Origin of the sequence: Cupriavidus sp. DF5525 (assembly GCF_040149425.2) — a bacterium.
GTDB lineage: Bacteria > Pseudomonadota > Gammaproteobacteria > Burkholderiales > Burkholderiaceae > Cupriavidus > Cupriavidus pickettii_A.
In genome coordinates this window covers 57672-170650 of the sequence record NZ_CP168266.1, presented here as the reverse complement: position 1 = coordinate 170650, position 112979 = coordinate 57672, and the positions used below count along the sequence as shown (strand labels likewise).

The 112979-nt window shown below is 64.0% G+C and carries 105 protein-coding genes and 5 pseudogenes (1 of these 110 only partly in view); 43 read left to right on the top strand and 67 right to left on the bottom strand.

Annotated features, from left to right (window positions below):
* The 3 genes in view from ABNX08_RS22010 to ABNX08_RS22000 are tightly spaced (at most 19 nt apart) and all read right to left on the bottom strand, a layout consistent with a single transcriptional unit that may run on beyond the window.
* On the bottom strand, window positions 1-1189 hold the 5' portion of the coding sequence (locus ABNX08_RS22010) for a CaiB/BaiF CoA-transferase family protein (RefSeq protein WP_022537810.1). It extends 98 nt beyond the left edge of the window; only the first 1189 of its 1287 coding nucleotides appear in the window; it begins with the start codon at window positions 1187-1189; the stop codon falls past the left edge of the window.
* Window positions 1190-1208: 19 nt separating this feature from the next.
* Complete coding sequence (locus tag ABNX08_RS22005; RefSeq protein ID WP_022537809.1) at window positions 1209-1913, bottom strand: glutathione S-transferase N-terminal domain-containing protein; 705 nt, start codon at window positions 1911-1913, stop codon at window positions 1209-1211.
* 11 nt (window positions 1914-1924) lie between these two features.
* Window positions 1925-2551: a 2-hydroxychromene-2-carboxylate isomerase gene (locus ABNX08_RS22000; protein ID WP_022537808.1), complete on the bottom strand. Its 627-nt coding sequence runs from the start codon at window positions 2549-2551 to the stop codon at window positions 1925-1927.
* Window positions 2552-2716: 165 nt separating this feature from the next.
* On the opposite strand from ABNX08_RS22000, the gene ABNX08_RS21995 reads away from it, so the two are divergent.
* From ABNX08_RS21995 to ABNX08_RS21980, 4 genes are all read left to right on the top strand, one after another.
* A complete protein-coding gene (locus tag ABNX08_RS21995; RefSeq protein ID WP_022537807.1) occupies window positions 2717-3694 on the top strand; it encodes a LysR substrate-binding domain-containing protein in 978 nt (325 codons plus the stop codon).
* Between the two features lie 90 nt (window positions 3695-3784).
* Window positions 3785-5017, top strand: a complete 1233-nt coding sequence (locus tag ABNX08_RS21990) for a CaiB/BaiF CoA-transferase family protein (protein WP_022537806.1) — start codon at window positions 3785-3787, stop codon at window positions 5015-5017.
* A 610-nt stretch (window positions 5018-5627) separates the two neighbouring features.
* Window positions 5628-5951, top strand: coding sequence for a DUF3175 domain-containing protein (locus ABNX08_RS21985; RefSeq protein ID WP_022537804.1), 324 nt, complete (start codon window positions 5628-5630; stop codon window positions 5949-5951).
* Between the two features lie 85 nt (window positions 5952-6036).
* Window positions 6037-7059: a class I fructose-bisphosphate aldolase gene (locus ABNX08_RS21980; RefSeq protein WP_022537803.1), complete on the top strand. Its 1023-nt coding sequence runs from the start codon at window positions 6037-6039 to the stop codon at window positions 7057-7059.
* A 10-nt stretch (window positions 7060-7069) separates the two neighbouring features.
* Here the strand turns inward: ABNX08_RS21980 and ABNX08_RS21975 are convergent.
* Together ABNX08_RS21975 and ABNX08_RS21970 are read right to left on the bottom strand one after the other, a co-directional pair.
* A pseudogene (locus ABNX08_RS21975) lies at window positions 7070-7159 on the bottom strand (beta-ketoacyl-ACP reductase); the annotation flags it as partial.
* Window positions 7160-7178: 19 nt separating this feature from the next.
* The gene (locus tag ABNX08_RS21970; RefSeq protein ID WP_041681693.1) at window positions 7179-8066 is read right to left on the bottom strand and encodes a LysR substrate-binding domain-containing protein; all 888 of its coding nucleotides are present in this window, start codon (window positions 8064-8066) and stop codon (window positions 7179-7181) included.
* Window positions 8067-8225: 159 nt separating this feature from the next.
* Between ABNX08_RS21970 and ABNX08_RS21965 the strand changes: the two genes are divergently transcribed.
* Entirely contained in the window at window positions 8226-9215 is a 990-nt protein-coding gene (locus ABNX08_RS21965; RefSeq protein WP_022537801.1) for an SLAC1 anion channel family protein, read from the top strand.
* Between the two features lie 83 nt (window positions 9216-9298).
* Here the strand turns inward: ABNX08_RS21965 and ABNX08_RS21960 are convergent, their stop codons facing one another.
* From ABNX08_RS21960 to ABNX08_RS21945, 4 genes are all read right to left on the bottom strand, one after another.
* Window positions 9299-11428 carry a TonB-dependent siderophore receptor gene (locus ABNX08_RS21960; protein WP_022537800.1) on the bottom strand — a complete coding sequence of 710 codons (2130 nt, stop codon included), beginning with the start codon at window positions 11426-11428 and terminating at the stop codon, window positions 9299-9301.
* Between the two features lie 245 nt (window positions 11429-11673).
* Complete coding sequence (locus ABNX08_RS21955; RefSeq protein ID WP_022537799.1) at window positions 11674-12465, bottom strand: GntR family transcriptional regulator; 792 nt, start codon at window positions 12463-12465, stop codon at window positions 11674-11676.
* A gap of 86 nt (window positions 12466-12551) precedes the next feature.
* Window positions 12552-13544: a CoA ester lyase gene (locus ABNX08_RS21950; RefSeq protein ID WP_022537798.1), complete on the bottom strand. Its 993-nt coding sequence runs from the start codon at window positions 13542-13544 to the stop codon at window positions 12552-12554.
* Between the two features lie 45 nt (window positions 13545-13589).
* Window positions 13590-14651: a MaoC family dehydratase gene (locus tag ABNX08_RS21945; RefSeq protein WP_022537797.1), complete on the bottom strand. Its 1062-nt coding sequence runs from the start codon at window positions 14649-14651 to the stop codon at window positions 13590-13592.
* Window positions 14652-14904: 253 nt separating this feature from the next.
* Here ABNX08_RS21945 and ABNX08_RS21940 point away from each other — a divergent pair, with 253 nt between their 5' ends.
* From ABNX08_RS21940 to ABNX08_RS21920, 5 genes and pseudogenes are all read left to right on the top strand, one after another.
* On the top strand, window positions 14905-16071 hold the full coding sequence (locus tag ABNX08_RS21940) for an acyl-CoA dehydrogenase family protein (RefSeq protein WP_022537796.1): 1167 nt from the start codon (window positions 14905-14907) through the stop codon (window positions 16069-16071).
* A gap of 16 nt (window positions 16072-16087) precedes the next feature.
* Window positions 16088-17464, top strand: coding sequence for an MmgE/PrpD family protein (locus tag ABNX08_RS21935; RefSeq protein WP_022537795.1), 1377 nt, complete (start codon window positions 16088-16090; stop codon window positions 17462-17464).
* Between the two features lie 21 nt (window positions 17465-17485).
* Window positions 17486-18727 carry a CaiB/BaiF CoA-transferase family protein gene (locus ABNX08_RS21930; RefSeq protein WP_022537794.1) on the top strand — a complete coding sequence of 414 codons (1242 nt, stop codon included), beginning with the start codon at window positions 17486-17488 and terminating at the stop codon, window positions 18725-18727.
* A gap of 89 nt (window positions 18728-18816) precedes the next feature.
* Window positions 18817-19782 carry a tripartite tricarboxylate transporter substrate binding protein gene (locus ABNX08_RS21925; RefSeq protein WP_349608624.1) on the top strand — a complete coding sequence of 322 codons (966 nt, stop codon included), beginning with the start codon at window positions 18817-18819 and terminating at the stop codon, window positions 19780-19782.
* A 90-nt stretch (window positions 19783-19872) separates the two neighbouring features.
* A pseudogene (locus tag ABNX08_RS21920) lies at window positions 19873-20730 on the top strand (CaiB/BaiF CoA transferase family protein); the annotation flags it as partial.
* Window positions 20731-20852: 122 nt separating this feature from the next.
* Here ABNX08_RS21920 and ABNX08_RS21915 read toward each other — a convergent pair.
* The 5 genes from ABNX08_RS21915 to ABNX08_RS21895 are packed head-to-tail and all read right to left on the bottom strand — an operon-like array spanning window position 20853 to window position 25869.
* Window positions 20853-21818: a tripartite tricarboxylate transporter substrate binding protein gene (locus ABNX08_RS21915; RefSeq protein ID WP_022537791.1), complete on the bottom strand. Its 966-nt coding sequence runs from the start codon at window positions 21816-21818 to the stop codon at window positions 20853-20855.
* A 32-nt stretch (window positions 21819-21850) separates the two neighbouring features.
* A complete protein-coding gene (locus ABNX08_RS21910) occupies window positions 21851-22741 on the bottom strand; it encodes an amidohydrolase (RefSeq protein WP_022537790.1) in 891 nt (296 codons plus the stop codon).
* Window positions 22734-23930, bottom strand: coding sequence for a CaiB/BaiF CoA-transferase family protein (locus ABNX08_RS21905; protein ID WP_022537789.1), 1197 nt, complete (start codon window positions 23928-23930; stop codon window positions 22734-22736). Before ABNX08_RS21905 ends, ABNX08_RS21910 begins: the two co-directional genes overlap by 8 nt.
* 24 nt (window positions 23931-23954) lie before the next feature.
* The gene (locus ABNX08_RS21900) at window positions 23955-24947 is read right to left on the bottom strand and encodes a tripartite tricarboxylate transporter substrate binding protein (RefSeq protein WP_022537788.1); all 993 of its coding nucleotides are present in this window, start codon (window positions 24945-24947) and stop codon (window positions 23955-23957) included.
* A gap of 43 nt (window positions 24948-24990) precedes the next feature.
* Window positions 24991-25869: a CoA ester lyase gene (locus tag ABNX08_RS21895; RefSeq protein ID WP_041681692.1), complete on the bottom strand. Its 879-nt coding sequence runs from the start codon at window positions 25867-25869 to the stop codon at window positions 24991-24993.
* A 95-nt stretch (window positions 25870-25964) separates the two neighbouring features.
* Between ABNX08_RS21895 and ABNX08_RS21890 the strand changes: the two genes are divergently transcribed.
* Entirely contained in the window at window positions 25965-26840 is an 876-nt protein-coding gene (locus tag ABNX08_RS21890; RefSeq protein WP_022537786.1) for a LysR substrate-binding domain-containing protein, read from the top strand.
* A gap of 299 nt (window positions 26841-27139) precedes the next feature.
* On the opposite strand, the gene ABNX08_RS21885 is transcribed toward ABNX08_RS21890, so the two are convergent.
* The 4 genes from ABNX08_RS21885 to ABNX08_RS21870 all read right to left on the bottom strand — a co-directional run bounded on the left by ABNX08_RS21885 (window position 27140) and on the right by ABNX08_RS21870 (window position 33204).
* Window positions 27140-27568: a TOBE domain-containing protein gene (locus ABNX08_RS21885; protein ID WP_041681943.1), complete on the bottom strand. Its 429-nt coding sequence runs from the start codon at window positions 27566-27568 to the stop codon at window positions 27140-27142.
* A 46-nt stretch (window positions 27569-27614) separates the two neighbouring features.
* A complete protein-coding gene (locus tag ABNX08_RS21880; RefSeq protein ID WP_022537784.1) occupies window positions 27615-28784 on the bottom strand; it encodes a hypothetical protein in 1170 nt (389 codons plus the stop codon).
* A gap of 109 nt (window positions 28785-28893) precedes the next feature.
* The gene (locus tag ABNX08_RS21875; RefSeq protein WP_022537783.1) at window positions 28894-29409 is read right to left on the bottom strand and encodes a hypothetical protein; all 516 of its coding nucleotides are present in this window, start codon (window positions 29407-29409) and stop codon (window positions 28894-28896) included.
* A gap of 204 nt (window positions 29410-29613) precedes the next feature.
* The gene (locus tag ABNX08_RS21870; protein WP_022537782.1) at window positions 29614-33204 is read right to left on the bottom strand and encodes an indolepyruvate ferredoxin oxidoreductase family protein; all 3591 of its coding nucleotides are present in this window, start codon (window positions 33202-33204) and stop codon (window positions 29614-29616) included.
* Window positions 33205-33358: 154 nt separating this feature from the next.
* On the opposite strand from ABNX08_RS21870, the gene ABNX08_RS21865 reads away from it, so the two are divergent.
* On the top strand, window positions 33359-34291 hold the full coding sequence (locus ABNX08_RS21865) for a LysR substrate-binding domain-containing protein (protein ID WP_022537781.1): 933 nt from the start codon (window positions 33359-33361) through the stop codon (window positions 34289-34291).
* Window positions 34292-34304: 13 nt separating this feature from the next.
* Here the strand turns inward: ABNX08_RS21865 and rraA are convergent, their stop codons facing one another.
* The 3 genes from rraA to ABNX08_RS21850 all read right to left on the bottom strand — a co-directional run bounded on the left by rraA (window position 34305) and on the right by ABNX08_RS21850 (window position 36830).
* Window positions 34305-34805 carry a ribonuclease E activity regulator RraA gene (gene rraA / locus ABNX08_RS21860; protein WP_022537780.1) on the bottom strand — a complete coding sequence of 167 codons (501 nt, stop codon included), beginning with the start codon at window positions 34803-34805 and terminating at the stop codon, window positions 34305-34307.
* Between the two features lie 15 nt (window positions 34806-34820).
* Window positions 34821-35813: a tripartite tricarboxylate transporter substrate binding protein gene (locus ABNX08_RS21855; protein ID WP_022537779.1), complete on the bottom strand. Its 993-nt coding sequence runs from the start codon at window positions 35811-35813 to the stop codon at window positions 34821-34823.
* A 105-nt stretch (window positions 35814-35918) separates the two neighbouring features.
* Window positions 35919-36830 carry a LysR family transcriptional regulator gene (locus tag ABNX08_RS21850; RefSeq protein ID WP_022537778.1) on the bottom strand — a complete coding sequence of 304 codons (912 nt, stop codon included), beginning with the start codon at window positions 36828-36830 and terminating at the stop codon, window positions 35919-35921.
* A gap of 182 nt (window positions 36831-37012) precedes the next feature.
* Between ABNX08_RS21850 and ABNX08_RS21845 the strand changes: the two genes are divergently transcribed.
* Window positions 37013-38986 carry an aconitase family protein gene (locus tag ABNX08_RS21845; protein WP_349608614.1) on the top strand — a complete coding sequence of 658 codons (1974 nt, stop codon included), beginning with the start codon at window positions 37013-37015 and terminating at the stop codon, window positions 38984-38986.
* Window positions 38987-39054: 68 nt separating this feature from the next.
* On the opposite strand, the gene ABNX08_RS21840 is transcribed toward ABNX08_RS21845, so the two are convergent.
* The gene (locus tag ABNX08_RS21840; RefSeq protein WP_022537776.1) at window positions 39055-39519 is read right to left on the bottom strand and encodes a YqjD family protein; all 465 of its coding nucleotides are present in this window, start codon (window positions 39517-39519) and stop codon (window positions 39055-39057) included.
* 363 nt (window positions 39520-39882) lie between these two features.
* Here ABNX08_RS21840 and ABNX08_RS21835 point away from each other — a divergent pair, with 363 nt between their 5' ends.
* Window positions 39883-40062, top strand: a complete 180-nt coding sequence (locus ABNX08_RS21835) for a hypothetical protein (protein ID WP_022537775.1) — start codon at window positions 39883-39885, stop codon at window positions 40060-40062.
* Window positions 40063-40134: 72 nt separating this feature from the next.
* On the opposite strand, the gene ABNX08_RS21830 is transcribed toward ABNX08_RS21835, so the two are convergent.
* From ABNX08_RS21830 to ABNX08_RS21810, 5 genes are all read right to left on the bottom strand, one after another.
* The gene (locus tag ABNX08_RS21830) at window positions 40135-40596 is read right to left on the bottom strand and encodes a bacterioferritin (RefSeq protein WP_022537774.1); all 462 of its coding nucleotides are present in this window, start codon (window positions 40594-40596) and stop codon (window positions 40135-40137) included.
* A 178-nt stretch (window positions 40597-40774) separates the two neighbouring features.
* Window positions 40775-41206 (bottom strand): universal stress protein, encoded by a 432-nt coding sequence (locus ABNX08_RS21825; protein WP_022537773.1) that lies wholly within the window; start codon window positions 41204-41206, stop codon window positions 40775-40777.
* A gap of 170 nt (window positions 41207-41376) precedes the next feature.
* The gene (leuD, locus tag ABNX08_RS21820; protein WP_022537772.1) at window positions 41377-42021 is read right to left on the bottom strand and encodes a 3-isopropylmalate dehydratase small subunit; all 645 of its coding nucleotides are present in this window, start codon (window positions 42019-42021) and stop codon (window positions 41377-41379) included.
* Complete coding sequence (leuC, locus tag ABNX08_RS21815; protein WP_041681690.1) at window positions 42014-43432, bottom strand: 3-isopropylmalate dehydratase large subunit; 1419 nt, start codon at window positions 43430-43432, stop codon at window positions 42014-42016. The genes leuD and leuC overlap by 8 nt, the downstream gene beginning before the upstream one ends.
* 20 nt (window positions 43433-43452) lie before the next feature.
* Window positions 43453-44415, bottom strand: a complete 963-nt coding sequence (locus tag ABNX08_RS21810) for a tripartite tricarboxylate transporter substrate binding protein (protein ID WP_022537770.1) — start codon at window positions 44413-44415, stop codon at window positions 43453-43455.
* A gap of 103 nt (window positions 44416-44518) precedes the next feature.
* Here ABNX08_RS21810 and ABNX08_RS21805 point away from each other — a divergent pair, with 103 nt between their 5' ends.
* Complete coding sequence (locus ABNX08_RS21805) at window positions 44519-45439, top strand: LysR family transcriptional regulator (protein WP_022537769.1); 921 nt, start codon at window positions 44519-44521, stop codon at window positions 45437-45439.
* Between the two features lie 193 nt (window positions 45440-45632).
* A complete protein-coding gene (locus ABNX08_RS21800) occupies window positions 45633-46076 on the top strand; it encodes a GNAT family N-acetyltransferase (protein WP_022537768.1) in 444 nt (147 codons plus the stop codon).
* A gap of 27 nt (window positions 46077-46103) precedes the next feature.
* Here the strand turns inward: ABNX08_RS21800 and ABNX08_RS21795 are convergent, their stop codons facing one another.
* Both ABNX08_RS21795 and ABNX08_RS21790 read right to left on the bottom strand, forming a co-directional pair.
* Window positions 46104-46442 (bottom strand): hypothetical protein, encoded by a 339-nt coding sequence (locus ABNX08_RS21795; RefSeq protein ID WP_022537767.1) that lies wholly within the window; start codon window positions 46440-46442, stop codon window positions 46104-46106.
* Window positions 46443-46601: 159 nt separating this feature from the next.
* Entirely contained in the window at window positions 46602-47006 is a 405-nt protein-coding gene (locus ABNX08_RS21790; protein WP_022537766.1) for a VOC family protein, read from the bottom strand.
* Between the two features lie 731 nt (window positions 47007-47737).
* Between ABNX08_RS21790 and ABNX08_RS21785 the strand changes: the two genes are divergently transcribed.
* Complete coding sequence (locus tag ABNX08_RS21785; protein ID WP_022537765.1) at window positions 47738-48961, top strand: polyhydroxyalkanoate depolymerase; 1224 nt, start codon at window positions 47738-47740, stop codon at window positions 48959-48961.
* A gap of 39 nt (window positions 48962-49000) precedes the next feature.
* Here ABNX08_RS21785 and ABNX08_RS21780 read toward each other — a convergent pair whose 3' ends face one another.
* A complete protein-coding gene (locus ABNX08_RS21780) occupies window positions 49001-49591 on the bottom strand; it encodes a VOC family protein (protein WP_051369947.1) in 591 nt (196 codons plus the stop codon).
* A gap of 443 nt (window positions 49592-50034) precedes the next feature.
* Between ABNX08_RS21780 and ABNX08_RS21775 the strand changes: the two genes are divergently transcribed.
* Window positions 50035-50811, top strand: coding sequence for an enoyl-CoA hydratase (locus tag ABNX08_RS21775; protein WP_022537763.1), 777 nt, complete (start codon window positions 50035-50037; stop codon window positions 50809-50811).
* A gap of 47 nt (window positions 50812-50858) precedes the next feature.
* Here ABNX08_RS21775 and ABNX08_RS21770 read toward each other — a convergent pair whose 3' ends face one another.
* A complete protein-coding gene (locus tag ABNX08_RS21770) occupies window positions 50859-51305 on the bottom strand; it encodes a MarR family winged helix-turn-helix transcriptional regulator (RefSeq protein WP_041681689.1) in 447 nt (148 codons plus the stop codon).
* A 357-nt stretch (window positions 51306-51662) separates the two neighbouring features.
* Here ABNX08_RS21770 and ABNX08_RS21765 point away from each other — a divergent pair, with 357 nt between their 5' ends.
* From ABNX08_RS21765 to ABNX08_RS21755, 3 genes and pseudogenes are all read left to right on the top strand, one after another.
* On the top strand, window positions 51663-52574 hold the full coding sequence (locus ABNX08_RS21765) for an NAD(P)-dependent oxidoreductase (RefSeq protein ID WP_022537760.1): 912 nt from the start codon (window positions 51663-51665) through the stop codon (window positions 52572-52574).
* A 34-nt stretch (window positions 52575-52608) separates the two neighbouring features.
* Window positions 52609-52796: pseudogene (locus tag ABNX08_RS21760) on the top strand (carboxymuconolactone decarboxylase family protein); the annotation flags it as partial.
* A 104-nt stretch (window positions 52797-52900) separates the two neighbouring features.
* Window positions 52901-53752: a CPBP family intramembrane glutamic endopeptidase gene (locus ABNX08_RS21755; protein ID WP_022537759.1), complete on the top strand. Its 852-nt coding sequence runs from the start codon at window positions 52901-52903 to the stop codon at window positions 53750-53752.
* 49 nt (window positions 53753-53801) lie between these two features.
* On the opposite strand, the pseudogene ABNX08_RS21750 reads toward ABNX08_RS21755, so the two are convergent.
* The 7 genes and pseudogenes from ABNX08_RS21750 to ABNX08_RS21720 form a co-directional block, all read right to left on the bottom strand.
* A pseudogene (locus tag ABNX08_RS21750) lies at window positions 53802-53935 on the bottom strand (SDR family oxidoreductase); the annotation flags it as partial.
* A gap of 11 nt (window positions 53936-53946) precedes the next feature.
* A complete protein-coding gene (locus ABNX08_RS21745) occupies window positions 53947-54567 on the bottom strand; it encodes a 2-hydroxychromene-2-carboxylate isomerase (RefSeq protein WP_022537758.1) in 621 nt (206 codons plus the stop codon).
* Between the two features lie 50 nt (window positions 54568-54617).
* Complete coding sequence (locus ABNX08_RS21740) at window positions 54618-55352, bottom strand: SDR family oxidoreductase (RefSeq protein ID WP_022537757.1); 735 nt, start codon at window positions 55350-55352, stop codon at window positions 54618-54620.
* A gap of 364 nt (window positions 55353-55716) precedes the next feature.
* Window positions 55717-56292: a TetR/AcrR family transcriptional regulator gene (locus ABNX08_RS21735; RefSeq protein WP_022537756.1), complete on the bottom strand. Its 576-nt coding sequence runs from the start codon at window positions 56290-56292 to the stop codon at window positions 55717-55719.
* Between the two features lie 315 nt (window positions 56293-56607).
* Entirely contained in the window at window positions 56608-57120 is a 513-nt protein-coding gene (locus ABNX08_RS21730) for a DUF1097 domain-containing protein (protein ID WP_022537755.1), read from the bottom strand.
* Between the two features lie 92 nt (window positions 57121-57212).
* Entirely contained in the window at window positions 57213-57533 is a 321-nt protein-coding gene (locus ABNX08_RS21725) for a hypothetical protein (protein WP_022537754.1), read from the bottom strand.
* Between the two features lie 524 nt (window positions 57534-58057).
* Window positions 58058-58474: an organic hydroperoxide resistance protein gene (locus tag ABNX08_RS21720; protein WP_022537753.1), complete on the bottom strand. Its 417-nt coding sequence runs from the start codon at window positions 58472-58474 to the stop codon at window positions 58058-58060.
* A gap of 391 nt (window positions 58475-58865) precedes the next feature.
* Between ABNX08_RS21720 and hisN the strand changes: the two genes are divergently transcribed.
* The gene (gene hisN / locus ABNX08_RS21715; protein ID WP_349608601.1) at window positions 58866-59717 is read left to right on the top strand and encodes a histidinol-phosphatase; all 852 of its coding nucleotides are present in this window, start codon (window positions 58866-58868) and stop codon (window positions 59715-59717) included.
* A 66-nt stretch (window positions 59718-59783) separates the two neighbouring features.
* Here hisN and ABNX08_RS21710 read toward each other — a convergent pair whose 3' ends face one another.
* Window positions 59784-61229 (bottom strand): TolC family protein, encoded by a 1446-nt coding sequence (locus ABNX08_RS21710; RefSeq protein WP_349608599.1) that lies wholly within the window; start codon window positions 61227-61229, stop codon window positions 59784-59786.
* A gap of 93 nt (window positions 61230-61322) precedes the next feature.
* Between ABNX08_RS21710 and ABNX08_RS21705 the strand changes: the two genes are divergently transcribed.
* From ABNX08_RS21705 to ABNX08_RS21695, 3 genes are all read left to right on the top strand, one after another.
* Entirely contained in the window at window positions 61323-61940 is a 618-nt protein-coding gene (locus ABNX08_RS21705; protein ID WP_022537750.1) for a TetR/AcrR family transcriptional regulator, read from the top strand.
* Between the two features lie 92 nt (window positions 61941-62032).
* Window positions 62033-63157 carry an efflux RND transporter periplasmic adaptor subunit gene (locus tag ABNX08_RS21700; protein ID WP_022537749.1) on the top strand — a complete coding sequence of 375 codons (1125 nt, stop codon included), beginning with the start codon at window positions 62033-62035 and terminating at the stop codon, window positions 63155-63157.
* Window positions 63154-66261 (top strand): efflux RND transporter permease subunit, encoded by a 3108-nt coding sequence (locus tag ABNX08_RS21695; protein WP_022537748.1) that lies wholly within the window; start codon window positions 63154-63156, stop codon window positions 66259-66261. Before ABNX08_RS21700 ends, ABNX08_RS21695 begins: the two co-directional genes overlap by 4 nt.
* Before the next feature lie 91 nt (window positions 66262-66352).
* On the opposite strand, the gene ABNX08_RS21690 is transcribed toward ABNX08_RS21695, so the two are convergent.
* The 3 genes from ABNX08_RS21690 to ABNX08_RS21680 all read right to left on the bottom strand — a co-directional run bounded on the left by ABNX08_RS21690 (window position 66353) and on the right by ABNX08_RS21680 (window position 69658).
* Window positions 66353-67384, bottom strand: a complete 1032-nt coding sequence (locus ABNX08_RS21690) for an XdhC family protein (RefSeq protein ID WP_022537747.1) — start codon at window positions 67382-67384, stop codon at window positions 66353-66355.
* A 91-nt stretch (window positions 67385-67475) separates the two neighbouring features.
* Window positions 67476-68843 (bottom strand): MFS transporter, encoded by a 1368-nt coding sequence (locus ABNX08_RS21685; RefSeq protein WP_022537746.1) that lies wholly within the window; start codon window positions 68841-68843, stop codon window positions 67476-67478.
* Between the two features lie 77 nt (window positions 68844-68920).
* A complete protein-coding gene (locus tag ABNX08_RS21680) occupies window positions 68921-69658 on the bottom strand; it encodes a DUF302 domain-containing protein (RefSeq protein ID WP_349608595.1) in 738 nt (245 codons plus the stop codon).
* Window positions 69659-69973: 315 nt separating this feature from the next.
* Here ABNX08_RS21680 and ABNX08_RS21675 point away from each other — a divergent pair, with 315 nt between their 5' ends.
* The 3 genes from ABNX08_RS21675 to ABNX08_RS21665 all read left to right on the top strand — a co-directional run bounded on the left by ABNX08_RS21675 (window position 69974) and on the right by ABNX08_RS21665 (window position 71686).
* Entirely contained in the window at window positions 69974-70429 is a 456-nt protein-coding gene (locus tag ABNX08_RS21675; RefSeq protein WP_374063700.1) for a TetR/AcrR family transcriptional regulator, read from the top strand.
* Window positions 70430-70459: 30 nt separating this feature from the next.
* A complete protein-coding gene (locus tag ABNX08_RS21670; protein ID WP_022537743.1) occupies window positions 70460-70903 on the top strand; it encodes a helix-turn-helix domain-containing protein in 444 nt (147 codons plus the stop codon).
* Between the two features lie 63 nt (window positions 70904-70966).
* The gene (locus ABNX08_RS21665; RefSeq protein ID WP_022537742.1) at window positions 70967-71686 is read left to right on the top strand and encodes a TetR/AcrR family transcriptional regulator; all 720 of its coding nucleotides are present in this window, start codon (window positions 70967-70969) and stop codon (window positions 71684-71686) included.
* A 20-nt stretch (window positions 71687-71706) separates the two neighbouring features.
* Here ABNX08_RS21665 and ABNX08_RS21660 read toward each other — a convergent pair whose 3' ends face one another.
* From ABNX08_RS21660 to ABNX08_RS21645, 4 genes are all read right to left on the bottom strand, one after another.
* On the bottom strand, window positions 71707-72567 hold the full coding sequence (locus ABNX08_RS21660; RefSeq protein WP_022537741.1) for a xanthine dehydrogenase family protein subunit M: 861 nt from the start codon (window positions 72565-72567) through the stop codon (window positions 71707-71709).
* On the bottom strand, window positions 72564-74939 hold the full coding sequence (locus ABNX08_RS21655; protein WP_022537740.1) for a xanthine dehydrogenase family protein molybdopterin-binding subunit: 2376 nt from the start codon (window positions 74937-74939) through the stop codon (window positions 72564-72566). Before ABNX08_RS21655 ends, ABNX08_RS21660 begins: the two co-directional genes overlap by 4 nt.
* 1 nt (window position 74940) lies before the next feature.
* On the bottom strand, window positions 74941-75432 hold the full coding sequence (locus tag ABNX08_RS21650; RefSeq protein WP_041681686.1) for a (2Fe-2S)-binding protein: 492 nt from the start codon (window positions 75430-75432) through the stop codon (window positions 74941-74943).
* Window positions 75433-75553: 121 nt separating this feature from the next.
* The gene (locus tag ABNX08_RS21645) at window positions 75554-76033 is read right to left on the bottom strand and encodes a carbon monoxide dehydrogenase subunit G (protein WP_022537738.1); all 480 of its coding nucleotides are present in this window, start codon (window positions 76031-76033) and stop codon (window positions 75554-75556) included.
* 407 nt (window positions 76034-76440) lie between these two features.
* Between ABNX08_RS21645 and ABNX08_RS21640 the strand changes: the two genes are divergently transcribed.
* The 4 genes from ABNX08_RS21640 (at window position 76441) to ABNX08_RS21625 (ending at window position 81484) form a co-directional block, all read left to right on the top strand.
* Window positions 76441-77625 (top strand): acetyl-CoA C-acyltransferase, encoded by a 1185-nt coding sequence (locus ABNX08_RS21640; RefSeq protein ID WP_022537737.1) that lies wholly within the window; start codon window positions 76441-76443, stop codon window positions 77623-77625.
* A gap of 28 nt (window positions 77626-77653) precedes the next feature.
* Window positions 77654-78445 (top strand): enoyl-CoA hydratase/isomerase family protein, encoded by a 792-nt coding sequence (locus ABNX08_RS21635; RefSeq protein WP_022537736.1) that lies wholly within the window; start codon window positions 77654-77656, stop codon window positions 78443-78445.
* A gap of 2 nt (window positions 78446-78447) precedes the next feature.
* Complete coding sequence (locus ABNX08_RS21630; protein WP_022537735.1) at window positions 78448-80379, top strand: acyl-CoA synthetase; 1932 nt, start codon at window positions 78448-78450, stop codon at window positions 80377-80379.
* A 103-nt stretch (window positions 80380-80482) separates the two neighbouring features.
* Window positions 80483-81484: a tripartite tricarboxylate transporter substrate binding protein gene (locus tag ABNX08_RS21625; RefSeq protein WP_022537734.1), complete on the top strand. Its 1002-nt coding sequence runs from the start codon at window positions 80483-80485 to the stop codon at window positions 81482-81484.
* A 72-nt stretch (window positions 81485-81556) separates the two neighbouring features.
* Here ABNX08_RS21625 and ABNX08_RS21620 read toward each other — a convergent pair whose 3' ends face one another.
* The 7 genes and pseudogenes from ABNX08_RS21620 to ABNX08_RS21590 all read right to left on the bottom strand — a co-directional run bounded on the left by ABNX08_RS21620 (window position 81557) and on the right by ABNX08_RS21590 (window position 88448).
* Window positions 81557-82366 (bottom strand): oxepin-CoA hydrolase, alternative type, encoded by an 810-nt coding sequence (locus ABNX08_RS21620; protein WP_022537733.1) that lies wholly within the window; start codon window positions 82364-82366, stop codon window positions 81557-81559.
* A gap of 32 nt (window positions 82367-82398) precedes the next feature.
* Window positions 82399-83337, bottom strand: coding sequence for a ketopantoate reductase family protein (locus ABNX08_RS21615; RefSeq protein WP_041681685.1), 939 nt, complete (start codon window positions 83335-83337; stop codon window positions 82399-82401).
* A gap of 11 nt (window positions 83338-83348) precedes the next feature.
* Window positions 83349-83807 carry a MaoC family dehydratase gene (locus ABNX08_RS21610; protein WP_022537731.1) on the bottom strand — a complete coding sequence of 153 codons (459 nt, stop codon included), beginning with the start codon at window positions 83805-83807 and terminating at the stop codon, window positions 83349-83351.
* Window positions 83808-83882: 75 nt separating this feature from the next.
* On the bottom strand, window positions 83883-85070 hold the full coding sequence (locus ABNX08_RS21605; RefSeq protein WP_022537730.1) for a thiolase family protein: 1188 nt from the start codon (window positions 85068-85070) through the stop codon (window positions 83883-83885).
* Between the two features lie 123 nt (window positions 85071-85193).
* A pseudogene (locus ABNX08_RS21600) lies at window positions 85194-86794 on the bottom strand (DHA2 family efflux MFS transporter permease subunit).
* Window positions 86794-87900: an HlyD family secretion protein gene (locus ABNX08_RS21595; RefSeq protein ID WP_022537728.1), complete on the bottom strand. Its 1107-nt coding sequence runs from the start codon at window positions 87898-87900 to the stop codon at window positions 86794-86796. The pseudogene ABNX08_RS21600 and the gene ABNX08_RS21595 overlap by 1 nt, the downstream one beginning before the upstream one ends.
* Before the next feature lie 59 nt (window positions 87901-87959).
* Window positions 87960-88448 (bottom strand): helix-turn-helix domain-containing protein, encoded by a 489-nt coding sequence (locus tag ABNX08_RS21590; protein WP_022537727.1) that lies wholly within the window; start codon window positions 88446-88448, stop codon window positions 87960-87962.
* Window positions 88449-88569: 121 nt separating this feature from the next.
* On the opposite strand from ABNX08_RS21590, the gene ABNX08_RS21585 reads away from it, so the two are divergent.
* Window positions 88570-90048: an efflux transporter outer membrane subunit gene (locus ABNX08_RS21585; RefSeq protein ID WP_022537726.1), complete on the top strand. Its 1479-nt coding sequence runs from the start codon at window positions 88570-88572 to the stop codon at window positions 90046-90048.
* A gap of 70 nt (window positions 90049-90118) precedes the next feature.
* On the opposite strand, the gene ABNX08_RS21580 is transcribed toward ABNX08_RS21585, so the two are convergent.
* From ABNX08_RS21580 to ABNX08_RS21565, 4 genes are read right to left on the bottom strand one after another with little or no spacing between them, the layout of a single operon-like run.
* The gene (locus ABNX08_RS21580; protein ID WP_022537725.1) at window positions 90119-90301 is read right to left on the bottom strand and encodes a hypothetical protein; all 183 of its coding nucleotides are present in this window, start codon (window positions 90299-90301) and stop codon (window positions 90119-90121) included.
* Window positions 90302-90313: 12 nt separating this feature from the next.
* Window positions 90314-91315 carry a tripartite tricarboxylate transporter substrate binding protein gene (locus tag ABNX08_RS21575; protein ID WP_022537724.1) on the bottom strand — a complete coding sequence of 334 codons (1002 nt, stop codon included), beginning with the start codon at window positions 91313-91315 and terminating at the stop codon, window positions 90314-90316.
* A 44-nt stretch (window positions 91316-91359) separates the two neighbouring features.
* Window positions 91360-91761, bottom strand: coding sequence for a tautomerase family protein (locus ABNX08_RS21570; protein ID WP_022537723.1), 402 nt, complete (start codon window positions 91759-91761; stop codon window positions 91360-91362).
* A 28-nt stretch (window positions 91762-91789) separates the two neighbouring features.
* Window positions 91790-92704, bottom strand: a complete 915-nt coding sequence (locus tag ABNX08_RS21565; protein WP_022537722.1) for an alpha/beta hydrolase — start codon at window positions 92702-92704, stop codon at window positions 91790-91792.
* An 84-nt stretch (window positions 92705-92788) separates the two neighbouring features.
* On the opposite strand from ABNX08_RS21565, the gene ABNX08_RS21560 reads away from it, so the two are divergent.
* The 3 genes from ABNX08_RS21560 (at window position 92789) to ABNX08_RS21550 (ending at window position 94694) form a co-directional block, all read left to right on the top strand.
* The gene (locus tag ABNX08_RS21560; RefSeq protein ID WP_022537721.1) at window positions 92789-93559 is read left to right on the top strand and encodes an alpha/beta fold hydrolase; all 771 of its coding nucleotides are present in this window, start codon (window positions 92789-92791) and stop codon (window positions 93557-93559) included.
* 111 nt (window positions 93560-93670) lie between these two features.
* The gene (locus ABNX08_RS21555) at window positions 93671-94141 is read left to right on the top strand and encodes a MarR family transcriptional regulator (RefSeq protein WP_041681935.1); all 471 of its coding nucleotides are present in this window, start codon (window positions 93671-93673) and stop codon (window positions 94139-94141) included.
* A 124-nt stretch (window positions 94142-94265) separates the two neighbouring features.
* Entirely contained in the window at window positions 94266-94694 is a 429-nt protein-coding gene (locus tag ABNX08_RS21550; RefSeq protein WP_022537719.1) for a nuclear transport factor 2 family protein, read from the top strand.
* Window positions 94695-94837: 143 nt separating this feature from the next.
* Here ABNX08_RS21550 and ABNX08_RS21545 read toward each other — a convergent pair whose 3' ends face one another.
* Complete coding sequence (locus tag ABNX08_RS21545; RefSeq protein WP_022537718.1) at window positions 94838-95866, bottom strand: transporter; 1029 nt, start codon at window positions 95864-95866, stop codon at window positions 94838-94840.
* A gap of 205 nt (window positions 95867-96071) precedes the next feature.
* On the opposite strand from ABNX08_RS21545, the gene ABNX08_RS21540 reads away from it, so the two are divergent.
* Window positions 96072-96677 (top strand): J domain-containing protein, encoded by a 606-nt coding sequence (locus tag ABNX08_RS21540; RefSeq protein WP_041681684.1) that lies wholly within the window; start codon window positions 96072-96074, stop codon window positions 96675-96677.
* A 38-nt stretch (window positions 96678-96715) separates the two neighbouring features.
* Here ABNX08_RS21540 and ABNX08_RS21535 read toward each other — a convergent pair whose 3' ends face one another.
* The 3 genes from ABNX08_RS21535 to ABNX08_RS21525 form a co-directional block, all read right to left on the bottom strand.
* Complete coding sequence (locus ABNX08_RS21535) at window positions 96716-97795, bottom strand: mechanosensitive ion channel family protein (RefSeq protein ID WP_022537716.1); 1080 nt, start codon at window positions 97793-97795, stop codon at window positions 96716-96718.
* Window positions 97796-97874: 79 nt separating this feature from the next.
* The gene (locus tag ABNX08_RS21530) at window positions 97875-98345 is read right to left on the bottom strand and encodes a DUF1801 domain-containing protein (protein WP_022537715.1); all 471 of its coding nucleotides are present in this window, start codon (window positions 98343-98345) and stop codon (window positions 97875-97877) included.
* Between the two features lie 85 nt (window positions 98346-98430).
* Entirely contained in the window at window positions 98431-99327 is an 897-nt protein-coding gene (locus ABNX08_RS21525) for a LysR family transcriptional regulator (RefSeq protein ID WP_022537714.1), read from the bottom strand.
* Between the two features lie 113 nt (window positions 99328-99440).
* Between ABNX08_RS21525 and ABNX08_RS21520 the strand changes: the two genes are divergently transcribed.
* Complete coding sequence (locus ABNX08_RS21520; protein WP_022537713.1) at window positions 99441-100412, top strand: NAD-dependent epimerase/dehydratase family protein; 972 nt, start codon at window positions 99441-99443, stop codon at window positions 100410-100412.
* Window positions 100413-100429: 17 nt separating this feature from the next.
* On the opposite strand, the gene ABNX08_RS21515 is transcribed toward ABNX08_RS21520, so the two are convergent.
* Entirely contained in the window at window positions 100430-101377 is a 948-nt protein-coding gene (locus ABNX08_RS21515) for a pseudouridine-5'-phosphate glycosidase (protein WP_041681934.1), read from the bottom strand.
* A 696-nt stretch (window positions 101378-102073) separates the two neighbouring features.
* Between ABNX08_RS21515 and ABNX08_RS21510 the strand changes: the two genes are divergently transcribed.
* Window positions 102074-102919 (top strand): cytochrome c, encoded by an 846-nt coding sequence (locus tag ABNX08_RS21510; protein WP_022537711.1) that lies wholly within the window; start codon window positions 102074-102076, stop codon window positions 102917-102919.
* Window positions 102920-103020: 101 nt separating this feature from the next.
* On the opposite strand, the gene prpR is transcribed toward ABNX08_RS21510, so the two are convergent.
* On the bottom strand, window positions 103021-104958 hold the full coding sequence (gene prpR, locus ABNX08_RS21505) for a propionate catabolism operon regulatory protein PrpR (RefSeq protein WP_022537710.1): 1938 nt from the start codon (window positions 104956-104958) through the stop codon (window positions 103021-103023).
* A 177-nt stretch (window positions 104959-105135) separates the two neighbouring features.
* Between prpR and ABNX08_RS21500 the strand changes: the two genes are divergently transcribed.
* From ABNX08_RS21500 to ABNX08_RS21490, 3 genes are all read left to right on the top strand, one after another.
* Complete coding sequence (locus ABNX08_RS21500) at window positions 105136-106020, top strand: oxaloacetate decarboxylase (RefSeq protein WP_022537709.1); 885 nt, start codon at window positions 105136-105138, stop codon at window positions 106018-106020.
* A 53-nt stretch (window positions 106021-106073) separates the two neighbouring features.
* The gene (locus tag ABNX08_RS21495; protein ID WP_022537708.1) at window positions 106074-107042 is read left to right on the top strand and encodes a tripartite tricarboxylate transporter substrate binding protein; all 969 of its coding nucleotides are present in this window, start codon (window positions 106074-106076) and stop codon (window positions 107040-107042) included.
* A gap of 255 nt (window positions 107043-107297) precedes the next feature.
* Window positions 107298-108143 carry a DUF3667 domain-containing protein gene (locus ABNX08_RS21490; RefSeq protein WP_022537707.1) on the top strand — a complete coding sequence of 282 codons (846 nt, stop codon included), beginning with the start codon at window positions 107298-107300 and terminating at the stop codon, window positions 108141-108143.
* Window positions 108144-108297: 154 nt separating this feature from the next.
* Here the strand turns inward: ABNX08_RS21490 and ABNX08_RS21485 are convergent, their stop codons facing one another.
* From ABNX08_RS21485 to ABNX08_RS21475, 3 genes are all read right to left on the bottom strand, one after another.
* Window positions 108298-109050, bottom strand: coding sequence for an ABC transporter substrate-binding protein (locus tag ABNX08_RS21485; RefSeq protein WP_022537706.1), 753 nt, complete (start codon window positions 109048-109050; stop codon window positions 108298-108300).
* Between the two features lie 70 nt (window positions 109051-109120).
* Entirely contained in the window at window positions 109121-110173 is a 1053-nt protein-coding gene (locus ABNX08_RS21480) for an Ldh family oxidoreductase (protein ID WP_022537705.1), read from the bottom strand.
* A gap of 66 nt (window positions 110174-110239) precedes the next feature.
* A complete protein-coding gene (locus ABNX08_RS21475) occupies window positions 110240-111301 on the bottom strand; it encodes a tripartite tricarboxylate transporter substrate binding protein (protein ID WP_022537704.1) in 1062 nt (353 codons plus the stop codon).
* A gap of 175 nt (window positions 111302-111476) precedes the next feature.
* Here ABNX08_RS21475 and ABNX08_RS21470 point away from each other — a divergent pair, with 175 nt between their 5' ends.
* Window positions 111477-112400, top strand: coding sequence for a LysR family transcriptional regulator (locus ABNX08_RS21470; RefSeq protein ID WP_051369998.1), 924 nt, complete (start codon window positions 111477-111479; stop codon window positions 112398-112400).
* A gap of 161 nt (window positions 112401-112561) precedes the next feature.
* Here the strand turns inward: ABNX08_RS21470 and ABNX08_RS21465 are convergent, their stop codons facing one another.
* Window positions 112562-112894: a hypothetical protein gene (locus ABNX08_RS21465; RefSeq protein WP_022537702.1), complete on the bottom strand. Its 333-nt coding sequence runs from the start codon at window positions 112892-112894 to the stop codon at window positions 112562-112564.
* Between the last annotated feature and the right edge of the window lie 85 nt (window positions 112895-112979).

Below are 112979 nucleotides of genomic sequence, written 5' to 3'. Positions count from 1 at the left end.
TCTCGGCGTCGGTGAGCCCAAGAAGCTCCACCAGCGTGGACTCGTTGTTCTCCCCCATCAGATCCGCATGGAGATCGTTGGACGGCGTCCAACCGGAGAACCTGACAGGCATCCCGGGAATGTCAAACGCCCCGAGCGTCTGATCATGTACGCGTCGGACCGTGCCACGAGCGCGCATGTGCGGATGGGCCATCGCCTCGTTGAGCGTCAGGACCGGCGCTACCGGAATACGCTTTACCTCGAGCCGCTCGATCGCCGTTTCGCGCGTAGGGAATCGCGCCAGCCACGCCTCGAGGACCGATTTCAACGCTGTATTGTTGTCGCGTCGTAGCGCCGCTGTGGAGAAGCGCGGGTCATCGAGCAACCCGGGCTGCTCCAGCGCCTCGACGAACGCCTTCCACTGGTGCGGCAGCGTGGCCAGCGTTATGTAGCTGCCATCCGAACAGCGGAAGATGCCGGTCGGCCCACCGTCCGGATGCTGCGATCCGGTTCGCCTGGGTGTGTAGTTCTTTCGCAGAGAGACGCGAGGCATCGCCACCTCGTGCATATTCATGTAGCTGTCGAGCAACGAAGCTTCGACATGCTGCCCCTCCCCGGTGCGCTCACGGTGCAGCAGCGCGAAGCTGATGGCCATCGCGGCGGCCCAGCCGGTGGTCATGTCCCCGATTGCCATCGTGATGAGCGCCGGCTCGCCATTCGGGTCACCGATCAGGTCAGTGACGCCGGAATAGGCCTGGGCGATGTAGTCGTAGCCAGGCTTCTGGCTCAACGGCCCCGTCTGTCCCGCCAGCGAGATCGAGCACATGATCAGGCCGGGATGCAGCGCCTTGAGTTCGCCGTAGGACAAACCTGCGCGCGCCATCACGCCGGGTGAGAAGTTTTCGATCACGACGTCGAACTTGGGCACCAGCCGCCGGATCAGATCCCGGGCATGAGGATGCTTGAAATCCAGCGCCAAGCTTCTCTTGGAATGGTTGTGCTGAAAATAGTAAGTGCTGTGCGTGGTGCCCTTGTATTCGGGGGCCGTCGGCCGCAAGCCACCGATCCGCGTCCGGTCACCGTGCGGACCAAGTTCGAGCTTGACGACATCCGCGCCCATCTCGGCCAGGAGACGGCCACAGGTGGGACCAGCAACAATCTGCGTGATATCAAGGACACGGTATCCCTGAAGCATTGAAGGCGAAGACATGTGCGTTCCTTGCGAGAGCTCAGCGGGTGTCAAACTGCGAGGCGCCGAACAGGTTGTCCCAGCGTTCGCCGGCGGGCTTCGCGCCGGATTTGTCCACTTTGTCGGAGAGCACCGCAAGCCCCCTCTGGACTGCCGGACGTGCCCGGACGGTTCCGTACCAACGCCGCAGGTTCGGAAAATCCTCCAGTGCCTGCCCTTGCCATTTATGCGCGCGCAGCCACGGGTACGTGGCCATGTCAGCGATCGAGTACTCGTTGCCGCCCAGGTACGCCACGTCTCCCAGGCGCCGGTCGATCACGCGATACAGCCTGGCCGCCTCATTCGTGTAGCGATCGACCGCGTAAGGGATTGGCTCGGGCGCGTACTTGCGGAAATGATGGGCCTGGCCGAGCATCGGGCCGACTCCCCCCATCTGGAACATCAGCCACTGCACAACTTCCTGGCGCGGCTGCATGTCCTGGGGAAGGAACTTCCATCCGGCTTTCTCGGCGAGATACATCATGATGGCGCCGGACTCGAACATAGCGAACGGTTCGTCGCCCGGGCCGTCATGATCGACGATCGCGGGGATCTTGTTGTTCGGGCTGATCCTGAGGAAATCCGGCTTGAACTGATCCCCCTTCCCTATGTGCACGGGTATTACCCGGTACGGGAGGGCGAGCTCTTCCAAAAGGATCGAGACCTTATAGCCGTTGGGCGTGCTCCAGAAGTACAGGTCAATCATGATCGACCTCGTCAGGCAATTGCCAGGACTTGCGAATTCTCGAACTGCCGGCGAAGTTCATCTTCAACGAACTCCATGCGGTCCTTGCCCCAGAACATCTCATCGCCGACAAGGATCATCGGCACCCCGAAGACCCCGCGTTCGACTGCGCGGTCCGTGGCCTCCACCAGTTCCTTGCCGATCTCATCACTGGCGCTCATCGCCTCAAACCAGTCCGGGTCGACCCCCAATTCCGTGGCAATCGGCCGCAAGCCGGCGTACTCGACAATCGTCGCGTCGCCCCTCTCCCAGTAAGCACTGAAGACCTGCTCGACGAATTCGAGTTCGAGACCCTGGCGGCGCATTGCCAGAGAGCCGCGCAGCACCCGGCTCGACTTGATGGGAAACTGGCGCGGGATCTGAAACGGCAGATTGAACTTTTCCGCCCAACGCATCAGATCGCGCTTGCGGTACCGCAACTTGGACTTGGGCTCCTTCATCAGCTCATAGCCGTACTGCCGGAAGACATGGCCCAGGTTGTACGGATGCAGCACGAGTTCTGCGTCGTGGCGCTCCAGGATTGGCCTGATAAGTTTGAGGGCGAAGTAGGTATTGGTGCTTCCAATGTCCCAGTAGACGTCGACACGATTCTTGGTCACTGCATTGCTCCTGGCTGATAGGATCTGGTTGCTGGCGGGGTAGTGAGGCCAGTGTAAGATTCCATCGAAGCCCGGCCTAATAGCGAATTCAGATCTGGGTATAAGTCAAAGATATCGCCCGCACTGGGCAGCCCAGCGAGTGCCGGCAGGAGACGATCACACGCCATGGAACTGCGGCAACTCCGGTATTTCGTTCGCATCGTAGAGTTGGGTGGCCTGTCCCGCGCTGCCGCCGATCTCTACATCGCACAACCCGCGCTGAGTCAGCAGATTGCCAATCTGGAAGCCGAGTTTGGCGTGCAACTGCTGACGCGCACATCGCGCGGCGTCACGCCAACCGCCGCAGGTAAAGTGCTCTATCGCCATGCCCAGGCGGCGCTGCGGCTGGCGGAGCGGATCAAGGCCGACGTGCAGCACGCGGGAGGCGCGCCAGTCGGCGCGGTCTCCGTGGGTATGCCGACGAGTGTGGCGAACATTCTCGCCGCGCCTCTCGTCGCGGCTGTGCGCAGCCGCCTTCCGCAAGTCCGATTGCAGATCATGGAGAGCTTGAGCGGCCACCTGGCAGAGATGGTGGCCAACGGGCGTATCGAAATGGCGCTCTTGTTCGAACGGCACGAACCCGGCGATGCGGCGGCACCACACAGAAAGGCGTTGCCGCATCTGGACATCAAGCCTTTATTGGTCGAAGAGCTCTTCCTGTTGGCCGCTGGCAGCGGGCCATTCGGAGAGCCCGTGAGCCTGGCCGACGCCGCGTCGCGGCCTTTGATCTTGCCGGGGCGTGCGAATGCAACGCGACAGATCATTGACGACGCGCTGGCAAAGGCGGGCCTGACAGCAGAGATCGTCGCAGAGCTTGACTCGCTGGCCACCATCAAATCGGTGGTGGCGGATGGCTTGGGCGCCACCATTCTGTCTGCGTCGGCGTTGGCCGGCGCCTCCCCCGTGAAGGGTGTGGTCGCACACCGGATTTCCGACGCAACACTCAAGCGTCAGGTATCGCTGTGTACCTATGATGTGAAGACGTTGAGTGTGGCCGCTGAACACGTATCGGCACTGCTCCTTGAGGTGAGCATGGCGCTTGTACGCGACGGCACGTGGGAGGGCGCACACCTGCTTCTCGCAGGAGATGACCCGGCGCCATAAGTTTGAGCGATAGGGGCAGGCGTCGATCGTATTGGCGCGGTTCGTCTCCCCGTCCCTACACTTTGGCATCGCCTCGATTCGGGATTCTCCATGCCAAAGATCCTCGACGGTATTACCGTCCTAGACCTCACACGCTTCTTCTCCGGCCCTCAGGCAACACTGTTTCTGGCCGGCATGGGCGCTGAAGTCATCAAGATCGACGATCCCAAAGGCGGCGACCCCACCGCGTTTGCGCCCCCGTATGCCGGTCCGGAGGGGGTCTCGTTCGAGCGCCAGACCGAGCAAGACATGGGCATTGCCTATATGAAGCGCGCGCGGGGAAAGAAGTCGATCACATTGAATCTGAAGTCGCAGGAGGGTCGAGACATCTTCCTGCGCATGGTGGGGCAGGCGGACGTCGTCGTGGAGAACTTCAGCGCGGGCGTGGCGACGCGCCTGGGCATCGACTTCGAGACGCTGCGGGCCGTCAATCCCCGGCTCGTCTACTGCTCCATCACCGGGTATGGAGCCACCGGCCCCGACAGGGACCTGAAAGCGTACGACCTGATGGTCCAGGCAGCGGCTGGACTGATGAGCATCACGGGACATCCGGGTTCCGCGCCGGTAAAGGCTGGCTCCCCGCTATCCGATGCGATCGCCGGGGTCTTCGCCGCAAACGGCATTGTTGCCGCGTTGCTGCACCGCGAGCGTAGCGGTGAAGGACAGGCCGTAGACATCTCCATGGCGGACTGCCTCTTCTCCCTGATCTTCGACGAACCGCTCGATTGCTACGAACGGCTTGGCCTGAGCTTGCAGCAAGGCAGCCGGATCATGCGCTTCTCACCGTTCAACGTCTATCCGTGCAGCGATGGCTGGGTAACGATTGGCGCAGCGACAAACGATGATTGGAGCGCGTTGCTTGCGGCAATGGATCGGAACGACATAGCCGACGACGAGGAGATGATGCATCTGCCATGGCGTCTGAGCCACAACGAATTGGTCGATGAACTGGTGAGTAGCTGGACATGCAAGCGACAAGCACGCGAGATCATCGGCACGCTAACGACAGCTAAAGTCCCCTGCAGTCCTGTGCGAACCATCAACGACGTGATCACCTGGAACCAGCTGTTGGAGCGGGATATGGTCGAGCGCTTGTGGAATCCGCTGACGGCCGGGCACGTCAGTGCTTCCGCACCGGGATTTCCGCTGAAGTTCAGTGCCACGCCAGGTGGGTACGACCATCCGGCGCCGATCCCGGGCGCTCACACTGACGAGGTCCTGGGCCGCCTTGCCGGGCTGACGAGCATGGACATGCAGCAATTGCGGTCTGCCGGTGTAGTTTGAGTTGGGAAGGCCAGCTGCTTGGAGTGAGTTTGCACCTGGCATCACATGGAGAGTTCCCAAGCTCCGTACCCAAGTCCGGAGTAGAGGCCCCTGCTCGCGCGCCTCAGGCAACGCCAGCAGCGCCATCACGAACGCTATCGAATAGTCGCTACAAGGCAATTCGCAGAAGATCCGTTAATCGACTTCTTCGAACACCCCTGTGCGCACCTCGCCGTTGCGCATGTAGCGGGCAATCAGCACGCCGCCAGGCGTGCTGGTCGAGTGAATACTGTTCTCCAAGTCTACGGACCCGACCGGTCCGTAGATAATACGACGGACGATGTGTATGTGGATCGACAACCAGCCAACGGCCAACACGTGCTGGCCCCGCCAAGTCTGATGCCTGAGTTAAGCCATCCCGCGAAGCGGGGGGGGCTTGAATGTATTGTCAGGCCCCAACGCCAGTGTCTGACGCCAGGACCGCCGTACGACCAAACCATACGAAATAACCCTCTGCGCGCGATCGTGCATGCCGCTGGCGGTACCGCATCTTGCAGCCCCCGACCTGGCCAAGACGGCGAAAGGTTGCCTACGCTTGATGGATGCCGATGAAGCTGTAGGAGGACCGGCAATGGCCGCCACGAAATCCATTCGCCAGCCGGCAAAGGGTGGCGCCAGGAATGCGCAGCGCTGGTCACAGGACGTGACCGAGCACAGCAACGCGCTGGACCTCGAACCGCATCTCTTCGCTTCGGACAGCCCCGAGGAGATCGCCGCCTCGCTCAAGCGTTCCGCCCTGGGCAGCCGGCGCCGCAAGGGCACGGCTTTCCAGTCGGCGATGTCGATGCTCAACTTCTACATCAATCGCGCCGGCCGCAATCTGCCCAAGGAGCGTCGCGCCACGCTCGAGCAGGCCAAGGGCAAGCTGCGCGAAGCGTTCGGACGGCCACCATAAGCACGGGCAACGCGCCACGGCTCGCTTGCGCGATTGCATTTCCGAGCTAATGCTTGTTCCTATGTCACCTTCGCGGAGCAACATCATGGACACAGGAAGCGAACTGCAAGCCACCGTGGACGCCCTGGTGCAAGCGGGCAAGGGCCTGCTGGCCGCCGACGAGAGCGGGCCGACGATCGCCAAGCGGTTCGAGCGTATCGGTGTGGAATCGAGCGAGGAAAGCCGCCGGGCGTGGCGCAACCTGCTCCTGTCGACACCGGGCCTTGGTGAATTCATCAGCGGCGTGATCCTGTACGAGGAAACGCTGGGCCAGCGCGCCGACGATGGCACGCCGCTGCCAGAACTGGCTGCGCGCCAAGGCATCGTGCCCGGCATCAAGGTGGACAAGGGCAAGCTCGCGCTCGCCCATGCTCCCGGAGACGAGGTCACCGAGGGTCTCGACGGGCTGGCCAAGCGGCTTGCCGGCTATCACCAGCAGGGCGCGCGCTTTGCCAAGTGGCGCGCGGTGTACATCGTGTCGGACAACCTGCCTGGCTGGGCTGCCATCCAGGCCAATGCGGAGGCGCTGGCACGCTATGCAGCCATCTGCCAGGAGACGGGCGTGGTGCCCATCGTCGAGCCCGAGGTGCTGATGGATGGCGCGCATTCCATGGCGCGTTGCGCCGAGGTCACCGAGGCCGTTTTGCACGAAGTCTTTCACGCCTTGCACCGGCATGCGGTGGTGCTCGAACACATGCTGCTGAAACCCAGCATGGTGCTCCCCGGCAAGGAGGCCGGGCACGCGGCGCCGGCCGAGGTTGCCAGGGAGACTGTTCAGGTGCTCAAGCGCACGGTGCCGGCGGCGGTGCCGGGCATCTTCTTCCTGTCCGGCGGACAAACTCCCACTGAGGCCACCGCCAATCTCGATGCCATGAACCGGCTCGCCCCATTGCCCTGGCGGCTGAGCTTCTCCTACGGGCGCGCCTTGCAGGAGCCGCCCCTGTTCGCCTGGCGCGGCGAGGCCGCTAACGCGGCGCAAGCGCAACGGACGCTGCTGCAGCGCTCACGACTGAATGGCATGGCCTGCCTGGGGCAATACGAAGCAGCGCGGGAGGATGCTGCGGGCTGAGCTTTCGGCAGGTGCGGGCGAACGCACCCTTCGAACCACTGAGGGACAAGATATTGATGATGCGTCCCCAGCCCCGCTTCACCATGCCTTCGCACAGAGGCGGGCCGCCGGACCTGCCTTCAGATACCCAGCTCCAGCAGCCGGGCCTTCAACCGAGGCCCGGCGAAATCAAGAAATGCGCGCAGTTTCAGCGGCAGGATTCCCTGTCCGGTGTGAACAAGGCTGATGGGCCACGGTGCCGGCTCGAACGCTTCGAGCACGGTCTTGAGCGCACCGGCACGCATCGCATCCGCCATCTGGTAGGACAGCACGCGAGTGAGGCCGACCCCGGCCACCGCCGCATCGATTGCGGCTTCGGCAGTGCTTACGGCAAGCCGCGAGCGGACAGGCACCTCCATCTCCGCCTTGCCCGACATGAAGGTCCAGACTTGCCTGGATGCAATCTGTTCCATGGTGATGCATGCATGGGCGGTGATCTCAAGGGGGCTCGTCGGCGTGCCATGTTCAGCGAAGTAGGCTGGGCTCGCGCAAACCACCCGACGCGTTGTGCCAATCCGCGTCGCGATGTAACTGCTGTCGGGCAGTTCAGCGATCCGCACTGCGACATCGACCTGCTCTTCAAGCAGATGCATCACTCTGTCGGTCAGCACCATCCGCACATCGATGTCCGGGTAAGTCTTGAGGAATTCCGCGACCACCGGCAACAAATGTAAACGTCCGAAGACAAGGGGCGCAGTGATGGCAAGCTCACCTTTAGGCGCCGCGTATTCCCCCGACGCGGCACGCTCCGCCTCTCCCACTTCCTCGAGAATGCGCCGGCATGCGGCGACATAGGAATGTCCGGCTTCGGTAAGGGCAAGTTGTCGGGTGGAGCGATGCAGGAGTCGGGTTTTCAGGTGCGACTCCAGTTCTCCGACCTTGCGGCTGACCGTTGCAAGCGGAATCTCTAGCTGGCGCGCCGCGGCAGAAAAACTGCCTGCGTCGACCACGGCCACCAGGATCGACATCGATTCGAAACGATCGGCCACGTTCTCATTTTTTGGGAGGATGATTCCCAATAATGCCGGATTATCTTCCTGGGTGGAAGCTCCTACCATCTGGGCGTCCCCCGGCGAGCGCGTCGAGAACGCCGCGCCGTAGGTCACCCAAAATCTGGAGAATATGCTGTGTCAACGCTTTCGAGTACCCATCCGCAGGCTTTGCGACGAATCGCTTCCATCAGGAATTTGCCCGTCAACTTGTTTGCGTCGGTCATGGGCATTGCCGGACTCTCTATCGCGTGGCGCCAGGCCAGCCAGGAATTTGGGGTAAGTCCGCTGATATCCGAGGCCGCCGGAATCCTCGCCATCATCGTGTTCCTGGTGCTGAGCGCGGGATATCTCGTCAAGGCGATCAAGCATCCGGACGCGGTCGTCGGCGAGTTCCGGCATCCCGTCGCCGGCAATTTTTTCGGCACGATCACGATCGCCATCCTGCTGCTCTCCTCGGTCGTTGCTCAACTGAGCCAGCCGCTCGCCGAAGTCATTTGGATAGTGGGCACAATTTCGACGATCGCGCTCTGTTTCACCATTGCGAGCCGGCTGCTGCAGGGCAAGATTGACGCTGCGCACGCGGTTCCCGCCTGGTTCATCCCGGGAGTGGCGACGCTGGATATCGCGGTTGCAGGGGGCGCCATGCCAATGGCGTGGGCCCATGAAATCAACATGTTCGCGCTGGCCGTTGGAACGATGATCGCCCTGTTGTTCTTTACGATGATCATGTCGCGAATGATTCATCACGAGCCTCTGCCCGCCGGCATGGTCCCTTCGCTGTTGATCCTGATGGCACCTTTCGAAGTGGGCTTTCTCGCCTACACCAACTTTACGCAGCGCGTCGACACTTTCTCCGGCTTGCTGTTCTACTTCGGGCTCTTCATATTCCTTACGCTGGCGCCCAAGGTATTTCGCAGGGGAATTCCGTTTGCTTCCGGTTGGTGGGCGATCAGCTTTCCGATGGCGGCGCTCGCCAGCGCCTCGCTGAAATACTCGATGTTCGTCCAGGCCTGGCCCGTGACGGTGATCGCGATCATCCTCCTCGCCATGCTGAGCATCGCAATTGTGGTTCTCTTTGTCAGAACGCTGCACATTCTTCTTAACGGCAAGCTGCTCGCCGGCTGATGCAGAAGAGCCGTAGGTCGAGGTCTGATCGAGGCCGGCCGAATGCGGTGCACTGAAACCGCCTGGCCAGCCCCGCATCAGTCTCAGAAGCCGGTACGCGCCTGGATATAAACCATGCGCGGCGCGCCGACCAGACGACCGGCATTGCTGTCGGTGGTGCGTGTGTAGTAACGCTTGTCGAACACGTTATTCAAGCCGATCGTGATGTCGGTACGCTTCCACTGCGGGACCTTGAACATCGCCTGAAGATTCCAGGTGCGGAAGCCCGGTATGCGGCCCACGCTGCCATCCGGCGACTCGGCAACCGTATTGGCCAGGTCAGAGAATTGCGAGCTCTGGTGCGTGGTGGAGACATTGAACGTCCAGTTGCGCCAGTCGTAGCGTACACCGAGCGTATCGGTATTACGCGAGTAGAACGGTACGTCCAGGCCGGCCGTGGCGCCTGACTTCTGAATCGCGCGCGTGTACGTGTAGTTGGCGTAGACATTCAGCCCCGCGAACAGACCGGCGCGATCGAACGTGTAGTCGATCGCGGTTTCCACGCCGTCGTGGTCAGTAGCGCCGATATTCTGGAACGTGACGGGGAACAGCCCCGGCACCTGCAGGATCTGGTTGTCGAACTTGATCTTGAATGCAGTCAGTTCGGCCTTGATCCGGTTGTCGGTCCAACGCGTACCCACTTCGAACGTACGCGCCACTTCCGGCTGCAGCGGATTATTCGGCGTCTGCGAATTGAGCTGGGTGTTCTGCACCGGCCCGAACGACGTACTGTAGTCGGCGAACACGGTCCACGCATTGTTCACGAGGTACGAGACATTGACCGAGGGCAGTGCCTTGTTATTCATGCTTTCGAACTGCGTCGCGGTACCCCGCTGCTGGCGCGTGGTGTCGATATGTTCGAAGCGCACCCCCGGCACGATGCGCCAGTTGCCGATGGCGATGCGATCGTCGATATAGACGGCGTGCGCATCGGTGGCGTTGTCGAAGGTGGTGGTCGGGCCGGCCCTGCCGGTTACGAGGCTCTGGTTGTAGGTATTGTCGTCGCCACGCTCGCGGATATACCGATATCCGACGGTGATGTCGTGCAGCGTCGGTCCCAGTGCCACGCGCTGCGTATAGCGCGGCTCGATGCCGAACGTGGTGTAGTTGCGAGGCTGGTGCGCGATCTGGGTGGCGCTCTGCTGCAGCGTGCTCTGGCGATAGCTGTCGTTGAAGAACGTGCGAATTTCGAACTCCTGATTGGCGGAGATCGTGTTCACATAGCCCAGATCGAAGCCCGTGCGGTTGCCGCTCCAGTAGTCGTTCGGCCGCGTATTCTGGAACGGATCCGCATTGAATTGCGCCACCGTCAGGCCACCTGGCGTACGCGAGCGCACGTCGTAGTACGAAACCTTACCGTAGACCTGCGACGTGCTGGTGAGGTCGTAGGCAAATTTCACGGCCAGATCATTGACGTCATCATCGCTGCCCTTGCGCCATTCGCGGCCCGTCATGCCCGAGTACAGGAGAGCCAGTCCCAGCCCGTTCTCGAGCGTGGTCCCTACAAACGCGTTGTACTGGGTATTGCTGCCGCCACCCTCGGTGTAGATGTTTTCGCGGATCGACGCATCGCCGGTGATTCCCGGGCCGCCAGGAATCGGCTTGGTGTTGAAGTTGATGATGCCACCGACGTTCTGCGGGCCATACCGCACCGCGCCGCCGCTGCGCACCACGTCGATCGCTTCGATATTGCCCAGGCTGACCGGTGCGAAAGACAGTTGCGGTTGCCCATACGGCGCCACCGCCATCGGAATACCGTCTAGCAACACCGTAGAGCGAGGCGAGTATCGGCCCGTAAGGCCGCGCACGCCGATATTGAGCGAGATGGCGCTGCCGGCGGTGCCGGAGTTGTCGGTCGACTGCACCCCCGGAATCCGGCGCATGACGTCACTGATACTGCTCGCGCCACTCTGCTCGATTTGCTCCTCGCTAACCACGGTGCGTGCGCCGGCGAACGTCTTCACACTGTTCTGCAGCCCGGTACCCAGCCAATTGCCGGTGACCTGGACGGTATCGAGCACATGCTCCGCATTGCCGTTCTGCCCCGGCTGCGCATCGGTCTGCTGAGCGGATGCCCCTAGCGGCGCCAGGCATAGCATCGAGACGGCGAACGCCGTCGCGCGCAGCGCGACTTGGGGTGCGGCGGGGAGCTTGCCGCATCGGCTCGAACTCATGGCTTTTCTTCCTTATAACAAGCAAATTACGAAAAGCCATGAATGTAAATGATAACGGTTATCGCTTGTAACTAGTTAGATTAAAGTGCTGCTTGGTGCTCACGGCCTCAGGTCAACTGTTGCTGCGGCACGACGACCTCGCTGACGACGATCGTGTCGGGCGCGGTCCCGCCTGCGTCTGGTCATGCGCGAAATTGCTGCAGGCATTGGTCGCGCGCTTGTGGCGCGCACGGGGCCGCCGGCGCTTACAGATGCACCCGGCTGCGCTTAAGCTGGAACGCCACGGTCACACGATCGGCGGGGTAGATCGTATCGGTGATTTCAAGGATCCTGCCCATCGCGTCCTTGTAGTGGCGAATCAGCCTCAGGCCGGCGGATCCCGCTTCTGCGCCCAGCACTTGTGCCAGGCGCTCGTCGATCAGCACGCCGTGGATGACCTGCCGGATCTCGGCAATGGCCACGCCGCAATCGCGCTCGATCAGCGTGCTGACAAGCAGCTTCGGATTGCTGCGGATGGTGTCCGTCAGGTGCGCAAGCGAGGCGTCGATGTAGATATCGGCGTGTGCCACCGGCGTGCTGCCCTTGCGGGAATCGACCCGCGTGCCGGAAAAGCGCAGCCATTCGCTGCCGATCGGCGCTTCCAGCAAGCGGGCGTCGGCGCGGTCGAGCGTGACGCTGTGCACCGCTTCGATGCTGCGGATCTCCGTGGCGGCCACCCGCACCAGGTCTTCGGCGGTGCCGAACGACTGGGTGTAGGCAGCGTCCGGGTTGGCGCTCTCGACGATGGTCCCCACCGCCTTCTTGCGCGAGATGTAGCCCCAGTCCTGCAGCAGCCTGAGCGCGGCGCGCACGGTATGCCGGCTGACCCCATGATGCTCGGCCAGTTCATGCTCGGTCGGCAGCAGGCTGCCGACCACGCGGCGGCCCTCGACGATATCCCGCACCAGGGTGCTGGCAAGCTCGGCATAGCGGGTCGGGGCTGTCCCGCCCGGCGCGGCCGGTGCTTCCGTCCGCTTGTCCTTCAGTTGGTTGCGCATTGCGATGAGCTGGCCCCAGGCCGCTCCATGAAAATGGGTGGGCGCATTGTAAGACAAGCGACGGCGGCGCCCAGGCGCCGCGCGGCTCAGGCCGCGAAGAAGCGCTTGTCCGCTTCGGCCGGCAGCGTCATGCCGGTGATCTTCGCCTTCTCCAGCACGCCCCAGAAGTAGCGATAGGTGGCGCGGTCGTGCAGCTCGCCCTTGTACTGGATCGGGCCCCAGTCCGCATCCTGCGCGGCGCACAGGATCCCTGCCGCGTCCTCCACCTCGGTGAAATCGGGACGCATGGCATTGACGATGGGCAGGATCTGCGCGGGATAGATGCTCCACATGCGCAGAAAGCCGAATGCATTGCGCGCGCGCGTGGCATCGCCGCCGATCACCTCGGCGTCCTTCAGGTTCAGGCAGACGTTGTGCGCCGGCACGATGCCGTTGGCCAGCGCCGCGGCCACCATGTCGGCCTTGGCGCGCGCCAGCAGCGCGTGCTCGAACTGGCCGGGGCTGCGCATCGCCGCCGCCGGGATCGCGCCATGGTGGCCGCTGACGAAATCCATCAGGCCGAAGTCCAGCACCTCGATATTGGGCAGTGCCGCGATCTGGAACACATCGCGCAGCGCACCGTGCGTTTCCACCAGAACGTGGACCGGGATGTCGCGGCCAAGGCCCGCCTTGCGCGCGGCATCGCCGATGTAGCCGATCACCTCGGCCACCTGCTGGTGGCTGGTGGCCTTGGGCACGGTGATATAGGCCAGGCGGCTGCCGGCCTCGCCCACGATGATGTCGACATCCTGGCGCCAGGCCGGGTGCGCCGGGTCGTGGATACGTGCGCCGGCACGGCCATGGCGGTTGCGCTCCGACGCGATCATGCGCGCCACCATGGCGGCATGCTCGCGCTCCTGGCCAGCGGCGGCGCCGTCCTCGCAATCGCAGGTCACGTCAAAAACCGGACCGTACTCGACCTGCAGGTCGAAGGCCTTGCCGATCAGCTTCTCGCTGCCGGCGAAATGCTCGCACGCGGCCAGCACGGGGAAGGATTTCTCGCCGGCAAAGAGCGCGTCGCGCGGATGGGTGGTGGTCATGGATAACTCCTGGAAGCGGATGTTGGAATGGGTACGTAGGCTGGATCAGCGGCCGCGGCGTGGCATTGCGATGGTGTAGTCGAGATCGAGCACGACGTTGGCCGGATGCGCCGGCTTGCCGTCGCCCGCCGGCGGGAACACCACCGTGCTGGCGGCAGCGTTCTTGATGCCGATGGTGCGCAGGCGCAGCGCACCGACATGCGCCAGCCCCAGGTCGAGCTTTTCCACCACCTGGGTTGCGCAGGCGATGGTGTCGCCGGCATAGGTGGGGTTGACGTGGCTGCCGCCATTAATCGCCAGCACCGACAGCGCGTTCTCCAGGCCGCCATACGACAGCGCCTTGCACAACGAGATCACGTGCCCGCCGTACACCAGCCGCTGCCCGCCGGCGGCCGCCATGGCAAAGCCGTCGAAGTGCGCGCGTGCGGTGTTCTGGTAAAGCCGCGTGGCGATGCTGTGGTCGCTGTCGTTGACCGTCATCGCGCCGAGGTGGTCGATGCGCTCGCCCGGCGCATAGTCTTCCCACAGGTCCTGCACGCCGGTCACGCTGCAGATCTCGCGCACACGGGCGCTATAGCCGCCGTGATAGAGCCGCGCGGCCGGCACCACCGGCTCGGTCGCCGGCACCACCGCTGCGCCGCAGGCAGCGCCGTGGTCACGCTTGTGCACCATCACCCAACGGATCCACGACAGCACCTCCTGTCCGCGCTGGTTGCTCGCGGTCGAACGCACGTAGACCACGCCACTCTTGCGGTTCGAATTCTCCTTCAGCCCGATCACCTCGCTGTCCACCGACAGGGTGTCGCCGGGATAGACGTGGGCCAGGAAGCGCACGTCGGCGTAGCCGAGATTGGCCACCGCGTTCAGCGAGATATCCGGCACGGTCTTGCCGAATGCGGTGTTGAACACCAGCAGGTCCTCCAGCGGCCGTTGCGCCAAACCAAGCCGCGCCGCACTGGTATCGGCGCTGCCCAGTGCCGTGCGGCTGCCGGTCAGGGCGATGTACAGGCTGCGGTCGCCCTCGGTCAGGGTGCGCGGCGTGGCGTGCCGGATGCGCATGCCTACGCGGAAGTCTTCGAAAAAGTTGCCGCTCCGGTTCTTCTGCATTGCTCCTTCTCTCCTCAGCTGACGGAATATCGCCTTCTTTATGTCCGCACATAGTGAATGGCACGAGAACGTATGTCAACTGCTGCGGCGCCACTTGGCTGCCGAAATTCACGCAAAAACGCGCCGAAACCACCCCCCCGATATGGGGGGTACCGTCGATTTTACTTGCCACCCATCCCCATCAATCTCTTATTATGTACGTACATAAAGGCCAACAACGCGGCATCGAAGAGACTGTCCCAAGGAGCGCAACGTGCAAAAACTGACCGAAGAGCGGCGCATGATCCAGGAAGCCGCAAGGCAATTCACCATGGATCGCGTGCTGCCGCTCGCCAACAAGCTGGACCCCGAGAAAGGCCAGATCCCGCGCGAGCTGATCGACGAAATGGCCGAGATGGGCTATTTCGGCATCCTGATTCCCGAGGAATACGGCGGCCTGGGCCTGGGCGCCTATGAGTACTGCCTGGTGGCCGAGCAGCTGTCGCGCGGCTGGATGAGCGTGGGCAGCATGATCGCGCGCGGCAACGGCCTGATCGGCGCGCTCAAGGGCCTGTCGCCCGAGAAGAAGGCCGACTACCTGCCGCGCATGGCACGCGGCGAATTCCTCGGCGCGTTCTCGCTGTCGGAACCGAACGCCGGCTCCGACGTGGCCAATATCTCGTGCCGCGCCGTGCGCGACGGCGACGACTGGGTCATCACCGGCAGCAAGTACTGGTGCACCTTCGCCGACGAGGCCGACTTCATCCTGGTGGTCTGCCGCACCGACCCCGTGATCGATCCCAAGGCCCGCCATCGCGGCCTGTCCGCCTTCATGCTCGAGAAGCCGCGCGGCCAGCTGCCCGAGGGCGTCCAGGGCAGCCCCATCCCCAAGATCGGCTACTACGGCTGGAGCACCTGGGAGCTGGCCTTCGACGGCTGCCGCGTGCCCGCCGACAAGATGGTCGGCGAAGAAGGCAAAGCCTTCTACCTGGCCACTGCCGGCCTGGAAACCGCCCGCGCCCACACCGCCGCCCGCTCGATCGGACTGGCCCAGGGCAGCCTGGAAGATGCGATCCAGTACTCCCGCGACCGGGCCCAGTTCGGCTCCCCGATCGGCAACTTCCAGGCGATCCGCTTCAAGCTGGCCGACATGGCCACGCAGATCGAAGCCTCGCGCGCCCTGCTCTACGCCGTGTGCGAGCAGATCGACGACGGCCAGCGCTGCTCCACGGAAGCCGCCATGGTCAAGCTGTTCGCCAGCGAGATGTCGGAGCGCGTCACCAGCGAAGGCCTGCAGATCCACGGCGGCGCCGGCTACACCACCCACTTTGCCGCCGAGCGCTACTGGCGCGATGCACGCCTGACCAAGATCTTCGAAGGCACCTCCGAGATCCAGATGCGCATCATCTCGGATGCGATGCTGGGCAAGGTCGAAGCCTGAACGCCGGAGCCCGACCATGCACACATCCCCACGAGTTACGGACCTCGCCGGCGCCGGCATCAGCCGGCAGGCCGCGCGTTTCGCCGTCGACCGCGCGCTGCGCTTGCCTGAGCAGGCGCTCGGCATCGCGCGATTGTCGGTCTATGACTTCTTTGCGGTGGCACTGGCCGGCGCCGGCGAGCCCGTCAGCCAGGCGGTGCGGACCATGGTCCGCGGCGAAGCCGGCACCCCGCAGGCCAGCGCCTTCGGCATGGCCGAACGTGTGCCGGCGCGTGCTGCGGCGCTGCTCAATGGCGCCGCCTCGCATGCGCTGGACTACGACGACACCCACTTCGACTTTGTCGGGCACTCGACCGTCGCAGTACTGCCAGCCGCGCTCGCCGTTGCCGAGCGGCAGCAGGCGGACGGCAAGGCCCTGCTGGAAGCCTTCCTGACCGGCGTCGAGGTGACCTGCCGCGTGGGCGGCTGGCTGGGCCGCCCTCACTACAACGCCGGCTTCCACCAGACCGCCACTTCTGGCGCATTTGGCGCCACTGCGGCAAGCGCACGCCTGCTCGGGCTCGATGCGGTGCAGGCTGGCTACGCACTTGGCCTGGCCGCCACGCGGGCGAGCGGCCTCAAATGCCAGTTCGGCACCATGAGCAAGCCCTTCCATGCCGGCATGGCGGCATCTAGCGGGGTCGAGGCCGCGACGCTGGCCGGGCTCGGCTTTATTTCGCGTCCCGACGCCATCGAGTGCGCCGGCGGCTTTGCCGCCACGCACGGCGTGCGCGAGGGCGGCGTGGCTGCCCCTTTCGACGGGTTGCCGGAAGTTTTCCGCTTTGCCGATGTGCAATACAAGTTCCACGCCTGCTGCCACGGCACCCACCCTGCCCTGGAGGCGCTGCTGGCGCTGCGTGCGGACCACGCCTTGCATGCACAGGACATCGAACAGGTCAGGCTGCGCATCAACCCGCAGTGGCTGCCGGTCTGCTGCATCGAACGGCCGCGCACCGGCCTGGAAGCCAAGTTCAGCCTGTCGCTGACCGCGGCGATGGTACTGGCCGGTATCGACACCGCTGCGCTCGACTCGTTTACCGACGCGCGTTGCGAAGACCCCGTGCTGCTCGACCTCGCCCGCCGCGTGATCATCGAAGCCGATCCGGCGATTGCCGATACGGCCTGCCACGCGCGCGTAGACACGCGCGCCGGCGCCGTCCACACCGCACACGTCGAACTGAGCGACCCGATGCCTTACGCGCGCAAGGCCACCAAGCTCAGGACCAAGGCCGCGGCGCTGGTCGGCTTGGCGCAGGCGGAAGCGCTGTGGGCCTTCGTCGAGGAACTCGATGCGCTGCCGGCTGCCGCGCTGTATCCCCGCATCCACGCTTTCATGGCCGGCGCCGCCGCCTGAGCCGCCCCTTCGGAGTCAAGCATGCAGCAATCACAACCGTCCGCTTCCAAGCCCGCTGGCGCCCTTGCCGGCCTGCGTGTGGTGGACCTCACCCAGATGCTGGCCGGCCCCTTTTGCACGCAGATGCTGGCCGACCACGGGGCCGACGTCATCAAGGTCGAAGCCATGACTGGCGACGGCACGCGCATCACCGGTCCCTTCTGCGCCGACGATACGCTGCGCGACTATGGCGGATATTTCCAGAGCGTCAACCGCAACAAGCAATCCATCGCCGTCGACCTGAAGACCGACGCCGGCCGCGAGATCGTGCGCAAGCTGATCGACGGTGCCGACATCGTGGTGGAGAACTTCCGGGCCGGCGTGATGGAGCGACTGGGGCTGGCCTATGAAGCCCTGCGCGAGACCAATCCGCGCCTGGTCTATGGCACCGTGCGCGGCTTCGGCGATCCGCGCAGCGGCGAGAGCCCCTATGCGCAATGGCCGGCCTATGATGTGGTCTCGCAGGCCATGGGCGGCATGATGGGAATCACCGGACCGGACCGCGACACCCCGACCAAGATCGGTCCCGGCGTCGGCGACACCGTGCCGGCGCTGATGCTGTGCATCGGCATCCTGGCCGCGGTGCATCGCGCGCGCGAGACCGGCGAAGGCCAGTTCGTCGACGTGGCCATGACCGACGCCGTGCTGGCCATGTGCGAGCGCATCGTCTACCAGACCTCCTACACCGGCACCGTGCCTGCGCCGGAAGGCAACCGCCACCCGCTGCTGTGCCCGTTCGGCCTGTTTCGCGCCCGCGATGGCTACGTCTCGATCGCCTGCGCCACCGACGCGTTCTGGATCAAGCTGGCCCACGCCATCGGCCGCCCCGACATGGCCACCGACGAGGACTTCGCCACCAACGCCGCGCGCGTGCGCAACGCACAGCAGGTGATCGACGCGATCGAAGCGTTCAGCACGGCGCGCACCAAGGAGGAGATCGCACAGTGCCTGGGTGGCAAGGTGCCGTTCGGTCCGGTCTACACCTCGACGGAGATCTTCGAGGACCCGCACTACCGCGTGCGCGAAATGCTGGTCGACGTTGAGCAACCGGGCTCGGCCACGCCGGTCAGGATCGCCGGCGTGCCGATCAAGCTCAGTGCCACCCCCGGCGCGGTGCGCCAGCGCGCGCCGATGCTTGGCGAGCACACCGACGCGATCCTGCTGGCTGCGGGGTATGGACAGGAAGAGATCAGGGGCATGCGCGCGGCGGGGGCGATCCGCTAGCACGGGACTGGAAGTACCGACTGGCGCGCCACCGCGCGCGGGTGTGCCGGCTGCAAACGCCGGCGTCATACAGAGAAATAGGAGACAAGATGCATCTACCAAAGCTTGTACTGACCATGCTGTTGTCGGCCGCGGCCGCGCTGCCCGCACTCGCGGAATACCCCACCAAGCCGGTACGCGTGCTGGTCGGCTTCCCTGCCGGGCAGACCACCGACGTCGTCGCGCGCATGCTCGGCCAGCGGCTCACTGCAGCCATGGGGCAGTCGTTCTTCGTCGAGAACAAGCCGGGTGTCGGCGCCGGCCTGGCCGCGGAGGTGACCGCGCGCGCCGATGCCGATGGCTACACCATCCTCGCCACGTCGAGCGGGCCGCTGACCGTCAATCCCTGGATCTACCCCAGCCTGAAGTACGACAGCACGCGCGACTTCGAGCCCATTGGCTTTCTCGGGCTGTTCCCGCTGGTGCTGGTCGTCAACGCCCGCTCGCCCTTCAACTCGGTTGAGGACCTGGTCCGCTACGCCCGCCAGCATCCGGGCAAGGTCAACTACGCCTCAGGCGGCAATGGCGTGACCAATCACCTGGCGATGGAGATGTTCCGGCATCGCGCCGGCATCGATCTCACCCACGTTCCGTACAAGGGTGGCGTGGCCGCGCTGACCGATCTCGCCGGCGGCCAGGTCGACGTGATGTTCGAGGTAGCTTCCATCGTCCAGCCGCTGGTCCGGCAAGGCAAGCTCAAGCCGCTGGCGGTCGCCAGCCAGAAGCGCATCCCGACGATGTCGGCAGTGCCGACCATCGGCGATTCTGGCTATCCGGGCTTCCAGGCCGACGCATGGATCGGCGTGGTCGCACCCCGGCGCGTGCCCGCGGCTATCTCGGACAAGCTTGCCACGGAGATCGCCAGGATCGTGGCCACCCCAGACTGGCAGGCGGCTATCAGCAACCTCGGTGCGGTGACTGTGCCAATGAGCCGCAAGGAGTTCGGCAGCTTTATCGCATCCGAACGTACCAAATGGGGCGATGCAGTGAAGCGGGCCAACGTACGCATCGATTGATGGGCACCGCCCGCCCGCCTCCGCACGCCGGACGCGGGCCAGAGAATGACTATTCAATGGGAGACACCACATAAAAATCAGGTCGCTACTGCGGCCAATCCGCGCTTGACGGTGTTGCGCCTGACCGGCTTCGGGCAGACCGGCCCCTATGCAGGAAGACCCGGCTTTGCGCGCATCTTCGAGGCCATGAGCGGCTTCACCAATCTCTGCGGCGAGCAAGGCGGCAGCCCGATGCATATGAACTACCCGGTCGGCGATATGGTGGCGGGTATGTTCGGCGCATTCGCCATCGCGGCGGCTGTTGCGGACAGCCGTCGCGCACCAGGCCAGCGCGGGCGGGAGATCGACCTGTCGGCCACCGAGGCGCTGCTGCGCATCCTCGAGCCGTTGCCGGTGGAATATGAGCAACTTGGACAGGCACGCGAGCGCGCCGGCAACCTCACCACCTATGCGGCGCCTTCCAATATGTACCGGACCGGGGACAGCGTCTGGCTCACCGTGGTGGCCTCGCCCGATGTCACCTTCCGGCGCCTGGCCGATGCGATCGGCAGGCCGGAGATGGCGACATCTTCCGACTACTGCGACAACGCCAGCCGCATCCGCAACCTTCGCGTGCTCGACGGCATGATCGCCGCCTGGTTCGCATCGCGCTCCTACGCCGAGGCAGCGGCCGCCCTCGAACGCTGCGACGTGCCGTTCAGCAAGATCTTCAGCATCGCCGACGTCATCGAAGACCCGCACCTCAAGGCACGCGAGGCCATTGTCCGCCTGCCCGACGCGGATCTCGGCACGATCCCGGCACCTTGCGTGGTGCCGCGCTTCTCAGGACACGCGCCGCTGCCGGTACGCACCGGACCCGCAATCGGCGAGCACAACGAAATCTTGTTCCGCAAGCTCGGCCTCACCCCGGAGCAGCTGCAGGGACTCAAGGCTGCGGGCATCATCTGACGCTTGCTTGCGCAGAGAAAACGAGAAAGGCGGGCAAGTCGGCTTGCCCGCCTTTCTCGTCAGCGTCCCCACTCTCAACGCGAGCGTCAAAAAGAGAGGCGGCTGCCATGGCAGAGCCGTTGTTATTCAACGCGGATGCCACGTGCCTGGACCAGGGCATGCCAGCGCGCCGACTCGGTCTGCAGGAAGCCCTTGAACGCCTGCGGCGTGTTGCCCACCGGATCGAGTCCGGCTTGCTGCAGCCTGGCGCGCACCCCCGGATCGGCCACCGCCTTCTGTACGGCACTGGCAATTGCCTGCACGCGATCCGGTGCGGTGCCCTTGGGCAGGAACACGCCGTTCCACTCAAGCACTTCATAGTCCGGCATGCCGCTCTCGGCCAAGGTCGGCGTATTGGGCAAGGCCTTCATGCGCGTTCTGGAGGTCACCGCCAGCGCACGCAGCTTGCCACCGGCCACGTATTGCAGCGTCGACGCAGTATTGCCGAAATAGGATGCGACCTGCCCGCCCATCACATCGGTCAGCGCCGGCGCGCCGCCCTTGTACGGAACATGCAGCAATTCGATTTTGGCCTGCTCATTGAACATCTCCGCAGCGAGGTGCGAGCCCGTGCCAGCGCCGGCGGAGGCATAGGTCAGCTTGCCGGGCGACTTCTTTGCCGAGGCGATGAAGTCGGCAACGGTCTTGTAAGGCGCGTTCGCCGCAACCACCAGGATCTGCGGCGCGGTCGCCACCAGCGAGATCGGAATGAAATCGCCTGTCGGATCGAACGGCAGCTTGCGCAGCGCGCCGTTGACCGCAAACGCCGAGGCGTCGTACAGCACCGTATAGCCATCCGGGGTAGCCTTGGCCACGACGTCGGCGCCGATGACGCCGCCAGCGCCCGGCTTGTTGTCGATGACGACAGTCTGCCCGAGGATCTCTCCCATCTTCTGGGCCACGACGCGCGCCGTGTTATCGGCACCACCACCCGCCGAATAGGGCACCACCATGCGGATCGGCTTGTCGGGGAACGCGAAGGCGCCGAGCGGCACCGCCGCAGCCAGAATCGCCAGGCCTTTGCCAAGGCGGTGCAGGATCGTTTTCATGTTGTCTCCGATTTTTTATTGGTTCGGGCCGGCTATACAGTCTCGAATCCGTACAGTAGGGCGGGGTTGTCCACCAGGATGCGCCGCCGGAGCGCCTCAGTGCCGGTCCAGTGGGCCAGCAGGTCGTACAGCAAGGCATCGTCCGGCTTGAAGCGGGTCTCCGTGGAGTGGGGCCAGTCACTGCCCCACACCAGCCGTTCCGGCGCGGTGCGCACCCATGCCATCGCCACGGGGTCGATGTCCGCATAGCGCCCGGCGGCGCCGACGACGGAATCCAGATACGCGCCGGACAGCTTCAGCCACGCATTGCCACGCGCCAGCAGGTTGGATACGAGTGAGAACGCAGGGTGCGCGGTACCGCCGGGCAGCGGCAGGCGGGCCAGATGGTCGAATACCAGCGGCGTGCGCAGGCGTGCAAGCAGGTCGCGGCGGGCGACGATCTGGTCTGCGGTCCAGTGCAATTGCAGATGCCAGCCCAGCCCGGCAACACGATTGGCAAGTTCTTCCACCATCCCGAAGCTCACCACCGCATGGGCCTCGGTGTAGAGGGAGAACCGGATGCCACGGATACCGCCCGCATGCAGGGCGTGCAGGGTCTCGTCTGTCACATCCGGCCACACCACGGCAACGCCGCGCGCATTGCCGATACCCAACTGCTGGATCGCATCGAGCGTGGCGCTGTTGTCTGTGCCATAACAGCGAGGCTGCACGATGACCGCGCGGCTCGTGCCAAGCAGCGCTTGCACGCCACGGTAGTCTTCCACGGTTGCATTTGCCACCACTGGCGCAATCGCCGCGAAGCGCGGGTCATAGATGTGCAAGTGAGCATCGCAGGCGTTGGCGAGCGCTGCGCTGTGTGGCGCGCAGCTTGCCGAACTGTTCGACACCGGCGGGATCGGGCCGCCGTAGCGCGGGTCAGGCATGCCGTGCCAGCCTGTCCGCTGCTTCACGGACCCTGTCCCCATGCTGATCGAGCGCCGGGGCGGCGAACGGCTCCGGACCGGGCGTGCGCCCGAACTTCACGGCGCGCGTGAAGCCGCGATAACGGCCAACCACGGGGTGATCGAACGTTGCCAGCATCTCTTCCGCGGCGACCTGGGGAAAATCGAACATGTCCTCCACCGAGCGCGCGGCCGCGCACGGCACCTCCTCGCCGAATATGATCTCCCATTCCAGGGCCGATCGCTCCTGCAATGCCGCGTGCAGGCGGGGCACGATTTCCCCATGATGCTCGGCGCGCTTGCGCACGCTGTCGTAGCGATCGGTCGACAGCAGATCGGCCAGGCCGGTCTTCTCGCACAGCGCCCGCCAGAAATGCGGGGTATTTGCCGAGATATAGATGTAGCCGTCCCTGGTCGGATGAATGCCGGTAATCCCGCCCGAGCGCATGTCGCGCCCAATCTCCCTGGGCTCCGATTCGGCCCAGACCATCCGGGCCGATTGCATGGTCAGCGCCGCGCGCAGCAGCGACACGCCCACATACTGCCCTGCCCCGCTCTTCTCCCGCTCGTAGAGCGCCGAAGATACCGCACCTGCGACCAGGGCCGAGGCATAGTAGTCAACCACGGAGCCGTACAGGATCTCCGGCGGCCCCCCGTGCTTGCCCTGCAGCGTGCACATGCCGGTCATGGTCTGCAGCACCTGGTCGTAACCGGCCTTGTCCTTCAGCGGGCCCGTCTCGCCGTAGCCTGTGACGGCGCAGTAGATCAGGCGCGGGTTGACGGCAATGAGCTGCTCGTAGCCAATGCCGAGCCGGCCCGGCACGCTGGGGCGGAAGTTATGCACCAGCACGTCCGCATTGCGCACCAACGCCAGCAGCCGCTCCAGATCGGCCGGGTTCTTCAGGTCGAGCACGACGCCCAGCTTGCTTCTGTTGACGCCGAGGAAGGCCCGGCTTTCGGCTGCCAGTGTCGAGGGATACTTGCGCAGGTTGTCGCCCACGGGCGGCTCGACCTTGATGACGTCCGCGCCCTGGTCGGCGAGCAGTGAGCAGCCGTACGGCCCCGCGATATAGGCGCTCAGGTCGAGCACGCGTACGCCGCTCAGTGGACCTGGCTGTCCCGCCCGGTTTGAGCCGAAGACATCTTCCCCGGCAGTGGTGTTGGTTTGCATACAGCCTCCGAATCAGCTAGGGGTTCAATCCGCGACAATGTTCTGCTGCTTGGCCAGCGCCTTCCACCGGACCACATCGGCCGCAATCGTCTCGGCGAACTGTTGGGGAGTGACGGGCTTCGCCTCGGCCCCTTCCCTGAGGATGGCCGCCTTGACGGCGGGCGTCGCCAGCGCCTGGTTCACCGCCGCATTGAGCCGCGTGATGACCGCCGGCGGCGTGCCTGCAGGCGCGAGAAAGCCCCACCAGAGTTCAAACTCGTAGCCAGGGACCGCGCTCGCCATCGGCACCAGGTCCGGCGCGACAGGGCTTGGCTTCAGGCTGGTGATACCCACGGCCCGCACCTTGCCGGCCCGGACCATCGGCAGCAGCGAGGGACCGCTCGAGATCAGCACCTGGGTCTGGTTGCCGATCAGGTCGGTGATGGCGGGGCCCATGCCACGGTAGGGTACGTGCGTAATGGCCAGCTTGCCGGCCTTGGCCTTGAGCAGTTCGGTGCCGAACTGGTTGACGCTGCCGGGGCCGGAAGACGCGTAGTTGAACTTGCCCGGGTTGGCGCGGATCGCGCCGATCAGTTCCTGCGGCGTCTTGGCAGGAAAGTCGTTGCTGACCGCCACGATGAACGGCCCCTTGGCAACCATCGCCACCGGCGCAAAGCTCTTGACCGCATCGTATGGCAGCTTGCTCTGCACCGCCGCATTGGTCGTCATGCTCGACGAGACCGCGACCAGGGTATAGCCGTCCGGCGCTGACTTGGCCGCCATGCCGGTTCCCGTGTTGCCACTCGCTCCGGGGCGGTTGTCGATGATTACCGGCTGCTTCAGTTCCTCGCCGAGTTCCTTCGCCACGATGCGGGCGAAGATGTCGTTCGAGCCACCAGGCGGATACGGCACGATGATCGTGATGGGCTTGGACGGATAGGGGTTCTCGGCGGCAGCAGCGGCCGATACCGCCAGAGCGCCGAACGCGGCGATCAGCCCGAAGCATGCGGCGGCACGACGCGATTGTGAGGTCGTCATGGTCTGTCTCCTGTATGGTTTTATGTGGGTCTGTGATGTGGGGTCAGGCGGCGATCAGTCCGAGCCGCCTGGCGATCCCGACAGTGGCCTGTGCACGCCGGACGAAGGGAGCGTCGATCATCTTTCCATCCACGACGTAGGCTCCGACGCCGTCGGCCTGCGCCAGGGCGGCAGCCGCGACGACCCGCAGCGCGTGCGCGATCTCCTCGTCGGACGGGCGATAGACATCGTTTGCCAGCGCGATCTGGCTTGGGTGGATGCAGCTCTTGCCCAGGAAGCCCATCTGCCTGGACATCTCCGCCTCGGCGCGGAAGCCTTCGGTATCGCGAATGTTGGCGAACACCGTGTCATAGGCGTAGACGTTGGCTTCGGCAGCCGCCATCCGCACGGCGAACATGGCTGATGCGATGGCTGCCGTGCTGCGCCGATGAATGCCGGCTGGCTCGAACAGGTCGCCCAGCCCAAGCTGCAGGCCTGCCACGCGGGGATGTGCGCCCGCCAGCTCGGCGGCGCAACGCAGCGCCTTTGGCGACTCGATGTTCAGCAGCAACTGGACCTTCGCATCCCCGTCGGTGAAGCCGTTGGCCCGCTCCGCCTGTTCGATCGCCGCCGCCACGCGGCGGACCTCGTCGACGCTCTCCGGCTTTGGCAGGTTGACCAGGTGCAGGCCCGGCACCACCACTGCGGCCAGGTCGGCCTCGCAATGCCCGGTGTCGAGGCCATTGACGCGAACGATCAGGGTCTTTGCCGTCGAGCGAGTCTCTGGGGAACGCAGCAGTTGTGACAGCAGATCACGGGCTTCGGCCTTCTTCTCTTCGGCAACCGCATCCTCCAGGTCGAAGGACAGCGCATCCGCGTCGCTCGCGAGCGCCTTGGCGAAAAACTCGGGTCGTGAACCGGGGACGAATAGCTTGCTTCTCATGGCCAACACCGTATCTCGTGGGGGTGAAATCCAGTGTGGCTTAACCATAAGAGAAGATAAACTATACTTTCCTACCTTCGCACAATAGAAATTCTATGGAGACGAGCTATCTCAAGGCTTTCAGCCTGGTCGTGGAAACCGGGACGCTGGCCGAAGCCGCGAGGCGGCTCAATGTGACGCCGGCGGCGGTCTCTCAACAGATCCAGGTGCTGGAGCGCGAACTTGGCACTGAGTTGCTGGCACGAGCCGGCCGTACCGTAGCGCCCACAGAGTCTGGGCGCCGCCTTGCTGCGCGCTGTGTCTCGCTGCTCAGGGAAGTCGACGAGCTAAGGGGGTGGGTGAACCAGGCGGACGAGGTGCGCGAGCTTCGCATCGGCACCATCAATACGGCGCTCCACAGTCTCCTGCCGGACGCGCTCGCGCGTTTTGCCGCCAGGCATCCGGGCGTGTCCGTCCACATCAGGTCTGCCATGTCCAGCGAGCTATATGACGCTGTCAAGCAATCGGAGCTTGACGCCGCCGTCTGCCTGCACCCTCCCTTCTCCATCCCCAAAGCCTTTGCCTGGGAACTGCTGCGCAAGGAACCGCTCGTCGTGCTTGCAGCGCAGCGGGACAGGGAAGCGGATCCGCATGAACTGCTGCGCACCAGGCCGCTGATCCGCTATGACCGCAGCCTCGGGGGAGGCAAGCAGGCCAACGATTACCTGCGCAAGGCCGGGATCACGCCATCGCAAGAGCGCTTTGAGCTGAGCTCCCTCCTCGCCATCGCCATGATGGTGGATCGCGGCCTGGGGGTGTCGCTGGTCCCGGACATCGCGTCGCCGCTGACTTCCGGCCTGCGTATTGCGAAGCTTCATCTACCGTCGGAACCGGAGCCGCGCCGGTTCGGCTTGCTGTGGCGAAGGACGTCGCACAGCGCCGGCTTGATCAGATCCTTCCTTGAGGAGGCTCGCCTCGCGGCGAAAGCGTAGTTGCACGTGTGCGGAATACGGGACTGTGTGGTTTTCCAGTGCCAACGCCACTCGGTGGAACAACAGACAACCCGATATCGTCGCGTATGCGATGAACGGTACGCCGCTGACAACGGACGGCTTCGCCCGACTTGTGATTCCCAACGACGGAAAGGCGGGGCCCACGTGTCCAACCTGGTATCGCTCGAGGTGGTATCCGCCGCGCCGACCGGCGGCGGCGCGCCTCAGCGCTTCGCGAAGGGCAAGATGGACACTAGCCGCATTGCTGAAGCTGCTGGCCTGACATCGGCCAGGACTGGTCAGCCATCCACGCCCACGACCACGCTCGACGCCTTGAAGACCGCCGCCGCCGGCTTGCCAACGGCCAGCCCGAGCCGGTCGGCGCTGCTCTTGGTGATGATGGCCGAAATCGCCAGGCCGGAATCGTCGGTAATGGTGACATCCGTATTGACGGCGCCCTTCTTGAGGTCGGTCACTTTTCCGCTGATCGCGTTGCGCGCCGACACCTTGCTGACATCGACATCCACCATCACGATCACCGAGGTCGCCTTGACCATGGCAAACGCCTTCTTGCCCTGGGTCAGCCCAAGGCGCGCTGCGCTTTCGCTGGTCACCGTGGCAACGATCGCCTGCCCACCGGCCAGACTTAGCGTGACCTCGTCGTTGACCGCGCCATGCTTGGCCTCGGAGACTTCACCCGAAAACTGATTGCGTGCACTGGTAATCACTTCGCTCTCCATTTTGGTTGTTTGAGCTGCTCGCGGGCGTTCCTTGTCATTCTGTGGCTTCCATCTCCAGGGCGCTGCCTTTCTTGACGTTATCGTCAGAGAAATTGTAGAGGTGCGTGTTGTCCGCAGTTTCCCCGATCCTTGTACCGCTTGGCCGGAACATCAGGCGGCGACGAAAATTCTCGCTGTCCGACCTGGCGCTCTGCAGGGCAAGTTCGGCCGCCTCCGTGTAGGTCGTTGGGCGCTTGTCCTTCTCAATCTCAAGCAGCATTGTCTGCTCGTTCACCCGCACGCTGTATTTGCCCAGGTTGTAGAGGAGATACATGGCGAAGAGGTTGTCGAAGTCCTCGTAGGCGCCCGCTTCCCGGCGGAAGTCGCGGGACAAGACCGAGGGGAAGCGATTGGGCAAGTCCTTGAAGGCCACCTTTTCATCCTCATGAGGATCCACATAGGCCGAGCCCCCGTATTTCTTGTACAGCACCACGTCCATGCCGTAGCCGCGCCCGCCCCATTCCTTGATGAGCTTCATCGCCATCTCGGTAGGAATATTGGCCGTGGCGGCTGCGACCACCCGCCGTCCGGACAGAAACCTCGCGCTGGCGACCTCCAGCTCCTTGTAGCCAGCGCCAAACTTGAATGCGGCCCCGATGGTCTTGGCGCAGTTGAGGCGCAAGTAGTCATACTTGATTTCGCCGCTGTGGTACTCGGTATTCCTGGCCTGCCGGTGATAGTCGTCATTGATGCGTCTGAAGTAAGCCTCCAGGGCCTCCTTGTCACTGGCCGGTACGCCGTAGACGCGCACGCCGATTACCGAACGCTTGTAGATCTCGCCGAAATCGAGGCCAAACGAGGCCGTCTCCGCGACCGAGGAGATCGTCTTGAACAAATACTCTTTCTTCGGGATGCCAACCATCAGATCCGTGGTGTAGAAGCCGCTCTCGTGCTTACGTTTGCGGTCGGCATAATAGTTGGCCGAATAGACCAGATCGTCGCCAGGCACGCCGTCTCGGATAGCCAGAGCGAGATGCCCGGCCGACCCGCCCTTGGAAGTGCCGAAACTGATCAGCAACTCCAGATCATAGGGATCCTCGCGAAGGAGATCGGAAATCTGGTCGACGTTGGCGGGCTCGGCGCCGCCCTTGCTGCCAAAGTCGGCAGCGACCGCCAGCTTTGACAACAGAACGGCTATCACTACGAACCAGGTCGCTGGCCTCATTCTCATTGCTCCTTGCGCGCCCCCCCGCCCGCGCCGCACAACGCGACTGCCGCAACCGGCCACTTGGCCGCCGTCACGTTGCTCAACCGGGCAGCGGGACCGGCAGCGCCTACTTGCTGTCGCGCGTGTCGCCGCCGAGCGGGTCGACGATGATCATGGTGCGATCCAGCACGCCGCGATCGTCAAAGTAGGCGCTGAAGTGCGCCGGCTGGTAGGCGCCCGCGTAGAGCCGATAGGACCAGGCCTCGCGTTTCATCAAGGGGTAGTACTGGATGGGCTCCCGCGGGCGGCCGAAGCGCTCGGCAACGTCCTGCTTGGTCCAGACGCCAGGACGGGCCTCGTAGATCTCCTTCTCGGTCAGCATCTGGCGGAAATTGGTCAGCTTGCCGCTTGCGTCAAAGTCCGCCGCGTAAACCTCGAAGCCGAGCGGCTGCTTCGAGTAGATCCACCGGCTGGTGCCGTTGGCTAACTGGTATGTCTCAGTGGGCGCGCCGAAGGTATCGCGTACGGCGCTCTGGGGGCTGCCGAACATCTTCCGGGCGGTCTCCACAGGCTGGAGGGTGGCACAGGCGCACAGCAGAGTCGCCGCAACGGCGGCCAGCCAGGCGGACAGGCGATGGCGCATGATCGATCTCCGGTAGGGGCGGCGGGCGAAACCAATTCAGCATAGTGCACGCCACGCCAGGCAGGCGCTCCTGCCCTGCTTGGTAAACACGCAGGCCAGGCCGAATATTCCAGCCAGAAAGCATCCAGCATCAAAAATTGCCGACGTTCCCGGCGCATGTGCTCGGATGGATCCTTCCAGCACTATCCGCCGACACCCCACCATTCACGCCATCTGCACCGCTTGCGCGTTGTCGCTTGCCGCCACGCGGCCGGTTCGATACCGATCCAGCAGTTCGGAGCGCCTCATCGCCGTCTTCCGCATGGACGCTTCCTTGACGTGTCCAAAGCCACGGATATCGTCAGGGAGGCCCGCGAGCTGGATGGCGGTGTCCAGCCGGTCTGCGGTCAGCGTGCGCGCGAACTCTTCAATCAGCGCCAGGTACTCGTCCACCAGCCTGCGTTCCGCGCGACGCTCCTCCGTCCTGCCAAACGGGTCGAGCTTCGTTCCGCGCAGCCACTTCATCCGCGCGAGCAGTCTGAACACGGTCATGGTCGACGGGCCAAAGCGCTTTTTTCGTGGCTGCCCCTGGGCGCTCTTGCTCAATGCCGGCGGCGCCAGCCAGAAGCTGAGCTGATAGTCACGGCCGGGCTCGCCTTCGAACTGCGCACGCAGCTTGTCCTTGAATGCAGGATCGGCGTACAGGCGAGCCACTTCGTACTCGTCCTTGTAGGCCATCAGCTTGGCCAGGTTCCGCGCTACCGCCTCGGTCAGCGGGCGCTTGCGGCCGCTTGCAAGCCGGTCTTCGGTCTCGCGAATCCGGTCGACCGTGTTGCGGTACATCCTTGCGTAGGCAGCGTCCTGGTAGTCGGTCAAAAGGCTTTCCCGGCGGCGAACCAGCGCGTCCAGCGTTTCGGGAATGGCGACCACCTTCTGTCGGGCGCCGGCGCCAACCTGCGCCCGTACCTGCGCTTCGCCCAGATGCGCGAGCATCCGCCCCCAGGTGAAGGCCTGCTTGTTCTTGTCGACAGACACGCCGTTCAGCTCGATCGCCCGCATCAGGCTCTCCAGCACCAGCGGTACCCATCCTTGCTGCCAGGCAAACCCCAGCAGCAGCGGGTTGGAGTAAATGGCATCGCCAAGCAGCGTCAGGGCCCAGTCGTTAGCGTCCAGGAACTTGCAGGCATCCCCGACGCTGCCCCTGATATCCTGCTCCGCGGAGGTCCCGGGGAAGGTCCATTTCGGGTTGGACAGAAACTCGGCAGTTGGCGTGCGCGCGCTGTTGATGGCAGCACTGGTGCGGCCATGCTGGACCTTGGACAGGACTTCCGCGGATGCCGACACGATCGCGTCGCAACCGATCACCAGCCTTGCCTCGCCCGTGGCGATGCGCGTGGCATGCAAGGCGTCCGGCGTGCGGGCGATCTGGACATGACTGAGCACGGCGCCACCCTTCTGGGCCAGGCCTGCCATGTCAAGCACGGTCACGCCCTTGCGTTCCAGGTGAGCGGCCATCCCAAGCAGCCCGCCAATCGTAACCACGCCAGTGCCCCCGACACCCGTCACCAGGATCCCGTAAGCACCATTGACCTCCGGGATCTGCGGCAGCGGGAGCTCACCGCCCGCGCCGGCGCTTTCCTTGCCGAGCGTGCCGGGCTTGCGAAGCTGCGCCCCTTCTGCCGTCACGAAGCTTGGGCAGAAGCCGTTCACGCAGGAGAAATCCTTGTTGCACGACGACTGGTTGATGGCGCGCTTCGTGCCCAGCGGGGTTTCCAGAGGCTCGACCGACAGGCAGTTCGACTTGACCGAGCAGTCGCCGCACCCTTCGCAAACGGCATCGTTGATAAACGCCCGCCGTGCGGGATCCGGGTACTTGCCCTGCTTCCTCCGACGGCGCTTTTCGGTGGCGCAGGTCTGGTCGTAGATCAGGATGGTGACGCCCTCGACCTCCCGCAGCCGGCGCTGTACCGCATCCAGGTCGTCGCGATGGAATACCTTGACGTCCGACGGCAGCATCTCGCCATTGCCATACTTCTCCGGCTCGTCGGTCACGACAACGATCTCCCGAACCGATTCCGCCCTGACCTGGTGGGCAATCTGCGGCACCGTCAGGACACCGTCGACAGGCTGCCCGCCGGTCATCGCGACCGCGTCGTTGAACAGGATCTTGTAGGTGATGGTGGCGCTGGCCGCCACGGCGGCGCGGATGGCCAGCAGGCCGGAATGGAAGTAGGTCCCGTCACCCAGGTTGACGAAAACATGCTTCTCCCGGGTGAAATGCATCTGGCCGACCCAGGCCACGCCCTCCCCGCCCATCTGGCTGAAGGTGTCGGTATTCCGGTCCATCCACATCGCCATGTAGTGACAGCCGATGCCGGCCATCGCACGCGAGCCTTCCGGCACGCGCGTGGAAGTATTGTGCGGACAGCCGGAGCAGAACCACGGCTTGCGCTCTACCGCCAGCCGGGGCCGGGACGCTTCCCGCTCCTTGGCCTGGATGATGGCGATGCGCGAGACGATCCGGCTACGCACTTCTGCCGGCATCTCGAATCCATCCAGGCGCCTCGCAATGGCCTTGGCGATCAGGGCCGGCGACAGCTCATAGTGCGCGGGCAACAGCCACTGGCCTTGCGGCACCGACCATTCCCCACCCTGGTTGTCCCGCTCGTCGAACTTGCCGAAGATCTTGGGGCGCACGTCCTCGCGCCAGTTGTACAGTTCCTCCTTGAGGGCGTACTCGAGAATCTGGCGCTTTTCCTCGACAACCAGGATCTCGTCCAGCCCGGTCGCAAACTCGCGCGCATCCTGGGCATCGAGCGGCCAGACGCAGCCGACCTTGAACAGCCTGATGCCAAGCTGGCGGCAGGTGTCGTCGTCCAGGCCGAGGTCGAGCAATGCCTGGCGGACGTCGAGATACGCCTTGCCTGCCGCCATGATGCCGAACCGGGGCTGGTCCGGGTCCAGCACGATCTGGTTCAGCTTGTTCGCACGGATATAGGCCAGCGCCGCGTACAGCTTGTGGTCCAGCAGCCTGGCTTCCTGTGCCAGCGGGGAATCCGGCCAGCGGATGTTCAGGCCCTCCGCCGGCATGGAGAAATCGGTCGGCCGTACCACCTGGACACGGTCGGGGTCGATCTCGACCGAGGAAGTCGATTCGACGATGTCGGTCACGCATTTCATCGCCACCCACAGGCCGGAGTAGCGGCTCATCGCCCAGCCGTGCAGGCCATAGTCCAGATACTCCTGCACGGTGGAAGGATAGAGAACGGGAATGCCTGCCGACAGCAGCACGTGCTCGGACTGGTGCGCAACCGACGACGACTTCGCGGCATGGTCGTCTCCCGCGAGCACGAGGACGCCGCCGTGCTGCGCCGAGCCAGCGGCGTTGGCGTGCTTCAGCACGTCCATCGACCGGTCCACACCCGGCCCCTTGCCGTACCACATCGAAAAGACGCCGTCGCGGGTGGCGTCGGGAAACAGGTTCAGCTGCTGCGTGCCCCAGACCGCGGTGGCAGCCAGGTCTTCATTGATGCCCGGCTGGAACACCACGTCGCTGCCGGCAAGATGCTGCCTGGCCTTCCATAGCGCCATGTCGAGCGCGCCCAGCGGGGACCCGCGATAGCCTGAGATATAGCCGGCAGTATTGAGCCCCGCCGCGCGATCGCGTTCCTTCTGCAGCAGCGGCAAGCGCACCAGCGCCTGGGTTCCGCTGAGGTACACGCGGCCCTTGGGCAGCGTGTATTTGTCGTCCAGGCTTGCCTCAGCGAGGGTGTCGACCAACGCCTGCTTGGATTGGGGGGAAAGAGGACTGTTCACAGACGTGGTCTCCGGGGTCACAAGCTGCTTTTATGGATATGTCGTGCCAGTGTAGAAAGCGTTGGACATATCGTAAAATCACAATTTCAGACAGCAGGTATCCGATTTCCATATGTCTACGCAGAAGCGCGATCCTCGCTCCGGCAGCCGGAAAATGTCAGTCCCGGAAAGTGCATTCCCAGCGGCAAAGGAGATCACGCTGCGGCAGATGCGCTACTTCCGCGCCGCCGCCGCGACCGGGCAGTTCTCCATGGCTGCTATCGAGGAACATGTGTCGCAGTCGGCCATTACCAATGCCGTGCTTGCGCTGGAGCAGCTGCTTGGCGTGCGCCTGTTCGACCGGCTGCCACACGGCGTGGCGCTGACGGCCGAAGGCAACCACCTCTACCAGCACGTCACGCGCATCCTGGAATCCGTCGACGATGCGCTCAGGCAGCCGCGCATCAGGCTGGACAGCATGGCGGGCAGCGTCAGCATCGCCGCCACCTATACGGTGCTGGGGTATTTCCTGCCTGGACTGCTGGCGCGATTCCGGAACCATTACCCCAACGTGGACCTGGACCTGCGCGACCTCCATCGCGCCGAGGTCGAGGAACGCATCCTCGGCGGTGAAATCGAACTCGGCATCGTGCTGCTGTCCAATGTCCCGGAACTCGGGCGGTTTTCCCATCGCACGTTGATCCGGTCGCGCCGCCAGCTCTGGGCGTCACCGGGGCATCCGCTGCTGGCGGGGGACGCGCCGTCACTCCGGCAGGTTGCGGAGTTTCCGTACATCCTGCTGACGGTCGACGAAGGCGAGGCATCCACGTTGCGGTACTGGCGGTCGAAGGGGCTTGCGCCGAACGTGGCATTCCGCACGACGTCGATGGAGGCCCTGCGCGGCCTCGTCGCGCATGGCTTCGGGATTACGGTACTGTCGGATATGGTGTTCCGCCCCTGGTCCCTGGAAGGCAAGGAGATCGAAGCCAGGCCGCTGTCCGCGTCAATCCCGGACATGGAAGTTGGCATACTCTGGCGCAAGGATGCGGAACTGAGTCCCGCGGCGGCGGCGCTGCGGGACTTCCTGATCTATGCATGCGGTCGTTGAGCCGGCCGCAAGACTACGCGCCTGGATCAAGGGACGTTTCCGCAGTCAGGATTCCGTCCGCGTCACAGTAGACATGGCTCCCCCGAGCAAAGGGGATACCCGCAATCTCGAGCGTGGCCGTTCGCTCCCCGGTTCCACGGCTCTCGCCCCGGACCGGGACAGCCCCTAGCGCGAAGACGCCGAAGTCCACCTCCGCCAACGCCAGACGGTCGCGGATGGCCCCATGCAGGATGATGCCGGCCCATCCGTTGTCGTGGCCCAGGCGCGCCATCCTGTCCCCCAGCAGCGCCACGCGCCTGGAGCCACCGGCATCGACGACAAGGACCCTGCCGTGGCCGGGCTCTGCCAGGCATGCCCGGATCAGGCTGGGATCCTCGAAGCACCGGATCGTCTCGATGACGCCGTGGAACGCGACGCAGCCGCCATAGCTGGTGAACGGACTCGGGTAGCCACGTACGCGATCGCCATGGAGGTCGGACAAGTCGCTGGTGAAGGCAGTGCGGGTCGAGTTCATTGCGCGCGATCCTCGTCAATTCAGCGTGGCGCCTGCCTGCTTCACGATCCGCGCGTGCTTGTCCAGCTCGCTCTTGAAGAACGGCACTGCCGCGTCGGCACCGGTCGCGGTCACCACCACGCCTTGCCCCGCCAGGTGTTCCTGGACGTCGCGCTCCTGCAGCGTGGCCTTGATCTTCGACTGCAGCTCCGACACGCTCTGCTTCGGCATCCCGGCAGGACCGACGATCGCGAGCCACGCGTCGAAGCTGTATCGGGGAAGCCCCGACTCGGCAAGCGTCGGCACATCGGGCAGCGTCGGAACTCGCTGCGCAGTGGACACCGCGATGGCCTTCAGCTTGCCGGCCTTGATCAGCGGCAAGACGGCCTGCACCGTGAGAAACCCGAGCTGAACCTGGCCACCGATCAGGTCGGTGGTGTAGTTGCCCGCCCCCTTGTATGGCACGTGCCGGATATCGACCTTCGCTTCACTGGCGAAGAGTTGCCCGGCCAGGTGCAGGACGGTGCCGTTCCCTGATGAGCCATAGTTCAGCTCGCCCGGCTTCGACTTCAGCAGGGCGATCAGCTCTTTTACCGTATTCGCACCCACCGCAGGATTGACGACGAGCACCAGTGGCAGCGTGCCGATAACCATGATGGGGGTAATGTCCTTCAGCGAGTCATAGGGCAGGTTCTTGTAGATAAACGGGTTGATGACGTGATTCGACGAAATCAATCCGAGGGTCGACCCGTCTTTCGGCGCCCTGACGATTTGCTGGGTACCCGGCACACCGCCAGCGCCGGCAATATTCTCGACCACCACTGAGTGACCAAGGTTCTTCCCAAGGGGTTGGCTCAGCGCGCGCGCCACGGCGTCGGCCTGCGAACCTGGCTGGGTCGGAACAATGAGCCTGACCGGCTTCGAATCCGTGGCTTGCGCGTGGGCGGGCACGTTCAGGCCGCCGAAGACGGCAAGGGTTGTCAGGGCGGCAAACGCGTTGCACGCCTGTCGAAACAGCGAAGTCGGCATTCCTTGTCTCCGTTTATTAAGTAGCACTGGGGACAGTGCCCTTTGGGACGGAGTTTAGTGTTGCGCCGCTGTCGGGCAGAGTGCTAATCGGCTGGACCGGGTATCTCAGCCTGGCATACCGTCCACTACCCCCTGTGGCTGGAGCGCGCGGATCACCGCGGCAATTGCCCGCAGCCGCGGTTGTTTGTAAGGGGCATAGATCAGGAGCTGGCGCTCGCGCCATGGCTCATCCAGCGGAATGCGAACAAAGCGGCGGGTGCCGGCATAGGCGGCGCTTGCGCTGGCTGGCAGCACTGCGATGCCCAGCCCCGCCTCCACCATGCGGCAAGCGGCCTCGAAGCTGGAGACCGCCACGCTCTGGTTGAAGGGAAGCCGTAGATTTGCCGCCTGCTCCCTCAGCTCCTGGTCGAGCGCGCCACCGGGTTGAACAACCACCAGCGGATGCTCCAGGACTTCGGCATAGCGTATCCGCTTGCGCCTGGCCGACGGATGCGACGACGGGATCACGACATTGAGCGGGTCGCTGGCAAACTGCCACGATTCGAGGCCGGCAGGCGTCTTGGCCGCGACCCCGATACCGATGTCGACACGGTCATCGAGGCAGGCGCGGATGGTCTCAGCCGTTGATCGCTCGTAGAGCGCGATCTCGACCAGCGGGTGCGCCGCCTTGAACGCGTGCAGCCTCTCCGGCAGGAACCCGATGATGGCGGACGGGCTCGCGGACAGGCGCACGATGCCGGCAACCTGGTCGCCCAGGTCTTGCACCTCACGCGCGAAGCTGGCGATATCCTCGTTCAGCTTCCGGCCCAGCTCCAGCGCTCTCGCCCCCGCATCGGTCAGGACCACGCCGGAGGGAGATCGCACAAACAGGACCACCCCCAAAGTGCGCTCCAGCTCGGCGATGCGCCGGCTCAGGGCCGACTGGGCAATATGCTCGGTTTCGGCCGCCCGCTTGATGGAACCTTCGCGAGCGGCTGCCAGGAATAGTTGAATGTTGACCGGATCGATGCGGTGCATGCTTCAGTAGGCCCATGCGAGGAAGCCGAAATGTCGCCTGATACTAACCTCCGAGCCAGCGCACTGGATACGCAAGGGTTTACCCTGATATGTCGTCGACGGATATCCGGAATGCCGCATCAGCGCTTCGGGTCCCCGCTCAACGGCAAGTAAAGTTTCCCAAAACCCCACCGGAGACTTGCATGAGCGCCCTTGAGCCATCAGGCCGCATTCTGTTCCTTGCCGACTCAGCGGCGGTCATGGAGAGACAGTTCCAGGGCCACGCGGTGACCGTGGAGGAAGCGAGTTCCCTGCGAGACGACGTCTCCACGGACGAAATCACGCCAGTACCGATCCTGACGCACTATGACGATGCGCTCGGCCGCTACCCTTATACGGGATACAAGGTCGAGGGCACACTCCCGATCGCGGCCAACGCGATTCGCGAGGGAGGCTTTTCAGTCACGGTCGCAGGCAACCGCTATGGGAAGGGCTCCTCGCGGGAACATAGCCCCGCGGCGGAAAAGCTCGCGGGCATCCGCCTGGTCATCGCCAAAAGCTTCGAGCGCATTTACCGCCAGAACGCCGACAACATCGGCCTGTTCACCTCGACGGATTTCAGTCTCATTCCCCGCCTGGAAAAAGGGGAGCCCATCGAGCTGGACACGCTCGTGGCCGGGCGCGACGCACTGGCCGCATCCGTCCTGCTGAACGGCGGGCTTCTGAAGTTCGGGCAAAAATACCTCAGCCATGTCGGTAAAGCGACCCCGGCCATGCCCGCGGGGCCGCGAACCCTGTTCGAGAAAATCGTCCACCGGCATCTGCTCGCCACGCCTGTCACGCCGGCAGAGCCCAATCCGGGCGACGGCGTATTCGTGCGCGCCGACTGGCGCTTCATTCACGAGTACTACACCGGCATGTGCGCCCACATGCTGCACGCTACGTTCGGCAAACCGCTTCAATTGAAGGACGCCGACCATATCGTCGTCTTCGAGGATCACACTTCCTACGTATTGGAAAGCCCGGCGCACGTGCGTGGCGGCCTGGTGGATAACGTCGCCAGGATGTGCGCGGCGCAACGAGACTTCGTTCGCACCTATCACCTCAGATACCACCGGACCCTGACCGAGGACGAGTCCCGCGGCGATGACGGCAGCAATGTCGCCGGGATTTCCCACGCGATGATGGCGGAACGCTATGCCCTGCCAGGGCAGGTGATTGTGGGCACCGACTCCCACACACCCCATAGCGGGGCGCTGGGGTGCGTGGCCTTCGGCGTTGGCACGACCGACATGGCCAATGCGTTCGTGACGGGCGCGGTCCGCATGACGATGCCGCAATGCATCCGGGTCAACCTGCACGGTGCCCTAGTGCCTGGCGTCACGGCAAAGGATGTTGTGCTTCATCTGCTGGCGCAAGACGAGATCAAGTCAGGCGCCGGGGTCGGCAAGGTGTTCGAATTCACCGGCCCCGTAGTCTGCGCGATGTCGATCGACGAGCGCGCCACCTTGACGAATATGTGCGCCGAGTTGGGGGGCTTTACCGGCATTGTCGCGCCGGATGCGGAGACAGTCCGCTTCCTCGAGGAGCGCCGTGGCATCAAGTTCGTGGTCGAGCCATGGATGCGCAGCGACGATGATGCCGCTTTTGCGGCCACGCTCGAGATCGACTGCCGTACGCTCGGTCCCATGGTGGCGCGCCCCGGCGATCCGGGGAACGGCCTGCCGTTGGCGACGCTGGACCAGCGCGTGCCAGTGGATATTGCCTACGGAGGATCGTGCACGGCCGGCAAGCGGGAGGACTTCGACCTGTACCACGAGGTCCTGCACTGGGCCGTGGAGCACGGCTTGAGCGTCCCCCCTCACGTCACCCTCTACCTGCAGTTCGGCACCACCGATGTCCGGGACTATTGCAACCGCAAGGGCTACGTGGAGACTTTCAACGCTGTCGGCGCCCGCATACTCCAGCCCTCTTGCGGTGCCTGCGCCAACTGCGGCCCGGGATCGTCGGTCAGCGCGGATCAGGTGACGGTCAGCTCGATCAACCGGAACTTCCCGGGTCGATCCGGACCGGGGCAAGTATGGCTCGCCAGCCCGCCTACCGTTGCCGCCAGTGCGATTGCCGGCCAGTTGCTATCGTTTGACAAACTGCAGCAGCGCTACGCGGCGCAACGATAACTTACGTACATAGCGGGCGAACCGGGGCGGCCTGTCGAGCGCGCCCCTGGCGTCCTGGGCTCACACCTTCACTGCTCCCCGCCATGTCGATGCGAGCTGCCAAACAGTATCGCGCCCAGCAGCACGCCGACACCAAGCGCCACGCCGACAGCAGAGATCGGATTGGCGTGGACAAGCGTTTCCGCACGCTCTCGCCCCACCTCCCACTCGTTCTTGACGAGTCCGGTCATTCGACGGGCGACGTCCGCAGACTTGGCGGCCAGTTCCGCCGCGGTACGGCTGGACTTTGCCGCGCGTTCGACAAATTCCGCTTTTGCCTGCTCGAGGCTTTCTCCGGAAAGCCCGGGAAGGCGATCCAGCAGCCGCTCTAGCTCGCGCGCAAGCTCCTGCGAGGCGGCAGATTTTGCCGACGATGAAGCGCCCTGCGGGCGTCGGCTGGTGTCACCGGACGCCCGCTCGCCGAAAGTGGGCTCCTGCTGCGGGTTCGACCCGAATCCGGTGTTGTAGGTGCTTCTGGTTTCAATCTCTTCCATGGTGCTCCTCCGTATGGGAAAAACTTGCGCGCAAGGCCTGCCTTTGCACGCTGAGGAAGAGGGGTGCAGATTTCGTGCCCGGCCCGGCCGATCGACCTGACGAGCCTGCGAGCCATCAGGGAACGACCGTCAGTGGCATCGGAGCGAGGATCTGCGTTCTTGCCGGCTTACAAAATCGGTAGATTTGCGCGCCGGCATTGCTTCCGGGCCATCCACGCTCTGCCGGAAGGACCGGCTGACAGGCAGATCGAAGTGTCCGAAGCCTGGCGTTCGCCACCAATGGCATGCGCTGGCACGACGGTTGCATAATGAGTTTGGGTGCGATATTTCATCGCGTACTCATCTGGACACTGAGAGGGCATCATGAGACATCAAGCACCGCGAAGAGAGCCGCCGAACATGCGTGAAGTGCCGCCGGCAAAGCAATCGCCTGAAAGACAGGAACGCTCGACGCCCATGCACGACGAGGGGCCGGGCAAGCTCCCTCGCCAGCCGGGGCAGATCGATATCGGCAGGCTGCCGCCATCGTCGATGCAGCAGTAGCCTGATTACCAAACCCTGAATGTTGCGGGGTGTAACCTGGCGCAGACCCCGCGCCATACCCATGTGCCCGGGTCAGCCCTTGCGCGGCGCCTCCGCCGCCTGTCCGGGCTTGCGCAGCATCTTCTCGACCTCCCCCGCATGCAGCTCCTCGAGCTGGATCAACTGGCGCGCATACTCCTCCAGTGCGACGGAGCGGTCCTCGACCAGGGTGAGCAACTCGCGGTACAGCTCCAGCGCCTGCATTTCCGTCGCCAGCGACTCGCGCAGGATGATGCCGATATCGGTCGTGTGGCTGTCCAGCAGTTCGCCGAGGCCAAGCGAGGGATAGGCGCCGAGGGTCGTGATCCACTCGCCGGCCTGGTGCGCGTGCAGCAGCGACTCGTTGGCCTGCTCGCGCAGCCATGACACGATGGGAATGCGGCCGAAACCGAAGATCAGAAACGAATAGTGCGTGTAGCGCACAACACCGGCGAGTTCGGCTTCGAGTATCCGATTCAGCACGCCGACGACCTTGTCCTTGTCGATCTCGGTCATGGCAGGTTCCTCCCTGACGCATTCTGCGATAGGTGTCGCACTCGCTCACGTGCTGGGAAGCAGCTGCGCGGCTTTTCCCGCGAGTGTTCTGACGAGCACTCGCGGCGACGACGGGGGCGCGATATCCCCGTCAATGCGTCTTCATTGGCCGACCAGAACGTCCGCGGCCACAAGCACCTTAACGATAGACAAGGACAGGAATCCGGCAGTGCGTCAGCACCTTCTGCGTTTCACTGCCGACCAGCAGGCCTTCCAGACCCCGCCGGCCGTGCGATGCCATGAAGATCACGTCACACCCGTGCCTGTCGGCAGCTTCGATAATCCCCTTGTAGGGTACCGATGTCGTCATATCGGTGGCACACGTGACGCCCGCGGCCTCGGCCGCAGCGACGACCTCGGCAAGGTGAGCGCCGGCACGGGCGGCTTCCTGTTCCTCGAACGCCTTGCGCCGCGGATGGCCGGCGTCGCCTGACGACAGGTAGGGATACTCCTCCATGCACGTATAGGCCGTCAGCTTCGCGCCGCCTTCCTTGACAAAGCCGATAGCCGCCGTCATTGCCAATCTTGAAAGTTCCGAGCCATCTGTGGCCAGCAAAATGTGCTTGAACACGGTTTCTCTCCCATAGGCTTGTTGTTCACAGGGTGCCGAGCCTGTCCGCCGGGCAAGTTCAGTATGGACAAGAAATCCGTGTTCCGGGAGAGACGACGAGAGCACGGCCAGGGCCGACCGGCAACACCATGGCCGGCCGCCGGGGCCGCCAGCCCACCGGCTGCGGCCGTTCAGGTCGCACCCAGCCGGTCCCGCGTCCGCCTGGCCACATCCCTGGCCCACGGGAACTGCGCCCAGTACTTCTCGGCAAACTGCTCGATCTCCCCGCGCTGTTTCAGCGAGAGGCCGATCATGTCCAGGCCTTCGAGGAACATGCGGCGATGCCGGGCCGACAGCTCGAACGGATACTCTCCCGCAGGCGTGCGCACCCGCATCGCCTCGACATCGATGCTGATGGCGTTGTCGCTGTTCGCGTCCACGTCGTTCATCAAGGGCTCGATCACGTCGCGCGGCAGCATCACCAGCAGCAGCCGGTTGTTCATCGCGTTCGAGTAGAAGATCTCGCCGAAGCTCGGGGCAATGACGGCACGTATGCCGAATTGCTGCAGCCCCCACACCGCGTGCTCCCGGCTCGATCCGCAGCCGAAGTTTGCGCCGCCAACCAGGATGCTGGTGCCTGCATACTCGGGCCGGTTCAGCACGAAGTCCGGGCGCAACGCCCCGGTTGCATCGAAGCGGTGATCGTAGAGAATGCCCTGGGCCAGCCCGGACTTGTCGATCCCGCGCAGGAACTGCTTGGGGATGATCTGGTCGGTATCGAGGTTCTCGAAGCGGATCGCGGCGGCCTTGCCGGTGATGCAGGTGTTTTCAGACATGGGAGATCTCCAGCTTGCGGACGTCGGTGATGGCGCCGGTGACCGCCGCTGCGGCAGCCATGGCCGGGCTCATCAGGTGCGTGATGGCGCCGCGCCCTTGCCTGCCCTCGAAATTGCGATTGGTGGTGGAAGCACAACGCACGCCGTCGGCGAGCACATCGTCGTTCATGGCCAGGCACATCGAGCAGCCCGGCTGCCGCCATTCGAAGCCGGCGGCGGTCAGGATATCGGCCAGGCCTTCGCGTTCGGCCTGCGCCTTGACCGCACCCGACCCGGGCACCACCATGGCCCTGACCCCTGCGGCCACCTTCCTGCCGCGCACCACGCTGGCAACCGCGCGCAGATCCTCGATGCGCCCGTTGGTACATGAGCCGATAAAGACGTGCTGGATCGCCGTGCCTTCCAGCGCCGCGCCCGGCTGCAGGTGCGTGTATGCCAGCGCGCGCTCGACCGAGCGCTGCTCCGCCTCGTCGATCTGGTCTTCCGGGAACGGAATGCGTCCGGAAACCGGCAGCGCCTGGTCCGGGCTGGTTCCCCAGGTCACGTACGGCTCGATATCGCTGGCATCGAACACAAAGTCCATGTCGAAGCGCGCGTCCGGATCGCTTTGCAGCGTTTCCCAGTAGCGCAGCGCAGCGTCGCGCTGCGGACCGTCGATGTCCACCGCACGGCGCAGCACATAGTCGATGGCCACCGCATCCGGCGCGATCAGCGCGCCGCGCGCCGCGGCTTCCACGGTCATGTTGCACAGCGTAAAGCGCGCCTCGACGCTCAGGTCGCGAATGGCCGTTCCGCAATACTCGACGACATAGCCGCGCGCGCCCTGTGCGCCGATCGCAGCGATGATCTTCAGGATCAGGTCCTTGGCCGTCGTGCCGACCGGGAGCTTACCGTCCACGCGGATGCGCATGGTCTTTGCCATCCGGTACACCAGCGTCTGCGTCGCCAGCACATGCTCGACCTCCGAGGTACCGATGCCGAAACCCAGCGCGCCCAGCGCACCGTAGGTCGTGGTATGGCTGTCGCCGCAGATCACCACCATGCCCGGCCGGATCATGCCGTGCTCGGGCGCGATCACGTGCTCGATGCCTTGCAGCGTGTCGTTGGTGTCGAACAGCGGGATCGCGTGCCGGTTGCAGTTGTCGCGCAGGTTAGTGGCCTGCAGCGCCGAGGCGGGATCCGCGATCACGCGAATCGCCGTCGGATGCGTCGGGATGATATGGCTGACGACTGAGACGTTCTGTCCCGGGACCAGCACACCGCGGCCTTGCTCATGCAGCCCGGCAAAGGCCTGCGGGCTGGTGTACTCGTTCATCAGGTGCAAGTCGCAGTACAACAGCACGTTGTCGTCATCGATCCTGGCAACCGTGTGGGAGTCGACCAGCTTCTGGTATAGGGTCTTGTGGGTCATTGCTACTGCCTTGTCTACAGTCATTCCGCGGTGATGCCGCGCTGCTTGATCAGTCTGGCCCACATGGGCATTTCTTTTTCCAGGCGCTGGCGCGCGGCCTCGGGCGTGGTCGGGGTCGGCTCGAAGCCTTCCTTGAGCATCCGGTCCTTGTTCGCCTGCGTTGCCAGCGCCGTGTTCAGGGCGGCGTTCAGCTTGTCGACGACCGGCTTGGGCGTGCCGGCCGGCGCAAACACCATGAACCACGTCTCGAAGGTGTAGTCGGGCAGTCCCGCCTCAGCCGCGGTCGGGACATCCGGCAGCAGCGGCGTGCGCTTCGAGCCAGTCACGGCGAGCGCCTTGAGCTTGCCGCCCGTGACATGCTGCTGGGCGGCCGAAACCACCGGGAAGCTCATGTCGACCTGGCCGGCAATGGTGTCGACCAGCGCCGGGCCGCCGCCGCGATACGGGATATGGACGATGGAGACGTTGGCGACGGACTTGAACAGCTCGGCGGACATATGGAAGGTGCTGCCATTGCCGGCGGAGCCATAGGTCAGCTTGCCGGGCTTGGCCTTTGCCACCGAGATCAGTTCCTTCAGGTTCCTGGCGGGCACATTGTTGTTGACCACCAGCACATGCTGCGAGCTCGCGACCATGCCGATCGGGGACAGGTCCTTCAGCGTGTCGTACGGCATGCGTGGGAACAGGCCCGGGTTGATTGCCAGCGAAACGGTCTGCAGGCCGATCGTGTAGCCATCGGCGGGGGCCTTGGCGACGGCATCGACGCCGATATTGCCGCCGGCGCCGGCACGGTTTTCCACGACGATGGTGCCGCCCAGGCTCTTCGACCAGGCCTCCGAGACCAGGCGCGCGGCGATATCGGCGCTGCCGCCGGGGGCGTACGGCACGATCAGGCGGACCGGGCGTTGGGGGTAGGACTGGGCAGAGGCGGTGCCGATGGCGGCGGCGCAAACCAGCAGCGCGGTGAGGTGGGCAAGCTTCACGAGTGTCTCCTATGGGTATGAATCGTTATGGAATCCATCGTATCATTTACCCGAATAAACATAATTCAGCCTGCGTTACTTCTTTAGTTCTTATGATTCACCAATGGACAATTTCTCCGACCTCGCCTTCTTCATGTGCATCAACAAGCACGGAACCCTAGCCGGTGCGGCGCAGGAACTCGGCGTTACGCCGCCAGCGGTCAGCAAACGGCTTGCGGGTCTCGAGGCCCGCCTGGGCGTGCGGCTGCTGCACCGGACGACGCGCCGTATCAGCCTGACGCCGGAAGGAGAAAACTACCTGGTGGAAGGCGCACGCATCCTCGCGGAAATGGAAGCGCTCGAGCGCACCATCGCCGGCAGCAGCAGTACGCCGCACGGGCTGCTGAAGATCGGGGCAACGCTGGGGTTCGGGCGCAGGCATATCGCGCCGGCACTGTCGGCGTTTTCACGCAAATTCCCCAAGGTCGAGGTCCAGCTCTACCTGAGCGACCGCCCGCTGAACCTGGTCGAACAGGGCCTGGACGCCCTGATCCATTTCGGCGAGATGCCCGATGTGCGGCTGACCGCGCGGCTGCTGGCCAACAACCGCCGTCTGCTTTGCGCCGCGCCGTCTTACCTTGAAACGGCCGGCGCGCCATCCAGCCCGCGCGAGCTTGCGCGGCACAACTGCATCTTCATCCGCGAGGCCGACGAGACCTTTGGCACCTGGCACATGCGCAACGGCGCGCAGCAGGAAACCATCAAGGTCCGCGGCACCATGAGTACCAACGACGGCGAATCCGCGCTGGCGTGGGCGCTCGATGGGCAAGGGTTGATCGTGCGCTCGGAGTGGGACGTCGCGGAGCATTTGCGCAGCGGCGCGTTGCGGCGGGTGTTGCCGCAATGGCAGTTTTCGCCGGCGGATATCTACCTGGTGTTTCCGGCGCGGAACAACCGGCCGGAGAAGGTTCGAGCGCTGGTGGATTTTCTGGTGGAACGGTTTGCCGATCGGCGTGGGTCGGGCGGCCTGGACGGCCATTGGTAGCGATTCATCGCCGCGAGTGCCGGAAAGCCAATTCTCAAATGTAGCCCTCGTCCGTGATTACCCGTAATTTGCGGGTTTCCCCTTGTCCGTAAGGCTTGGCGAAACGCAACCGGCACGGTACTTTCGCGGTCGCAACAAAATTACATCAACGTCGCCTGTGCACGAGGGACAGCGGCGACAGGCTTCACTAGATATGATCAGAGAATTACGCATCCGCTCTGCAGCCACGGAAGATCTGGCAGCAGTCGCCAAGGTGCTTGCGGAATGCGGGTTAGATTTCCACGATATTTCATCCGATATTGACTCACTCCATGTCGCTGTCCTGAATGGCCAGATCGTGGGATGCGCAGGCGCCGAGAAATACGACGACATTGCCGTCGTCCGATCCGTCGCCGTGCTGCGGGAATACCGCCAGCAAGGTGTCGCGACACACCTGGTGAACGCTGTCCTGATGCGCGCACGCACGCTGGGAATCCGTCGCGCAGTGCTGGCGACCAGCAACTGCCCGAGCTACTTCGCCCGATACGGATTCAGCCTGATCTCGGCGGAAACCCTGCCGGCCGCGGTGCGGGCTTCGCATACGCTGAAGATCGCCGGAATTCCGCCGGGGTTGTGCATGCATTGCGAACTGAAGTAATGCAATTGCTCGACCTCTGACGCGATTTCAGCGCCCCATGCGGCGGTTGTAGCTGCGTGAAATGCGCGCCATCAACGCGGGATCGTTTGCAGCCATGCTGTCGAATTCCACCCGCACGTGGCCGTCTGCCTGCTGGTGAACACCGGCCATCACCGTCCTGGTATCCAGACTGCCGACGACCACGCCACTGACCGGGTCCTCGACGCTGATCGCCAGGCCCTGGTCGCGCATTGCCCCGGCTGCTGCGGTGAACGTGCGATCGAAGCTGGCCGGCCCCATGACTGTAAATGCGCCTGTGTCGGCCGGAGCCAATGTACATGCCGAAAGCGCCAGCATGGCGCCACTGACTATTAGTGAGAGTCGCATGGTGATGACACCTTCCGTCAGCCCCGGACCGAAAATGTACGCGTTGCGACTCTTGATGAGTTTTCCACTCGCTGATCGCTAAGACACAAGATTAGGCGACATTGGCGAAGAGACACAGCTTGCCAGGTGCGCGCCAGCACGCTGTGGCCGCCGACCCGCTCACCTGATCGGCTGCCCGATAGCAAGGAGGTTGCCCTCGCTGTCCCTGAACCAGGCACCTCTCTCGCCCACACCACCCTTGGACGGATAGTTTCCCTGAACCTCAGCGATCCCATTGACGGTCTTGAGGCCGGGAAGATCGTATTCCTCGAACGCAACTCCCCGCTGCCGCAGTTCGTTAACCGTTGCCTTGATGTCATCGACCTCCCAGGCCATTTGGGTGTGACTGCCAGAGGCCGAGCCAGCCGACTTGAAGAGCACGAAATAGCTGTTGCCGCACTTGTAGCGCAGGCCGCCGGGGCGTTCCTCAACCGGTTCCAGACCGAGCTTGCTCGAATAGAAGGATCTTGCTCGTGCGAGGTCTTGCGCCGGAATCCTGGTCGCGACGTCACTGTTCTGAAGCATGGGACACCCTCCTGGGATAACGCTGGCCACGCGGCCTATGAACCGTCTTTCCTGAGCCCTCATCGAGACGACCCAGGGCTTTCAACCTAGTCGATAGTCGCGGGCTATCCCAACCCGGTCACGAAACTTTCAAAGATTTACAAATAGCACTGCAGGTGACCGGGCTGCGTTCGGAACTTTGTAGATAGAAGATCACATCGTGCCTCCGCCCGGCCCGACATTCGCATCGGAGTGCGCCATCTTCAGACTTTCGTTGCGAAATAAATATGCAAAGCGTTGCAATAGGGTTAGATCGAATATGTTACTGAATGTAAATCGCGTAACTTAAATGCACGTCGTTCCGCTGGCATTGCGATGCAGTGTTGGTGGCTTTGAGTGGTGGGGGGAAGTCATGCAGCATTCCAGCCGATCCGCGTGCAACCTGGGCCGTGCCCGCACCGGCCGCGCCTGCCGTAACGGCAAGACCGGCGCCTCCCGCAGCCAGTCAATTCGACATCGAAGGCACCTGAGTCGCGCGCAGCACTTCCCGGTGCGCCAGCGCCACCTTCCCACTGACGCACCTGCGGCAGACGCCTGCCGCCCGTCCACCCACCTTGCACGAAGTCGGCCCTGCCGCTGACGAGCGCGCTCATCCTCGCGCAGCGCCGGCAAAGGGGCACTGGTCTCTGCCCGGTTTGCCGGTTCCGGCCTCAAAACAACACACCAACCCTATTCAAAAGGCGGGAATTGCCATGGCGCTCTATGCTCTGCGTGAACTCACGCTGCAGTCGCTCGAACCGCTCGGGGCGATGATCGAGGCAGGCTCTCGTGCAGTCAATTTCTGGGGCGAGTCGGTCGCCTGGCTTCCGGGGATCCGCGAGGCCGACGCCGCATTCGAGTTGTTCACCCGGCTTACGAAGGCCTATGGCAAACCTCGCTTTGCGATCGATGAAGTCATTGTCCGCGGGCAACGGGTGGCCGTTACCGAGACAGGGGTCATCGACGAGCCCTTCTGCCGGCTGTTGCATTTCAGGAAAGACGTGCCCTGTCCTGGTCCCCGGGTCCTGCTCGTGGCACCGCTCTCGGGCCACTACGCCACCCTCCTGCGCCCGACGGTCGAAGCATTGCTGCCCGAGCATGATGTCTACATCACCGACTGGGCCGATGCGCGCCTTGTCCCGCATGATGCAGGTTTCTTCGACCTTGGCGGCTATGTCGATTACCTGAAAAAGTTCTTGCGATACCTCGGCGCCGGCACGCATGTTGTGGCGGTTTGTCAGCCGGGGGTCCCGGTGCTCTGTGCGATCGCCCAGATGGCCGAAGACAGCGAGCAATCGCAGCCCCGCTCCATGACCCTCATCGCCGCGCCGATCGACACCCGCGTAAGCCCGACGGCGGTCAACCAGTTCGCGCAGAAGTATTCGCTGCCGTGGTTCGAGTCAAACGTCATCGAACGGGTGCCAGCCGGCTACCCGGGAAAAGGACGCCGGGTTTATCCGGGCTTCCTTCAGCTTGCAGGCTTCATATCGATGAACGTCGCACGCCACGCCGGTGCGCACCTTGATTTTTACCGTCACCTGGTCGATGGCAGGCAAAACGAGGCTGCCAAGCATCGCAGATTCTATGACGAGTACAACGCCGTGCTCGACGTGCCGGCCGAGTACTACCTGGAAACCATCCAGAAGGTTTTCCTGGAGCATCACCTGTGCCGCGGCTGCATGGAAGTCGGCCAGCGCCGTGTCTATCCCGAGGCCATTACGAACGTTTCCCTGCTGACCATCGAAGGCAGCGAGGATGACATCACCGGCCGCGGCCAGACCGAAGCAGCGCACGCGCTCTGCGCAGGCCTTGCCGCCGACCGGAAAGAACACTTGGTCGTCGATGGCGTGGGTCACTACGGGACTTTCGCCGGCCAGGGATTCCAGAATTCCATCCTGCCTGCCATGACGCAGTTCATTCACAGGTGCGGAGACTGAGCGCCTCGCCGCTGGAAACGATCAGGTCGCTGCCGCTGCTTACGCCGGCAGCTCCTCGCCCGACTGCTCCCGCACGATGTACTCCGCGTACCAGTCCGGCCAGTTCTCATCGTGCTTGCCGCCGTTGCGCTTCTCGTGCTCGCCATGCGCAACCGCTGCACGCCTGAGCGCGGCCGCGAGTTCAGTCGACGAGGTGAATGTCGTGTCCGCATTCACGCGTCCGGGCAATCGCGCAGTGACCTCCTGCAACAGCCAGCTGTTGCCGTCCGGGTCGCTGAACGTTGCGTACGAGGAGTAGGTCTGCCGCTGCGGATGCGGGCCATCCTGAGGGGGTTCACCGACGGCTCGGTGGAACACTTTGCTCACCTCGACACCGCGATCGACGAGCTCGGCGCGCGCAGCCTCGATGTCGGACACGACGAGATAGAGTCCCTGTACCGAGCCCGGCACGGCGGACGTGATTCCCGTGCCGAAGTGGATCGAACACGGCGAGCCTGGAGGCGTGAACTGCAGGACCCGGAACGCGTCGCCCTTAGGGAAGTCGGCGTCGAGCTTCCAGCCCAGCCCGCCGTAGAAGCGTTTGGCGCGATCCACGTCCGAAACGGGGATGACGACAACTTCGAGCTTCATGTCGTTCGTGGCATTTGTCTTCACAATAGAACTCCATTAACAGGGTTGGGATTGGACAGGTGCAGCCAACGTCCTTGGGGTCGGCGGCGATGCCTCGCATCCATGACGGATGCCTCGTGAAAGTGAGCGAAGCGGTCCTCGCATGCATTGACAGCGTCAGTGAGAGCGACCGTGCTTGGACTATAGGAGGCAAGGGCCTTCGCGGATAACCCGGGCCACGAGGGTTGCTGTGTTGTCGAAGCTGCCCCGACGGCGCCCTCGCATGACGCCCTGCGCCGGTCATCACATGAATCGAAATGACTGGAATGCCGGCGTAGCGCTTGGCGGTGATTGCGCGGGTGACGAGACCGGCGCATCGCCACGGTTTACTTCGCACGCGAAATATATATACTTCGTATGCGAAATAACCCCGTTGCTGAACGACCGTACCAAGGAGCCCAGGCATGCACACTGAAGTGAAACTCGATCAAACCGCCGGTGTACTGACAATCACGCTTTCCCGGCCGGACAAGAAGAACGCCCTGACCAATGCGATGTACGGCGTCATGGCGGACGCGATCGACAGTGCATCATCCGATCAGGAAGTGCGGGTCATCGTGATCCAGGGCGAGGGCGACTCGTTCACGGCAGGCAACGACCTCGGTGAATTCGCCGCTCAGGCCGCAGGGTCCGGACCGGCCGAACCCAATGTCGCCCGGTTCCTCCACAACATTGCCAGCACCAGTGTCCCGGTGATCGCCGCGGTACAGGGCAAGGCGGTGGGGGTGGGCACGACCATGCTGCTGCATTGCGACTACGTGATCCTGTCCGAGGATGCCCAGCTGATCACGCCCTTCATCAACCTGGCATTGGTACCGGAAGCCGCCTCGAGCTACCTTCTTCCCTTGCGCATCGGCCACGCGCGCGCCTTCGAGATGTTCGCGTTCGGAGAGCCCCTGCCTGCGGCCACGGCACTGGCCTGGGGGATTGCGAACAAGGTCATGCCGAATGCCGACGTGCAAAGCGAAGCAAGGCGGGTGGCGGAACGGATCGCGGCGAAGCCGTACGGATCCATGACCGCAATGAAGCAACTCATGCGCGACGTGGAGAAACTCGCGTCGCAGATGGGCGCTGAGCGCGCTGTGTTCACGAAGCGGCTGCAAAGCGATGAAGCGCGGGAAGCGTTCACGGCCTTCAGCGAAAAACGCCGGCCCGATTTCACCCGGATCAACGGCCGCTAGAAGGTTCCGCCAGAAGGCAGGCGGCGGCTCGCAAGAGCTGCCCTGCCCTATTCCAGGCCCGGGTCGCCTTCCGGGGACGGGAACTTGTCCTGGAGGCTGCCCAGCCAGCGGGCAACCACGTCGATCTCCGCCTTGGAGAAGCCTTCCGTCAAGCGGGCGTTCAGATCGACCAGCCCATCCCGGGAGCGCTTGACGGCTGCCCGGCCTTTTGCCGTCAGCCACAGGCGCCACACGCGCCGATCGGCTTCATCCACCTGGCGAGTGACCAATCCCGCGTGTTCCATGCGGTCGGCCAGGCCACTCAGGCCCGAAGCGCTGAGATCGAGCCCGGCCGCCACCTCGCTCATCAGCGCCCCATCCTTCTTCTCAACGTAAAACAGCAGGCCGGCCTGGGCCGCCGTGACGCCGCCAAGGCTGGTCCGCGACTGGGTCCAGCGCTGGAGCCTGCGATGTCCGACGTTGAGTAGATAGACCAGCCGGTGATCTGTTGCCATATCCGTAGCCACACCAGCCACTTGCTCCGGCCAGGCACGCCGGGGAACTGGCGGAAAAATAAAGTGGTCACGAATATAGCACGCCCGTAAACGGCTGGAATCGCTCAGGTCATCCAGTTCGATGCCGGCTTGTGCGACTTCACGCACCACGTTCAGTAGCGCCTTTTTCCTGGCGTAAGTGCACCGGCAGCCCGTGGGACAGGTGGTACAGCGTTTCTCTTGATTCTTGGTGCTTTCCCAACGCCGGGGGCGCGGACACAATGCGGTTCACCCGGCCAGAACGCTGCGTCACTTCACTTTTGGGCGCTGTCGCGGATTCACTGCTGCGCCGTCCGCCGATCACCAAGGAGAAGGCTCATGAAGATTTTCGTTGCTGGCGCCACCGGCGCCGTGGGATTGCCGCTTGTGCGCGTGCTCTGTGCGCTCGGCCATGAAGTGACGGGCATGACCCGCGCCAGTGCGGGGGCCGACCGGCTGCGCGAGCTTGGCGCCAGGGTGTCGTTTGCGGATGCGTTCCACCCGCAGGCGGTCCGGGACGCTATCGTAACCGCATCGCCCGACGTGGTCATTGACCAGCTCACGTGGTTGCCGGCCAATCCTGCAGACATCATCAGGTCCATGCCCAACGACACACGCCTGCATCGGGAAGGCGGCGCCAACCTGCTGGCCGCTGCTGAGGCGCTGGGCGTGAAGCGCTATGTCGTCCAGTCCCGGGGCTTCTACCTGGACGCTCCGTCGGGAAGCCTTGCCGACGAGACGGCAAGGCTGCGGGTCGACGCTCCCGGCGAGATCGGCGAAAGCGCCCGCGTCATCGGCGCGTATGAAGATCGCATCATGGGCTCGGCTTCGCTGGAAGGCGTGGTGCTGCGCTACGGCTTCTTTTACGGTCCCGACACCTGGTACAGGCCGGACGGTGCCATCGCGGAGCAGGCACGCAGAGGGGAGCTGTCGGTCATCGGCGAGGGCAACGCTGTCTGGTCCTTTGTCCATATCGACGACGCGGTGGCGGCAACGGTCGCCTCGCTGACAGCCGCTGCCGGCGTCTACAACGTGGTCGACGACGACCCGCTGCCCGTGGCCGTATGGATGCCGGCTTTCGCCCGCTGGGTGGGTTCGCCGGCGCCCAACCGCGTTGGCGTCGACCAGGCGCGGCAGGCCGCCGGCGACGAAGCGGTCTACTACCACACCTGCCTGACCGGCGCTTCGAACCGCGCGGCAAAGGCGAGCCTCGGCTTCGCCCCGCGTCCCCTGCTGTGGAAGCACGCCTGAGCGGGATTGTCCCTTCAGGACCATCCTGCTCGGCTACTGCCTGGACATGCACACGCGCGACCTGGTGAAGAGAGGCGTGTCGATGGAAAGCTCGCGCTCGCGCGAGCCTGGCAGGAAGCGGGCGCTCTCTTCAGTGAACGCGAAAAGGCAGCACTTGCATGGGCTGAATCTGTGACGCGCGTCTCTATAACTTACGTCCCTGATGATGCTTTTGACGTTTCCAACAGAGCTGCCCTGACATCCGGATAGGACGCCGATCCAGCTTAGCAGGCAAAAAAGTCGAGACTGCGCGCACCTACTAACAAAGTTAATTATTCACAGGACCTATGCTTGCATTACCATGGATTGCGATATTTCTGGCAGCTCCAGCAACATGGAGCCTATCGTTTCGATGGCTGGGTCTGGCGCTGCTGGTTTTGGGGTATGGTATCGCCCTGATAAATGGGCAACTTGACCGTTTTACCGCGATCCCCATCGCACTGCTTTTCCTTGCCGCTTACGCAGTGCTACCACATCGCAAGTCTCATGTTCGATACGCCGGCCACATACTGTTTCTGATTCTTGCCATTGCACTCAGCATGCATTGGTTACCAGGCTTCCATAACCATCGGGTCATCGGCCCTGTGCGCTTCACGCCAGACGCTGTGCCCTTTACAATGTACCTCAACCTGGACAAGCCGCTGATCGGTTTCTGGCTGCTCCTGGCAGTTCCGTGGATCCGGCCACCGCATAGGCTCAGTGCGTCGTTGATATCCGGCGTCGTCGGCATGCTGATCACCGCGGCGGCCTGCCTGGCTGTTGCCCTGTCGCTCAACCTTGTCATTTGGGCGCCGAAGTGGCCTGCCGATAGCTGGCTTTGGATTCTGAACAATCTACTTCTCGTTACGCTTACCGAAGAAGCTTTGTTTCGCGGCTATTTGCAGGGCAGCCTGGAGCAGTTCCTCAAGCGCTGGAGTTGGGGAACTACGCTCTCTCTATGTGGGGCAGCTGCGCTGTTTGGCATGGCTCACATTTCGGGTGGGTGGCAATGGGTCGTGCTGGGGAGTGTAGCTGGAATCGGATATGGGCTGGCGTATCGCTTTGGCGGACTATCCGCTGCTATTACGGCCCACTTCGGTTTGAATGTGATGCACTTTTTCCTGTTCACGTATCCGATGCTAGGGAACCATGCATCGTAAAGTTGCCTCATTATTTCGAGCAAGCAATCGTAAGGCGTCCTTCAGACTCGGATATTGCTTCCATGCGAAACCGGTCGCGCGCGACGAGGACAAGGTTATGGCCGCGCCTTGCGAAGCGCTCGGCATAGGTGGCACTATGCCACTGGAGGCGCCGGTAATCACGACACTTGTTTTTTCTGTCATGGAGTTCTCCTTCAAGACCCGGCCTTCGCGTTCTGAATCGCCTCCTCCACATCCCTCAACTGACCCTTGCCGAAGAACATCTCGTCGCCGACAAAGAACGTCGGCGAACCAAATGCGCCACGTTCGAATGCATCCTCTGTATTCGCCAGCAGGATCTGTTTGACCTCGGGATCCGCAATGCGGCCCTGGAAGCCCTCCCCATCCAGGCCGGCGGCATCCAGGGCCACCGCGATGACGGCGGGGTTATCCATCTGCAAACCTTGCTCCCACATGTTCGCAAACACGGCATTTACGTAAGGCATGAAAGTACCGGTCTTCTGGGCAGCCACGGCCCCGCGCATGATCTGCAAGGTATTGACGGGCCAGAACGGATTGTGCCGATAGGCAGTCAGTCCGTGCCTGGCGATGAAGCGCTGCATCTCCAGTTGCCCAAACTCCGGCTTGTTCTTGATCCCCCCAAAAGCCTCCGCGGGAGAACGATTCCCGGTCAGCCTGAACAGCCCGCCAAGAAGCACCGGAACATATTCGAACTTGATGCCCTGGCGTGTCTCGATACTCGGGATGACTTTGTGGCTAAGGTAGGAATTCGGGCTGCCGAAATCAAAGTGGAACTGGACTCTTACGCCGCTCATGATGTCTCCTGGTGTATGACATGGTGCAATGTCTTGGGAATATGGCTTGATTACCAGCTCTCCATCCACGGACGCAGGTCAAGCTCGAAGGTCCAGGCGTCGCGCGGCTGCGAATGGAGATACCAGTAGTTCTCCGCGATATGGTCCGGATTCAGGATGCCATCCTGGTCTTTCAACGCATAACGATCCGGAAAGTTCGTGCGGATGAACTCCGTGTCGATCGCGCCGTCCACCACGACATGCGCCACATGGATGTTCCTCGGCCCGAGCTCGCGGGCCATGCTTTGCGCGAGCGCGCGAAGCGCATGCTTGGCGCCCGAGAACGCGGCAAAGTTTTCCTTGCCTCGCAGACCCGCGGTCGCGCCGGTAAAAAGGATCGTGCCTCGTTGCCGCTTGACCATCCGCCTGGCAACTTCCCTGGCGTTCAGGAATCCGGAAAAACAGGCCATCTCCCAGATCTTGAAGTACTTGCGCGCCGTTTCCTCCAGGATGGAAGCAGGCACATTGGCGCCGATGTTGAATACGAGAACGTCAATGGGACCGATCTCGGATTCAATCTTGTCGATCAGCGCGACTACCTCCTCTTCCTTGCGTGCATCCGTGCCGAACGCGTAGGCAGTCCCTCCCGCATCGCGAATCGAGTCAACCAGCGCCTGGAGCTTGTCCGCTGAACGACGCGTCACACAAGCGACCATGCCTTCCGCGGCGAAACGCCTGGCGATTGCACTACCCGTCGAGTCCCCCGCTCCGATCACAAGCGCAACCCTCTGCTCTTTGACACCCATTACCATCTCCTCGTTTGCTAAACTATCGTTTAGTAAAGAGACGGTATTTCATCCCGGCACAGGAGTCAAGGGCAACATACCCTGATGCCCCTGCAACGAGAAAGCTCGGGAGAACGCTCTGCCCGGTGCGAGCAGCGGCGAGGCTGATAGGAATGGAGGAAGAAACGCCGCGACGGCAATCGCGCGCCCGGGCTTGAATCGGGGGCATCCGCGGCGTGCGCGGTGCGCGCGGGCTCGACAACCGCGGGCGTCGCAAAGAAAGCGCGACACCTGCGGCATGCGCGCTCACATCTGCGCGCATCGAGAAGAAGCTGGAAGAGGGCGGAATCGAGCCCTGAGGAGACTGGTGCTACCGTAACTCCGCTCAGGTCTTGCCGAGGGGTTCGAGCCGTTCAATAGACCGCCCGAGAAAGCGACGGCTGGAAGCGAGGATTTGCTGCCTGGTCCGGTCGGTTTCCACCACCCGCGCCAGCAAGATGGCACCCACGCATTGCGCAAGCAACGCCCAGGCCGCATCCGGATCGTCCAAACGTTCTTTCCAACTGGCTTGCAGCTTCTTCGCGCTTCGCTCCACCGACGCCCGGACCGCCGGCTCGGCCCTCGCGATTTCCGGTCCCAGGGTCGGCAGGGCGCAACCTGACTCCGGATGCAGCGCGTGGGAGCTGCTCAGATAGCTTCTGATGCGCTTCACGAAATGATCTTCAGCCGTCTCTTCGCCTGCGAGCATTTCAGTGCTGTTGGCCAACTCCTGCTCGATGACCGCAGCGAACAGCTCCGCCTTGGAGCCAAAATGACTATAGAACGCGCCACCAGTGAGCCCGATCGCCCCCATCAAGGCATCGACTCCCGTTGAATCGAATCCCCCCTTCTTGGCAATCGCCCGGCTGCTGTTCAGGAGTCTCTCCCGCGTCTCCTGCTTGTGCGTGCTTGAGTACCGCATATCGGCTCACCATGAACGTATTAAGCAAGAATTATAGCATTACGATCGTTCAGGAAAGCGCGATCCCCGCCAGATGCTGCGACGCGCAAGACCACCTTTTCCCACCGTCCTGCGCATGGACGATCAAAGCCCGCATCAGCGCTCACTCCAAATCCTGCTGACATCCCCCAACACGTAACCGAGCATCGTTTCCAAAACGATCGTTTATCAAAACTGAAGCGGCATCTACGGGCGCCAGCTGCGGCAAAACGGGTTGCCGCCGGCATCGCTCTTGAGTCCTGGCTGCCCGCCGATACTTGACGATAGAAAGCCGGGTCAGGCCGCACGCGCGAGGCGGGCTTGCAGGACATTGGCGGTACCCGCGCCCAGGGCACCCAACGCGCCCGCGGCGGCCAACGCGCCGAGCAACGGCAGGGAGGGTGGCTCCATCGATGCAAAGAAGCTGATCAGGCCCAGGAAGTAGGCCAGCGGGTTGTTGACACGTGGCAGCGCGCGCAAGCTGAGCACGAGCACGACATCGCCGAACACCGCGATCGGTGTGGCGAGATCTCCAAATCGCGGCGTCAGCCATGCAATCAGTAGTCCCGTGCCGGCGCCAAAGACGATGCCCAGCAGGAATGCGGCAAGATTTTCCACGCCTTCGCGCAGTGTTTGCCCGCTTGTGCTGAAGCCGACCCAGCCAAGGAACATGGCCCAGGCAGGTAGCGCCGCGGCTAGCGTCCCGAAGGTGGTGGCCGCGGCCACCACCGCCCCGACCAGCGTGATGCCATGGAACGAGCCAGGCGGGATCGATGCCGCAGCCTGCACGGCAGTGCCTATCTTCGACATAAGTGTCTCCTAGCGGAAAAAGGCGGCCTGCCCGATTTACCCGGACAGGCCGCGATACGTGTCCGACCAGATTGGTTTCGACGTGCAGTGCGTCAGGCGTAGGCGCCATCGAAGTGGGACTCGACGCTGCGCGCCGGGTCCGCCGATACGCCCGTGCGGTCCAAGCCGGCCAGGGTACGGGCGCCGTCGTAGTACGGATCGACATTGCGTGCGCCATCGCTGTACGGGCTGCGCGGCTCCTGTACCGAACGCGCGCCGTCGCTGTACGGGTCGCGCGCATCCTGCACCGAGCGGGCGCCGTCGGTGTACGGGTCGCGTGCGCCCACATGGGAGAATCCGGTGGCCTGCGCACCGGCAGCGGCTGCAGCGAGGGCAATGGCGAAAACAAAATGCCTGGCGATGTTGGTAGACATGACTGGTTTCCTTAAGAGTTTGCGTCGGGTTGCCCGGCCGGTGTCACTTCGCTGTGGCTTTGCCGCCGGGCCACTGAACGTATTTAAGGAGACCGACGTATCGCGCACGTAGCCAATAGAGGCCAGCTCGGTAAGGACCCGTATCGTTGCGGCTGCGTGATACAGAGGCGTACAAAAAGTCGTGCGGGAACGGGATCAGGAGGCGGTTGGGTGAAGGTCAGTGAGCCTGGCGGCGGGTCCGAAGCTGCCTTCCGCCTCACATAACACTGACAAAGCAGCCGCGGACAGGCGCGTCATGCTTAGCCGCTAGGGTTCCGGTTCCGGGTATGGAGGCATACCGAGCCCGATCCTTACAGCCGGAAGGATGGCTTCATTGCCGATTCCCTGCGCGGCGATCGGGATACCGGCGACCTGGGCCGAGCGCGCCCATCCCAGGCTGACCTGCTTCAACAAGGTCGACCAGGGTGGGAGCGCACTCGGGGTCCTCTGCCGCTGTTCGTCTGGCTCAGCGCAAGCCAGCCTGCTCAGACCACGTTGATTGTGACGTCGATGTTGCCCCGCGTGGCCTTGGAATAGGGGCAGGTCTGATGCGCCTCATTCACCAACGACTGCGCGACCTCGCGCTCCACGCCGGGCACGTGCACGTTGAGACGTGCCTGCAGCAAGTAGGCGTCGCCCGTCATGCCGAGGTCGACTTCGGCGTCGATGGCGACGTCCTCCGGCAGGGCAATCTTCATTTTCTTTGCGGCCACGCCCATGGCTCCCATGAAACATGCTGACCAGCCGACGGCAAAGAGTTGTTCGGGGTTGGTGCCAGGGCGTCCGCTGCCAGGAGAACTCAGTTTCACGTCAAGCTCGCCATCGCTGGACTTTCCGCTTCCATTGCGGCCGCTAAGCGTGTGCGCCTTGGCCGTGTAAAGCACTTTGTCGATTTTGCTCATCATGGAACTCATTCACGTTGGGGTTAAGAACGGGCTTATCAGCCTTTGCTCATCTTCGGGCGCGATGCGCCAGTAATTTCTTTACCCAAGGCTGTTGGAGCCAGGGCGCCCCGCCCGTCGCATCGGGTTCCAGCCAGTTCTGCTGGAGGTCATGGCGACTACGCCATGACCAAATCGTAGGAGCCGGCGGAGCGCATTACCAGGCGACAGAATCGACGAAACCCGCGCCAATTGCGGACGCAATGTATCGGCATGGACCGATTGACCTCGAGCGCTTCGGAATTCATGGCGCCGGCCAGGGCCGCAGCCGCAACCTGCGCGAAAGCAATGGTTCTCGTCGGACGTCCCCCTCGGAGCTAATGCTCGCCTGCCAATGCGGCCCGCGCCCTGCATGGCGCCGCGCGATACAATGTCAGGCCCCGGTTCAATTCCGCTGCAAGCGCGCACCGCTATGTCATTGCACCCAGACCAGCAAGCCGAATTCCTCGCCTTCGCCGGCCGCCTGGCCGACGCGGCCAGCGCCGTCACGCTTGCTTACTTTCGCGCGGCGTTCGACGTGGTGGACAAAGGCAGCACTCGCTTTGATCCCGTTACCGCGGCAGACCGGGAAGCCGAGCGTGCCATGCGCGAGCTGATCCGAAGCACTTACCCCAGCCACGGGATCCTTGGTGAAGAGGAACAGGGGATTGCCGGGACCGACCCGTTCTCCTGGGTACTGGATCCCATTGACGGGACGCGTGCCTTCATTACCGGGCTTCCGCTCTGGGGAACTTTGATTGCACTCAATGATGGCCAGCGCCCGGCGCTGGGCATCATGGATCAGCCCTTCACACGGGAGCGTTTTTCCGGGGACGGGAGCAATGCCTGGCTGAATGGCAAACCATTGCGGGTACGACCATGTGCGTCGCTTGCAGAAGCCAAGCTGATCTGCACCACACCGGACATGTTTGAGACCGGCGAACAATGGGATGCGTTTCAACGTGTCGCCCGGGCTGCCCGGATGCAGCGATACGGCGGGGACTGCTACGGTTATTGCATGGTCGCCGCCGGACATGTCGACGCCGTTGTCGAAGCGGGGCTACAGCCCTATGACGTGCAGGCCCTGATTCCGATCGTCGAGGGCGCCGGTGGCATCTTAACAAGCTGGACGGGCGGCGACCCCCAGCATGGCGGAGCGGTTGTCGCATGCGGCGATGCACGCGTACACCGGGAGATTCTCCGACTCCTGAATGCGCAAGGCTGAGCGCATGCGCCGCGTCGGCGGATCGGACTCTTGCCCCTCACTGAATGCCGCATACCAGGTATTGCCCTATGAGGCATTTACCGGCGTCCACCCGCCGCCGAGCGCCTTGAACGCTGCTACGGCGGCGCGGGCTGATTCGGTCTGTGCCTGTGCCCTTGCATCGGACGTCCGCAGAAGGCGCTCGTCGGCATGCAGAACCTCCATCAGGCGGACAACGCCTTTCTGGTAGGCGGCAAATGAGGCGTTTCTCGCTTGGGTAAGCGATGTTTCGCCTTGTGCCAACGTGCCGGACTGGTCTTCACGCTTGATCAGCGCGGAGAAGGCATTTTCGACATCCTCGGTCGCTCGCAGCACAGCCTGACGGTATGCAGCCAGGGCTTCTGCTTCCTGGCCTCGAGCCACGTCGATCTGTGCATCGATGCGGCCGAAATCGAACAGGCGCCAGCGCAAGCCCAGCACGCCGGCCGCCTGGCTCGCACCGGCAGAAAAGAGGTTCCCGCTCGCTACGGATGTGGCGCTGCCCAGCAAGGCACTGAGCGAGAATTTGGGGTAGTACTCCGCAATGGCTACACCGATGCGTGCATTGGCTGCCGCCAGGCGGCGCTCCGCCACGATGAGATCGGGTCTGCGCCGCAGCAGATCCGCAGGCGAGCCCGTGCCGGTGAGCTGCGGTGCGACGGGAATCGCTTTGGTATCAGCCAGTTCGGTGCGATACGTGCCGGGCGGAACACCCAGCATCACGTCCAGCGCATTCAGCGCGGCATCGAGTCCCGCCTCAAGCACCGGGACGGTAGCGCGAACCTCGGCGAGCGCGCCCTCGGCCTGTCGTACTTCCAGTTCCGCTGCAAGTCCTTTGCTGTAGAGAAGGTTGACCGTCGAGACCAGCTTCTGTTGCGTCTGGACTTGCTGCCTGGCGATGGCAAGGCGGGACTGCAGGCCGCGCACGCTGATATAGAGGTCTGCGGTTTGCGCGGCCACAGCCAGACGAGTCGCCGTTGCACCGGCTTCCGATGCCTGGTACTCAGCCAGCGCGGCTTCCCGCCCGCGGCGCAGGCCCCCGAATACATCCAGTTCCCAGGTGGCGCCGAGGTTTGCCTCATAGCTGTTGCCATACCGGTCAAAGCCGGGCGTTGCATTGAGCAGCTGCCCGAGCGGGGTCTCGATCGACTGATACGTTCTTGCGGCCTGCGCGCTGGCGCTGACCGAAGGCAGCAAGGCCGCATTGGCCAGGCCGAGCCCGGCGCGCGCCTGCGCGACGCGCGCTGACGCCTGCGCCAGGTCCAGGTTCTGATCCAATGCCAACGACACCAGGCGGGTCAGCAGCGGATCGCCGAATCCCTCCCACCACCTGGCGAGATCTGCCGGGGATGACGCCTGCCTTTGTTCGAGCCCGGGCTGTCCCAGATAGTGCGCAGGGACGGGGGCGTCCGGCTTTCTGTAGTCCGGGCCGACTGCACAACCTGCTGATACGCCGACACTCAGCACAAGGGTAAGAAAGCGATGGGAAAGCATGGGCGTCACCGAAACCTGAGGAAGAGGAGTTGTGACTATATTATAAATTGGTCACTAGTTGTCAATAGGCGTTCGTCGCAGTAATCTGACCGCATGACCGAAACCACACCCATTGCCCCTTCCTCGCGGGGACCTGCCGATCACAATGTCCGCTCCCAGATCGTGGAGGCAGCTACCGAGCACTTCAGCCTCTATGGCTATGAGAAGACCACGGTTTCCGACCTGGCCAAGGCGATCGGCTTTTCCAAGGCCTACATCTACAAGTTCTTCGATTCCAAGCAGGCCATCGGCGAAGTGATTTGCGCTAACTGCCTGAGCGCCATCACGAACGAGGTCGATGTGGCCATTACGGAACTCCCGACAGCTTCCGAGCGGTTGCGACGCCTGTTCAAGGTACTGGTGGAGGCGGGCGCCCGCCTGTTTTTCCAGGACCGCAAGCTCTACGCCATTGCTTCGGCGGCGGCCCAGGAGCGCTGGCAGCCTGTTCGCGCCTACGAGGATCACATCAGGCAAGTCGTCGTGCAGATTGTCCTGGAGGGGCGCAGGTCCGGCGAGTTCGAGCGCAAGACGCCGCTGGACGAGACGGCCAATGGCATCTATCTCGTCATGCGTCCTTACATCGATCCCCTGCTGCTACAGCACAACCTCGATCTTGCTGCGGAAGCCCATGTGCAGCTTTCCAGCCTGATACTGCGCAGCCTCGCGCCTTAAGAAGCACGTTTGATGATTCTCTGTTTTGTGACCATTGACTAATATGGTCACAAGAACAATAATCCAGGTCCTGTCTTGTAGGAGAGGACCGTATGCTTCCGCGCCGAATTGCCTTATCCGCCACTGCGTGCCTGGTGCCGCTTGTACTCGCCGCCTGCGGCGAGAAAGCGCAGCCCGATCCGCGCACGCAGGCTCCGCTGGTCAGAGTTGGAATTGTTCAAAGCCCATCCGCCGCGTCGCGGGCATTCACGGGAACCGTTGCCGCCCGGGTCCAGGGTGATCTGGGCTTTCGTGTCTCGGGAAAAGTACTGGAGCGTCTTGTCGATGCGGGCCAGACCGTCAAGCGCGGTCAGCCGCTCATGCGCATCGACCCGAACGACCTGAAGCTGGCGGCGCACGCACAGCAGGAGGCGGTCGTGGCCGCCAGGGCACGGGCCAGGCAAACAGGGGACGACGAGGCCAGGTATCGCGACCTGGTGGCGTCCGGCGCCGTATCGGCCTCGGCCTATGACCAGATCAAGGCCGCGGCGGAATCGGCCAGGGCGCAGCTCAACGCAGCAGAAGCCCAGGCTGATGTGGCAAGGAATGCAACCGGCTACGCGGTCTTGCTCGCCGACGCCGACGGCGTTGTCGTGGAGACGCTGGCCGATGCCGGACAGGTGGTCAATGCCGGCCAGGTCGTGGTACGCGTGGCGCATGCCGGCCGCCGCGAAGCCATCGTTCACCTGCCGGAAACCTTGCGCCCCGCTGTGGGCTCCGTCGGACAGGCCACGCTTTATGGCAAGGACACGATGACCGTACCGGCCAGACTCAGGCAGCTTTCGGATTCGGCGGACCGGCTCACCCGCACGTACGAAGCGCGGTACGTACTGGAGGGCGCGCTGGCCGATGCCCCGCTCGGCGCGACCGTCACCATCCAGATCCCGGAAGGCCGCGCATCGACGCAAGCCGATCTGCAGGTGCCGATCGGCGCGCTCTTCGATCCGGGCAAAGGCCCGGGCGTGTGGGTGCTTGAGGGCAAGCTCAATCGCGTCACCTGGCGCCCGGTAAAGATTCACAGCCTGGATGACGATGCCGCGCGGGTCGCGGGTGAGCTCAGGATCGGGGACCGGATCGTTGCTCTCGGCGCCCATCTCCTGCGCGAAGGCGAGCAGGTACGCATCGCGGCACACAAAAGCGGACCCGGTCCGATGTCTGGTCAGGGAGTGCAGCAATGAGTGGCTTCAACCTTTCCGCACTCGCTGTCCGTGAACGCTCTGTCACGCTGTTCCTGATCATCCTGGTGTCGCTGGCGGGCGTTCTCGCGTTCTTCCAGCTGGGCCGGGCGGAAGATCCCGCCTTCACGGTGAAGACCATGACTGTCATCACCGCCTGGCCGGGGGCCACGGCGCAGGAGATGCAGGACCAGGTGGCGGAACGGCTGGAAAAGCGCATGCAGGAGCTGCGCTGGTACGACCGCACGGAAACCTACACCCGGCCCGGCCTGGCGTTCACCACATTGACCCTGCTCGATAGCACACCGCCTTCGGAGGTCCAGGAAGAGTTCTACCAGGCGCGAAAAAAGATCAGGGACGAGTCGGGCAATCTGCCTGCCGGTGTCATCGGCCCCATCGTGAACGACGAGTATTCGGACGTGACCTTCGCCCTGTTCGCGTTGAAGGCCAAAGGCGAGCCACAGCGGCTGCTGGTCCGCGACGCCGAAGCACAGCGTCAGCGCCTGCTGCACGTGCCGGGCGTGAAGAAGGTGAACATCATCGGAGAACAGTCCGAACGCATCTTCGTGGCCTTTTCCCATGACCGCCTGGCCACGCTGGGCGTCTCGCCACAGGACATCTTCGCGGCCCTCAACGGCCAGAATGCCCTCACGCCCGCCGGGTCGATCGACACCGCGGGTCCCCAGGTGTTCATTCGCCTCGACGGCGCCTTCGACAAGCTCCAGAAAATCCGTGACACGCCGGTGGTGGCACAGGGGCGGACCCTGAAGCTGTCGGATGTCGCCACGGTTGAGCGAGGGTACGAGGACCCCGCGACATTCCAGATCCGCAATAACCGCGAACCCGCACTGCTGCTGGGCATCGTGATGCGCGACGGCTGGAACGGCCTGGATCTGGGCAAGGCGCTGGATACGGAAGTCACGGCCATCAATGCCGAATTGCCACTGGGCATGAGCCTGACCAAGGTGACCGATCAGTCAGTCAACATCAGTTCCTCGGTCGATGAGTTTATGGTCAAGTTCTTCGTCGCCCTGCTCGTGGTCCTGGTGGTGAGTTTCCTGAGCATGGGCTGGCGCGTGGGCATCGTCGTCGCGGCGGCCGTGCCGCTGACGCTGGCCGCCGTGTTCGTGGTCATGGCCGCAACTGGCAAGAACTTCGACCGCATCACCCTGGGAGCGCTGATCCTGGCGCTGGGCCTGCTGGTGGACGACGCCATCATCGCCATTGAAATGATGGTGGTGAAGATGGAGGAAGGCTACAGCCGCATTGCCGCATCCGCCTATGCCTGGAGCCACACCGCCGCGCCGATGCTGTCCGGCACCCTGGTGACCGCGATCGGCTTCATGCCCAATGGCTTTGCCCGTTCCACGGCCGGCGAATACACCAGCAACATGTTCTGGATCGTGGGCATCGCACTGATCGCATCCTGGCTCGTCGCCGTCGCCTTCACGCCTTACCTGGGTGTCAAGCTGCTCCCGGAGATCAGCAAGGCCGACGGCGGCCACGATGCCATCTATGGCACCCCGAACTACAACCGCTTCCGCCGGCTGCTGGGGCGCGTCATCCAGCGCAAGTGGATCGTCGCCGGCGTCGTGGTGGGCGGCTTCGCGGTGGCCGTGCTTGGCATGGACATGGTGAAGAAGCAATTCTTCCCGACTTCCGACCGCCCCGAGGTGCTGGTCGAAGTCCAGATGCCTTATGGCGCTTCCATCGGCCAGACCAGCGCGGCCACGGCTAAGGTCGAAGCCTGGCTCGCCAAACAGGCGGAGGCGAAGATTGTTACGGCCTACATCGGTCAGGGTGCGCCCCGCTTCTACCTTGCCATGTCACCCGAGCTGCCGGACCCCTCCTTTGCGAAGATCATCGTGCGGACAGAGAACCCGGACGAACGCGAGGCCCTTAAGTTCAGGCTGCGCCAGGCCATCGCTGACGGACTGGCACCGGAGGCGCGCGTGCGCGTCAGCCAGCTGGTGTTCGGCCCGTACTCGCCGTTCCCGGTGGCATTCCGTGTCGCGGGGCCGGACCCGGACAAGCTGCGTGCGATTGCGGCGGACGTGCGACGGGTGATGGACACCAGCCCGCTGATGCGAACCGTCAATACGGACTGGGGACAGCGCACGCCCGCCCTGCACTTTACGCTTCAGCAGGATCGGCTGCAGGCGGTCGGCCTGACTTCCAGCGGGGTCGCGCAGCAACTCCAGTTCCTGCTCAGCGGCTTGCCCGTCACCGAAGTCCGTGAAGACATTCGCTCGGTGCAGGTCCTTGCGCGCGCGGCGGGAGACATACGCCTGGACCCGGAGAAGATCGCCGGCTTCACGCTGATCGGCGCCGCAGGACAGCGTGTTCCGCTTTCGCAGGTAGGCACTGTCGATGTGCGCATGGAAGACCCGATCCTGCGCCGACGCGACCGCACGCCGACCATCACGGTGCGCGGCGACATTGCCGAGGGGCTGCAGCCGCCAGATGTGTCCACGGCCATGCTGAAGCAACTGGAGCCAATCATCGCCAAACTGCCGGCCGGCTACCGGATCGAGCAGGCAGGCGCCATCGAGGAATCGGACAAGGCAACCAAGGCACTGCTGCCGTTGTTCCCGATCATGCTTGCCTTGACCCTGTTGATCATCATCCTGCAGGTGCGCTCGATCTCGGCCATGGTCATGGTGTTTGCCACCAGCCCGCTGGGACTGATCGGCGTGGTGCCGACCTTGCTGCTGTTCCAGCAGCCGTTCGGCATCAATGCCCTGGTCGGCCTGATCGCGCTGTCTGGGATCCTGATGCGCAATACGCTGATCCTGATCATGCAGATCCAACAGAACAAGAGCGAGGGACTGGCGCCATTCGACGCTGTCGTCGAAGCGACGGTGCAACGTGCCCGGCCAGTGATCCTGACCGCGCTGGCGGCGATCTTTGCCTTTATCCCGCTGACGCATTCTGTGTTCTGGGGAACGTTGGCCTACACGCTGATCGGCGGCACCTTCGCCGGCACGGTGCTGACTCTGGTGTTCCTGCCAGCGATGTACGCCATCTGGTTCCGGATCAGGGTTCCTGCGGATGCTGAAGACAGGAATCCAGAAGCTTCCACGGTCATTTCGTATTCCGCGGAGTGAGCGACAGGAGCCCGGACACTCCCGCTGCCACCACTTGACTCGGCAGGCTGCGGCGTTGCTCCATTATCTGGAGTTCAGCCCGGTGCGGACCTCAGCCACATACGAGGTCGCCGGGCTGACGCAGATCTCCTGGTGTAGCCAACGCTGACTTCGCCCGTTCCACCTTCAGGTCGTCCGGCAAGGAGACGTGATTCCTGACGGCCAGCACCTCGGCCAGAATCGAAATTGCGATCTCCGGTGGGGTACGGCTGCCGATATAGATGCCTGCCGGGCCATGTAGCCGCGCCAGCTGCGAGCCGGTCAGGTCGAACTCCTTCAGGCGCTCGCGCCGTGCCTGGTTGTTGCGGCGCGAACCCAGTGCGCCAACGTAGAAGGCCGGGGTGCGCAGCGCCTCCATCAGTGCCAGGTCGTCCAGCTTGGGATCGTGTGTCAGCGCGATGACCGCGCAGCGTTCGTCCAGCGCCATCTCCACCACGGTGTCGTCCGGCATGGTGCGCACCATGGTGACGCCGGCGATGGTCCAAGTCTCGGTATATTCCTCGCGAGGGTCGCACACCGTCACATCGAAGCCGAGCCCGACGGCGATCTCGCAGAGGTATTTCGAGAGCTGCCCGGCGCCGATCACCAGCATGCGATAGCGCGGCCCGTGGATCGTCAACAAGGACTTGCCATCGAACACCAGGCCGTCGGTGGCCGTGGCAGGTCCAAGCGTCGCGGTGCCGGTGGCCATGTCGAGCATGCGTGTCACCAGTCGGCCGGCTTCCACCGCGCTTAGCAGTTCGCGCAATCCACTTGCGGAGGACACCGGTTCGGCCACCAGTTCGATGGTGCCGCCGCACGGAAGACCAAAACGGTGGGCTTCCTCGGCGCTGATTCCGTACTTGATTGCCTCAGGAGCACGGTTGCGAATGCCTTCGCGGCGCGCTCGGTCAATGATGTCGTCCTCGATGCAGCCGCCCGAAACCGAACCCGCTACCAGGCCGTCGTCACGCACAGCCAGCATCGCGCCCGCCGGTCGCGGCGACGAGCCCCAGGTACGGACCACCGTCACCAGCAGGCAACGGTGTCCCTGCTCCCGCCAGCGGACACAGCTTCTCAAGACTTCGAGATCCACGCTTTCCATGATCCTTCCACACCTGCCGTCCAGCCTGCGTACGCTGCCCCGGGGAGCGTAGCAAGCTGATGTGTTATCAACACCCGGGGCCACAAGGTGGTCACGCTTCGTTGGCAAAGCCCGTCCGCAGCGGCGTCTCCGCCGCGCCCGCCCACCCCTTGTAGGCGACGGCCACGGCTGCAAGCAGGGCCGGCACCGCGAGGATGCTGAGAATCGAACTCATACCGAGGCCAAGCTGCAGCAGCGTGCCGCCGGCAACGGCGCCCAGGATGCCGCCGAAGCGCCCGATTCCCAGCATCCATCCCACCCCGCAGGCACGGCCGTGGGTGGGATAGAAGGAAGCGGCCAGCGCTGGCATGGAGACCAGCCCAGCCCCCATGAACAGCCCGGCAATCGGGGTCAACATGGTCAGGTATGCCCCGCTGGTCGCCTGCCCCATCGCCAGGGTGAATACGGCAGTGAAGAAATAGGCCACTCCGATCACGCGATGCGGATCGATGCGATCCATCAGCCAGCCGCAGGCAATGGCGCCCAGCGTGCCGCCCAGCGGGAACAGCGCCGCAATCAGCGAGGCCTCGGCCACGGTCGCGCCGGCCTCCTTGACGAGCGTCGGCATCCAGCTGGTCACCAGGTAGAAGACCAGCACACCGAGGAAGTAGGTGGTCCAGAGCATGAGCGTTCCGGTGCGATATCGCAGCGACAGGATCAGCGCGAGCGGTGAGCGCAGCTTGTCGGCCTGGTCATCGGGCAAGGTGAATCGGGACGCATGGATTTCCGCCGACCCTGCGATGCGCCGCAGCACCGTCCTGATCTTGTCGGCTGGCCAGTCGCGCAGCACCATGAACCGGATCGATTCCGGCAGCGCAAGTACCAGCACGGCGAGAGCCAGCGGCGCCACACCGCCAACGATAAAGACGCTGCGCCAGCCCCATGCGGGAATGATGAGCGCGGCCAGGAAGCCGCCGCCCGCCGCCCCCAGCGTAAAGCCGCAGAACATACTGTTCACCAGGAATGCGCGGCGCCTGGCCGGCGCGTATTCGGCCAGCAGCGTGGTCGCGTTCGGAATCGCCGCGCCGAGCCCGAGGCCGGTCAGGAAGCGCCAGCCGGACAGCTCGGCGGCGGATGCCGCGGAAGCGGTGGCCAGGCTGAAGAGCCCAAAGGCAACCACGGATACAAAGAGCACGGCCTTGCGCCCAAACCTGTCGGCGCAGGGTCCCGCGATCAGCGCGCCCAGCGCAAGGCCGACCAGCGAAGCGCTGAGTACATTGCCCAGGACAAGCTTCGAAACGCCCCACTCCCTGGTCACCGATGGCGCCACATAGCCGATCGCGGCAGTGTCGAAGCCATCGGCCACCACCACCAGGAAGCAGACGATGAGCACCATCCATTGGTAGGGGGAGAATCTCTGGTTGTCGATAAACGCCTGGACGTCGATCGTCCCCGGCAAGCCGGACTGCTGTGGTTTCATGCGACTGTCTCCGTATGTATTTTGCGTGTTTGCGCCGTCGTGCTCCGTGGCACGCCCGACTTTCCCTGTTGCCAGGTTTACCGCTGGGCCGCCAGCAGCGTGGCCCGCTCAATCACCTTCTCCAGCTTTCGATCGAGTGCAAGTCCGATCGCTGTGACGGCCGGGTTGCCAAACTGGCCGAACAGCGTGGAGGGCTGGTCGAAGTCGACCTTCACCACGCCAGGTTCCGTTTCATAGACCAGCACGGACAGCGGTGCATAGAGGCCGGCGCGGATATCGAGGCTGGTCATTTGCAGCGCAATCCTCGGGTTGCCCACGTGATAGCGCCTGGCTTTCCGGTGCGAGCCGGTCATGGTGAACAGCGCACCATGGTCCTGCGCCGCGAAGATCATCAGTCCTTGTTCGCCCTCCATGCGCGCCATCTTTGCGTCTGCCCCCTCGGGGTCGCTGGCAAGGGAAGCCATCACCGCCCGATCGAATTTACCCAGGATGGACTCGAAGCTGCGCGTGAATGCTTCATAGTCGACGCGTAGCTCCAGCATCCTGTGCACGATGCTGACAGACTGTGAACCGGCCTGGACCCGGGTAAGTTCCGTCTGTCCTGTCGCCTGTTCGCCGCCATGTGCCGCGGCATACGGCAGCGCCAGCGTGGCCGACAAAGCAAGCGCGAATGCGCGTTTTAGTTCTTGTCTCATTCCTCCTCCTACGTCACTCAATAGAATGATGATCGTCATACAGTGCAGCGCGAGGAACTCCGGCACCGCAAGGAGATGCCGCCTTGCATGTCCCGGTTCGCTGACAACTTTCCCGATCATGCCCACCGATGTATCCGGCGTCTACATGCTAGTCAGGGGAACCTGCAGGGTCAAGGAAGATCACGCCACCTCCCCTCGGTGCTATCCCTAAGGGCAAGTTCGGGAGTGCGGGGAACAAGCCACTACGCGCTGACATCCGGAAGGAATCGGATGTCATGATGATCGTAATGCTATATATTGCAGAGACACATGCGCCCTCCAACTATTCCCTCCCCGACCATGCGTTATTCACAGGACCAGAAAGCCGAAACCCACAAGCACATCGTCAAGACGGCTTCGACGCAATTTCGCAAGCACGGTGTCAACGGCATCGGCGTGGCGCAGTTGATGAAGAGCGCCGGCATGACGCATGGCGGTTTCTACGCACACTTCGACTCCAAGGACGCCTTGATTGCCGAGGCAATTGATGCCGCCTTCGACCAGACCATGGAGTTTCTCGAGCACGCAGCGCAAGCCGCGCCGCCCACGCAGCGCAAGAGCGCCATCGTTGGCGCCTATGTGAGCAAGAAGCACCGCGACAATCCTGGATCGGGTTGCGCGATCGCAGCGCTCGGCACGGATGTTTCGCGCCTTGAGGCCAAGACGCGGCGGCGCTTCGAGGCGCGCGTCGCGTCGCTGATCGAACTGGTCGCGGGGAGTGATGATGAGGCTTCCCGCAAGGACGCGATCGTCACGCTCGCTTCCATGGTCGGCGGCCTCGTGCTGGCTCGCGCCGTCCGCTCGGAAGCGCTGTCCACGGAAATCGTGGATGCCCTCCAGTCGTCGCTATAGCGCGACGGCCTGCGCCCAGGACAAGGCGAGATGAGTCGCACCCGCTTCCTTGACATGCCATGCTCCGTTGCCCGCGCCGCGGCGGTGCTGGGCGAGCGCTGGGTCATCCTGATCCTGCGTGAAGCGTATTACGGCGCGACACGCTTCGAGGAATTCGAGCGGCGCCTCGGCATTGCCTCGAATATCCTGAGCGCCAGGCTCCAGGCGATGACCGATCATGGCCTGCTGGTACGCCGGCCGATAGCAGGCAGCACACGCTGCGCCTACTTCCTGAGCGAAAGCGCGCGCGATTTCCTGCCTACCTACCTGAGCCTCAAGGCGTGGGCGGAGCGATGGGCTGAACCGAGGCGGCGCGCCACGGTTTTCGTAGACACGCAGACGGGCGAAGAAATCATGGCGCCGCCGCTGACGCGCGCTGATGGTTCGCTGATCTGCTTCGACGACGTCCAGGTGATCAGCAGCCGGACGCGTTAATCAACGGCGAGGCTGGGGAGAGGGTCGGGTTAGCGCTAATATTGAGGCCTGACGACATCGCGAATGGCACTCATGACCACCTCAACGACCCGCCCGGCCCGCCAAAGCTATCACCATGGCAACCTGCGGGAAGAAATGATCCGCTGCGGCAGGGAGATCCTGGCCGACAAGGGCGTCCACGGACTGACGCTGCGCTCCGCGGCCAAGCTCGCGGGGGTGTCCCACGGCGCGCCGCGCAACCAGTTTGCCGACAAGGAAGGCCTGCTGGCCGCCATCGCCGCCGACGGGTTCCGTGAACTGGTCGCCGTGCGCCGCGCCCGGCTGTCGCCCGAGATGACTGCCGAGGCGCGGTTGCTCACCGTCATGGATGGCTATATCGAGTTCGCCGTCAGGCATCCGGCCCTCTTCTACCTGATGTTCGGGCCGCAGATCGAAGCGAAGGAAAATTACCCCGAGCTGCTTGAAGCAGGAAACGCGTCCTACCAGCTGTTGTCCGGCGCGGTCCAAGACTACTTCCGGGAAAACCATCTGGCTGAGCAGTTCGACGACATGATGGTGCGCTGCGCGTGGTCGGCCATGCACGGCGTCAGCATGTTCTTCAGTGCCAAGCCGACCGGACCGAGCCCGCGCCCGAAAGTCGCGCTGGCGCAATGGCGGCAGAGCGTACAGCAGTTCGTGCTGACCGGCCTGCTGGCGGCAGGGAAGAAAAAGGCGGCGGCATCCGGAGCGGATGCCGCCGCAAGCAAGCCCAGGGCAAGGCCACGAAGCGCCGCGCAGTCGTAGCCACCCCGGCGTTGCAGCACTCAGCGCCGTGGTTCGAGGGCTTCGAGGAGCGCCCGCTTCAGCATGACCCGGCCCAGCTGCAGCCGGTATGCACCATCGGCAAAGTTGTCTTCCAGCGGGGTCACGTCGGCGAATGCCGTGTCGACAATGGCATCCACCTTATCCGCGATGTCGGTAAAGTTGCCTTCCAGCAAGGCCTCGGCCGACGTGGCGCGAAACGCCTTATCGGCGACGCCGGTGATGCCGATCCGCCCCCATGCGTAGCCATCGTTGACCACCTCGATCGCGACCGCCGCGGCGGCCACCGCGTACCCTGACGAAGGATGCCGGAACTTGCGGTATGCGACCCGCGTTGCGGCTGGCAATGGCACATGGATGCGCGTCAGGACCTCGTCCGGCTGCACGGCCGAAGACATGAAGTCGACAAAGAACTCATACGCGGGGATGCGTCTTGTGCCTTGTGCGCCCACAATCTCCATCTCGCCGCCGGCGGCCAGCACGACAGCCGGCCAGTCCGCCGACGGGTCGGCGTGTACCAGCGCGCCACCGATGGTTCCGCGGTTCCTGACCGTCGGATCGGCAATCACGCTCGCGGCGAGCGGAAACAGCGGCGCCAGCTGCTTCAGCTCCGCGCTTGCTTCCAGTTCGGCGTGGGTCGTCACGCTGCCGATCGAGATAGCATCCTGATGGACCGCGATGCCACGGAGTTCAGGCAGGCGGCCGATATCGACCAGTAAAGCCGGCCTGGCCAGTCTCAGCTTCATCATCGGCAGCAGCGTATGGCCGCCGGCCAGGATCTTGGCGTCGGGGTTCTGCGCTAGCACGGAGAGCGCCTGTTGCACACTGCCCGCCTTCAGGTATTCGACTTCATAGGGAATCATGTCGCGCTCCGGCTGGTCTCGTGAATCGCCCGCCAGACCTTTGGCGGCGTCAGGGGCATATCGAGATGGGATATGCCGAATGGCTTCAAGGCATCGCATACCGCCGCGACGATCGCGGGCGGCGCACCGACGCAGCCGGCCTCACCGATGCCCTTGACGCCCAGCGGGTTCGAGGGCGCCGGGGAGACATGGAAGCCGGTACGCATGCGCGGTATCTGCTCGATGCGCGGGAAGCCATAGTCGAGCAGCGAACCCGAAAGCAATTGCCCGGCTTCGTCATATTTGGCCTCTTCAAACAAAGCCTGGCCGATGCCTTGCGCGATCCCGCCGTGCATCTGGCCGTGGCAAAGCATGGGATTGATCATCACGCCGACGTCATCCACCGCCACATAGTCGAGAATCGCCACCGTGCCGGTCTCCGCATCGACCTCCACGACCACTGCATGGCAGCCGTTCGGCGCTCCCAGGGCGACCGGCTCATAGAAGACGCGTTCATCCAGGCCGGCTTCAACATCCCTGGGCAGCTTGTGCGCAAGATATGCCATTCTTGCGACCTTCGCGAAGGGAATAACGGTGGGGTTGGCTGCGCTTGTGAACTGGCCATCGGCATAGTGAACTTCCGCTTCAGGCACTTCCAGCATGATGCCTGCGATCCGGCGTGCTTTTGCCAGGATCTTGCTCGCCGCCAGGTAGGCAGCACTTCCCCCTACGGGCATCGATCGCGAATTGAAGGTGCCATGCCCCGCCAGCACGCGATCGGTATCGCCCTGGACCACATCGATATCGTCCATCGGCAGTTGCAGGGCTTCCGCGACGATCTGCGCAAAGCTGGTGGCGTGGCCGTGGCCTTGCGGCATCGATCCGCTGAACAGCGTGACCTTGCCATCGGAATGCACGCGGACATGCGCGCTCTCCCAGCCGCCCCGGTCGAAGCCGACCTTCTCCAGCATCGGCGAAATGCCCATGCCCACCAGTTCCAGATAGCAGATCACCCCGATGCCGATGTATTTGCCCTGCTGGCGCAGCGTGGCTTGCTCCTCGCGCCAACGCTGGTAGCCGATCAGCTCGGTCGCCTTCGCCAGGCAGGCCTCGTAGTCGCCGGAATCCCATTTGCCGCGCGCGCCGTCGTGCGGCTGGTAAGGGAACTGATCCGCCCGCACCAGGTTGCGGCGTCGTAGTTCGACCGGGTCGATGTCGAGTTCCCCGGCTACCGCGTCCATCAGCCGCTCGATGATATAGGCGGCTTCCGGCCGTCCGGCGCCCCGATAGGCGTCGACCGGCGTGGTGTTGGTCGTCACCAGATTGACCTCCGCATCGACCGACGATATCTGGTAGTTCCCCGTGATGTAGTTCGCCGTGTTGATGGTAGGGATGCCCGTCGCCATATTGGAGAGATAGGCGCCAAGATTGGCGAACGATCGCAACCTGATCCCCAGCACCTTGCCGTCCTTGGTGACGGGTGCGTCCACGTATTCCGTATGCGCGCGGCCGTGCGTGGTCGCGACATGGTTCTCGCTGCGCGTCTCGGTCCAGCTGACCGGAAGGCCGAAGTGCCGGGATGCGAACGCCACCAGCACCTCTTCCGCATAGAAATGCATTTTTGCGCCGAACCCGCCGCCGATATCCGGCGCAACCAGCCGGATCCGGTGCTCTGGCCACCGGAGCGTTTCCGCCAGCCACCGCCTCGACATATGCGGAACCTGAGTGGGGACGATGAACGTCAGGCGCTCGTCAGTGGGGTCGTAGGTCGCACACAAGGCGCGAGGCTCGAGCGGGCTCGGTATCAGCCGCTGATTGACCAGCCGGATCGACACGACCCGGTCGGCTTGCTTCACCGCATCCTCGTAGTTGCCGCCCTTTAGCCGGAAGACGCCAATGCGATTGCCGGGGACGTTGTCGTGGAGCTGGGGCGCTGACTCTGCCAGTGCAGCTTCCGCGTCGACGACGGTCGGAAGCTCCTCGTAGTCGACCGTGACGAGTTCGGCGGCGTCCGCAGCGATCTCGCGCGTTTGTGCCACTACCATCGCCACGGCCTCCCCGGCGTAGCGCACGCGGTCGGCAGCAAGCGGTGGATGGGGAGGCACCTTCGAGTTGCCCACGACCCAGTTCGGCCGGATGTCGCCGACCTTGCCCTCGATGTCGGCATAGGTCAATACGCCGATCACGCCAGGCAGTGCGCGCGCGTCCGCCGTATCGATTCCGCGCACCTTGGCGTGGGCAAAAGGCGACCTCACGAAGGCCGCGAAGACCATGCCCGGGAACTGATGGTCATCGGTGAACTTGCCCCGGCCGCTCATCAGGCGCTTGTCTTCGCGGCGCCTGACCGACTTGCCGATGTACTTGGTTGCACTACCGTTCTGTGCTTCGCTCATCTCAAGACTCCCCACAGGTGGCGGACGGCGTCTGCTGCAGCCTGGTCGCGGCAAGCAGCACCGCATCGACGATATTCTGGTACCCGGTACAGCGGCACAGGTTGCCGTGCAGCGCTTCCCTGACCTCGTGTTCCGAAGGCGCGGCCTGATGCGCAAGGAGCGCCCGTGCCGCAAGCAGCATTCCCGGGGTACAGAATCCACACTGGAGGCCATGAAGCTCGTTGAAGGCTTCCTTCAGGACGGTCGTCGTGGGATCGTTGTCCATCCCTTCGATCGTATGGAGCTCGCAGCCGTCGGTCTGGGCGGCAAGCACGGTGCATGACTTCACGGTCGTTCCGTCGATCAGCACCGTGCAGGCCCCGCATTGCGAGGTGTCACAACCGATGTGGACGCCGGTCAGGCGCTTCTGGTCCCGCAACAAATGCACCAGGAGCCGCCTCGGCTCGATCTCGGTTGTGCCGCTCACGCCATTGATAGTGTTCTCTATTTTCACTGTCGCCTCTGTGTCTCCGTTTGCCCCTCCGGCATCAGCACCGGTCACGCTTATAGTATTACGGTCATCATACTAAAGGGCAAAAAAAATATCAGCAGGTCCTTCCCTGGCCGGCCGGGGCTCAGTCAGGGGAAGGTGCCAGGGAACTGCCTCCATCTCCTTCAAGACTCACCAGCTTTTCGAAGCGGGAAAAGAACTCCGCCAGGAACTTGTTCGCCACGGCGCCGACCAGACGGGATCCGATCTGTGCCAGCTTCCCTCCCATCTGCGCTGCGGCAACGTAATGCAGGGCAGTGCCGCCTTCGACGTCTTCCAGCCGGACATCGGCGCCCAGCTTGCCGAAGCCCGCGACGCCACCGCTGCCGCTGCCTTCGATGTGATAACCAATGCCCTCCTGGTGGTCGGAGAAGCGGGCCGTGCCCTTGAAACGCGCCTTGATTGGCCCGACGGCCGCGACGATTACCGCGTCATAGCCACCGTCATCGCCCTGCAGGTATTGCTCACATCCCGGCAAACATTGCTGGAACGTAGCCGGATCATTCAACCGCTTCCAGACCTCTTCCCTGGAGGCCTTGATGACCTGTGCGCCAGTGAATTCCAATTTTTATCCCTCCAGTTTCTGCCATCCCCATGGCGACGGAACCGCCACGAAGCTGCAAATGCTGCTGCGTTTCCTTCGCCCTTTTGGCCCGACGTCAATCTAGTCAGTGTCTATATCCTAGAGAGCGAGTTGTGCACCGTCAAGAAATGGAGAGGCAGGTAAACCCGAACATTGCCTACCAGTTCTTGACGTCGCCAAGATCGTCCGCCTAGCATGTAGACAGTGGATACACCGCATGTGCCCGTGGAGATCAGGGGCCATACGGAGCGGGCAAGGCACCTGACACGTTCAACGCTGCCATCCGTTCGTTCGTTCCAATGAACGATTCGCCGCTTAATGTATCCACTGTCTATATTTGGCCTGACAGACTGAGAACGTCTGCATCCATCAACTCCAAAGGAGAACCCATGTCTCGCGCAGTAATCGTTTCGTATGCCCGCACCCCGATCGGTAAAGCCAGCCGAGGCGCATTCAACATGACCCATGGGGCGACCATGGCAGGCCACGTCATCCAGCATGCCGTCCAGCGCGCGGGAATCGACGGCGGGGAAGTCGAAGACATCATCTTTGGCTGCGGCCAACCCATCGCCGCCACCGGTGGCAACGTTGCCCGCGCCGGTGGCATCCGCGCCGGCCTGCCGGTGTCCGTGAGCGGCACCACGCTGACGCGCTTCTGCGCGTCCGGGCTGCAGGCGGTCGCCTTTGCCGCGCAGCGCGTGCTGATCGATAAGGTGCCGGTGATGGTGGCGGGCGGCGTCGAGTCCATCAGCCTGTCGCAGCCGGTCACGCTGAAGGTCGCCCAGCAAGAAGCCTGGCTGGCAAAGAATCGCCCGGATGTCTATCTGCACATGATCGATACCGCGGAGATCCTAGCCAAGCGTTATGACATGTCGCGGGAGCGCGCCGACGAGTTCTCCGTGCGTAGCCAGCAGCTCACCGTCGAAGCACAGAAGGCAGGCCGTTTCTCTGAAGAGATTGTTCCGCTCGCATCGATCAAGTCGGTGACGAACAAGGAGACGGGCGAGACTTCGACGGTTGAGTTCCTGCTCGAGGCCGACGAAGGTGTCCGCGCCGACACCACGCTGGAAAAGCTGCGCGTGCTGCCCGCAGTGAAGGGCGAGGGTTACCAGGTCACGGCCGGCAATTCCAGCCAGTTGTCGGACGGCGCCGCGGCGCTGGTGGTGATGTCCGAACGCGAAGCCGAACGGCGCGGCCTCGAACCGCTGGGGTACTTCGTTGGCCTGGCCACCGCCGGTGTGGAACCGGACGAAATGGGCGTCGGTCCTGTTCGTGCGGTCCCGCGTCTGCTTGAGCGCAACGAGCTCTCCATCGACGACATCGACCTGTGGGAACTCAACGAGGCGTTCGGTTGCCAGGCGCTGTATTGCATCGACCAACTGGGCTTGCCCCTGGAGCGCGTCAATGTCAACGGCGGCGCCATCGCCATCGGACATCCGTATGGCATGACGGGTGCGCGCCAGGTCGGCCACATCCTGCTCGAAGGGCGTCGCCGCAAGGCCAAGTATGGCGTCGTGACCATGTGCGCCGCCGGCGGCATGGGCGCAGCCGGGCTGTTCGAGTTCATTCACTAAGAGACCCAGGAAAAACAGGAGACACCTGATGAGCAATATCACCGAATACGAAACCGTCTTCGTAGACCGGGATGGCCCCTGTGCCGTCGTCACCATGAACCGGCTGGAGAAGTACAACGCACTCAACACGACGCTTCGCACTGACCTCTACGCGGCGCTGTCCTCGCTGATGGCCGACCGGACAGTGCGCGGCATCGTCCTCTGGGGCGGCACCAAGGCGTTCGTCGCCGGGGGCGATATTCCCGAGATGCTCGCACGCCGCCCGATCGAGGCCTTCGTGCCGACCAGCGGTGCACCCGACTTGTGGGCGCTGATTCACCACAGCACCATCCCCGTGATCGCGGCCATTGCCGGGCCGTGCTTTGGCGGCGGCCTGGAGCTGGCCATGGCGTGCGACCTGCGCGTGGCCGCGGACAACGCCCTGCTCGGACAGACCGAAACGAACGTAGGCCTGATTCCGGGGCGCGGAGGTACCCAGCGGCTGACCCGGCTGGTTGGTGCGACACGCGCCAAGGAAATGATCTTTACCGGCGAAATCATCAAGCCGGACGAGGCTTACCGCATCGGGCTCGTCAACAAGGTGGTGCCCGCCAGCCAGGTACTGGAGGAAGCGAAGGCCTATGTGCAACGCATTGCCGAGAAATCGCCGCACTCCATTGCGATGGCCAAGCTGATGATCAATAACGGTCAGGACGCAAGTCTCGATACGGCGCTGATGCTGGAACAGCTTGCTTTCGCCACGCTGTTCAGCACGGACGATATGCATGAAGGCGGTGAAGCGTTCCTGAACAAGCGCCGTCCGGTCTACCAGGGAACCTGATCATGACCCAGTTCAACACAAGAATGGCGGCCAGCCCGGGTCAGGTCGATCCCTACCAGCCGCGGCTGAAGGTGACGTCGCTCGCCGATATCAGGGATTTCGAGCAGACGCCGCTTAGCGACCGTCAGCTGCCTCACAGCACCTACGATTTGCTGCGCCTAGCGCGCGATCGTGCGCCGGAAGCGCCCGCCCTGCACTACTTCGCCTCCGGCGACGAGCTGGGCAAGGCGGTCACCATCACCCATGCGCAACTGTTCGGGCGTATCACGCAGACCGCCAACCTGCTGCACTCGCTGGGCCTCGGCCCCGACGACGTCATCGGGGTGCTGATGCCGGTGACGCCGGAGTCGCAGTACGCGCTCTGGGGCAGCGAGGCGACTGGCATTGCCTGCCCGGTCAACTGGATGCTGGAGCCGGAGATTATCGCGGCGCTGCTGCGCAACGCCGGCGCCAAGGCGGTGATCGCCTATGGTCCCGACGCGGATATCGAGGCCTGGAACAAAGCCATGCTGGTGCGGCGCGAGCTGCCCGACGTCCGGCACTGGATCAAGGCCGGCGGCGGCACGGCGAGCGAGGCAGGGATTGTCGATCTCGACGCCGGGCTTACCCACTTCAAGGGCGAGACGCTCGACAGCAAGCGGGTCTTCTCGCCGAAAGATACCGCCTCGATGTTCCATACCGGTGGCACCACCGGCACGCCCAAGCTTGCGCTCCACACCCATGGCAACGAGGTGGCCATGGCCTGGGTGAGCGCGATGCAGATCGACGTCCAGCCAGATGACGTGCGCGTCTGCGGCGTGCCGATGTTCCATGTCACGGGCGTGCTCACCAACTGCCTGATGCCGCTGGCCCGTGGCGCATCGGTCGTACTGCTGACCTCCAGCGGCTGGCGCGATCCTTCCGTCATCCGCAATCTCTGGCAGATCGTCGACCACTTCGGGGTCACGGCGCTGGGCATGGTGCCGAGCGTGGTGAACATGGCCCTGAACATCCCGATCGGCAACGCCGACATCAGCTCGCTCAAGGCGGCGAGTTGCGGTACCGCGCCGTTGTCGGTGGCCGTCGCGGAGGCGTTCGAGCAGAAGACCGGCGCGATGATCTTCGAGGGCTACGGCCTGACCGAAGGTACCGCGCTGAGCGCAACCAACCCCCGCTATGGCGAGCGGCGCATCGGCTCGATCGGCCTCCCTATGGCCTACCAGGAGATGAAGGTCGTCAAGGCTGCCGGTGGCAGCATCCAGCGCGAGTGTGAGCCGGGCGAGCCTGGCATCGTGGTGGTGCGCGGACCCAACATCTTCGCCGGCTACCTGAACCCGGAGCAGAACAAGAGCATCTGGTTCGAGGGCGGCTGGTTCAATACCGGCGACCTGGGCTATGCGGACCAGGATAGTTACCTCTGGCTGACCGGCCGGGCCAAGGACCTGATCATCCGCGGCGGCAACAATATCGATCCGCGCATGATCGAAGAGGCGCTGTATCGGCACCCCGAGGTCTTCGATGCCGCCGCCGTCGGCCTGCCGGACGCGCATGCCGGGGAATTGCCGGTCGCGTACATCGCGCTCAAGCCGGGTAGCACCTTCCCGATCGGACGCATCAAGCACTACGCTTATGAGGTGATCCCGGAACGTGCCGCCGTGCCCAAGCAGTTCTACCTGGTCGATGCCATCCCGAAGACTGCTGTCGGCAAGATCCAGAAGAACACGCTGCGCAGTGACGCCGTGCTGCGGGCGCAGCGGCAGATGCTTGCCGAGGTCAAGGCGGACACACCGGTTCCGCTTGTCGATATCCGCATCGAGGATCGCGGGGACCAAGGCATCCTGTCCACGCTGGTGCTGCCCGCCACCCTGAGCAACGAGGAAAGGGAGGTCGCGGTAGCCACCATCGGCAAAGCGTTCTCGACGCTGACGATCAAGTACACGGTGGTCTACGAGTAACCCATTCCTGAGAACAGGGCCTCACCAGAGGCAGTGCGAGTTGCATGCCGGCAGCGCCTCACGCCCGGCATGCAGGCTCGCAGAATCCATCAAGGAGACAACCATGACCATCCAGCTTTCGCGCCGGCGCCTGCTGCAGGCTGCCTGCGGCGCCGCGCCGGCGATGCTCGCCCCATCCTGGCTGAGGGCGGAAGCGCCCTATCCGAGCAAGCCGATTGTCGTCAAGGTCGCATTTCCCGCTGGCGGCCCGGCGGACGAATCGATCCGCGCGGCAGCCGTCGTGATGAAGCGGAGCCTGGGGCAGAACGTCATTGCCGACAACCTGCCCGGTGCAAGTGGCTCGATCTGCGCGATGAACGTGCTGCGCAGCGCCAGCGATGGCTACACCTTGCTGGGCACCACCGGCATCGACTTCCTGATCGCACCGCTCACCATCCCATCGGCCAGGTACTCGCCGGAGAAGTTCAGGCTGACGGGCTTCAGCGGGATTTCAGACTTCATCCTGGTCTCGAATCCCTCGTTGTCGTTCAAGAACGTCGACGAGGTCATCGCCTACGCGAAGAACCCGAAGAACCGTCCGCTGTCGCTGGCACACTGGGGCCCCGGCTCGGCGCCCCACCTGGTCGGCGTCGACTTCCAGGCCCGCACCGGCGTACGCTTCCTGGAAGTGCCATACAAAGGCGCGGCCCCGGTCACGAGCGACATTGCCGGTGCACAGGTAGACCTGACCTTTATTCCCATGGGTGGCCCGACTTACGGCATGATCAAGGCCGGCCGCTTCAAGCCGATCGGGGTCGCCAGCAAGGCCCGGCATCCGTCGTTGCCGGATGTGCCCGCGCTGTCTGAAAACAAAGCCCTGGTCGATTTCGAGTACAGCCAGTGGGCAGGCGTGCTGGCCCCGCCGGATACACCAGACGCCGTGACGGCACGCGTGGTGGAGGCCATGAACGCCTGGGTGACCAGCCCCGAGAACAGCACCCGCCGCAGCGTCAACCTGCAGCGCGCGATTGAGCCGATGACGATGGCCCAGGCGCAAGCCTTCCTGCACAGCGAGCACGCCAAGCTGACCCGCATTGCCAAAGACCTGAAGCTGGCCGGGCAATAAGGCCTGGTGGGGCCTAGTGGGGCCTGAGGGGTGGCCTGAGGGGGCCTCGTCGAGGCCCCTGTGGCACCGCGGTCAGCCAGCTTTGCCGCGGGGCAGGCTGGCAAAATCGGTGGGCCGTTTCCCAAGGAATGCAGCAATGCCTTCGGCGGCTTCGGCGCCGCCCTGGGCCACGGCCATCGAGATCCGCTCGGCTTCCAGCTGGTCGTCGAGCGTGCGCTCATGGGCATGCCGGCACAGCGCCTTGATCGATGCCATGGCCTGCTGGGGCCCTTGCGCAAGCCGCTCCGCCAGCGCGATCGCCACGGCGCCGACCTGTCCCGCTTCAACCAACTGGTTGACGACCCCGAACTGCTGCAGCTGCTCCGCCGTGATGCGATCGCCGGTCAACGCCAGCTGCGTCAGCACCTGCCGCGACAGGCTTTGTGCCAGCAGGCCCGTAATGCCGCCATCCGGGGTCAGCCCCACCTTCACATAGGCGATCGAGAAGGCAGCACCAGCAGACGCCACGAGCAGGTCGCAGGCCACTGCCAGCGAGAAGCCCGCGCCCGCCGCCCCGCCTTCGACCGCCGCCACGATCGGCTTCGGGAAATCGCGCAGCTTGGCCACCACGTCGTGCAGGTGCCCGAGGCGCTCGATGCGCTCCTCGTAAGTCAGGTCCCGCCGCTTGCTGATCAGTTCCAGGTCGCCGCCTGCACAGAAGTAGTTGTCGGCGCCGGTCAGCACGATCGCGCCAATCTCCGGATTGTCCGCGGCAGCGGCCAGCGCGGCGCGGATGTTGTCATAGAGGTCGGCCGCGATGGCGTTGCGCTTGCCGGGATTGTTGATGGTGAGCACCAGCACGCGGCCTTCCGTGCGCTGCAGCAAAGAAGAAAAAGTGGTCATGTCGTGAATTCTGTCAGTGGGGCGGGGTCCGATCAGCCAGCAGTCTGCTGCGCAGCGCGCTGACCCTCATAGACCTGCAGGTGGCAATAGGCCGTGCGGCTCAACGGGAGATCGCGCCCGTGTTTGGCAGCGCGAGCGATGAGATCGCCGACGATGGCGTCGGCTTCGATGCGCGGGGCGCCCTGGGCAATATCCCGCATCATCGACGCAGCCCAGGTCGATGCACGGTCCAGCAGGCGGGCCTGCATGGCATCGGCAACAGGTTCCGGGATGGCGTGCCCGCACAGTTGCGCCACTGTATGGCACTCCGCGATCGCATCAAGCATCAGGCGACGGCCGTCATGCGTCTTCATGATGTCCGCCACGGTCCCTCGCATCAGGCAGGTCATGACCGCGCCTGCGGCGATCATGGCCCATTTGTTCCACAGCTCCTGCTCGATCGTCGCGGATATCTCGCGCACGCCCGCTGCCCGGGACACCAGCGCATGGAACTCCGCGGCCAGCGCGGACGTCTGCGCGGCGCGCGCGCCGACCACCAGCCGGTCCATGCGGCCAGCGTGCAGGACGGTGCCGTCCGCGGCCAGTGTTGTCGCGATGTACGAGACCCCGCCCAGCACGCGCTCCCGGCCAAAGCGATGGTCGAGCCGGTCATAGGCAGCCAGGCCATTGAGCAGAGGCAAGACCGCCGTGCGGGGGCCGACTGCCGGACTGATCGCAGCGATCGCATCGTCAAGGTCATAGGCCTTGCAAGCCAGAAGGACGAGGTCATACTGCGCCTCGACCTTGCCCGCCTGGACCGTACTTACCGGGCGATGGAAGCCGCCAAGCTCACTTCGCACCGCCAGCCCATGGCGTTCCAGCGCCTGCGCGCGTCCGGGCCGCACCAGGAAAGTCACGTCCGCACCGGCTTCGATCAGTCGCGCGCCGTAGTAGCCACCCATTGCACCGGCACCAAGTACCAATATCTTCATGGCGCCCCCGTTCACGCGTTATCGACGGGACGGCACTGCACGACCAGGTTGACGACGCCGGCCTGCACCGGCTCATCATGCTGGTTGAAGGTCGTGATGCGCACCTTCACGATGCCCTGGTCAGGGCGCGACTTCGACGTCCGCACCTCCAGGATCTCGCTCTCGACACGCAACGCATCGCCGGGCCGCACCGGCTTGGGCCAGCGCAGTTCCTCAAACCCCGCACCGATGATGCCGCCCGCGGGCCGAAGCTCGCCGTCGACCAGCAGGCGCATGGTCAGCGCCGCCGTGTGCCAGCCGCTCGCGGCCAGGCCGCGGAACAGCGTGTCGCGGGCAGCGTCTTCATCGAGATGGAAAGGCTGCGGGTCAAACTCGGCGGCGAAGGATTTGATCCTGTCCGGCTCGACCTGCAGCCGCCCTGAACCGTACTTCTGGCCCGGGGCCAGATCCTCGATGTATTGGATGTTCATTGTTTGCTCCTCCAGATTTCTTCACGCTGAATTCACGGACCAGCGCCCGCCCGTTGCGATACAGCCGGCGACGAATCAGGCCAGCGCCTCGAGCGCCAGCGCAATCCCTTGTCCGCCGCCGATGCACAGCGTGACGATGCCGCGCCGGATACCATCCGCGCGCATGGCATGCAGCAGGCGCGTGGTGAGCACCGCGCCGGTCGCTCCGATCGGATGGCCGTGCGCAATGGCGCCACCGTCGACATTGATGATGTCGTGGGGCAAACCCAGCTCCGCAGCCACCGCCAGGGGAACCGCGGCAAACGCTTCATTGATCTCGATGCGTTCAATATCGCCCAGCTGCCAGCCGGCGCGCTGCAGCGCCTGCCGCACTGCCGGGACGGGCCCCAGCCCGAACAGGCCGGGCTCCACCGCGCCCACCCCATAGGCCACCAGCCGCGCCATCGGCTGCAGCCCCCTGGCCTCGGCCAGCGAACGTTCGGCAACGATCATGGCCGCCGCCCCGCTGTTGAGCCCCGGTGCATTGCCGGCCGTGATGGTGCCGTCCGGGCGGAACGCGGGCTTGAGCTTGCCGAGCGTTTCGAGGCTGGTGTCTGGCCGGTTGGCTTCGTCCGCCTGGAACATCGTGGTGCCGCCCTTCCCCTTCACCGGCACGCCGACGATCTGGCCGGCGAATCGCCCCTGCGCCTGGGCCAGCGCGAAGTTGCGCTGCGAACGTTCGGCCCAGCGGTCCTGCGCGTCCCGGCTGAGCGCATAGCGCGCGACCAGGTCCTCGGTATGCCATCCGGAGTGCTGTCCGGAGAATGCATCGTGCAGTCCGTCGTAGAGCATGCTGTCATGCAGTACCGTGTCGCCCATGCGTTGTCCCCAGCGCCCGGAAGGCATCAGGTAAGGCGCGCGGTCCATATTTTCCATGCCGCCGGCAACGGCCACGTCGACATAACCCAGCCGCACCTCATCCGCGGCCGTTGCGATAGCCTGTGCCCCGGAGCCGCATACGCGATTGACGGTCATGGCAGGCACTGAAACCGGCAGGCCCGCGCCGATGGCTGCCTGGCGGGCGGGGTTCATCCGGTTGCCGGCCTGAATCACATTGCCGAACACGACGCTGCCAACCTGTTCCGGATCGATTCCCGCGGCCTGCACCGATGCCCGGATCACCGTGGCACCGAGCTCGGTCGCCGGAATGGATTTCAATGAGCCGTTGTAGGCGCCAATGGCGGTCCGCACGGGCTGGCACAGCACGACATCTCTTGCATTCATTGCATTCTCCCTGGCAAAAGTTAGCATCAATCGGTCGCACGCGCGTCAGGCGACGCGCCGTGCGGAACAGGCGTGGTGGCCGAGTCCTGGACCTTGCAATAGGCTCCCGTGTCCTGACGGCATTCAATGCGCATCTGCCGACGGCCCTTCGGTGCTGCAACCTTGCGCATCAGCGGCACCATCGCGGTGGCAATCGCGAAGCAGACCAGGATCAGCAGGAAGATGTCGCCAAATGTCTGTGTCTGCGCCTCGCGCCAGGCCAGCCCCCACAATTGCCTGAGCGCCGCAGTCTGCGCATCGGCGGCATCGAGCCCGATCGCCACAAACTGGTTGCTGAGCCCCTGCAGCAGGTTGCTCATGGCTTCATTACTGATATTCAAGTGCTCTGCCTCGCGCATGAAGTGCAGATTGCCGCGATTGTTGAGCGCGGTCGCGCAAGCCGCGATGCCGATGGCGCCTCCAAGATTGCGCATCAGGTTGAACAGCCCGGACGCAAGCTTGAGCCGCTCCGGCGGCAGGCTGCCCAGCGTCAGCGTCACCGTGGGCGCCACCGCGAACTGCTGCGCCATGCCGCGCAGCGCCTGCGGCAACAGCAGCTGCGCCGCGCCCCAGTCGTGCGTGATGGGGGCGAAATACCACATCGACACCGCAAACAGCGCCAGGCCGGCCATCATCAGCCAGCGCAGGTCGACCCGGTTCGCCAGGAAGGCATAGAGCGGGATCGACGCCATCTGGAACACGCCGGTGGAAAACACCGCCAGCCCGATATCCAGCGCGCTGAACCCGCGCACGCGCCCCAGGAACAGCGGGGTCAGGTAGATGGTGGCGAAGATGCCGATGCCGGTGACAAAGGAGAAGAAGCAGCCGAGCGCGAAGTTGCGGTCCTTGAGTGCGCGCAGGTCCACCAGCGGGTTGGCATAGGTCAGCGTGCGCCATATGAAGGCCACGCCCGACAAGCCGGAGATCCAGGCGGTGGCCAAGATCACGTCGTCGCCGAACCAGTCCCAGCGCGGCCCTTCTTCCAGGGTGTATTCGAGACAACCCAGGAACAGCGCCATCAGCCCCATGCCCAGGTAATCGGCACCACGTACCAGCGACCAGTTGGGCCGGTCGACCTTGACCAGCAGCGGCACCGCAATGGTGACGAAGATGCCTGGCACGAGGTTGATGAAGAACAGCCAGTGCCAGGAATAGTGATCGGTGATCCAGCCGCCGATGGTAGGCCCCAGTGTCGGCGCCAGCGAGGCCAGCCCGCCGACGGTGGCTGCGGCGATAACGCGCTGGGGGCCGACGAAGAAAGCAAAGGCCGTGGTGAACACCATCGGGATCATCGAGCCGCCCAGAAAACCCTGCAGCGCCCGAAACACGATCATGCTGTGGATGTCCCACGCCACCCCGCACAGCAGGCTGGTCACCGTGAAGCCCGCCGCCGAGGCGGCGAACAGCCAGCGCGTCGACATCACGCGGGACAGCCAGCCGGACAAGGGGATGACGATGATCTCCGCGATCAGGTAGCTGGTCTGTATCCAGACCGTTTCATCGGTGCCGGCCGAGAGCGCACCGCCGATATCGCGCAACGACGCGGAAACGATCTGGATATCCAGCAATGCGATAAACATGCCCACGCACATCGTGCCAAAGGCGAACACCTTGGCGCCGGTGGACATCTCGTCCGGCGTCGCCACCGCGGCGGGCGCAGGGCGGGTCAGGCTGGCCGTGGTCATCAATGCACCTGCTTGCCGGGCTGCGTATTGACCTGGGCGACGACCGACAGGCCCGGACGCAGGACGCCAAGCCGGGCATCCTGCTCATCCAGGCGGATCCGCACCGGCACGCGCTGAACGATCTTGGTGAAGTTGCCGGTGGCATTCTCAGCCGGCAACACGCTGAACTGCGCACCGGTGGCGGGCGCCAGGCTTGCAACATGGCCATGGAAGACCCGTCCGGGCAGGACATCGGCTTCAATTTCGACCGGCATGCCGGGGCGCATGTGCGCCAGTTGTCCTTCCTTGAAGTTGGCGTCCACCCACAGCCCGCTGGCCGGCACGACGGACAGCAGCTGGCTGCCGGCACCGGCAAAGGCGCCGACGCGGGCGCGGCGGTTGCCCACGGTGCCGTCCACGGGCGCGCGCAGTTCCGTATAGCTGAGGTTCAGCTTCGCGATGTCGCGCTCGGCGATCGCCTGCGCCAGCGACGCCTCGGCCTGCTGCTTCTGCGTGCCAATGACTTCGAGCTGGCGCTGCGCGGCCAGCAGCGAGGCACGCGCCTTCTCGCCATTGGCCTGCGCCTGCTTGTAGTCCGAGTCAGCCTTTTGCGAGCTCTGGATGGATACCGCCGCCTTCGCCACGAGGCTGGCGTAGCGCACCTGGTCGTCGTGCGCCCGTACGGTGTCGGCATTGGTAGCCGCTATGCCGGCCTTGGCCTGGGCAATGACAGCCTCCTGCAGGCGCGCGGTGGCATCCAGGTTTGCCAGCAGTGCCTGTTGTGCGGCAACGGCGCCCTCGGCCTTGGCCAGCGCGGCGCGGTAGTCGCGGTCGTCGATGCGGACCAGCACATCGCCCGCGTGGACCGACTGGTTGTCGGTCACCGCGACTTCCGCGATGTAGCCACCGACCTTGGCACCGATCACCGTGACATCGCCCCCGACGTAGGCGTCGTCGGTACTCTGCAGGTAGCGGGCCGACGTCCACCAGTGGTAGCCGTAGCCGATCCCGGCCAGTCCGGCGATAACCAGTGCGCCGGTCGCCAGGAGCCGTTTGGGACTGGCCTTGGATTTCGACGCGGGAACGGGTTCGCTACCCGCCCGTTCAGTCAGCGTGTTACTGCTCATGGCACTTCCTTTCTGCTTTCAGGACTTACCCGCCGCCTGCGCAGCGGTCTGGGTTCGGCTCAGGCTTCGGCCGAGCGGCCCAGCCGCCGGCGTATGCGCTCGCTGGCCGCCGGGCCAGGCGCGAGATGGTAATCGGGGTCGGTGATGGGGCGCCCGCTGGCGGCATCAACCAGCACCGGCTCGACACGCTCGCCTGTGCGCCGGTTCGCCAGCTGCACGCTTTCGCCCTCAGGCGCGAGATGCTTGTTGCCCCAGGCCAGCATGGCCAGCAGCACCGGGCGGAAATCGCGGCCGCGCTCGGTCAGGATGTATTCCGAGCGCGGTGGCCGGTCACAGTACTGGCGCCGCTGCAGCATGCCCTCCTCCACCAGTGAGTTCAGGCGGCGGGTGAGCATATTGGGGGCGATATCCAGGTTCTGCTGGAACTCATCGAAACGCGTCACGCCGTAGAACGCTTCGCGCAGGATCAATACGCTCCAGCTGTCGGCAACGCGCGCCGCCGTGCGGGCAATGGGGCACGGCGTTTCACCAAGTGGCTTTCTCTGCATGATCGGCTGCCTCGAAAATGTGATTACTATCAATTTGAAAGTTAGTCTAGAGTAGTCACTATCATCATGCAAGTTAGTTTTCAGCTTGTGCCGTATTCGTTGCTGTTGAAAGGTGTCCGCAATGCCGCAAAGTCCATCCCGCCCTCCGGTCCGGCGCACCAGCGCTGGAATCGCCCGCCTCCTGCCAACCCTGCTTGCGGCCAGCGTCGCGGCCAGCCTGGCCGCCTGCGCGGCCGGCCCCGACTACCACACGCCAGCCTCGGACATGGCCGCTGCCTATCCGCATGCGGCGGCCCTGGAAGCCCGTGATGCCACACAGCCGGCGCCGTCACTGGACAGCTGGTGGCTGGGCTTTGACGATCCCGCGCTGACGCGGGTCATCCAGCGCGCCCTGGAGCAGAACCTCGACCTGGCGGCGGCCATCGCGCGAGTCGACCAGGCCCGCGCCGCGGCCAGCCACGCCGGCGCCGAACTGCTGCCGCAGGCGTCGTTGTCGGGCACCGTGAGCAAGCAGCACCAGTCGCTGGAAGGGCCTTTGGGCAGCCTCGGCAAGAACCTGCCTGGCTTTGACCGCAACAAGACGCTGTACAGCGTGGGCGTGGGGGCAAGCTGGGAGATCGACGTGGCCGGCGGCCTGCGGCGCGGCGCCGAGGCTGCCGGCGCGGAAGCCCAGGCCGCCGAAGCCGAGCACATGGGCGTGCGCGTGCTGGTGGCCGCGGAAGCGGCAGATGCCTACTTCCGCGTGCGCGGCGCGCAGCAGCGCATCGCGATCGCGCAGCAGCAGGTGCGGACCAATGCAAGACTGCTCGAGCTGGTGCAGTTGCGGCTCGCCGATGGCATCGGCGCCGAGCGGGAACGGGCCCAGGCGGAAGCGCAGCTCGCGCAGACCCGCGTGACCATCCCGCCGCTGCAGATCGAACTGGAGACGCAGCTGAACCGCCTCGACGTGTTGATGGGCGCGCAGCCCGGCACCTATGCGGCCGAACTCCTGACGCCCGCCGAACGCACGGCCGTGCCGCAGATCTCCGCGGCACAAGGTCCGGCCAACCTGCTGCAACGCCGCCCGGACGTGATTGCCGCCGAGCGCCGGCTGGCGGCATCCAGTGCCCGCATCGGCGTGGCCACTGCCGAGTACTACCTGAAGCTGTCGCTGTCCGCACTGCTCGGCTTCGAGAGCCTCTCCGCCGGCAAGCTGTTCACCGCGTCCGCCTTCCAACCCGCCGCGATCGCGGGGCTGCGCTGGAGACTGTTCGATTTCGGCAGGGTCGACGCGGAAGTGGCGCAAGCCAAAGGCGCGAACGCCGAGGCCCTGGCCACCTACCGCAAGGCGATGCTGCGCGCCACCGAGGATGTCGAGAACGCGATCATTGCCCTGACCCAGCTGGAGTTGCAGAGCAAGGACCTGGCCGTGGAAGTGGCCGCCCACGCCCGCGCGCGCGGCGCCACCGAGGACGCCTACAAGGGGGGCGCGGTCAGCCTGTTCGAAGTGCTCGAGGAAGACCGCCTGCTGCTGGCCGCTCGCGACCAGCAGGCGCGTGTGCGTGCCGACAACGCTCGCGCGGCGGTGGCAACGTTCCGTGCGTTGGGCGGCGGCTGGTAGCGTGGTGGCGGCTGGCGCAGGCGCCTCGCGCGCCTGCGCCAGCGCAGATGCCGGCCGCTTCAGACCGCCATCACGACAACAGCATCCACTCCAGCACCAGCACCGCGCAGGCCGCCGCCACGAACAGGCCTATGCGCAGGCCCGCGCGGTAGTGCGGCTGCTGGCTTCCTTCGATCCAAGCCACCCTATGGTCGGGCCAGGGAACGGCCACCAGGTCGTGGTCCGGGTATGCGCCGTCGTCGAGGTGCTTCATGACGGTGCCCCCTTATTGCGGCTTCAGCTTGATCGCCGCGACGACGCGCGCATTGCGTTGCCGTTCCGCCTGGTAGAAGGCTGACGCCTCGGCGAGCGTCATCGGCACCATGGGCTGGTTGCCGGTGTCGCGCGACCACTTCTGGTACTCCGCGCCATTGACGATGGCGGAAATCTGCTGGTGCAGCATCGCCACGATCGGCTCCGGGGTTTCCTTGCGCACGAAGATCCCCGGCCAGACCTTGTAGTCGAAGTTCTTGAGCAGCTTGCTTTCGCCGGCCGCCGGCACATCCGGCAGGCTTGCATTGCGCTCGCGCGTGGCCATCGCCACTGCCTTGAGCTTGCCGCTGCGGATCATGTCGAGCGTGCTGCCGGCCAGCGGCAGGAAGGCAAAGTCAAGCTGGCGCCCCAGCAGGTCCTGGACGATGGGCGCGCCGCCCTTATAGGGAATATCGAGCGTGGCGATGCCCGTCTGGACGCGCAGGTCGGCGGCAGCCAGGTGCGGGGTGGTACCCATCCCCCAGTTTCCGAACGAGAATTCCTTCGCGCCGGGGCGCTTGGCCAGGGCGACCAGTTCGTCGATTCCCTTCGGCGGACGGTCCATCGCGGTGACGAGGACAAAGTCCGAGAAGATCAGCGGATGCACCAGCCGGAGGTCCTCCGGACGATACTTGGCGGACGACAGCGCAAGCGGATTGAGGATGGCGTCATTGCCGGTAAGCCCCAGCAGCGTATATCCATCTGCCGGCCCCTTGAAGTAGGCCATCGTCGCAACCGAGCCGCCCGCGCCCGGCAGGTTCTCTACCACGACCGCCTTGCCGATGGCGCGCTGCAGCGGCGCCGCCAGCTGTCGCGTGGCGACGTCCGCCCCGCCGCCGGCGGAGTAAGCCACCTTGATCGAGATCGGACGCGAAGGAAAATTCTCGGCGTTGGCGGGGCCCGCCACCGTGCCCAGCACGGCGGCGGCTTGCACAGCGCACAGGCAGGCGAGCGCCCGCGGGAATCGTGCATGCATGGTTGTCTCCTGTTTATATGGGTTTCTGTGGTTGTCGCCGGCCTTCACCACTGCGGTGGTTTGTCAGCCAGTTGGGCGATGCCGCGGCCGAAGGAGAAGTTCTCGTTCGGGACCGGGACCAGCGCGATAAAGATGTCGTCCGGCGAGATGCCGGCGGCGTCCTTGAGCTGCCGGCAGACTTCCGCCATCAGCGCCTGCTTGTCGCTGGCCGGGCGGTGCGCGCCGACAAGGATCCTGATGATCATCGCGCCGGCTGTGCGCTCCATGCCCATGAAGGTGGGATCGATAAACAATTCGTCGTCGCCGTGCTCGCTGAGCACGATGAAGCGATCGCCGTGCGGGATGTCCAGTGCGACCACCAGGGAGCGGTTCAGTGCATTGCCGATCGCGATCTTCTGCTCGCGCGAATAGCGGCCTTTGGGGATATGTGCGTGGAATACAGGCATTGGATCTCTCTGGTTGTTGAAGGATTGGTCAGTCCTGCGGGCTCAGTACGCCGCTAAGGTGCTGCTGGAACCAGTTGGTAGCGGCAGCGCTGGCTACCGCGAATTGCTCGCTGTACGGGGCGAAGTGGCCGCCCGGGATCATCACCAGCCGCTTTGGCTGGGCAGCCCGCGTAAAGGCATCGACTTCCAGGTCGGTCATCGTGATGTCGTCGTCGCTGGCAACGATCATCAGCAACGGCGTCGGGGCGATCTTGCTGATCCATTCGCCTGGCTCATAGGAGCGCGCGGCGCGGGTCGAGCGCAGCGTGACGGCGTTGAGCCAGGCGGCGCCGCCGAGGTCCTGGGTATAGAAGGCGATGGAGTCGGCGGAGCGATACGCCGCCGGCTTGGTCGTGTCCGCGCTGGCGACGGCCTGCATCCGGGGCGGTGCGCCACCCTCCTGTGCGCGCTGGTCGGCAGCGAACATCTCGAGCAACGCGGGCAAGGCCTCGGGACGCACCCGGCGCCGGCCTTGCTCGGAGCCGCTGATGGTTGGCACCTGCGACACCACGCATTTCACCCGCCGGTCGATCGCGGCCAGGATCAGGGCATGGCCACCGCTGTAGCTGCTGCCCCAGATGCCAAGCTGATCGGGATCGACCTCCGGACGCGCGGCAAGGTAGCCCAGCGCAGCACGCCAGTCGGCAACCTGCGCCATCGGGTCAATGTCGTGCCTGGGCACTCCATCACTCGCGCCGAAGTTGCGGTGGTCGTGCACGAGCACAACGAAGCCGGCCTGCGCGAAGGCTCGCGCAAAGGGCTCCAGTCCGTGCTCCTTGACCGCGGCAAAACCATGACACATCGAGATCGCCGGGTGCTTCCCCGGCGCAGCAGGCGTGAACAGCCAGCCGCGCAACGTGATGCCATCCCCGGCCTGGAACTCGACATCGCTCCTGTTCACCATCGGAACCTCCTTTACATTACGAGTATATGCTCATAATATGGCAGCACAACGCTTCGTACAAGTAATTCCTTCAGGAGACTCATCATGTCCGTGTTGCAGCCCGCAGCCTCCCTCCAACGCGTGCCGGATTCCCTGGCGCTGATTCACGGCTTCCTGGATAGCCACGTCGGCTGGGAACCGCTGATCGGGCAATGGCAACCGAAAGTGACCACCATCGTCGCGCCGAACCTGCGCGGCGCGGGCGCACTGCGCGATGCCAAAGGCCCCTACTCGCTCGAGCAAGCGGTCGCGGATGTGGTCCAGCTGATTCGCGAGCACGATCTCCAGGCCGTGGCGCTGGTCGGCCACAGCATGGGCGCGCAGATCGCCGAACTCGTGGCAGCGCGCCTGCCCGATCGCACCGCAGCCCTGGTGCTGGTCACACCGACACCGCTGGCTGGCAATAAGCTGCCGGACGAAGTCCGCGCGCTGTTGCGGGACTGCGGTGGCGATCCGCAAGCCCAGCGCGCGATCCGGAACATGTTCTCGCGCCGGCTACCCGAACATCAGCTCGAACGGTTGGTTGATCCCGCGACCCTGATGGGCAAGGCCGCCGTACAGGGTTACTACGACGCCTTCACCGGCGGCCACCCAAGCGGCAATGATCCCTGCACGTTCAGCGGTCCAATGCTCGTGATCGCCGCGAAGGAAGATCCCGTCATTCCGGTCGAGATGGTGACGCAGGCGCGCGAAGCGCGCTTTCCCGGTGCCGCGTTCGCGCTGATCGAAGACTCCGGTCACTGGCCGCAGATGGAGCAGCCCGGGCAAACCGCAGGCTTGCTGGCTTCGTTTCTTGGCTTGCCCGCCCGGGCCTGACCCGCAGCGCGCGCAGGCCGGGCCGCCTTGCATATACGCGCATATTCTCGTATGATGAAATAGACAGATTCAATACGCGACTCAGTTCGCGATTCATTACGCGATATGCCCATGACAGTCTCCAGCAAGGCAATGGACGAGTTTGATGGCCGGTGCAATTGCCTGGCAGCGCGTCAGGCGGCCCGCTACCTCACTGCGGTGTATGACAAGGCGCTACAGCCGGTGAACCTGCGCGCGACGCAGTTTTCTATTCTTCACAAGCTCGCGAATCACGGTCCGCTCACCATCGGCGAGCTGGCTGCCGAGATGGCAATGGATCGCACCACCCTCGCAACGAACCTCAAGCCACTCGAACGCGACGGCCTCGTCAGCATGGCGCCGGGTGTCGACCGGCGCGCCAAGAATGCCTCGGTTACCAGGGCAGGCATGGCGCGCTATCGCCAGGCATTCCCCCTGTGGTCGGCGGTGCAGAGCGAATTCGAAACCGCCTACGGGGAACGCAAGGCCGCCAGTTTGCGCGAGGCCATGCGTGCGGTCCTCACGACGGGGTTCGAGCCCTGGGCAGAGGCCGCCGTGGCCTGACGGCCGCCACGATCCGGCTAAGCCCGTGGTGCGGCCCCGTGCGATGGCCGCGCCGTTTTTTTAACCCTTATAGGAGCATATGCTCTTATATCATCACCACGCAATATCGAAACAGGAGACAGCCATGACGAACCCCCAGATCATCGAGGCCTGCAGAAAAGCACTGACCGGCTTTGAGAAGAACGACAAGACCGACCTGCTCAATGTGCTTGCCGACGATGTCGTGTTCGAGTTCTCGGACTCTCTGCCGTATGGTGGCACCTACAACGGCAAGGCTGAGTTCCAGGCGTTCTGGAAGCACGTGTACCAGGAGTACGAGTACTTCAACTACGACGCGCGGGCCATTCTCGAGGCCGAAGACTATGTCATCGTTCCCGTGATTGCACGAGCAAAGACCAAGCGCGGCTTTTCCATGGAAAACGAGCACCTGTTCCTGTTCCGCGTGAAGGACGGAAAGATCGTCTACGGACGCATCTATGCCGATACCGCGCGCGGACGCGATGTGCTCGAAGGGCGCGAACCCCGGCGTTTTCCCAAGCTCCAGCTGTCCTGAACCGCGCCGTACCGGACGGCATTCTTCTCACACAGCAGACGCCGGCGCGAGCAGCCCGGCGCCGCCTGGAGACACGTCATGGAAATCGATCCCACGACGCTGGACACTGACCCCTTGCAGAAGATCCTGATTGGAAGCGTCACCTAACCAGCCTGTTTGCGGAACGCCCAGCGCCCGGCCAGCACCGTGAAACTGGCCACCAACGCCACCAGTACCCAGAAGCCGTGCGGGTGATCGGCGAGCGGGACACCGCCGACATTCATGCCGAAAAAGCCGGCCACGATGTTGATCGGGAGCGCCAGTACAGTCACCAGCGTCAGGGTGAACAACGTGCGGTTCGTTTGCTCGTTGAGCTTGGCGGCGATTTCTTCCTGCAACAGCTTGATGCGTTCGACCAACGCGGCCAGGTCGTTGAGTACGAGCGAGAATTCCTCGGTCGATTCACGCAACTCCTGCAAGTCCGTTTCCTGCAGCCAGGCTGGCGGCCGGTTCAGCAGCCGGAACAGAGCGCCGGGCTCGGGCGCCAGCAGCCGTTGTAGCCGCACCAGGCCGCGCCGCATCGCACCTAGGTCGGCCCGGTTACCTTGCAGGCGCTGCGACAACAACTGGTCCTCGATCTGGTCGACGCTTGCGCCAGTCTCGCGCACGATCTGCACCAGCACGTCGGCCTGGTCGCGCAACAGGTGCACGACCAGATCCAGCGGCGAGCGGAACACCTCGCCGCGCCGCACCGCCGCCCGCAGCCGGTCCACGGAACGCAGCGGTCGGGCGCGGGCCGTCACCAGCAGGCGGTGGTCGGCGTGGGCCCACAACGTGGAGATGTCCGTCGAAGTGACGCCGAAGTTATAGATCACGTCGTTGACGACGGCCAGCAGGGCGGCGTCCTGGCGCTCGATTCGCGTCGAGCGCGAGCCCTGCCGCAGGGCCTCGAAGTATTCGTCCGGCAGGGGCAACTGCCCCTTCATCCAGCGTTCGCATGCGCTGTGCGACAGATTGAAGTGCAGCCACATGAAGGGGCGATGGCGCGCGGGGTCCGGCGGAATCTGTTGCAGCCACGCCGCTGCGGCATGGGAATCAATCTCGCGCACCGGACCGCCGGGCTCGAACAGGAAACCGCTGACCAGTCCGACCGGATCCGACCCATAGCCGGCCTCGACAATGCCCGCTTGCATGCAAACGTCCTCCACATCAAATGTGCCTCGTGCGACATTAGCACGGCATGATGACAGTCGAGGATTGGCGGCCGCTGCCGCAATACTGCCGCTGCCCGAAGAAGTGCATTGTCAATAACAACGCCACGCCGACGTGGCGGTGACCGTGCTTGCGGGTCACCCCGTGCTAGGATTAACGCCCGCCCAGCAGCCGCCCTATCGGCCCATGACCACCCTCTACACGACCCTCGGCGTGCAATCGGACGCCACCCTGGACGAGATCAAGCGCGCCTACCGCCGCGCCGCGATGAAATGGCACCCCGACCGCAACCTCGGCCGCGAGGCGGAGGCGCACGCGGCATTCCAGGAAATCCGCGACGCTTACACCATTCTTTCCGACGCCGGGCAGCGCCAGATCTACGACGAGGTTTTCGAGCGGGAGATGCAGCGCTGGCACGCGGAGCGCGAGGCGCAGGAAGAACAGGAGCGCGCGGAGCAACGCGAGCGCCAGCGCGTCGCGCAGGAACACTACGAGAAGATGGTCGCTATCGCGATGCAGTTTGCCGATGACGGCCACAACCGCGACGTCATCTTCGGCGTGCTGCTCGGCCGGGACTGCGAGGCGGAACTGGCGGCACGCATCGCGGACAGCGTGTGGGCCTTGCAGGAGTCGCGGCGGGCACGTGCGTCGGCTGCGGACGCGCGTGACACCGAGGCTGCCCCGACGCCCGCCGAGACGGCGGCGTCAAACCCCGACGAGGTGGCGCGGCCCAGGCGGCACCCCGGCGCCTTCGATTCGTTTTGGCACGGTTTGTTCGGCATCCGCACATAGGGGGCACGTCTTTCCCTCCGAATTCGCAGCAGGGGCATTCAGGTAGCGTGCGCCGGGTTGTTTCGCAGAGGCGTATGCGCGTCGCTTTCGATTCGCAGCCGTGGCAGGAACTGCGGGAACTCGCGCTGCATGAAGTCGATCAGCCCTTCGCGCACCACGCAGCGCAAGTCCCACGCCTGGCCAGAGGAGGCCGCGGTGCACAGTACGCGTATCTGCATCGTCCGCTCCGTGGCGTCGGTGACCACCAGATTGAAGAACCGCTGGTCCCACTCAGGCGCTGCGCGCACGATGCGCTCCAGTTCCTTGCGCAGCGGTGCCAGCGGCATGCCATAGTCCACGTGGAAAAATACGGATCCCATCAGCTGCGCGTTGTTGCGGGTCCAGTTCTGGAACGGCTTCTCAATGAAATACTGGAGCGGGATGATGAGGCGACGGTCGTCCCATATCCGGAGCACAACGTAGGTGCCGGTAATCTCCTCCACCCGCCCCCACTCGCCTTCGACGATGAGCACGTCATCGAGCCGGATTGGCTGGGTCAAGGCGAGTTGCAGTCCGGCGATCATGTTGCTGAACACTGGCTTGGCGGCAAAGCCGGCAATCAGACCGACCACGCCCGCTGAGGCCAGCAAGCTGGCGCCGACTTGACGAGCGCCTGGAAAGGTCATGAGCAGCATTGCCGCACCCATCACCACGACCAGCGTCATCGCGATGCGCGAGAGAACGCGTGTCTGGGTGTGGATGCGCCGCGCACCCATATTGTCCTCCACGTCTACCGGGTGCCGGTCCAGTACCCCTTGCGCAAGGCCGGCGATGATGCGCGCCGCAAGCCAGGTGGTCGCGGCAATCAACAACAACCCGTTGAGATGCCGCACGCCGTGAATCCAGCGCAGATCGTCTGGTGCAGCCTGCCAGACCGTCTGCAACGCCAGCAGCGGCAAGACTGCCTTCGATGGAGCGCGCGCCTTTATCACGATGGCATGCAGCACCGGCGCGAGCCGGGTAATCCGCAGCAGCAGCAGACCGCTAAGGCGATGCGCGATCAGCGCGACGACGACAGCGATCAGGGCCGCTGCCCAGGTGCCGAACCAAGGGTGATCGAGGAGGTTTGCAATATTCATGGGTCGTCTAGTTTCCTTGCGGGTTGCGCGACCAGGCAGGTAACGCGCGTCGTCTCCGTTGGATCCCGCCCGGCGGGCGCTACGGGATCCAGCCGGGCAGCTCCGGTGCCTGCCGGATCCAGCTCGCCAACTGTTCCTCGTCAAGCTTGTCGTCCTCGTGGAGGTGGAAGTAGCGCGTATTCTTGTCCTTGGACTCGACCGGGGGGACCGGACGCAGCGCCGCGCCGCGGAAGAAAGCCACCTTGATGTATTTCGTGAAGCAATGGAAGCTGAGGAACCAGCCCTGCTCCCCGATACCATAGAAAGGCGAGTTCCACCTCACGGCCTTGCGGACGTTGGGCACGTTGCGCACGATGAGCGCGTCGAGGCGGCGCCCCGCGTCGCGTTTCCAGCCCGGCATGGCAGCGATGTAGGCCTGCACGGGGGCATCACCGTCGGCCTTTGCAATCTGAGGGTTGCCGCCCGCGAGGAGGGTCGGCTTCGCGGCGCCCCGCCTGGCGGCGGCCTTCGCTGCGGCCTCCGCCGGCTTCATGGATGTCTTGTTGGTCATTGCCTTCACTCCCTGGTGCCACCTGACAACGGTTCACACGATTGGCGACGAAGGTGATGCAAGTCATGGACGTAGACAGATACGGCTACGAACCCTGGACGTAGGCCTGCAAGCCCGAAGCGAGCGCGGCAAACGTCACTGCACATCGGGCACTCCCGCGCAGATCCTCGTGCATGGCTACCCAGGTATCCATCGTCACGGAGAACTGATTATGCAGGACCCTGACCAGTCGCTTGTCGCGCGCCGCCAGCGCCGACTGGCACACGCCAATGCCGAACCCGGCCCGGATTGCGCCCAGCTGCGCCAGATCACTGTCGGAGCGAAAAGCCAGGTTGTCTCGCGGGAACGCTTTGAACGTTTCCAGCAGGCGGCGAATAAATGCATTTTCCTGATCGAAGCCGATGACCGCAAAGCCAGACAGCGCCTCCAGCGACTCCGGCACGCCATGGGATGCCAGATAGCTTTCATGGGCATGCAGGCCCAGTTCGATCCCTCCCACACGCTTGGCCACCAGCGCTTCCTGCTCCGGCCGGAACATTCGGACCGCAATATCCGCCTCGCGACGCAACAGGTCGTCCACCCGATTCGACAGGACCAACTCGATATTCAGCTCTGGATGCGCATTGCGCAGTGCCGCGAGTATCGGCGGCAGCACTTCGACGCCGACGACTTCGCTCGCCGACAACCGGACCGTGCCGCGCACGCCCGAGCCGTGGCTGCTGGCGACCCGCCGCATTGCCGCTGCCGTCGCGGCGATGCCGGTGGCATACGGCCTCAGCTCGTGCGCAGCGTCAGTCGGCGCGAAGCCGTCGAAAGAGCGGGTGAACAGCTTCAGCCCCAGGGCGGCCTCAAGGCTGTCGATATGCCGGCCGACAGTCGGCTGCGTCAGGCCCATCGCGCGTCCGGCGGCGGACAGCGAGCCGGTTTCCAGAACATGAAGGAAGGTCCGGTACCACTCCCAGTTCGGTTCGCACTTGAGCATGGCTATACAATTTTCTTTAGCGGCCACCGATTATAGGCAATTTCCTTTTGGGTACGGAGTCCGCAAACTGAGGTCATTCGCAACACCAGTGCCAATTCAAAAGGAAAATCTCCATGCCCAAAGTCGCTCTTTTCGGCGCGGCCGGCGCCATCGGTCACAGCGTGGCCGCAGCGTTGCGCAGCAAAGGCCAGCCATATCGTGTAGTCGGCCGCAACGAGCGAAGCCTGCGCCTGGCATTCGGCGCCGACCCGCTCGCCGAAGTCGTCCCCTGGAATCCGGATTCGCCGGCCTCTGTGCAGGCTGCTGCCAGCGGCATCGAAACCCTGACCTACATGGTCGGCGTTGACTACTGGCAGTTCGCGCTACACCCCGAACTGATGCGCAAGACCCTGGATGGCGCCGTGGCCGCCGGCGTAAGGCGCTTCATCCTGATCGGCACCGTCTACCCCTACGGACGGGTACAGACCGGCAACCCGGTTCGAGAAGACCATCCGCGCGAGCCTCATACGTTCAAGGGCCGCATGCGCAAGGCCCAGGAAGACCTGCTGATGCAGGCCGATGCCGGCGGGCAGATCCATGCGACGGTGCTGCGGCTGCCTGACTTCTACGGCCCCGGCGTGGAAGCCAGCCTGCTGCACCGCGCCGCGCAGGCGGCGGTGATTGGCGGCGCGGCTGACTTGATCGGGCCGATCGACCGGCCGCACGAATTCGTCTATGTGCCTGACGTGGGACCGGTAGTCGCCCGACTGATCGACACGCCGGCGGCCTTCGGCAAGATCTGGCACCTTGCGGGTGCCGGTGTCACGACGCAGCAGGACCTTGTCTCGGAAATGGAACGTCAGACCGGGCGCGAGCTGACGCTGCGCGTCGCCGGCAAGACGATGCTGCGCCTGCTGGGTCTGTTCAACCCGTTGATGCGCGAGCTGGTCGAGATGCATTACCTGATGACGGACCCGCTGATCATGGACGACTCGGCGCTGCAACGGCTGATCGGGCCGATCCGCAAGACTCCCTACGTCGAGGGTATCCGCCAGACCCTGGACGCGGTGCGGAAGACCCGGTCTGCGGTCAACGCCGCTGCCTGAAAGGCCATTCTCGGCGGTTACGCTGCGCCCGCCCCCCGCCCCACGTCTGCCAGCGCCAGTGCCAGCCTTGCCCCCACCTCGGCATTGTGTTTGACGAGCGCGATGTTTGTCGCCAGGCTGCGGCCGCCCGTCAGCGCCTTGATGCGAGCCAGCAGGAAGGGAGTCACGGCTTTGCCACTGATGCCTTGCGCCGCGGCCTCGGCGAGCGCCTGCTGCGTCAGCGCGTCGATTTCATCGGACGCCATCGCTGCCGCTTCTGGCACCGGCGTGCTCAACAACACGCCGCCCGCAAGGCCGAGGTCCCACTTGGTGCGGATGAAGCGTGCCTGCTCCGCCGCGTCGTCCAGCCTGAAATCCGCGCGAAAGCCGCTGTCGCGCGTGTAAAACGCAGCGACATTGTCTTGCTCGCAACTGAGCACCGGCACGCCATGTGTTTCCAGGTACTCCAGTGTGAGCCCGATGTCCAGGATGGACTTCGCACCGGCACAGACCACCGCCACCGAGGTCTTCGCCAGTTCCTGCAGATCGGCCGAGATGTCAAAGGTCTCCTGCGCACCGCGGTGCACGCCGCCAATGCCGCCGGTGACGAAGACCTCGATGCCGGCCAGCGCCGCGCATATCATGGTGCCCGCCACTGTCGTCGCGCCGAGCCCGCCGCTGGCCAGCACGGCCGGCAGGTCGCGGCGGCTGACCTTTTGTGCCTGGCCCGAGCGGCCGAGCAGTTCCAGCTCGTCGTCCGCAAGGCCGATGCGGATTCGCCCGCCGATCAGTGCGATCGTCGCCGGCTCGGCGCCCAGGTTGCGGATCAAGGCCTCCACTTCGCGCGCGGTGCGAACGTTCTCCGGGTAGGGCATGCCGTGAGCGATGATGGTCGATTCCAGCGCCACCAGCGGGCGGCCGGCGGCGTGTGCGGCGGCCACGGGCGCGCTGAAGGTCAACCAGGAGTGTGCAAGGTCGGCAGTCATGTCGATGCTTCCGGCGGTGTGATTCACTTGCGTGTGCAGCACAAGGCTGGGATCGCATGGCTGACTATAGTCGCAGGCCGTCGGAAGACAAAGCGGGAGTCCACCGGATAGTGCGACGGAGCTCCCACAGTAGCTGGGTAATTGCTATCGGCGCAAAGCGTCCCTTGCGGTCAGTCATCGGAAACGTTCGCCATCTTCACCACGGTCGACCACCGCGACGACTCGCTGCGCATGAATCGCGCAAACTCCTCAGGCGTTCCTCCTGAGGGTTCGGCACCGAGTTGAGCCAGGCGCTGCTACGTGCTGGGTTCCTTACGAGCAAATCATTGACGCAATCGAACGCCATGATGCAGACGCAGCCGGAGAAATCGTGCGCGCTCATATGGATCGGATGACTGAATATGTCGCGCCTGTTGACGTTGATGTACCGCTAGCGTATTGACCAGTTCCGGCGCCGCCAGCTTCGGTCTCGCGGTAGCGGCGTGGCGCTTACCGCTGCGCCCCCTGCTGTCCCTACCGCGAAGCCTTCCTGGCCACGGTCGCTGTATGCGGGAGCATTCCGCCCTGTCTGCGCCAACCCGGCGACCCAGCGTAGCAACAATGGGACGAATCGCATTCTCCCCTTCCACGCTATCGAATACACTGTGCGCTCGAGCAGCATTCCCACCCAATTCCCCTGGCTCCGGAGAAACGCCCATGAAGGCCTGGATGGCAAAGGCAGTTGGTGCTCTTGGCTGCGCAATGGCATTCCTGGCAGGTTCGGCGAGCGCCGCCGACCCGGCAACGCTGGTCATTTCGGCGGGTACGCAACAGCGCAGTTGGACGGTCGATGCGCTGCTCAAAGACCGTCGCCTGACCGATGTGACGGTGGACGATGCCAACCTGAAACGCCGCCTGACGTTCAAGGCGATCCCACTGACCGCCCTGCTGCGCGGCATGCCCGTGGCGGCAGGCGCGACTGCGACGACCGCGGCCAGCGATGGCTATGTTTCTCACCTGCCGATGCGCCTCTTGCTGGCGGATAGTGCCGAAGAGCCGCGCGCCTGGCTGGCGGTGGAAAATCCTGCGAGGCCGTGGCCCAGGCTCAAGGGCCAGGGCATCGGGCCGTTTCGCCTGATCTGGACGCTACCGTCGGGCCGCGCCGCTGCCGTGGTCAACGAGAGTCATTGGACCTACAGCATCGTGCGCATCGATATCACCGCATCGCCTGCAGAGCGCTTTGCGGCCATCCGGCCCGCCTCCGACCAGCCCGCCGACGGCCCCGTCATGCGCGGCTTCGCGACTTTCCAGCGCGTTTGCTTCTCATGCCACTCCCTTAACAGGGTCGGCGATGCTCACCTTGGCCCCGATCTGAATGTGCCGTACAGCCCGGTGGAGTACCTGGGCGACGACAAGCTGGCCAAGCTGATCCGCGACCCGCAGTCGCTGCGCTGGTGGCCTGACGCGCGCATGTCAGCAATCGACGAAAAGACGCTCTCCGATGCTGACCTGAAGGACCTGCTGGCGTATCTGCATCATATGGCCGGACGCAAGGGATCCTGACACCACTGGCGCCTGGATTGCCGCCCAAAGCACGCCGGTCCTCCTCTGCGGCGAGAAGATGAGCGTCGACAACCACCCACTGCCAGTTTGCGTGAGCCCCCTCACGCCTTCATCAGTCTCCACAGCGTGGTCCGCCCAATCCCGAGCGCACGGCTCGCTGCGGCGCGGTTACCGCCATTTGCTTCCAGAGCACGCATGACGTCGTCGCGGGTCACTGCCGCAGGCGGCGAATCGACGACCTTGCGCCTGGCCGCCGGGACCGGCGGCGCTTGTATCTGTCCAAACTCCGGAAAAAAGTCCCGCAGATCCTGCCACGCGCCACTCGGACCATCGCCCACATAAATCGCCGCGCGAGCAACCAGGTTGTCGAGCTCCCGTACGTTTCCGGGCCATGCGTATTGTTCGAACAGCGGCGTCAGAAATTCCAGAACGCGCTCCGTGGCCGTGGCGGGCAACTCGTACTTTGTTGCATTGCGGCCGAGCAGATGCCGCGCAAGGCCCGGAATATCGCCGCGCCGCTCGCGCAATGGCGGGAGTTCGATGTGCAACAGGTTGAGCCGGAAATACAGATCGGCGCGAAATGCGCCTTGCTCGACCAGCGCACGCAGGTCCCGATGCGTCGCGGCGATGACGCGAACGTCAATCGGCGTCGCGCGCCCCGAGCCGAGCTTCATCACTTCGCGCTCCTGCAGCACGCGCAGCAAGCGGCTTTGCGCCGCCGCCGGCATTTCGCCGACTTCATCAAGAAAGATGGTGCCCGTATGCGCGATTTCGAAGAGGCCAGGTTTGCCGCCGCGCCGCGCGCCGGTGAACGCGCCCTCTTCATGGCCAAACAGCTCACTTTCTATCAACCCTTCCGGCAGGGCCGCGCAATTGAACGCCACGAACGGGTTGCCGCGCCGGCGGCTCGCATTATGGATGCCCTGCGCAACCAGTTCTTTGCCCGTGCCACTTTCGCCGGTGAGCAGTACGGTCGCATCGTGTGCGGCGCCGGCGCGCGCCAGGCGCCGCACACGCTCGAGCGCCGGCGATGCGCCGGTCAAGTCGGCCAGGCTGTGCCGCGCCACCAGGTGTTTCGGCCGCTGACTGGTTCGCAACGAGCGGTCGATGCGCTGCGCGATCAGTGCGTCTTGCACCGTGACCACCGCGCCGGAACGCAAACCATGCTCGACGATCGGCACGCAATTGACGATCAGCGAACGACCGCCGATCTGCTCGATGCGCTCGTCGCTCGGCGTGTCGGTGTCGAGCGTTTCGCGCAGCAGCGGGCCGACCGCTCTCGCCAGTTGCGGCGCCAGGTCGTGCGCGCGGTCGAGTCCGAGCAGATCGAGCATCGCAGGATTGACCACTTCCAGTTGGCCGGCCTCGTCGAATGCGGCGACGCCGTCGCGCAGATGCGCGACGATCGTGTTGAGTCGCACGCGCTTTGACTCCTTCTGGCGGCTCATGCGCGCCAGCTCAATGGAGCGCTCGAACGCTTCTTCAACGGCACCGAGGGAATAGAGAAACACGCTGTGCAGCCCCGCCCGCAGCGCGAGATCGCACGCCATGCCCGGGCCGATGATGACGGTGCAGCCCTCGGCGGCGAGCGTGTCGACGGCCACCCGGACTTCGTCGATCGAACGGTATGCGCGCTGTTTCAATGCGACGTTCAGCCACGCGCTGAGGTCGGTCAGTTCCTTCGACACCGTTTCGTGCAGGACCAGGCCGATTGGCGCGCCTGGCCACATCGTGATCGCATGCGTGATGGCGCTGAGCACGTCAAAGCCGTTCACCTTGACCATCACCACCGGTACGCTGAGGTTGTCGCGCAGATAGGCGCCGTTGGAGCCGGCAGCCAGCACGACATCAACCTTGCCTGCATCGACATATGCCTGCAGCGCGGTCACGGCGGCGCCGTACCCCGCGCGCACCGAAAAGAACCTGGCGTGCTCCGTATAGCGCGGCGCGACGGTTTCGCATAGCGTACTTAACTGGCTGATGCTGACCAGCGCGATGCCCGGGCGGCCCCGGGGCCGGTTCGAGGCAAGCGTTGACACGATGGAATCTCCCGAATGGAACGCTTTTGAAACGTTCCACGAAACAAGTGGAACATTGTCTCACGAACGTTCCACGCGCAGTGCTTTCTATAAGCTATTGTTTTCAAAGGAGAAAAAGAAAGGCTGACGATTGGCACGATCCCTGCGGTAGAAGTCCGCAAACTGGAGACACACACTATGACTATCTCGTCCACCGCTCGTCGCGTGGCATTCCGCGCCAAGGTAAATGAACGCCAGGGCCTGCTGGTGCCCGGCGCATTCAACGCGATGAGCGCGCGCGTCATCGAGGACGCCGGCTTCGAGGCGCTCTACCTGACGGGCGCCGGCGTTACCAACATGTCGCTTGGCCTGCCCGATCTCGGCTTCATCGGCCTGCACGAAGTCGCGGAACACACCGCACGGCTCCGCGACGCCGTCGCGCTGCCGTTGATCGTGGATGCCGACACCGGCTTCGGTAACGCCCTCAATGTGCGCCACGCGGTACGCACGCTCGAGCGCAGCGGCGCCGATGCGATCCAGTTTGAAGACCAGGTAATGCCGAAGAAATGTGGCCATTTCTCCGGCAAGGAAGTCATCGCGGCGAGCGAAATGCTCGGCAAGATCCGCGCGGCCGTCGATTCGCGCGAAGACCCCAACCTGCTGATCATCGCGCGCACCGATGCTGCCGCCGTGCATGGCATCGAAGACGCAATCGAGCGCGGCCATCGCTTTGTCGAAGCGGGCGCGGACATCCTGTTTATCGAAGCGACCGAATCGCTTGCCGACATCGAGCGCCTGCCCAGGCTGATCGACGCGCCGCAGTTGATCAACATCGTGATCGGCGGCAAGACGCCGACGCAGTCGCGCGAAGCGCTCGGACAGCTCGGCTACGCGATCGTGCTGTATGCAAACGCAGCGCTGCAAGGCGCAGTGCTTGGCATGCAGCGGGCGCTCGGCACGCTGCGTGCGAATGGCCGGCTCGACGAAGATGCGTCGCTGGTCGCGCCGTTCAGTGAGCGGCAACGGCTGGTCAACAAGCCTTTGTACGACGAACTCGATCGTGAATACGCAGCAAAAGACTAGACCACGCTGATCAGCCCGGATCACCAATCCTAAGACGGAGATACGCCTTGCATATGAAATACCGACTCACCCTGGGCCTCCTTGCAACGGCAGGCCTGATCTCGGCTACGCCGGCTTGCGCACAAGGCCAGTGGCCAAACAAAACGATTCGCTTTGTCGTGCCGTTTGCCGCTGGCGGCGCCAATGACCTGATGGCACGCGCGGCGGCCGAGGGGGCTTCCAGGGTGCTGGGCCAGACCGTACTGGTCGAAAACCGCCCCGGCGCGGGCGGCACCGTCGGCGCCGACATGGTGGCCAAGAGCAAGCCCGATGGCTACACCTTCCTGATCAGCGCGGCCGGCGTCATCTCCAACAGCATGATCAAGAAGTCCATCCCGTTCAAGGATGACGCGCTGGTCCCCGTCGCCATGATCGGACTTGCTCCCTCGGTCATCGTCGTGCCGAAAAACGCGCCCTACAAGGATCTGCGCGACTTTGTCGAGGCATCGAAGAAAGGGAACGGCTTCAACTTCGCCACCGCGGGAACCGGCAGCACCCCGCACTTTGTCGCCGAAATCCTTAACGTGAAATATGGCGCGAAGCTGCAGCCGGTGCCCTACAAGAGCGGGTCGGAGAGCACCACGGCAGTCCTGGGAGGCCAGGTCGAAGGAACCTCCGAAGCCAGTATCATCGCGCTTCCGCATATCCTGCACGAAGGCAAATTCAAGGCGCTGGCGACGACGTGGACGCAGCGCATATCGGCCTATCCCCAACTCTCCACCGCCGTGGAGCAAGGCTTTCCGGACCTGCAGATTGCGCACTGGGCCGGCATCCACGCCCCCAAGGGCACTCCCGACGCCATCCTCGACAAGGTGGCTGCAGCGGTGGACAAGGCCATGAAGGATCCGGACGCCGCGGCAAAGCTCAAGGCCGTGGGCATCGAGCCGGTTGGCGGCACGCGTGCGGATTTTGTGAAGTTTGTTAACGCGGAGCGGAAAAGGCTGGGCGAGATCGTCAAGGCCGCCAAGATGCAGGAGAAGTGATTGCTGCGCAGGCCGTAGCCATGGGCGGCGGCCTGCGGCTTTCAATGACTGAATGAGTTCTCTCTTCAAGCGATGGACGACGCGAGTGGGCCTGTTACCAAGATAAGACAAGGGTCGATGCGACGGAATCTCTGATTTTGCAGAGCCAGGCTGCATAGACGCACAGGCGCTCACAGGGCCCACCCGGCACGGCGTGCTTGCGGTAATGTAGTCGCCACAGAGCGGGAGGTGCTCGTTTAACCAAGGAGGAATACCGTGAGCGCTAACGGAACCTGGACATGCCCGACTTGCAGGCGGCCCGTCGGCACGCCGTTCTGCCCACAATGCGGCGAGGCGCCGCTCGCACCGCGCGATCTCACGATGCGTGGGCTTCTCGGCAACCTGCTACATGCACTGACGAGCGTCGATGGCAAGATGGTCCGAACCTTCTGGTGCCTGCTGCGTTATCCAGGGTCCCTGACCATGTCATACCTCGCTGGAGCGCGTAAGCCTTACATCGCGCCGATCCAGTTGTTCCTCGTAGCCAATGTGTTCTTCTTCGCCGTTCAATCGCTGACCGGAGCAAACGTCTTCAGCTCGACGCTCGACTCGCATATGTATCAGCAAGACTGGAGCGAGTTGGCTCGTTCAATGGTCGCGGAGCGGCTGCGGGTCTCGCATCGTAGCCTCGAATCCTACGGGCCGGTTTTCAATCGGGCCGTGGTGTTGAACGCGAAGTCGCTCGTTGTTCTGATGACGATACCTTTCGCGCTGCTGTTATCGCTCGTGTTCGCTGCAAAGCGCAAGGCGCTCATGACGCATATCGTTTTTTCGCTGCATCTCTACACGTTCATGCTGCTGTTGTTTTCGCTCGCAATCGTAGCGTCCGCGCTCTACGCGCGAGTCGGCGGGCCAGGTCTGCAGGACGCCATGGTCGATAATGTTCTCACGCTCATTATCCTCGCGGCGTGCGGCGTGTATGTGTATGCCGCAGAGGCGCGGGTCTTCGATGTGAACGGCGCCGGGCGGGTGGTGTCGGCCGTTGCCCTGACCCTGGCAGCAGGAGGCATCGTCATCGGCTATCGGTTTGTGCTCTTTCTCATCACGCTTTATTCGACATAGCCAGCGCCGCGCCCGGGACATTCACTGCCTGAACGCACCTCTTCTGGGCGCAGGACCGCCCGAGAAGCGGCCGGTGGCCGCTATCAGCTGGAAGGTCCGCTCCCGGCCGGTTCGGGCCGTTCACGTGTGGGTTGGGTTGCGCAGCGAGAAATTCCTACTGCGCGGGTGCCACCGACGCCCCCTGAATGGCATGCCGCTTCAAGGACGAGGCAACAAAGCCGCTAGCCTTCATATCTTCCACAAACTGAGCCAGCACAGTGACGGCAGCGTGGCTGCGCGCCTTGGGCAATCCCATAGCCTGCTCGATAACCATGAAGCGTCCTGGCAGCAGCCTCAGTCCATGCACGCGTCCGGCGTCAGCCTCCAACTGTTGCCTGACGCCGGCCGCGACTTCCAGCCCCTGCTCGATGAAAACGTCCACTACCGTGGGAGAAGTAGGGGCTCGCACGATCTCAGCGTGCTTAAGTTCCCGCGTCAGAAAAAGGTCGTAAGCACTTCCCTTGCCGACCGTGACGCGTCGACCAGGCTGATCGACTTCGTCGTTCTCCTGTATGGCAGAGTCTTCGCGTACCAGGTACGCCCCTTCGATGAGCACGTAGGGAGCGGTAAAGGCAATGCCGGCGCCTCGCATGGGATCGATGGCGAAGAAGCCGAAGTCCGCCTGCTCATTCGTCACCGCGTCAACGGATTTGCCGGCGGAGTCGAAAACAATCAGTTCTACCTCCAACCCTAGCCGACGTGCAAACTCGCGTGCCAGATCAATCGAGACACCAAAGGGCTGCCCGTCGGCGTCCAGGTTGGCGAGGATGGGATTGCCGACGTTGATCGACGCCCGCAGCACTCCGTTGGGCGCCAACTCGGCAACAACGTGAGGGCTGGTCGTGGCAATGGAATTTGAAGCAGTCATGGTCAATTGATGTGAGTCCGAGGGACAGCGCGCAATGCGCCCTGCTTGGCCGCGACGCGGCCAAGCCCTCTCAAGCCGCAAGTTTTGCGGCGTGATGCTTCAGAAGTGACAGGACGGATGCGTCGATCGTCAGGCCCTGTTCGCGCTGGCGCGCCATGTTAGACAACTCGATCTCACCGGGAACGATCACGGGCTTTCCTTCCTCTGCCGCGGGACAGCCGTGCAGGATGGCCGCAAAGTCCTTCATGCGATCGGCGAGCCATTTGGCGGAACCCAGCCGACGGGTGTCGATCAGGATAAAGAAGTGCCCCAGGTTCTGCGGCTCGTCCGGCGCGTCGACCCAGGATTTCACGTGTGTCAGGTAGGCCGCATCGGATAGCAAGCCGGCGAACAAGTCCACCACCAGCGCCAGGCCATAGCCTTTGTGCCCGCCTATTGGCAGCAGGAAGCCGGCCAGCGCGGCGGCTGGGTCCGTGGTCTTGCGGCCTTGCTTGTCGGTTGCCCACGTATCCGGAATGGGCGCTCCCGCCTTGAGCGCATTGCGGATCTTGGCACGTGCGACGACGCTCATAGCCATGTCGAGCATGAAGTGGGCGCCGTCGTGACCGGGTACGCCAAAGCCAAGCGGACTGTTGCCAAGGCGAGCGTCACTGCCGCCCCAGGGCGCGATGGTCGTCGTGGCATTGCTCCCGATCATGCTTGCAAAGCCCGCCTCTGCAGCGATATGGCAGTAGGGCGATACGGGACCGAAATGATTGCTGCCTCGCACCAGCGCCATCCCGATGCCGCATTCCCCGGCCACTTCCATGGCGGCTTTCAAGCCTTTCATGCCGACCAATGGACCAACGCCGTTGCCCCCGTCTACCTTGACGAGCGCGCTGGCAACACGTTCGACCTGGATAGCCGGCCGTGCGGCAATTCCGGCAACTTCGAGGCGCTCGCCGTAAGACTCGATACGACTCAGGCCGTGGGTGGAAAGCCCGAAAAGGTCAGCCGTCACAAGGAGGTTGACGACTTCATCAGCATCAGCGGGAGTCAGCCCCAACCCTTGGAACGCCTGGCTGCCAAGGTCGCGAAGCGCCGCCTCCGGCAAGGTTGCGCGGCTGTCCGTTTGTACATTCATAGAGTTACCCAATTGTGTTGGTGCAGCGGAAGATCAATGAAACAGGAAGGACCTGGCGCCGGCTGCCTAGTTGGCCTTGACGTTGGCGCTGCGAACCACAGCGCCCCAGCGATTCCGTTCGGCCCGGATAAATCGGGCAAATTCCTCAGGGCCTTGCCCCATCGGGGCGCTGGAATCTTCGGCCAGGCGATGGCGTACCGCGGGGCTGTTCAGCGCCTTCACGGCTTCCGCATGCAAGCGCTCGACCACTACGGTTGGCGTCTTGGCCGGAACCAGCAGTCCAAACCACTGGGAACTTTCAAAGCCCGGATAGCCTTGCTCTGCGACGGTAGGAACATCAGGGATAGCAGGGAGGCGCTCGGCCGCCCCCACGGCCAGGATGCGTAGCCGGCCTGCTTTCACGTGTGGAAGAAATCCGGGAAGCCCCGCTGCCGCAGCGTCGATATTGCCGGCCAGCAGATCTGTCATTTGCGCGCCGGTCCCCTTGTAAGGGACATGTAGAAGATCGGCGTGCACCGTGACTTTCAGCATTTCGAAGGCAAGGTGACCGGCGCTTCCGTTGCCGGCCGAGCCATAGGTCAGCTTGCCCGGCTTTGCCTTTGCCAGTGAAACGAAGGCGGCCAATGACCTGGCATTTACGGCAGGGCCAACCGCAAAAACCATAGGCACCTTGGCCAACAGCGTCACGGGAGCGTAGTCCTTCTCTGGATCGTAGGGCAGTCGGGGCATCATGGCCGGATTGACCGCCAAGGTGCCGACGTGTCCCAGCACCATGGTGTAGCCATCCGGCGTCGCACGCGCTGCGTCTTGCATGGCAACGATGCCTTGACCACCGCCCTTGTTATCCACGATGACTTGTTGCCCCAGGTTCTTGGACATTTCCGCTGCGATGGAGCGCGCGATGACGTCGGAACTGCCTCCCGGCCCATATGGCACGATCAGTCGTATGGGCTTAGCCGGCGTCCACGCCTGAGCCTGCGCCTGCGCAGGCTCAGGCAAGCCCATGCAGCAGGCCGTCGCGACGGAGAACGCCAGAACCAGCCCATGGCTTAGCCGTTTACGACGTGTGGTGGAAAGTGGATGTGCAAGATCAAGCGCTGGGGGCGTATCGGATTCTTCAGATCTCATATTGCTCTTCTATCGAGATGGAATGCGTGAGCAAGCCAGGGCACACCTCGCTCCGAGGTTGTCTCCACCCCTCGTAAGCCGGCCTCCGCACCTGGCAACGTTTTGTGAGGCAATGATCTACGCCGGGCATTTCCGTGTAAAGTGCAAATATTCGATGGATTCTTGCGTTTTACACATGAATTTCGACCTCGCCGATTTACGCGCCTTTCTCGCCGTAGCCGACCTCGGTAGTTTCCGAGCCGCTTCGGAGGTACTCTTCCTTTCGCAATCAGCACTGTCACGGCGTGTTGATAAGCTCGAGGAAGCGCTTGGCGTGGATCTTTTTGTCCGCACGACCCGGAAGATCGAGTTGACCGCCGTTGGCCGTGCTTTCATGTCCAAGGCACGCAATGTCCTGAACGATCTGGAAGAAGCGATGCTAGGTATCCGCGATGTCGCCGAGAGGCTGTCCGGAGAGGTCACGTTTGCGTGTGTTCCATCGGCGGTGGGGTATTTTCTGCCGTCCGTCGTAGCGGAATTCCATCGGCGATATCCGCTTATCCGGCTGCGGGTGATGGATGAGTCTTCAGCGGACGTCTTGCTTGCGGTGACTCGCGGCAATGCCGACTTTGGCCTGACCTACATCGGAACCCAGGAGGCGGACATCGAATTCAAAGCGCTGATGGAAGAGGCGTTTGTCGTGGCGTGCCAGGTCGATCATCCACTTGCAAGCAGAAGAAAACTGAAGTGGTCGGAACTCGGTCAATACGACTACATCACCCTCGCTCAAGGCAGCGGCAATCGCTTTCTCATAGATCAAGCGCTGGCGCGCGTACCCTCCAAGCCACGCTGGTTCTGTGAAGTCCACCACGTGCCTGCGCTTGTGAGTCTGGTACAGGCTGGCTTAGGAATCGGTGTGGTTCCGCGGATGGCGCTACCGCCGGAAGGCCACAAGGCATTGACGGCGATCCCGCTTACGGAGCCTCGGGTGACGCGCACGCTGGGACTTATATCCCGGCGAGGCCGCGCGCTGCCGCCCGCGGCGAAACTGCTCTACGATCTCCTGGTCGCGTCAAAAAGCGCAGGGTCAAGGGCTACGTCCACACACCGCAAGGCCTGATCTGGTCCGGCTCTGAGCCGAAGCGGGCGTAGTAGGTGCATAGCCCACGCCTACCACCAATTGTGCGAATGTGCGTGACGGGTGGACAAAGGCCGATCGAGATCCTTTGCTCGCCAGACCTCCCCAGCAGCAGCTTCGAAAAATTGCCTCTTGCCTGGAGGTTAAGCGGACGTAATCCTGCAAATCTTCGAGATCATGTAACCCACACCGGCGATCCGGTGTTCGTGCTTGGGAGCAAAGGCATTCAGATGGGCCGTGATGCAGCGATCGATCGTCGTGCAGGCACCCTCGTCATCAAAGCCAGGTAGAAGTGAGATGTTGATACCTGGCATCGGGTAGTCGAGAAGACGAGCCTCTGCCATACGGGTGTAGAGGTTGCCGTTGCGGAAGTCCGCCGGGATGTCGTCCCACTTCGGCAGGAGTTTCACAGTGCTGAGTTCCAGCTCTGCTTCGGTGATGCTGTCCACGTCAGCGCGGGAGAGCGAGTAGGTCATGCTGGTTTCATCCTTCCAGGAACGTCGGAATAGGAAGCCATGTTGGCGCGCGTCTCGGCTGGAGCCGCATCCGTCGCCGTCATGG

Coding starts and splice junctions, on each gene's coding strand:
- ABNX08_RS22005 (WP_022537809.1), bottom strand. CDS start 1,913: ATGATTGACCTGTACTTCTGGAGCACGCCCAACGGCTATAAGGTCTCG.
- ABNX08_RS21995 (WP_022537807.1), top strand. CDS start 2,717: ATGGAACTGCGGCAACTCCGGTATTTCGTTCGCATCGTAGAGTTGGGT.
- ABNX08_RS21990 (WP_022537806.1), top strand. CDS start 3,785: ATGCCAAAGATCCTCGACGGTATTACCGTCCTAGACCTCACACGCTTC.
- ABNX08_RS21985 (WP_022537804.1), top strand. CDS start 5,628: ATGGCCGCCACGAAATCCATTCGCCAGCCGGCAAAGGGTGGCGCCAGG.
- ABNX08_RS21980 (WP_022537803.1), top strand. CDS start 6,037: ATGGACACAGGAAGCGAACTGCAAGCCACCGTGGACGCCCTGGTGCAA.
- ABNX08_RS21970 (WP_041681693.1), bottom strand. CDS start 8,066: ATGTCGATCCTGGTGGCCGTGGTCGACGCAGGCAGTTTTTCTGCCGCG.
- ABNX08_RS21960 (WP_022537800.1), bottom strand. CDS start 11,428: ATGAGTTCGAGCCGATGCGGCAAGCTCCCCGCCGCACCCCAAGTCGCG.
- ABNX08_RS21955 (WP_022537799.1), bottom strand. CDS start 12,465: ATGCGCAACCAACTGAAGGACAAGCGGACGGAAGCACCGGCCGCGCCG.
- ABNX08_RS21950 (WP_022537798.1), bottom strand. CDS start 13,544: ATGACCACCACCCATCCGCGCGACGCGCTCTTTGCCGGCGAGAAATCC.
- ABNX08_RS21945 (WP_022537797.1), bottom strand. CDS start 14,651: ATGCAGAAGAACCGGAGCGGCAACTTTTTCGAAGACTTCCGCGTAGGC.
- ABNX08_RS21935 (WP_022537795.1), top strand. CDS start 16,088: ATGCACACATCCCCACGAGTTACGGACCTCGCCGGCGCCGGCATCAGC.
- ABNX08_RS21930 (WP_022537794.1), top strand. CDS start 17,486: ATGCAGCAATCACAACCGTCCGCTTCCAAGCCCGCTGGCGCCCTTGCC.
- ABNX08_RS21925 (WP_349608624.1), top strand. CDS start 18,817: ATGCATCTACCAAAGCTTGTACTGACCATGCTGTTGTCGGCCGCGGCC.
- ABNX08_RS21915 (WP_022537791.1), bottom strand. CDS start 21,818: ATGAAAACGATCCTGCACCGCCTTGGCAAAGGCCTGGCGATTCTGGCT.
- ABNX08_RS21910 (WP_022537790.1), bottom strand. CDS start 22,741: ATGCCTGACCCGCGCTACGGCGGCCCGATCCCGCCGGTGTCGAACAGT.
- ABNX08_RS21905 (WP_022537789.1), bottom strand. CDS start 23,930: ATGCAAACCAACACCACTGCCGGGGAAGATGTCTTCGGCTCAAACCGG.
- ABNX08_RS21900 (WP_022537788.1), bottom strand. CDS start 24,947: ATGACGACCTCACAATCGCGTCGTGCCGCCGCATGCTTCGGGCTGATC.
- ABNX08_RS21895 (WP_041681692.1), bottom strand. CDS start 25,869: ATGAGAAGCAAGCTATTCGTCCCCGGTTCACGACCCGAGTTTTTCGCC.
- ABNX08_RS21890 (WP_022537786.1), top strand. CDS start 25,965: ATGGAGACGAGCTATCTCAAGGCTTTCAGCCTGGTCGTGGAAACCGGG.
- ABNX08_RS21880 (WP_022537784.1), bottom strand. CDS start 28,784: ATGAGGCCAGCGACCTGGTTCGTAGTGATAGCCGTTCTGTTGTCAAAG.
- ABNX08_RS21875 (WP_022537783.1), bottom strand. CDS start 29,409: ATGCGCCATCGCCTGTCCGCCTGGCTGGCCGCCGTTGCGGCGACTCTG.
- ABNX08_RS21865 (WP_022537781.1), top strand. CDS start 33,359: ATGTCAGTCCCGGAAAGTGCATTCCCAGCGGCAAAGGAGATCACGCTG.
- rraA (WP_022537780.1), bottom strand. CDS start 34,805: ATGAACTCGACCCGCACTGCCTTCACCAGCGACTTGTCCGACCTCCAT.
- ABNX08_RS21855 (WP_022537779.1), bottom strand. CDS start 35,813: ATGCCGACTTCGCTGTTTCGACAGGCGTGCAACGCGTTTGCCGCCCTG.
- ABNX08_RS21850 (WP_022537778.1), bottom strand. CDS start 36,830: ATGCACCGCATCGATCCGGTCAACATTCAACTATTCCTGGCAGCCGCT.
- ABNX08_RS21845 (WP_349608614.1), top strand. CDS start 37,013: ATGAGCGCCCTTGAGCCATCAGGCCGCATTCTGTTCCTTGCCGACTCA.
- ABNX08_RS21840 (WP_022537776.1), bottom strand. CDS start 39,519: ATGGAAGAGATTGAAACCAGAAGCACCTACAACACCGGATTCGGGTCG.
- ABNX08_RS21835 (WP_022537775.1), top strand. CDS start 39,883: ATGAGACATCAAGCACCGCGAAGAGAGCCGCCGAACATGCGTGAAGTG.
- ABNX08_RS21830 (WP_022537774.1), bottom strand. CDS start 40,596: ATGACCGAGATCGACAAGGACAAGGTCGTCGGCGTGCTGAATCGGATA.
- leuD (WP_022537772.1), bottom strand. CDS start 42,021: ATGTCTGAAAACACCTGCATCACCGGCAAGGCCGCCGCGATCCGCTTC.
- leuC (WP_041681690.1), bottom strand. CDS start 43,432: ATGACCCACAAGACCCTATACCAGAAGCTGGTCGACTCCCACACGGTT.
- ABNX08_RS21805 (WP_022537769.1), top strand. CDS start 44,519: ATGGACAATTTCTCCGACCTCGCCTTCTTCATGTGCATCAACAAGCAC.
- ABNX08_RS21800 (WP_022537768.1), top strand. CDS start 45,633: ATGATCAGAGAATTACGCATCCGCTCTGCAGCCACGGAAGATCTGGCA.
- ABNX08_RS21795 (WP_022537767.1), bottom strand. CDS start 46,442: ATGCGACTCTCACTAATAGTCAGTGGCGCCATGCTGGCGCTTTCGGCA.
- ABNX08_RS21790 (WP_022537766.1), bottom strand. CDS start 47,006: ATGCTTCAGAACAGTGACGTCGCGACCAGGATTCCGGCGCAAGACCTC.
- ABNX08_RS21785 (WP_022537765.1), top strand. CDS start 47,738: ATGGCGCTCTATGCTCTGCGTGAACTCACGCTGCAGTCGCTCGAACCG.
- ABNX08_RS21780 (WP_051369947.1), bottom strand. CDS start 49,591: ATGAAGCTCGAAGTTGTCGTCATCCCCGTTTCGGACGTGGATCGCGCC.
- ABNX08_RS21775 (WP_022537763.1), top strand. CDS start 50,035: ATGCACACTGAAGTGAAACTCGATCAAACCGCCGGTGTACTGACAATC.
- ABNX08_RS21770 (WP_041681689.1), bottom strand. CDS start 51,305: ATGGCAACAGATCACCGGCTGGTCTATCTACTCAACGTCGGACATCGC.
- ABNX08_RS21765 (WP_022537760.1), top strand. CDS start 51,663: ATGAAGATTTTCGTTGCTGGCGCCACCGGCGCCGTGGGATTGCCGCTT.
- ABNX08_RS21755 (WP_022537759.1), top strand. CDS start 52,901: ATGCTTGCATTACCATGGATTGCGATATTTCTGGCAGCTCCAGCAACA.
- ABNX08_RS21745 (WP_022537758.1), bottom strand. CDS start 54,567: ATGAGCGGCGTAAGAGTCCAGTTCCACTTTGATTTCGGCAGCCCGAAT.
- ABNX08_RS21740 (WP_022537757.1), bottom strand. CDS start 55,352: ATGGGTGTCAAAGAGCAGAGGGTTGCGCTTGTGATCGGAGCGGGGGAC.
- ABNX08_RS21735 (WP_022537756.1), bottom strand. CDS start 56,292: ATGCGGTACTCAAGCACGCACAAGCAGGAGACGCGGGAGAGACTCCTG.
- ABNX08_RS21730 (WP_022537755.1), bottom strand. CDS start 57,120: ATGTCGAAGATAGGCACTGCCGTGCAGGCTGCGGCATCGATCCCGCCT.
- ABNX08_RS21725 (WP_022537754.1), bottom strand. CDS start 57,533: ATGTCTACCAACATCGCCAGGCATTTTGTTTTCGCCATTGCCCTCGCT.
- ABNX08_RS21720 (WP_022537753.1), bottom strand. CDS start 58,474: ATGAGCAAAATCGACAAAGTGCTTTACACGGCCAAGGCGCACACGCTT.
- hisN (WP_349608601.1), top strand. CDS start 58,866: ATGGCGCCGCGCGATACAATGTCAGGCCCCGGTTCAATTCCGCTGCAA.
- ABNX08_RS21710 (WP_349608599.1), bottom strand. CDS start 61,229: ATGCTTTCCCATCGCTTTCTTACCCTTGTGCTGAGTGTCGGCGTATCA.
- ABNX08_RS21705 (WP_022537750.1), top strand. CDS start 61,323: ATGACCGAAACCACACCCATTGCCCCTTCCTCGCGGGGACCTGCCGAT.
- ABNX08_RS21700 (WP_022537749.1), top strand. CDS start 62,033: ATGCTTCCGCGCCGAATTGCCTTATCCGCCACTGCGTGCCTGGTGCCG.
- ABNX08_RS21695 (WP_022537748.1), top strand. CDS start 63,154: ATGAGTGGCTTCAACCTTTCCGCACTCGCTGTCCGTGAACGCTCTGTC.
- ABNX08_RS21690 (WP_022537747.1), bottom strand. CDS start 67,384: ATGGAAAGCGTGGATCTCGAAGTCTTGAGAAGCTGTGTCCGCTGGCGG.
- ABNX08_RS21685 (WP_022537746.1), bottom strand. CDS start 68,843: ATGAAACCACAGCAGTCCGGCTTGCCGGGGACGATCGACGTCCAGGCG.
- ABNX08_RS21680 (WP_349608595.1), bottom strand. CDS start 69,658: ATGATCGGGAAAGTTGTCAGCGAACCGGGACATGCAAGGCGGCATCTC.
- ABNX08_RS21670 (WP_022537743.1), top strand. CDS start 70,460: ATGAGTCGCACCCGCTTCCTTGACATGCCATGCTCCGTTGCCCGCGCC.
- ABNX08_RS21665 (WP_022537742.1), top strand. CDS start 70,967: ATGGCACTCATGACCACCTCAACGACCCGCCCGGCCCGCCAAAGCTAT.
- ABNX08_RS21660 (WP_022537741.1), bottom strand. CDS start 72,567: ATGATTCCCTATGAAGTCGAATACCTGAAGGCGGGCAGTGTGCAACAG.
- ABNX08_RS21655 (WP_022537740.1), bottom strand. CDS start 74,939: ATGAGCGAAGCACAGAACGGTAGTGCAACCAAGTACATCGGCAAGTCG.
- ABNX08_RS21640 (WP_022537737.1), top strand. CDS start 76,441: ATGTCTCGCGCAGTAATCGTTTCGTATGCCCGCACCCCGATCGGTAAA.
- ABNX08_RS21635 (WP_022537736.1), top strand. CDS start 77,654: ATGAGCAATATCACCGAATACGAAACCGTCTTCGTAGACCGGGATGGC.
- ABNX08_RS21630 (WP_022537735.1), top strand. CDS start 78,448: ATGACCCAGTTCAACACAAGAATGGCGGCCAGCCCGGGTCAGGTCGAT.
- ABNX08_RS21625 (WP_022537734.1), top strand. CDS start 80,483: ATGACCATCCAGCTTTCGCGCCGGCGCCTGCTGCAGGCTGCCTGCGGC.
- ABNX08_RS21620 (WP_022537733.1), bottom strand. CDS start 82,366: ATGACCACTTTTTCTTCTTTGCTGCAGCGCACGGAAGGCCGCGTGCTG.
- ABNX08_RS21615 (WP_041681685.1), bottom strand. CDS start 83,337: ATGAAGATATTGGTACTTGGTGCCGGTGCAATGGGTGGCTACTACGGC.
- ABNX08_RS21610 (WP_022537731.1), bottom strand. CDS start 83,807: ATGAACATCCAATACATCGAGGATCTGGCCCCGGGCCAGAAGTACGGT.
- ABNX08_RS21605 (WP_022537730.1), bottom strand. CDS start 85,070: ATGAATGCAAGAGATGTCGTGCTGTGCCAGCCCGTGCGGACCGCCATT.
- ABNX08_RS21595 (WP_022537728.1), bottom strand. CDS start 87,900: ATGAGCAGTAACACGCTGACTGAACGGGCGGGTAGCGAACCCGTTCCC.
- ABNX08_RS21590 (WP_022537727.1), bottom strand. CDS start 88,448: ATGCAGAGAAAGCCACTTGGTGAAACGCCGTGCCCCATTGCCCGCACG.
- ABNX08_RS21585 (WP_022537726.1), top strand. CDS start 88,570: ATGCCGCAAAGTCCATCCCGCCCTCCGGTCCGGCGCACCAGCGCTGGA.
- ABNX08_RS21580 (WP_022537725.1), bottom strand. CDS start 90,301: ATGAAGCACCTCGACGACGGCGCATACCCGGACCACGACCTGGTGGCC.
- ABNX08_RS21575 (WP_022537724.1), bottom strand. CDS start 91,315: ATGCATGCACGATTCCCGCGGGCGCTCGCCTGCCTGTGCGCTGTGCAA.
- ABNX08_RS21570 (WP_022537723.1), bottom strand. CDS start 91,761: ATGCCTGTATTCCACGCACATATCCCCAAAGGCCGCTATTCGCGCGAG.
- ABNX08_RS21565 (WP_022537722.1), bottom strand. CDS start 92,704: ATGGTGAACAGGAGCGATGTCGAGTTCCAGGCCGGGGATGGCATCACG.
- ABNX08_RS21560 (WP_022537721.1), top strand. CDS start 92,789: ATGTCCGTGTTGCAGCCCGCAGCCTCCCTCCAACGCGTGCCGGATTCC.
- ABNX08_RS21555 (WP_041681935.1), top strand. CDS start 93,671: ATGACAGTCTCCAGCAAGGCAATGGACGAGTTTGATGGCCGGTGCAAT.
- ABNX08_RS21550 (WP_022537719.1), top strand. CDS start 94,266: ATGACGAACCCCCAGATCATCGAGGCCTGCAGAAAAGCACTGACCGGC.
- ABNX08_RS21545 (WP_022537718.1), bottom strand. CDS start 95,866: ATGCAAGCGGGCATTGTCGAGGCCGGCTATGGGTCGGATCCGGTCGGA.
- ABNX08_RS21540 (WP_041681684.1), top strand. CDS start 96,072: ATGACCACCCTCTACACGACCCTCGGCGTGCAATCGGACGCCACCCTG.
- ABNX08_RS21535 (WP_022537716.1), bottom strand. CDS start 97,795: ATGAATATTGCAAACCTCCTCGATCACCCTTGGTTCGGCACCTGGGCA.
- ABNX08_RS21530 (WP_022537715.1), bottom strand. CDS start 98,345: ATGACCAACAAGACATCCATGAAGCCGGCGGAGGCCGCAGCGAAGGCC.
- ABNX08_RS21525 (WP_022537714.1), bottom strand. CDS start 99,327: ATGCTCAAGTGCGAACCGAACTGGGAGTGGTACCGGACCTTCCTTCAT.
- ABNX08_RS21520 (WP_022537713.1), top strand. CDS start 99,441: ATGCCCAAAGTCGCTCTTTTCGGCGCGGCCGGCGCCATCGGTCACAGC.
- ABNX08_RS21515 (WP_041681934.1), bottom strand. CDS start 101,377: ATGACTGCCGACCTTGCACACTCCTGGTTGACCTTCAGCGCGCCCGTG.
- ABNX08_RS21510 (WP_022537711.1), top strand. CDS start 102,074: ATGAAGGCCTGGATGGCAAAGGCAGTTGGTGCTCTTGGCTGCGCAATG.
- ABNX08_RS21500 (WP_022537709.1), top strand. CDS start 105,136: ATGACTATCTCGTCCACCGCTCGTCGCGTGGCATTCCGCGCCAAGGTA.
- ABNX08_RS21495 (WP_022537708.1), top strand. CDS start 106,074: ATGAAATACCGACTCACCCTGGGCCTCCTTGCAACGGCAGGCCTGATC.
- ABNX08_RS21485 (WP_022537706.1), bottom strand. CDS start 109,050: ATGACTGCTTCAAATTCCATTGCCACGACCAGCCCTCACGTTGTTGCC.
- ABNX08_RS21480 (WP_022537705.1), bottom strand. CDS start 110,173: ATGAATGTACAAACGGACAGCCGCGCAACCTTGCCGGAGGCGGCGCTT.
- ABNX08_RS21475 (WP_022537704.1), bottom strand. CDS start 111,301: ATGAGATCTGAAGAATCCGATACGCCCCCAGCGCTTGATCTTGCACAT.
- ABNX08_RS21470 (WP_051369998.1), top strand. CDS start 111,477: ATGAATTTCGACCTCGCCGATTTACGCGCCTTTCTCGCCGTAGCCGAC.
- ABNX08_RS21465 (WP_022537702.1), bottom strand. CDS start 112,894: ATGACCTACTCGCTCTCCCGCGCTGACGTGGACAGCATCACCGAAGCA.